Source organism: Escherichia sp. MOD1-EC6021 (assembly GCF_002965245.1).
Lineage (GTDB): Bacteria > Pseudomonadota > Gammaproteobacteria > Enterobacterales > Enterobacteriaceae > Escherichia > Escherichia coli_F.
This window is the reverse complement of record NZ_PTRU01000005.1, coordinates 1-115,343: the sequence shown is the minus strand read 5'-3', so window position 1 is coordinate 115,343 and position 115,343 is coordinate 1. Positions and strand designations below refer to the sequence as shown.

Sequence of the window (115,343 nt, the reverse complement as noted above, 5' to 3'; positions counted from 1 at the left end):
TGATCGAACGCGCTATCTATATGGTGAAACGCGCCCGTAATTACACCGATGATGTTGAATTTTCTTGCGAAGATGCCGGACGCACACCCATTGCCGATCTGGCGCGCGTGGTTGAAGCGGCGATTAATGCCGGTGCCACCACCATCAACATTCCGGACACCGTGGGCTACACCATGCCATTTGAGTTCGCCGGAATCATCAGCGGCCTGTATGAACGCGTGCCTAACATCGACAAAGCCATTATCTCCGTACATACCCACGACGATTTAGGCCTGGCAGTTGGCAACTCACTGGCGGCGGTACATGCCGGAGCGCGCCAGGTGGAAGGTGCAATGAATGGGATCGGCGAGCGAGCCGGTAACTGTTCGCTGGAAGAAGTGATCATGGCGATCAAAGTACGTAAGGATATTCTTAACGTTCATACCGCCATTAATCACCAGGAAATATGGCGCACCAGCCAGTTAGTTAGCCAGATTTGTAATATGCCGATCCCGGCAAACAAAGCCATTGTTGGCAGCGGCGCATTCGCACACTCCTCCGGTATCCACCAGGATGGCGTGCTGAAAAACCGCGAAAACTACGAAATCATGACACCAGAATCTATTGGTCTGAACCAAATCCAGCTGAATCTGACCTCTCGTTCCGGTCGTGCGGCAGTAAAACACCGCATGGATGAGATGGGGTATAAAGAAAGTGAATATAATTTAGACAATTTGTACGATGCCTTCCTGAAGCTGGCGGACAAAAAAGGTCAGGTGTTTGATTACGATCTGGAGGCGCTGGCCTTCATCGGTAAGCAGCAAGAAGAGCCGGAGCATTTCCGTCTGGATTACTTCAGCGTGCAGTCTGGTTCTAACGATATTGCCACTGCCGCCGTCAAACTGGCCTGTGGCGAGGAAGTTAAAGCGGAAGCTGCCAACGGTAATGGTCCGGTCGATGCCGTCTATCAGGCGATTAACCGCATCACTGACTATAACGTCGAACTGGTGAAATACAGCCTGACCGCCAAAGGTCACGGTAAAGATGCGCTGGGTCAGGTGGATATTGTCGCCAACTACAACGGTCGCCGCTTCCACGGCGTCGGCCTAGCCACCGATATTGTCGAGTCCTCCGCCAAAGCCATGGTGCACGTACTGAACAATATCTGGCGCGCCGCAGAAGTCGAAAAAGAGTTGCAACGCAAAGCTCAACACAACGAAAACAACAAGGAAACCGTGTGATGTCGAAGAATTACCATATTGCCGTTTTACCCGGAGATGGGATCGGGCCGGAAGTGATGACCCAGGCACTGAAAGTGCTGGATGCCGTGCGTAACCGCTTTGCGATGCGTATCACCACCAGCCATTACGATGTAGGCGGCGCAGCCATTGATAACCACGGGCGGCCGCTGCCGCCTGCGACGGTTGAAGGTTGTGAGCAAGCCGATGCCGTGCTGTTTGGCTCGGTGGGCGGCCCGAAATGGGAACATTTGCCGCCAGACCAGCAACCAGAACGCGGCGCGCTGTTGCCTTTGCGTAAGCACTTCAAATTATTCAGCAACCTGCGTCCGGCAAAACTGTATCAGGGGCTGGAAGCATTCTGTCCGCTGCGTGCTGACATTGCCGCTAACGGCTTCGACATCCTGTGCGTGCGCGAACTGACCGGTGGCATCTATTTCGGTCAACCAAAAGGCCGCGAAGGTAGCGGACAATATGAAAAAGCGTTTGATACCGAGGTGTATCACCGTTTTGAGATCGAGCGCATTGCCCGTATCGCGTTTGAATCTGCCCGCAAGCGTCGTCGCAAAGTCACCTCAATCGACAAAGCCAATGTGCTGCAATCCTCTATTTTATGGCGGGAGATTGTTAACGAGATCGCCACGGAGTATCCGGATGTCGAACTGGCGCATATGTACATCGACAACGCTACCATGCAGCTGATTAAAGATCCGTCGCAGTTTGACGTACTGCTGTGCTCCAACCTGTTTGGCGACATTCTGTCTGATGAATGCGCGATGATCACAGGCTCGATGGGCATGTTGCCTTCCGCCAGCCTGAACGAGCAAGGTTTTGGTCTGTATGAACCGGCGGGCGGCTCGGCACCCGATATCGCAGGCAAAAACATCGCCAACCCGATTGCACAAATTCTGTCGCTGGCGCTGCTGCTGCGTTACAGCCTGGATGCCGATGATGCGGCTTCCGCCATTGAACGCGCCATTAACCGCGCGTTAGAAGAAGGCATTCGCACCGGGGATTTAGCCCGTGGCGCTGCCGCCGTTAGTACCGATGAAATGGGCGATATCATTGCCCGCTATGTGGCAGAAGGGGTGTAATCATGGCTAAGACGTTATACGAAAAATTATTCGACGCTCACGTAGTGTACGAAGCCGAAAACGAAACCCCGCTGTTATATATCGACCGTCATCTGGTACATGAAGTGACCTCACCGCAGGCGTTCGATGGTCTGCGCGCCCACGGTCGCCCGGTACGTCAGCCGGGGAAAACCTTCGCCACCATGGATCACAACGTCTCGACTCAGACTAAAGACATTAATGCCTGCGGTGAGATGGCGCGCATCCAGATGCAGGAACTGATCAAAAACTGCAAAGAGTTTGGCGTCGAACTGTATGACCTGAATCACCCGTATCAGGGGATTGTCCACGTAATGGGGCCGGAACAGGGCGTCACCTTACCAGGAATGACCATTGTCTGCGGCGACTCACATACCGCCACCCACGGGGCGTTTGGTGCACTGGCCTTTGGTATCGGTACATCCGAGGTCGAACACGTACTGGCAACGCAGACCCTGAAACAGGGGCGCGCGAAAACCATGAAAATTGAAGTCCAGGGCAAAGCTGCGCCGGGCATTACCGCGAAAGATATTGTGCTGGCGATTATCGGTAAAACCGGCAGCGCTGGCGGTACCGGGCATGTGGTGGAGTTTTGCGGCGAAGCAATCCGTGATTTAAGCATGGAAGGTCGTATGACCCTGTGCAACATGGCAATCGAAATGGGCGCAAAAGCCGGTCTGGTTGCGCCGGACGAAACCACCTTTAACTATGTTAAAGGCCGTCTGCATGCGCCGAAAGGTAAAGATTTCGACGACGCCGTTGCCTACTGGAAAACTCTGCAAACCGACGAAGGCGCAACTTTCGATACCGTTGTCACTCTGCAAGCAGAAGAGATCGCCCCGCAGGTAACATGGGGAACTAACCCCGGTCAGGTGATCTCCGTGAACGACAACATTCCCGATCCGGCTTCGTTTGCCGATCCGGTTGAACGCGCGTCGGCAGAAAAAGCGCTGGCCTATATGGGGCTGAAACCGGGTATTCCGCTGACCGAAGTGGCTATCGACAAAGTGTTTATCGGTTCCTGCACCAACTCGCGCATTGAAGATTTACGCGCGGCTGCTGAAATCGCCAAAGGCCGGAAAGTCGCACCAGGCGTGCAGGCACTGGTGGTTCCCGGCTCTGGCCCGGTAAAAGCCCAGGCGGAAGCGGAAGGTCTGGACAAAATCTTTATTGAAGCTGGTTTTGAATGGCGTTTACCCGGTTGCTCAATGTGTCTGGCGATGAACAACGACCGCCTGAATCCGGGTGAGCGTTGTGCCTCCACCAGCAACCGTAACTTTGAAGGCCGCCAGGGGCGTGGCGGGCGCACGCATCTGGTCAGCCCGGCAATGGCTGCCGCTGCTGCTGTGACCGGACATTTCGCCGACATTCGCAACATTAAATAAGGAGCACACCATGGCAGAGAAATTTATCAAACATACAGGCCTGGTGGTTCCACTGGATGCCGCCAATGTCGATACCGATGCAATCATCCCGAAACAGTTTTTGCAGAAAGTGACCCGTACAGGTTTTGGCGCGCATCTGTTTAACGACTGGCGTTTTCTGGATGAAAAAGGCCAACAGCCAAACCCGGACTTCGTGCTGAACTTCCCGCAATATCAGGGCGCTTCCATTTTGCTGGCACGAGAAAACTTCGGCTGCGGTTCCTCGCGTGAGCATGCGCCGTGGGCATTGACCGATTACGGTTTTAAAGTGGTGATTGCACCGAGTTTTGCTGACATCTTCTACGGCAACAGCTTTAACAACCAGCTGCTGCCGGTGAAATTAAGCGATGCAGAAGTGGACGAACTGTTTGCGCTGGTGAAAGCCAATCCGGGGATTCATTTTGATGTGGACCTGGAAGCGCAAGAGGTGAAAGCGGGAGAGAAAACTTATCGCTTTACCATCGATGCCTTCCGCCGCCACTGCATGATGAACGGTCTGGACAGCATCGGCCTGACTCTGCAGCACGACGACGCAATTGCGTCTTATGAAGAGAAGCAACCGGCGTTTATGCGTTAGTTTGTACACCGTCCGGCACTCAATCGCCAAAAAGAAAAAAGCCAGCAGATAATCACTGCTGGCGTGGCGATTAACACCAATACTCAGTCACACATGATGTCCGCAAATCAGTAGTCAGAATGACTCCCCTCCCACTGCATCAGCTCTTCAAGCATGGTTAATCGTTGTGGGACGCTTAACCAACGCAACCAGCACAACGTCGCTGTCGCGGTAAAATAGTGCTGATAAAACTGACGTATGGGGCACCTCCTTGCTTCATCGTTAGGAATTATTGACTTAATATAGGGAAAATAAAATTGCTGACTTTTGCGCAGGAGTTCCCCTTTTATGCCATCTGCTCGTCTGCAACAACAGTTCATCCGCCTGTGGCAATGCTGCGAGGGTAAATCGCAGGACACAACGCTCAACGAACTAGCGGAGTTATTGAGCTGCTCCCGTCGTCATATGCGCACCCTGCTCAATACCATGCAGGATCGCGGCTGGCTGACGTGGGAAGCGGAGGTCGGGCGCGGTAAACGCTCTCGTCTGACATTCCTCTACACCGGGCTGGCGCTTCAGCAACAGCGAGCAGAGGACCTGCTGGAGCAGGATCGTATCGATCAACTGGTGCAACTGGTTGGCGACAAAGCGGCTGTGCGGCAAATGTTGGTTTCTCATTTGGGACGCAGCTTCCGCCAGGGGCGGCACATCCTGCGCGTTCTCTACTATCGTCCGTTACGCAATCTGCTGCCCGGCAGTGCATTGCGCCGTTCCGAAACCCATATCGCCCGGCAAATCTTCAGTTCGCTAACGCGCATAAATGAGGAAAATGGGGAACTGGAAGCAGACATCGCCCACCACTGGCAGCAAATATCACCGCTTCACTGGCGCTTCTTTTTGCGTCCAGGAGTCCATTTTCATCATGGTCGTGAACTGGAAATGGACGATGTGATCGCCTCTTTAAAACGAATCAATACGCTGCCGCTCTATTCGCATATTGCTGACATTGTGTCGCCGACGCCCTGGACGCTGGATATCCATCTCACGCAACCGGACCGCTGGTTACCGTTACTGCTGGGGCAAGTTCCGGCGATGATCCTGCCACGAGAATGGGAAACCCTCAGTAACTTTGCCAGCCATCCCATCGGAACGGGTCCTTATGCAGTGATCCGCAACAGCACCAATCAACTGAAAATTCAGGCATTCGATGACTTCTTCGGTTATCGCGCATTAATCGACGAAGTAAATGTCTGGGTTCTGCCAGAAATTGCCGACGAGCCAGCCGGCGGTCTGATGCTAAAAGGGCCGCAGGGCGAGGAAAAAGAGATTGAAAGTCGGCTGGAGGAAGGTTGCTACTATTTACTGTTCGACAGCCGCACCCACCGTGGGGCGAATCAGCAAGTCAGGGACTGGGTAAGTTATGTGCTTTCTCCAACTAATCTGGTCTATTTCGCCGAGGAACAATACCAGCAACTGTGGTTTCCGGCTTATGGACTGCTCCCCCGCTGGCATCATGCCCGCCCGACGCATTGCGAAAAACCCGCCGGGCTGGAAAACCTCACCCTGACTTTTTATCAGGATCATATTGAGCATCGAGTGATTGCCGGGATCATGCAGCAGATTCTGACAAGTCATCAGGTCACACTGGAAATCAAAGAGATCAGCTACGATCAGTGGTACGAAGGAGAGATCGAGAGCGATATCTGGCTTAACAGCGCCAACTTTACGCTGCCGCTGGATTTTTCGCTGTTCGCGCATTTGTGCGAAGTGCCGCTGCTACAACACTGTATTCCGATCGACTGGCAAGCCGACGCCGCCCGCTGGCGCAATGGCGAAATGAACCTGGCGAACTGGTGCCAGCAACTGGTCGCCAGCAAAGCAATGGTGCCGCTCATCCACCACTGGCTGATCATTCAGGGGCAACGCAGTATGCGCGGCCTGCGCATGAACACTCTCGGCTGGTTCGATTTTAAATCCGCGTGGTTTGCGCCACCGGATCCATGATTGCTGGTTGATAACAAAATCACTACACTAACGCCGTTCTCAACGGGGTGCCACGCAGACGCGTGCGCTGAGAAAATACCCGTCGAACCTGATCCGGATAACGCCGGCGAAGGGATTTGAGGCTCCTTCTCAAGTCCTTTGCCACTCTTCTTTGAGGTGCAAAGTGTTAAAAAAATATCTTCCCCTGCTGTTGCTCTGTACAGCACCCGCTTTCGCTAAACCCGTTCTGACTGTTTATACCTACGACTCCTTCGCCGCCGACTGGGGGCCAGGTCCGGTGGTGAAAAAAGCCTTTGAAGCCGACTGTAATTGCGAACTGAAACTGGTGGCGCTGGAAGATGGCGTTTCGCTTCTCAACCGTCTGCGGATGGAAGGCAAAAACAGTAAAGCCGATGTGGTGCTGGGGCTGGATAACAATCTGTTAGATGCCGCCAGCAAAACCGGGCTGTTTGCTAAAAGCGGTGTGGCAGCGGATACCGTTAACGTTCCCGGCGGCTGGAATAATGACACTTTCGTACCGTTTGATTACGGTTATTTCGCCTTCGTCTATGACAAGAACAAACTGAAAAATCCGCCGCAAAGCCTGAAAGAGCTGGTTGAAAGCGATCAGAACTGGCGAGTGATTTATCAGGATCCACGTACCAGTACGCCGGGCCTGGGCCTGTTGTTGTGGATGCAAAAAGTCTATGGCGATGACGTCCCACAAGCCTGGCAGAAGCTGGCGAAGAAAACGGTCACGGTCACCAAAGGCTGGAGCGAAGCCTACGGCCTGTTTTTAAAAGGCGAAAGCGATCTGGTACTAAGTTACACCACCTCTCCGGCTTATCACATTCTCGAAGAGAAGAAAGATAACTACGCCGCGGCGAACTTTAGCGAAGGTCATTATCTGCAAGTAGAAGTTGCTGCCCGCACCGCTGCCAGCAAGCAGCCGGAACTGGCGCAAAAGTTCCTTCAGTTTATGGTTTCTCCGGCCTTCCAGAATGCGATCCCAACCGGCAACTGGATGTATCCGGTGGCAAACGTCACGCTGCCTGCCGGGTTTGAACAACTGACCAAACCAGCAACCACGCTGGAGTTCACGCCAGCCGACGTGGCGGCACAACGTCAGGCATGGATTAGCGAATGGCAACGCGCCGTCAGCCGTTAATTCCCGGCTGGTTAATTCCAGGCGTAAGCGCCGCTACGCTTGTGGTGGCGGTTGCACTGGCGGCATTTCTCGCCCTGTGGTGGAACGCGCCGCAGGGTGACTGGGTGGCAATCTGGCAGGACAGCTACCTGTGGCATGTGGTGCGCTTCTCCTTCTGGCAGGCGTTTCTCTCGGCGCTGCTCTCTGTCGTACCCGCGATATTCCTCGCCCGCGCCCTCTATCGCAGGCGCTTTCCGGGTCGGCTGACGCTGTTGCGTCTGTGCGCAATGACCTTGATCCTCCCGGTGCTGGTTGCTGTTTTCGGCATTCTTAGCGTCTATGGTCGCCAGGGCTGGCTGGCATCACTCTGCCAATCGCTCGGTCTGGAGTGGACCTTTTCGCCCTACGGCCTGCAAGGTATTTTGCTGGCGCACGTATTTTTTAATCTGCCGATGGCGAGCCGCTTATTACTCCAGGCACTGGAAAACATTCCCGGCGAACAACGTCAGCTTGCCGCCCAGCTTGGGATGCGCGGCTGGCATTTTTTCCGCTTCGTCGAATGGCCGTGGTTACGGCGTCAAATCCCGCCGGTTGCCGCGCTTATCTTTATGCTCTGTTTCGCCAGCTTCGCCACCGTGCTATCGCTGGGCGGCGGTCCGCAGGCGACCACTATCGAGCTGGCTATTTATCAGGCGCTGAGTTACGACTACGATCCTGCCCGCGCGGCGATGCTGGCGCTGATCCAGATGGTTTGTTGCCTTGGGCTGGTGCTGTTGAGTCAGCGACTAAGTAAGGCCATTGCGCCCGGCACCACGCTGCTGCAAGGCTGGCGCGACCCGGACGATCGTCTGCATAGCCGCATTTGCGACACGGTGTTAATTGTGCTGGCGCTGTTGCTGTTGCTGCCACCGTTACTGGCGGTGCTCGTCGATGGGATAAATCGCCAGTTGCCGGAAGTGCTGGCGCAGCCGGTGCTGTGGCAGGCGCTGTGGACCTCGTTGCGTATTGCGCTGGCGGCAGGCGTATTATGCGTAGTGCTGACCATGATGCTGTTATGGAGCAGTCGCGAATTGCGGGCTCGGCAAAAAATGCTGGCGGGTCAGGCGCTGGAGATGAGCGGAATGCTGATCCTCGCCATGCCGGGGATTGTGCTGGCAACGGGCTTCTTTTTACTGCTCAACAACACCATCGGCCTGCCACAATCTGCTGACGGCATCGTGATTTTCACCAATGCGTTAATGGCCATCCCTTATGCGCTGAAAGTGCTGGAAAACCCGATGCGCGATATCACTGCCCGCTATAGCATGCTATGTCAGTCGCTGGGCATTGAAGGCTGGTCACGCTTAAAAGTGCTGGAGCTGCGCGCCCTGAAACGTCCGCTGGCGCAGGCGCTGGCTTTTGCTTGTGTGCTGTCGATTGGTGATTTTGGCGTGGTGGCGTTGTTCGGTAACGATGATTTCCGAACCCTACCGTTTTATCTCTACCAGCAAATTGGCTCCTATCGCAGCCAGGACGGCGCGGTCACCGCGTTAATTCTGCTGCTGCTCTGTTTTCTGCTGTTTACCGTGATTGAAAAACTACCGGGGCGAAATGTTAAAACTGACTGATATCACCTGGCTTTATCACCATTTGCCGATGCGTTTTAGCTTAACGGTGGAACGCGGCGAGCAGGTGGCGATCCTCGGGCCAAGCGGCGCGGGTAAAAGTACCCTGCTGAATTTGATCGCCGGTTTTCTGACGCCAGCCAGCGGTTCGCTGACTATCGATGGTGTTGATCACACCACGACGCCGCCGTCACGCCGTCCGGTGTCGATGCTGTTTCAGGAAAACAACCTGTTCAGCCACCTGACGGTCGCGCAGAACATCGGGCTGGGGCTAAATCCGGGCTTGAAACTGAACGCGGCGCAGCAGGAGAAAATGCACGCTATTGCCCGTCAGATGGGGATTGATAATTTAATGGCGCGGTTACCGGGCGAGCTTTCCGGCGGTCAGCGTCAGCGAGTGGCGTTAGCGCGTTGTCTGGTGCGCGAACAGCCGATTTTATTGCTCGATGAACCGTTCTCTGCGCTCGATCCGGCGTTACGTCAGGAGATGCTGACGCTGGTGAGCACGAGCTGCCAGCAGCAAAAAATGACGCTATTGATGGTGTCGCACAGTGTGGAAGATGCGGCGCGGATCGCCACACGCTCGGTGGTGGTCGCTGACGGGCGCATCGCCTGGCAGGGTAAGACTGAAGAATTGTTGAGCGGTAAGGCGAGTGCTTCGGCAATATTGGGGATTACGGGTTAGTATGCACTGTCGGATGCGGCGTGAACGCCTTATCCGACCTACGGACAGTGCGTTTTGTAGGCCTGATAAGACGCGGCAAGCGTCGCATCAGGCAACCCGCACAGACTATCCCCTAAACCCCAACCACTTTCCGCAAAATATCGATATATACCGGCATCAACGGGTGGCGAATTAACACTACCAGCGCCACTACACCGACGGCAGAAATTAACGGTGCCAGCCACAACAAACGACCGCGCGACAAATAATGACTTAAACGGTCAGTCGCTTTACCACTGCGCCATAACCGCCAGCACAGCCAGCCACCAACCCACAAAAACACCGCTGTTGCCAGCAGCAACCATTTAAACTCGCCACTCTGCATTCCGGCAGGAATATCGATCGCCGCGCCCGCCAGAATCCCCGGCAGGAAGTAAAACGGCGGCCATAACAGGCAGCCGATAATATTTGGCGTAATAAATTTCGCCACCGGGAGATCCAACATTCCCGCCACCATTGGCACCAGCGGACGCGTCGGGCCGACAAAACGACCGACCAGAATGGTAAACATGCTGTGTTGATGCAACGCATGTTCAGTTTTATCGAGTAATGCTTTGTTCTTCTTCAGAAATGACCAGCGATGCAACGGCTTTTTAAAACGCCAGCCCAGCCAGAAGGAGATCCAGTCGCCCATCAGGCAACCGACAATCCCTGCCAGCCAGGCGTGCCAGAAACTTAACTCGCCGCTGCCAATCAGCGCCCCCAGACCCGCCATTAGCACCGTACCGGGTAAAATCAAACCGACCAGCGCCAGCGACTCCAGAAAGGCCACCAACACCACCGCCATCAATGAATACACGGTGGATTGGGTAATAAAGTGTTCCAGCAATGCTTGCATAATGTGCCTGTCAAATGGACGAAGCAGGGATTCTGCAAACCCTATGCTACTCCGTCAAGCCGTCAATTGTCTGATTCGTTACCAATTATGACAACTTGACGGCTACATCATTCACTTTTTCTTCACAACCGGCACGGAACTCGCTCGGACTGGCCCCAGTGCATTTTTTAAATACTCGCGAGAAATAGAGTTGATCGTCAAAGCCAACATTGCGACCGACGGTAGCGATAGGCATCCGGGTGGTGCTCAAAAGCAGCTTCGCCTGACTAATGCGTTGGTCCTCGCGCCAGCTTAAGACGCTAATTCCTAACTGCTGGCGGAACAGATGCGACAGACGCGACGGCGACAGGCAGACATGCTGCGCGACGCTGGCAATATCAAAATTGCTGTCTGCCAGGTGATCGCTGATGTATTGACATGCCTCGCGTACCCGATTATCCATCGGTGGATGGAGCGACTCGTTAATTGCTTCCATGCGCCGCAGTAACAATTGCTCAAGCAGATTTATCGCCAGCAGCTCCGAATAGCGCCCTTCCCCTTGCCCGGCGTTAATGATTTGCCCAAACAGGTCGCTGAAATGCGGCTGGTGCGCTTCATCCGGGCGAAAGAAACCGGTATTGGCAAATATTGACGGCCAGTTAAGCCATTCATGCCAGTAGGCGCGCGGACGAAAGTAAACCCACTGGTGATACCATTCGCGAGCCTCCGGATGACGACCGTAGTGATGAATCTCTCCTGGCGGGAACAGCAAAATATCACCCGGTCGGCAGACAAATTCTCGTCCCTGATTTTTCACCACCCCCTGGCCGCGTATGGTGAGATTGAGAATATACCCCTTCATTCCCAGTGGTCGGTCGATAAAAAAATCGAGATATCCGTTGGCCTCAATCGGCGTTAAACCCGCCACCAGATGGGCGTTAAACGAGTATCCCGGCAGCAGGGGATCATTTTGCGCTTCAGCCATACTTTTCATACTCCCGCCATTCAGAGAAGAAACCAATTGTCCATATTGCATTAGACATTGCCGTCACTGCGTCTTTTACTGGCTCTTCTCGCTAATCCAACCGGTAACCCCGCTTATTAAAAGCATTCTGTAACAAAGCGGGACCAAAGCCATGACAAAAACGCGTAACAAAAGTGTCTATAATCACGGCAGAAAAGTCCACATTGATTATTTGCACGGCGTCACACTTTGCTATGCCATAGCATTTTTATCCATAAGATTAGCGGATCCTACCTGACGCTTTTTTTCGCAACTCTCTACTGTTTCTCCATACCCGTTTTTTTGGATGGAGTGAAACGATGGCGATTGCAATTGGCCTCGATTTTGGCAGTGATTCTGTGCGAGCTTTGGCGGTGGACTGCGCCACCGGTGAAGAGATCGCCACCAGCGTAGAGTGGTATCCCCGTTGGCAGAAAGGGCAATTTTGTGATGCCCCGAATAACCAGTTCCGTCATCATCCGCGTGACTACATTGAGTCAATGGAAGCGGCGCTGAAAACCGTGCTGGCAGCGCTTAGTGCCGAACAGCGCGCAACCGTGGTCGGGATTGGCGTAGACACAACCGGCTCAACGCCCGCACCGATTGATGCCGACGGTAACGTACTGGCGCTGCGCCCGGAGTTTGCCGAAAACCCGAACGCGATGTTCGTATTGTGGAAAGACCACACCGCGGTTGAAGAAGCGGAAGAGATCACCCGTTTGTGTCACGCGCCGGGCAAAGTTGACTACTCCCGCTATATTGGCGGTATTTATTCCAGCGAATGGTTCTGGGCAAAAATCCTGCATGTGACTCGCCAGGACAGTGCCGTGGCGCAATCTGCCGTATCGTGGATTGAACTTTGCGACTGGGTGCCCGCCCTGCTCAGTGGCACCACGCGCCCGCAGGATATTCGCCGCGGACGTTGCAGCGCCGGACATAAATCTCTGTGGCACGAAAGCTGGGGCGGCCTGCCGCCAGCCAGTTTCTTTGACGAACTGGACCCGATCCTCAATCGCCATTTGCCTTCCCCGCTGTTCACTGACACCTGGACTGCCGATATTCCGGTGGGCACTTTATGTCCGGAATGGGCGCAGCGTCTCGGCCTGCCTGAAAGCGTGGTGATTTCCGGCGGCGCGTTTGACTGCCATATGGGCGCGGTCGGTGCGGGCGCACAACCTAACGCGCTGGTAAAAGTTATCGGTACTTCCACCTGCGACATTCTGATTGCCGACAAACAGAGTGTTGGCGAGCGTGCAGTTAAAGGCATTTGCGGTCAGGTTGATGGCAGCGTGGTTCCTGGATTTATCGGTCTGGAAGCAGGCCAATCGGCCTTTGGTGATATCTACGCCTGGTTTGGTCGCGTTCTTGGCTGGCCGCTGGAACAGCTTGCCGCCCAGCATCCAGAACTGAAAGAGCAAATCAAAGCCAGCCAGAAACAACTGCTCCCGGCGCTGACCGAAGCATGGGCCAAAAATCCGTCTCTGGATCACCTGCCGGTAGTACTCGACTGGTTTAACGGCCGTCGCACACCAAACGCTAACCAACGCCTGAAAGGGGTGATTACCGACCTGAACCTCGCCACCGACGCTCCGCTACTGTTCGGCGGTTTAATTGCCGCTACCGCTTTTGGCGCACGCGCAATTATGGAGTGCTTCACCGATCAGGGGATCGCCGTCAATAACGTGATGGCGCTGGGCGGCATCGCGCGGAAAAACCAGGTCATTATGCAGGCCTGCTGCGACGTGCTGAATCGCCCGCTACAAATTGTCGCCTCTGATCAGTGTTGCGCGCTCGGTGCAGCGATTTTCGCTGCCGTCGCCGCGAAAGTGCACGCAGACATCCCATCAGCACAGCAAAAAATGGCCAGTGCGGTAGAGAAAACCCTGCAACCACGTACCGAACAGGCACAACGCTTTGAACAGCTTTATCGCCGCTATCAGCAATGGGCGATAAGCGCCGAACAACATTATCTTCCAACTTCCGCCCCGGCACTGGCTGCCCAGGCAGTTCCGACTCTATAAGGACACGACAATGACGATTTTTGATAATTATGAAGTGTGGTTTGTAATTGGTAGCCAGCATCTGTATGGCCCGGAAACCCTGCGTCAGGTCACCCAACATGCCGAGCACGTCGTTAATGCGCTGAATACGGAAGCGAAACTGCCCTGCAAACTGGTGCTGAAACCGCTGGGCACCACGCCGGATGAAATCACCGCTATTTGCCGCGACGCGAATTACGACGATCGTTGTGCTGGTCTGGTGGTGTGGCTGCACACCTTTTCCCCGGCCAAAATGTGGATCAACGGCCTGACCATGCTCAACAAACCGTTGCTGCAATTCCACACCCAGTTCAACGCGGCGCTGCCGTGGGATAGCATCGATATGGACTTTATGAACCTGAACCAGACTGCACATGGCGGTCGCGAGTTCGGCTTCATTGGCGCGCGTATGCGTCAGCAACATGCTGTCGTTACCGGTCACTGGCAGGATAAACAAGCACATGAGCGTATCGGCTCCTGGATGCGTCAGGCGGTATCTAAACAGGATACCCGTCATCTGAAAGTCTGCCGTTTTGGCGATAACATGCGTGAAGTGGCGGTCACCGATGGCGATAAAGTTGCCGCACAGATCAAGTTCGGTTTCTCCGTCAATACCTGGGCGGTTGGCGATCTGGTGCAGGTAGTGAACTCCATCAGCGATGGCGATGTTAACGCGCTGGTCGATGAGTACGAAAGCTGCTACACCATGACGCCTGCGACACAAATCCACGGCGAAAAACGACAGAACGTGCTGGAAGCGGCGCGTATTGAGCTGGGGATGAAGCGTTTCCTGGAACAAGGTGGCTTCCACGCGTTCACCACCACCTTTGAAGATTTGCACGGTCTGAAGCAGCTTCCTGGTCTGGCCGTACAGCGTCTGATGCAGCAGGGCTACGGCTTTGCGGGCGAAGGCGACTGGAAAACTGCCGCCCTGCTTCGCATCATGAAGGTGATGTCAACCGGTCTGCAGGGCGGCACCTCCTTTATGGAGGACTACACTTACCACTTCGAAAAAGGTAATGACCTGGTGCTCGGCTCCCATATGCTGGAAGTCTGTCCGTCGATCGCCGTAGAAGAGAAACCGATCCTCGACGTTCAACACCTCGGTATTGGCGGTAAAGACGATCCTGCCCGCCTGATCTTCAATACCCAAACTGGTCCGGCGATTGTCGCCAGCTTGATTGATCTCGGCGATCGTTACCGTCTGCTGGTTAACTGCATCGACACGGTGAAAACGCCGCACACCCTGCCGAAACTGCCGGTGGCGAATGCGCTGTGGAAAGCGCAGCCGGATCTACCAACCGCTTCCGAAGCGTGGATCCTTGCTGGTGGCGCGCACCACACCGTCTTCAGCCATGCGTTGAACCTCAACGATATGCGCCAGTTTGCCGAGATGCACGACATTGAAATCACGGTGATTGATAACGACACCCGCCTGCCAGCGTTTAAAGACGCGCTGCGCTGGAACGAAGTGTATTACGGATTTCGTCGCTAAGTAGCTGCATCAGGTATGTAACGCCTGATGCGACGCTGACGCGTCTTATCAGGCCTACGCGCTGTGATTTTGTAGGCCGGATAAGCAAAGCGCATCCGGCACGAAGGAGTCAACATGTTAGAAGATCTCAAACGTCAGGTTTTAGAAGCCAACCTGGCGCTGCCAAAACACAACCTGGTCACGCTGACCTGGGGCAACGTCAGCGCCGTTGATCGCGAGCGCGGCGTCTTTGTAATCAAACCTTCCGGCGTCGATTACAGCATCATGACCGCTGACGATATGGTCGTGGTCAGCATCGAAACCGGTGAAGTGGTAGAAGGTACGAAAAAGCCCTCCTCCGACACGCCAACTCACCGGCTGCTCTATCAGGCATTCCCGTCCATTGGCGGCATTGTGCATACGCACTCCCGCCATGCCACCATCTGGGCGCAGGCGGGCCAGTCAATCCCGGCAACCGGCACCACCCACGCCGACTATTTCTACGGCACCATTCCCTGCACTCGCAAAATGACAGATGCAGAAATCAACGGCGAATATGAGTGGGAAACCGGTAACGTCATCGTTGAAACCTTCGAAAAACAGGGTATCGACGCAGCGCAAATGCCTGGCGTTCTGGTCCATTCTCACGGCCCGTTTGCATGGGGTAAAAACGCTGAAGACGCAGTGCATAACGCCATCGTGCTGGAAGAAGTCGCTTATATGGGGATTTTCTGCCGCCAGCTTGCTCCGCAGTTACCGGATATGCAGCAAACATTGCTGGATAAACACTATCTGCGTAAGCATGGTGCGAAGGCATATTACGGGCAGTAATGACTGTATAAAACCACAGCCAATTAAACGAAACCAGGCTATAATCAAGCCTGGTTTTTTGATGGAATTTCAGCGTGGCGCAGGCAGGTTTTATCTTAACCCGACACTGGCGGGACACCCCGCAAGGGACAGAGGTCTCTTTCTGGTTAGCGACGGACAACGGGCCGTTACAGGTTATGCTTGCACCGCAAGAGTCCGTGGCGTTTATTCCCGCCGATCAGGTTCCCCGCGCCCAGCATATTTTGCAGGGTGAACAAGGCTTTCGCCTGACGCCGCTGGCGTTAAAGGATTTTCATCGCCAGCCGGTGTATGGCCTTTACTGTCGCGCCCATCGCCAGTTAATGAATTACGAAAAGCGCCTGCGTGAAGGTGGCGTTACCGTCTACGAGGCCGATGTGCGCCCGCCAGAACGCTATCTGATGGAGCGGTTTATCACCTCACCGGTGTGGGTCCAGGGTGATATGCGCAATGGCGCTATCGTTAATGCCCGTCTGAAACCGCATCCCGACTACCGCCCGCCGCTCAAGTGGGTTTCTATTGATATTGAAACCACCCGCCACGGTGAACTGTACTGCATCGGTCTGGAAGGCTGCGGGCAGCGCATCGTTTATATGCTGGGGCCGGAGAATGACGATGCCTCCGCGCTTGATTTCGAACTGGAGTACGTCGCCAGTCGTCCGCAGCTGCTGGAAAAACTCAACGCCTGGTTTGCTAACCACGATCCTGATGTGATCATCGGCTGGAACGTGGTGCAGTTCGATCTGCGAATGCTGCAAAAACATGCCGAGCGCTACCGTATTCCACTGCGTCTGGGGCGCGATAACAGCGAGCTGGAGTGGCGCGAGCATGGCTTTAAAAACGGCGTCTTTTTTGCCCAGGCCAAAGGTCGGCTAATTATCGACGGTATCGAGGCGCTGAAATCTGCATTCTGGAATTTCTCTTCGTTCTCGCTGGAAACCGTCGCTCAGGAGTTATTAGGCGAAGGAAAATCTATCGATAACCCGTGGGATCGGATGGACGAAATTGACCGCCGTTTCGCCGAAGATAAACCTGCGCTGGCGACTTATAACCTGAAAGATTGCGAACTGGTGACGCAGATCTTCCATAAAACCGAAATTATGCCGTTTCTACTCGAACGGGCGACGGTGAACGGCCTGCCGGTGGATCGGCACGGGGGGTCGGTGGCGGCGTTTGGTCATCTCTATTTTCCCCGAATGCATCGCGCTGGTTATGTCGCGCCTAATCTCGGCGAAGTGCCGCCGCACGCCAGCCCTGGCGGCTATGTGATGGATTCACGGCCAGGGCTTTATGATTCGGTGCTGGTGCTGGACTATAAAAGCCTGTACCCCTCGATCATCCGCACCTATCTGATTGATCCCGTCGGGCTGGTGGAAGGCATGGCGCAGCCTGATCCAGAGCACAGCACCGAAGGCTTTCTCGATGCCTGGTTCTCGCGGGAGAAACATTGCCTGCCGGAGATTGTGACTAACATCTGGCACGGGCGCGATGAAGCCAAACGCCAGGGCAATAAGCCACTGTCGCAGGCGCTGAAGATCATCATGAATGCCTTTTATGGCGTGCTCGGGACTACCGCCTGTCGCTTCTTCGATCCCCGCCTGGCGTCGTCAATCACCATGCGTGGTCATCAGATCATGCGGCAAACCAAAGCGTTGATTGAAGCGCAGGGCTATGACGTAATCTACGGCGATACTGACTCAACATTTGTCTGGCTGAAAGGCGCGCACTCCGAAGAAGAAGCGGCGAAAATCGGTCGTGCACTGGTGCAGCACGTTAACGCCTGGTGGGCAGAAACGTTGCAACAGCAACAGCTAACTAGCGCACTGGAATTGGAGTATGAAACCCATTTCTGCCGTTTTCTGATGCCAACCATTCGCGGAGCTGATACGGGCAGTAAAAAGCGCTACGCCGGGCTGATTCAGGAAGGCGATAAACAGCGGATGGTGTTTAAAGGGCTGGAAACCGTACGCACCGACTGGACACCGCTGGCCCAGCAGTTTCAGCAGGAGCTATACCTACGTATCTTCCGCAACGAGCCATATCAGGAATACGTTCGCGAAACCATCGACAAACTGATGGCTGGCGAACTGGATGCACGGCTGGTTTACCGTAAACGCCTTCGCCGTCCGCTGAGCGAATATCAGCGTAATGTTCCGCCTCATGTACGCGCCGCTCGCCTTGCCGATGAAGAAAACCAAAAGCGCGGTCGCCCCTTGCAATATCAGAACCGCGGCACCATAAAGTATGTATGGACCACCAACGGCCCGGAGCCGTTGGACTATCAACGTTCACCGCTGGATTACGAACACTATCTGACCCGCCAGCTTCAGCCAGTGGCGGAAGGAATACTCCCCTTTACAGAGGATAATTTTGCTACACTAATGACCGGGCAACTTGGGCTATTTTGAGCAAAAAAAAGAGTTCGCCAGATGCCATTTTGATGCGTGACGAATGCTTTGCCATCCAGTACCATAGCGCCCTTTCCATTCCTGGACCTGAATAACACCACTACCTCATAAGCACGGTAGCGGGTGGTTATTGCCTGCAATTAAAGATATAGAGCCAAACACATATGCCTTTTACACTTGGTCAACGCTGGATCAGCGATACAGAAAGCGAATTGGGACTTGGAACCGTTGTCGCGGTGGATGCGCGAACTGTCACTTTACTTTTCCCATCTACTGGTGAAAACCGTCTGTACGCACGCAGTGATTCCCCCGTGACCCGCGTGATGTTCAACCCTGGTGATACTATTACCAGCCACGACGGCTGGCAGATGCAAGTCGAAGAAGTAAAAGAAGAAAATGGCTTGCTGACCTATATCGGTACTCGCCTGGATACTGAAGAGTCCGGCGTGGCCCTGCGTGAAGTTTTCCTTGATAGCAAACTGGTGTTCAGCAAACCGCAGGACCGTCTGTTTGCCGGGCAGATTGACCGTATGGACCGCTTTGCGCTGCGTTATCGCGCGCGTAAGTATTCCAGCGAACAGTTCCGTATGCCGTACAGCGGCCTGCGCGGTCAGCGTACCAGCCTGATCCCGCACCAGCTCAACATCGCTCATGATGTTGGCCGCCGCCACGCGCCGCGCGTCCTGCTGGCCGACGAAGTGGGTTTAGGGAAAACCATTGAAGCCGGGATGATCCTGCATCAGCAACTGCTCTCTGGCGCTGCTGAACGTGTGCTGATTATCGTCCCGGAAACTTTACAGCATCAGTGGCTGGTTGAAATGCTGCGCCGCTTCAATCTGCGTTTTGCCCTGTTTGATGATGAGCGTTACGCCGAAGCCCAGCACGATGCCTACAACCCGTTCGACACCGAACAGCTGGTCATTTGCTCGCTGGATTTTGCCCGTCGTAGCAAACAGCGTCTGGAACATCTCTGTGAAGCCGAGTGGGACCTGCTGGTGGTCGATGAAGCGCATCACCTGGTGTGGAGCGAAGATGCGCCGAGCCGTGAATATCAGGCTATTGAACAACTGGCAGAGCACGTGCCCGGCGTTCTGCTGCTGACCGCGACCCCGGAACAACTGGGGATGGAAAGCCACTTCGCCCGTCTGCGCCTGCTGGATCCGAACCGTTTCCACGATTTCGCGCAGTTCGTTGAAGAGCAGAAAAATTATCGTCCGGTAGCAGATGCCGTTGCCATGCTGCTGGCAGGTAACAAACTCAGCAATGACGAACTGAACATGCTCGGTGAGATGATCGGCGAGCAGGATATTGAGCCGTTACTACAAGCGGCAAACAGCAACAGCGAAGATGCCCAGAGCGCCCGTCAGGAACTGGTTTCCATGCTGATGGATCGCCACGGCACCAGCCGCGTGCTGTTCCGTAACACGCGTAACGGTGTTAAAGGCTTCCCGAAACGCGAGCTACACACTATTAAACTGCCGCTGCCGACGCAGTATCAGACGGCGATTAAAGTGTCCGGCATTATGGGCGCACGTAAAAGTGCGGAAGACCGCGCTCGCGATATGCTCTACCCGGAGCGTATTTATCAAGAATTTGAAGGCGATAACGCCACCTGGTGGAACTTCGACCCGCGCGTAGAATGGCTGATGGGTTACCTGACCAGCCATCGCTCTCAGAAAGTGCTGGTGATCTGCGCTAAAGCCGCTACCGCGCTACAACTGGAGCAGGTACTGCGCGAGCGTGAAGGTATCCGCGCCGCGGTGTTCCACGAAGGCATGTCGATTATTGAGCGTGACCGCGCTGCGGCATGGTTTGCCGAAGAAGACACCGGCGCGCAGGTGCTGCTGTGTTCGGAAATCGGTTCTGAAGGGCGTAACTTCCAGTTCGCCAGCCACATGGTAATGTTCGATCTGCCGTTCAACCCGGATCTGCTGGAGCAGCGTATTGGTCGTCTGGATCGTATCGGTCAGGCACACGATATTCAGATCCATGTGCCTTATCTGGAAAAAACCGCTCAGTCGGTACTGGTGCGCTGGTATCACGAAGGTCTGGATGCATTCGAGCACACCTGCCCGACCGGACGCACTATCTACGATAGCGTGTATAACGATCTGATTAACTACCTGGCCTCACCGGATCAAACCGAAGGCTTTGACGATCTGATCAAAAACTGCCGCGAGCAGCACGAGGCGTTGAAGGCACAGCTGGAACAGGGTCGTGACCGCCTGCTGGAGATCCACTCCAACGGTGGCGAAAAAGCGCAGGCATTAGCTGAAAGCATTGAAGAGCAGGATGACGATACCAACCTGATCGCCTTCGCCATGAACCTGTTCGATATTATCGGTATCAATCAGGACGATCGCGGCGACAACATGATCGTGCTGACGCCGTCCGATCATATGCTGGTGCCGGACTTCCCGGGCCTGTCGGAAGATGGCATCACCATCACCTTCGACCGTGAGGTAGCGCTGGCGCGTGAAGATGCGCAGTTTATTACCTGGGAGCATCCGCTGATCCGCAACGGTCTGGATCTGATCCTCTCTGGCGATACCGGTAGCAGCACGATTTCACTGTTGAAAAACAAAGCGTTGCCGGTAGGTACGCTGTTGGTGGAGCTGATTTATGTCGTTGAAGCCCAGGCTCCGAAGCAGTTGCAGCTCAACCGCTTCCTGCCGCCGACGCCGGTACGTATGCTGCTGGATAAAAATGGCAACAACCTGGCGGCGCAGGTGGAGTTTGAAACCTTTAACCGTCAGCTTAACGCGGTTAACCGCCACACTGGCAGCAAGCTGGTTAATGCCGTGCAGCAGGATGTTCACGCTATCCTTCAGCTGGGTGAAGCGCAGATCGAGAAATCTGCCCGTGCATTGATTGATGCAGCACGTAACGAAGCCGACGAAAAACTGTCTGCCGAGCTGTCTCGTCTGGAAGCTCTGCGCGCAGTGAACCCGAACATTCGTGACGATGAACTGACCGCCATTGAGAGCAACCGTCAGCAGGTAATGGAAAGCCTGGATCAGGCAGGCTGGCGTCTGGATGCCCTGCGTTTGATCGTTGTGACGCATCAGTAACGGAGCCGAAAATGGGGATGGAAAACTACAATCCGCCGCAGGAGCCCTGGCTGGTTATCCTGTATCAGGATGACCACATTATGGTGGTCAACAAGCCGAGCGGTTTGTTGTCTGTGCCGGGGCGTCTGGAGGAGCACAAAGACAGCGTGATGACGCGCATTCAGCGTGATTATCCGCAGGCGGAATCGGTGCATCGTCTGGATATGGCTACCAGCGGCGTGATTGTAGTGGCGCTGACCAAAGCCGCGGAGCGGGAATTAAAACGCCAGTTCCGCGAGCGCGAGCCGAAAAAGCAGTATGTGGCCCGCGTCTGGGGGCACCCATCCCCAGCGGAAGGTCTGGTCGATCTGCCGCTGATTTGCGACTGGCCAAACCGCCCGAAACAGAAAGTCTGTTACGAAACGGGTAAACCTGCGCAGACGGAATATGAAGTGGTGGAGTATGCAGCGGATAACACGGCAAGAGTGGTGTTAAAACCGATTACCGGGCGTTCGCATCAGCTGCGTGTGCATATGTTGGCGCTGGGTCATCCGATTCTCGGCGATCGTTTTTATGCATCACCAGAAGCGAGAGCTATGGCACCGCGTTTGTTACTACATGCAGAGATGCTGACGATTACCCATCCGGCGTATGGCAATAGTATGACGTTTAAAGCGCCAGCGGATTTTTAATCCTTTTCTGTACGTTTATACCCTCATCCTAAGGGCTGCCTCTTGTACATAAATCCCCGAGTCCGGGGATTTTTTTTCTGCCAAACTGCTTTCAGTTGTTGCGTGTGGCTACGCTTTCCATTCGGTAATTCCCTTCCTGCTCCACAGCGAATTTTTGAACTTTTTTTCACCCGTTGATCGTCTCTAATATTTCATTTTATCGGGTTTGTTATGGTCCTTTCTGATTGTTATTCATGGGCTAATTAGCCGTCTGGTTGGCGATGCCCATCTCGGTGATCCGCGTCGTGCACGACGCCTTGCATCACCAGCCTCTTCTCTAGCTCATCATGCAGGTCTTTCTAATTGTGAAATCATCCCACGCTACTGCTAAGGTTGAAGGGGCGTTCCAGCCCCTTCAACCTTAGCTTATTCTGGATCATTCAATAATTGCGTTGGCAATAATTTTTCAGCAGTACTTTGTTTAGTAGCAACTCCTTCAGTAACAATTTTTTTGGGGGTGATTTTATTAATAATAATTACCTCAGCATATAGGCGGGTAGCACCGTCCACGGTAGCACCGTCCAGGATAGCACCGTCCAGGGTAGCACCGTCCAGGTTAGCATTCCACCCAGGTTTCATGTAAAGGTTTTCATTGCTATATTTCATTATTTTTTTACCAAAGTAACAATCCCTCATGTCAACGCCGGGAAGGTAAGCCTCTCTAAGATCAACGCCCAAGTTACCTGGGCCTTTATGCAGCTGCAACGTCTGAGTACATATCTCCTTATTTTCAATAAAAAAAGTGACACTTAACTCGATATCACCGAAGGTCTCGGCGACCCAGCGCATATTGCCCTTTGCGACCATCTCATCCGGATTTTTTACGCATGTTTTGAGTTCATTGAATAATTCCAGACTATGGATAAACTTTTCTTTCTCATTCTCGTTGACAGCCCCAGTAAAGTATTTTGAGGCGTTGATGTTGCCAGCCTTTTTATTCACGAAATTGAACAGAAGTTTATAAGCCTCAGTCTGTTTATCTGACCAGAACAGATGACGTAACGTCTCCCACAAGCGTTGAAAGATATTCATCTTCACGTCCATCTTGTCCCCGCTCACCATCTTATAAATATCGTTATTGTTCATATTTAAAAGTGTTGCCGGCATGCCTGGAACTGATACTTTCATGGTAATAGCCTCGCATTGAGTTAAAAACTCATGATGCGCGCTCTGAATAAATATACTTTCAAAAATCGCTCATTCAGATATGTGTTTTTTATTTTTAAGACGTAAAAATATAATTCCGCTCGTCGTAAAGCTCTCAACCTTAAGCAGGGTCAACGCGATAAAACCAACAGACCCCCTCCCGTAAACCGTGCATTGAGCCTGTCCACCATTCTGAGTAAACGCCTTTTCTCAAAGAAGTGACCGCCAGGGCGGCCACCTTTAATCGTGGGCAGTTACTCAGCATCATTTACAGGGTTATTTAAACCCCTTCTGCTGCTTTATCAGCTCATAGGCCTGCTGAATTTCCTGCGCTTTTTGCTTCGCCATCTCCATCATCTCAGGCGGCAAACCTTTTGCTACCAGCTTATCGGGATGGTGTTCACTCATCAGCTTACGGTAGGCACGTTTGATGGTGGTCGCATCATCCGTCGGCTTCACGCCCAGCACATTACAGGCATCTTCCAGCGTCGGGCCACGCTGCGCTTGCTGCCAGTTACCACCGCCAGATTGCTGCTGATAACCGCCGCCAAACTGTGCACCGCCCTGCATCATGCGCAAAAACTGGTCAAACTGGGCACGGGAGATCCCTAATTCTTCAGCAATGACATACAGCACTGCCCGTTCATTCGGATGCAGCGAACCATCAGCAAACGCCGCCTGAATCTGGATCTCCAGAAACATACGAATTAAGTCAAAACGACCAAAGCAGACACTGCGAAACTGGCGCATCTTTTCGCGCAGCGGGTAATTGTCTGATTTTCCAACCCGAAACGCATTTTGCGCCGCAGTACGGGAAGCGCCATGAAGGTTCATTCGGTCCATCAACTGGCTGGCGATATGAATATCAGCCTCCGTGACGCGACCTTTGGATTTGGTTAAATGCCCCATCACTTCAAAAGTGGTGGCAAAAAACAGCGCCTGACGCTCACGCTGGTTGGCGAACCACGCCATTTTACGGCTACGGGCTTTATCAAACATATGGCCAATTAACAGGCCTAACACTACGCCCCAAAAGCCGCCGCCCATCAGTAAGGCCACGGCCACGCCAATGATTTTTCCCCAATACTGCATATATTCCCCAAATCGACACACGGATATCAGGGCTATCTCCCACAATATAAAGGTGCTTTTACCGTTTTCCGGCTGCGGTCAATTGTGGGACATCGCCTATAATTTGCATTATCATACCTGTCATTCAATGCCGTGCCTAACACCACTGACGCTATTCGGACAGGATTAACACTAGCGTAGAGATGACGAGTACGTTAGTCTCTGACCGTTTGTCACGCGCAACGTTACCGATGATGGAACAATAAAATCAACGTATGAAAAAACGTATCCCCACTCTCCTGGCCACCATGATTGCCACCGCCCTTTATAGTCAACAGGGACTGGCAGCCGACCTCGCCTCACAGTGCATGTTGGGCGTGCCAAGCTATGATCGTCCTCTGGTACAGGGCGATACCAATGACTTACCCGTGACTATCAATGCTGACCACGCGAAAGGGGACTACCCGGATGACGCCGTGTTTACTGGCAGCGTGGATATCATGCAGGGTAACAGCCGTCTGCAGGCCGACGAAGTGCAGCTCCATCAAAAAGAGGCACCAGGACAACCGGAGCCAGTACGTACCGTTGATGCGCTCGGTAATGTCCATTACGACGATAACCAGGTGATCCTCAAAGGGCCGAAAGGCTGGGCGAACCTGAACACCAAAGATACCAACGTCTGGGAAGGTGATTACCAGATGGTGGGTCGCCAGGGTCGCGGTAAAGCGGACCTGATGAAACAACGTGGTGAAAACCGCTATACCATTCTGGATAACGGTAGCTTTACCTCCTGTCTGCCGGGTTCCGACACCTGGAGCGTAGTAGGTAGCGAAATTATTCATGACCGCGAAGAACAAGTTGCGGAAATCTGGAACGCCCGCTTTAAGGTGGGTCCGGTACCGATCTTTTATAGCCCATATTTGCAGTTGCCGGTGGGTGACAAACGTCGCTCTGGTTTCTTGATCCCGAACGCCAAGTACACCACCACCAACTACTTTGAGTTCTACCTTCCATATTACTGGAACATCGCACCAAATATGGATGCCACCATCACGCCGCATTATATGCATCGTCGTGGCAATATCATGTGGGAGAACGAATTCCGCTACCTCTCCCAGGCGGGCGCTGGCTTGATGGAACTGGACTATCTGCCTTCAGATAAAGTCTATGAAGATGAACACCCGAACGATGACAGTTCACGTCGTTGGTTGTTCTACTGGCAACACTCCGGGGTTATGGATCAGGTGTGGCGTTTCAACGTCGACTACACCAAGGTGAGCGATCCTAGCTACTTCAATGATTTTGATAACAAGTACGGTTCCAGTACTGACGGCTACGCAACGCAAAAATTCAGCGTTGGCTATGCGGTGCAAAACTTCAATGCCACCGTTTCAACCAAGCAGTTCCAGGTCTTCAGCGAGCAGAACACCAGTAGCTACTCGGCAGAGCCGCAGTTAGACGTTAACTACTACCAGAATGATGTTGGTCCGTTTGATACGCGTATTTACGGCCAGGCAGTGCACTTTGTTAACACCAGAGACGACATGCCTGAAGCAACCCGTGTTCACCTGGAACCGACCATCAATTTGCCGCTCTCTAATAACTGGGGCAGCATCAATACCGAAGCGAAGTTGCTGGCAACCCATTATCAGCAAACTAATCTTGACTGGTATAACTCCAGAAACACGACCAAGCTGGACGAATCCGTTAACCGCGTAATGCCGCAATTCAAAGTTGACGGCAAAATGGTCTTTGAACGCGATATGGAAATGCTGGCTCCGGGTTATACCCAAACGCTGGAACCGCGTGCGCAGTATTTGTACGTGCCGTATCGCGATCAGAGCGACATCTATAACTACGACTCGTCTCTGCTGCAATCTGACTACTCTGGCCTGTTCCGGGACCGGACTTACGGCGGTCTTGACCGTATTGCCTCCGCTAACCAGGTGACGACCGGTGTCACATCTCGCATATATGATGATGCTGCCGTTGAACGTTTTAATATTTCCGTTGGTCAAATCTACTATTTCACGGAGTCTCGCACTGGCGATGACAACATAACATGGGAGAATGACGACAAAACGGGCTCACTGGTATGGGCAGGCGATACTTACTGGCGTATCTCCGAGCGTTGGGGATTGCGTGGCGGGATTCAGTACGATACACGTCTGGATAACGTAGCAACCAGTAACTCCAGCATTGAATACCGTCGGGATGAAGACCGTCTGGTGCAGTTGAACTACCGTTACGCCAGCCCGGAATATATTCAGGCTACGCTGCCTAAGTACTATTCCACGGCAGAGCAATATAAGAATGGTATTTCGCAGGTAGGTGCCGTCGCCAGCTGGCCAATTGCCGATCGTTGGTCAATTGTCGGGGCCTACTACTACGACACCAATGCGAACAAGCAAGCCGACTCTATGTTAGGTGTGCAATATAGCTCCTGCTGCTATGCGATTCGCGTCGGTTACGAGCGGAAGCTGAACGGTTGGGATAACGATAAACAACATGCGGTATATGACAACGCAATCGGCTTTAACATCGAACTTCGCGGCCTGAGCTCCAACTATGGTCTGGGTACGCAAGAGATGCTGCGTTCGAACATTCTGCCGTATCAAAACACTTTGTGATTTGTTGATTTACCACGTAATCCGCAGTGCGGTTAATTGAAATGGAAAAAGTATGAAGAACTGGAAAACGCTGCTTCTCGGTATCGCCATGATCGCGAATACCAGTTTCGCTGCCCCCCAGGTAGTCGATAAAGTCGCAGCCGTCGTCAATAACGGCGTCGTGCTGGAAAGCGACGTTGATGGATTAATGCAGTCGGTAAAACTGAACGCTGCCCAGGCAAGGCAGCAACTTCCTGATGACGCGACGCTGCGCCACCAAATCATGGAACGTTTGATCATGGATCAAATCATCCTGCAGATGGGGCAGAAAATGGGAGTGAAAATCTCCGATGAGCAGCTCGATCAGGCGATTGCTAACATCGCTAAACAAAACAACATGACGCTGGATCAGATGCGCAGCCGTCTGGCTTACGACGGTCTGAACTACAACACCTATCGTAACCAGATCCGCAAAGAGATGATTATCTCTGAAGTGCGTAACAACGAAGTGCGTCGTCGCATCACTATCCTGCCGCAGGAAGTCGAATCTCTGGCGCAGCAGGTGGGTAACCAAAACGATGCCAGCACTGAGCTGAACCTGAGCCACATCCTGATTCCGCTGCCAGAAAACCCGACCTCTGATCAGGTGAACGAAGCGGAAAGCCAGGCGCGCGCTATTGTCGATCAGGCGCGTAACGGCGCTGATTTCGGTAAACTGGCGATTGCTCATTCTGCCGACCAGCAGGCGCTGAACGGCGGCCAGATGGGCTGGGGCCGTATTCAGGAGTTGCCGGGGATCTTCGCCCAGGCATTAAGCACCGCGAAGAAAGGCGACATTGTTGGCCCAATTCGTTCCGGCGTTGGCTTCCATATTCTGAAAGTTAACGACCTGCGCGGCGAAAGCAAAAATATCTCGGTGACCGAAGTTCATGCTCGCCATATTCTGCTGAAACCGTCGCCGATCATGACTGACGAACAGGCCCGCGTGAAACTGGAACAGATTGCTGCCGATATCAAGAGTGGTAAAACGACTTTTGCTGCCGCAGCGAAAGAGTTCTCTCAGGATCCAGGCTCTGCTAACCAGGGCGGCGATCTCGGCTGGGCTACGCCAGATATTTTCGATCCGGCCTTCCGTGATGCGCTGACCCGCCTGAACAAAGGTCAAATGAGTGCACCGGTTCACTCTTCATTCGGCTGGCATTTAATCGAACTGCTGGACACCCGTAATGTCGATAAAACCGACGCTGCGCAGAAAGATCGTGCGTACCGCATGCTGATGAACCGTAAGTTCTCGGAAGAAGCAGCAAGCTGGATGCAGGAACAACGTGCCAGCGCCTACGTTAAAATCCTGAGCAACTAATGGTTAAAACCCAACGTGTTGTGATCACTCCCGGCGAACCCGCCGGGATTGGCCCGGACTTAGTTGTCCAGCTTGCACAGCGTGAGTGGCCGGTCGAACTGGTTGTTTGTGCCGATGCCACTCTCCTTACCGACCGGGCAGCGATGCTCGGTTTGCCGCTCACCCTCCGCCCTTATACCCCCAACTCCCCTGCACAACCGCAAACTGCGGGCACATTAACGCTACTTCCTGTCGCGCTACGTGAATCTGTCACTGCGGGGCAGTTAGCGGTTGAAAATGGGCATTATGTGGTGGAGACGCTGGCGCGAGCGTGTGATGGCTGTCTGAACGGTGAATTTGCTGCGCTGATCACAGGCCCCGTGCATAAAGGCGTCATTAACGACGCAGGCATTCCGTTTACCGGTCATACCGAGTTTTTCGAAGAGCGTTCGCAGGTGAAAAAAGTGGTAATGATGCTGGCGACCGAAGAACTTCGCGTGGCGCTGGCAACGACGCATTTACCGCTGCGCGATATCGCAGACGCTATCACCCCTGCGCTTTTGCACGAAGTCATTGCTATTTTGCATCACGATTTGCGGACCAAATTTGGTATTGCCGAACCGCGCATTCTGGTCTGCGGGCTGAATCCGCACGCGGGCGAAGGCGGTCATATGGGTACGGAAGAGATAGACACTATCATTCCGGTGCTCGACGAGTTACGGGGGCAGGGGATGAAACTTAACGGGCCGCTGCCTGCCGATACCCTGTTTCAGCCGAAATATCTCGATAACGCCGACGCCGTGCTGGCGATGTACCACGATCAGGGTCTTCCCGTGCTAAAATACCAGGGCTTCGGGCGCGGTGTGAACATTACGCTGGGCCTGCCCTTTATTCGCACATCAGTGGACCACGGCACCGCGCTTGAACTGGCGGGACGTGGCAAAGCCGATGTCGGCAGTTTTATTACGGCGCTTAATCTCGCCATCAAAATGATTGTTAACACCCAATGAATAATCGAGTCCACCAGGGCCACTTAGCCCGTAAACGCTTCGGGCAAAACTTTCTCAACGATCAGTTCGTGATCGACAGCATTGTTTCTGCCATTAACCCGCAGAAGGGCCAGGCGATGGTCGAAATCGGCCCCGGTCTGGCGGCATTGACCGAACCGGTCGGCGAACGTCTGGACCAGCTGACGGTCATCGAACTTGACCGCGATCTGGCGGCACGTCTGCAAACGCATCCATTCTTAGGCCCGAAACTGACGATTTATCAGCAGGATGCGATGACCTTTAACTTTGGCGAACTGGCCGAGAAAATGGGCCAGCCGCTGCGTGTTTTCGGCAACCTGCCTTATAACATCTCCACGCCGTTGATGTTCCATCTGTTTAGCTATACTGATGCCATTGCCGACATGCACTTTATGTTGCAAAAAGAGGTGGTGAATCGTCTGGTTGCAGGACCGAACAGCAAGGCGTATGGTCGATTAAGCGTCATGGCGCAATACTATTGCAACGTGATCCCGGTGCTGGAAGTACCGCCGTCAGCCTTTACACCACCACCCAAAGTGGATTCCGCCGTCGTGCGCCTGGTTCCTCATGCAACGATGCCTCACCCGGTCAAAGATGTTCGCGTGTTGAGCCGCATCACCACCGAAGCCTTTAACCAGCGTCGTAAAACCATTCGTAACAGCCTCGGCAACCTGTTTAGCATCGAGGTGTTAACCGGAATGGGGATCGACCCGGCGATGCGAGCGGAAAATATCTCTGTCGCGCAATATTGCCAGATGGCGAACTATCTGGCGGAGAACGCGCCTTTGCAGGAGAGTTAACGATGATCAATTCGCCCCGAGTGTGTATTCAGGTTCAAAGCGTCTACATTGAGGCACAATCTTCACCTGATAATGAACGTTACGTTTTTGCTTATACCGTAACCATACGCAATCTGGGGCGAGCGCCAGTGCAGTTGTTGGGGCGTTACTGGCTGATCACCAATGGCAATGGCCGTGAAACCGAAGTCCAGGGCGAAGGAGTGGTTGGCGTCCAGCCACTTATCGCGCCTGGCGAAGAGTACCAGTACACCAGCGGTGCAATCATTGAAACCCCGCTGGGCACCATGCAGGGTCACTACGAAATGATCGATGAAAATGGCGTCCCTTTCAGCATCGACATTCCCGTATTCCGACTCGCCGTTCCCACACTCATTCATTAAAAGAATATGGCGACATACCTTATTGGCGACGTTCATGGTTGTTACGATGAACTGATCGCATTGCTGCATAAAGTAGAATTTACCCCTGGGAAAGACACCCTCTGGCTGACAGGCGATCTGGTCGCGCGCGGCCCTGGTTCGCTGGATGTTCTGCGCTATGTGAAATCCTTAGGCGACAGCGTACGTCTGGTGCTGGGCAATCACGATCTGCATCTGCTGGCGGTATTCGCCGGGATCAGCCGCAATAAACCGAAAGATCGCCTGACACCGCTGCTGGAAGCGCCGGATGCCGACGAGCTGCTTAACTGGCTGCGTCGCCAGCCTCTGCTGCAAATCGACGAAGAGAAAAAGTTGGTGATGGCCCACGCCGGGATCACGCCGCAGTGGGATCTGCAGACCGCCAAAGAGTGCGCACGCGATGTAGAAGCGGTGCTGTCGAGTGACTCCTATCCCTTCTTCCTGGATGCCATGTACGGCGATATGCCAAATAACTGGTCACCGGAATTGCGGGGGCTGGGAAGACTGCGTTTTATCACCAACGCCTTTACCCGTATGCGCTTTTGCTTCCCGAACGGTCAACTGGATATGTACAGCAAAGAATCGCCGGAAGAAGCCCCTGCCCCACTGAAACCGTGGTTTGCGATTCCTGGCCCTGTCGCTGAAGAATACAGCATCGCCTTTGGTCACTGGGCATCGCTGGAGGGCAAAGGTACGCCGGAAGGTATTTACGCGCTGGATACCGGCTGCTGCTGGGGGGGTACATTAACCTGCCTGCGCTGGGAAGATAAACAGTATTTTGTCCAGCCGTCGAACCGGCATAAAGATATGGGTGAGGGAGAGGCGGTCGCGTCTTAAATCCCGTCGAGCATAAAATCTAATGCTCCTTTAATCAAAGTTCGGTGCGCGCTGGCATCGCAAAATTTCGTTCCCAGCGTGTTAACTGGAACAGTTGCAGTCTCATGCGTCATGAGCACATAATCTTTGCCGTCTACCAGTAAAAGGATTGGGTTAAGCCGTTCTGGTGGGCGAATATGGCTAAATCGTTCAATAGGTGTTAATGGAATAACGATACGGCGATTAATCTCACCAATAATGTCGCTGGTAACATCGATAACAAAGGGAAACGCGGCGTTCCTGCCGCGACTGCGGTATACCGTAAATTGCATCGCTAGAAGCTCCGGTACTCATCAGAGAAACATCCGGTTTCATCAGCCAATTGGTTTAACGCAGCGATAGCTTCTGCGTTCTCTTCACGCCAACGTGTTGCTGCATGTTTTTTAAGTTCAGCATTGAGCGCAACCGTAAGGGTGGCGCTCATATTTAAGCCTGCATCACGAGCGCGATTGACTAACTCACGGTCGACGGTGACGGTCACACTTTGTGTGGTACGTTTTGCAGTCATGATATCGTGCTCCTGTACAATTTATACGTCTAGTATACACGGATATCTGCACGTATCAGTGATGCCGGAATTCTAATATACAAACTTACCGCCGTTCCAGAATCTCAAAGCAATAGCTATGAGAGTTCTGCGCATCAGCGTCGTGGAATTCGCTGAATACCGATTCCCAGTCATCCGGCTCGTAATCCGGGAAATGGGTGTCGCCTTCCACTTCTGCGTCGATATGCGTCAGATACAGTTTTTGCGCTTTGGGCAGGAACTGCTCATAAACGCGACCACCGCCAATCACCATGATTTCTGGTACGTCACCACACGCCGCGATGGCTTCATCCACCGACTTCACCCACGTTACGCGATCGTCCGTACCCGGTTGACTGCTGAGGATAATATTTTTGCGTCCTGGCAGCGGACGACCGATGGATTCCCAGGTATGGCGGCCCATAATCACTGGTTTATTTAAGGTGTTGCGTTTAAACCAGGCGAGATCGGCAGGCAGGTTCCACGGCATGGCGTTTTCCATGCCGATAACGCGATCTACCGCTAACGCCGCAATCAGACTGATCATTGAGATTTCCCGATAAAAAAAATTGTCGCCACTATACGTAAAGCGTAAACCGTCGTCGACTGGTGCGAGGATGATGTTGAGGAAAATTTTATATTCTGCTGGCGAGTCCACGCTCTCCCCCTGGACTCGCCGCATTACAATGAAACAAAAACAAACAGTTAGCTGTAAAGTGTGATTTACGTCACTCTTTATTAGGATGAGGGCTTCGTTTCCGGTTCATCCGCCATATTGCCGGTATGTTTCCCTTCTTCGGTTCCCTGCCAGCCATGTCGTTGAATTAATGACAGATGTTCACGGTCTTCGGTAATGATCTCACTTAACATCGCGCTGGTGCGTTTATAGACCGCCGCACGGGCTTTGGTGTCGTTCTCAACCATTGCCATCTCTTCCACCATCTGAATATTAAAGCGGCGGAACACATCGGCGCGTTCTCGCGCTTCATACGGCCCCAGACCTAAACTTTCCAGCGCCAGACGCCCGGTTTTCAGCGCACCTTCAAAGGTTTCACGCTCTGGCTTTTCAACGCCTGCCTGACGCAAACGAATGTAGTGATCGACATCGCGGGCGCGGGCAATAATCTGCAGATGCGGGAAATGTTCTTTCACCATCTCCGTCAGTTGCAGGTTGGTTTGTGGATCGTCAATGGCGTTAATCAGCACTTCTGCTTTCGCCGCTCCGGCAGACTCCAGTAAATCCATCCGCGTGGCATCGCCGTAAAACACTTTCATGCCAAATTTGCGCAAGGTTTCGATATGGTCAGGATCATGATCGAGCACCACCATTTTCACCCCGCTGGAGAGCAGTAAACGTCCGGTAATCTGTCCATAACGACCGAATCCAGCAATGATCACCCGCGGCTGTTCTTCATCAATCTCATCAGCTTCACGCGCTTGTTCGGTAGAAGATTGCTCAAGGCGATTGAGGATCACCAGCAGAATCGGCGTTGCCGCCATCGACAGCGCCACCGCCAGGGTCAGCGACTTCGCCCACTCCGGCTCCAGCACATTCGCCATTTGCGCCGCGCCAAATACCACAAAGGCAAACTCACTGCCCTGCCCTAACAGCACCGCAAACCAGCGACGCTGTTTATTCGGCACCTGCAACGGTCGGGCAATCAGCCACAGCATAGCGATTTTGATGATGAGGAAACCGAGCAGCAAAATGACAATGCGCAACGGATTTTCAAGCAACGTGCCAAAGTCTATCGACATGCCAACACCGATGAAAAACAGCCCCAACAGCAAACCTTTAAATGGCTCGATATCGCTTTCCAACGCATGGCGGTATTCCGAGCTTGCCAGCAGTACGCCCGCCAGAAACGCGCCCATCGCCATCGACAAGCCGACCTCTTCCAGCAGCAAACCAAAGCCAAACACGAGGAATAACGCCACGGCACTAAACACTTCCCGCAAGCCAGAGCGGGCAACAAAACGCAGCGCCGGACGCGTGACATAGCGCCCCAGCAGTACCACCAGCACCAGTGCACCCGCCACTTTTAACGCCGAGAGAGCAAATGCGCCCATCGTCGTCGAGGCACTGCTCGCCGCCAGTAGCGGGATCATCGCTACCAGCGGGATCGCGGCGATATCCTGGAACAGCAGCACCGCAAAGGCGCTACGGCCCATTTGTGTCACCATCAGGTTGCGTTCATTCATCGCCTGCATGGCAATTGCCGTTGATGAGAGCGCCAGTGTCATGCCGATCAGTTCCGCTACCTGCCAGCGCAGACCAAGGAACATGCAGAACAGCCCCAGCAGGCCGCCGCAAATCACCATCTGTAATGCACCACCACCAAACACTGCCGCACGCAACTTCCACAGCCTTTGTGGATCGAGTTCGAGGCCGATAATAAACAGCATCAGCACCACGCCGATCTCGGCAAAGTGCAGAATAGATTCGGCATCGGTCACCAGTCGCAGCCCCCACGGGCCAATAATGCAGCCGGCGATCAGGTAGCCAAGTACCGATCCCAGACCAAGACGTACCGCAATGGGTACAATCAGCGCCGCCGAACCGAGATAAATCAGCGCCTGAATCAGCGTATGGCTATCCATGATGTGCCTCCTGCCATTCCAGCAGACGTTGCTTATAATGACGCGCCTGCCCTTCGAGGGTTTCGTCGTCACAAATAAAGGTACAGTGCATGGCAAACGGTGGCAGCCAGTTCAGCCCGCAGTAGATTGCCGTCGCCTGTAGCGGCTGCGACAGCACATCAAAGCCCGGATGCGCGCCAATCTCAAAATGACTTTCCCCGCCGCCGGTCGTCACCGCCCACAGCAAATGTTTACCATGCAGTGCCGTGCCGCCGTGACCGTAAGCCCAGCCGTGCGAGAAAACTTTATCGATCCAAAGTTTAAGGAGCGGAGGAATGCTGTACCACTGCATCGGGTGCTGCCAGACGATCAGGTCGGCGCGAGACAACGCCTCCTGCTCGGCAGCAATATCGATATTGAAGTCAGGATAGAGTTGATAAAGAGAGCGAACTTCGACGCCTTCCAGCGTCCTTGCGTGTTCAAGCATCCGTTTATTCGCATGAGAATGATGCGGATACGGATGCGCATAAATTATGAGGATCATAGTTAACTCGCGTGTTTACGCCTTTGTTTTCCCACAAAGTGTAGTCATATATTCACGCGGCTTATAGTCAATAATATTGATTCAGAAAAAGCAGAAATCTGAATCAGTTGTCCAACTCACTCATATCTTTAACCTGATCGCGGTTGATCTGTTCAGTTTGCCCGGTTTGCGCATTTTTGTAAGAAACCAGCCCGGTATCGTCATCAACCTGCGGTTTACCATCGGTGACTATCGTTTGGCCATCGGTTGTTCTTACCGCCTGGTTTGAGGAACAGCCAGCCACAGTGAACATTACCGCCGCGGCGAAGATTGATGTGATCAATACTTTATGTTGCATCGTCTTTTCCTCTGCTTTGCTGTAGTAAGCATTCAGTTTAGGTTAACTGCCTGAAAGCAAGTGAAAAAACAGAAGATTCTGAGGCGAGTTGCGCCCGGCAACAGCAATGTTACCGGGCGCGGAGGGGTTACTTCTTAATCTGCGCGTGCATTTCCTGCACCGAAATTACTTTTTCAGTCGCATCGGCATTCAGCGCCATCGCGGTAGCGAAACCACCGTTCAGGGTGGTGTCATAGTGCACTTTATATTGCAGCGCACTGCGACGAATCACGCGGGAGTCCTCAATCGCACGACGGCCTGAGGTGGTGTTGATGATGTAGGTATATTCGCCATTCTTGATACGGTCCTGAATGTGCGGACGACCTTCATGCACCTTGTTCACCAGACGCGGGTTAATACCTGCTTCGCCCAGCACAATCGCTGTGCCGTGGGTCGCATCCAGCTCGAAGCCCTGTTTCAGCAGTTTTGCCGCCAGGTCAACCACGCGTTCTTTATCGCCTTCACGCACGGAGAGCAACGCACGACCGTGTTTCTTCATCGTGGAGTTACTGCCCAGCTGCGCTTTGGCAAACGCTTCAGCGAAGGTGCGGCCCACGCCCATCACTTCCCCGGTAGAGCGCATTTCTGGCCCTAACAGCGGGTCAACGCCGGGGAATTTGTTGAACGGCAGCACCACTTCTTTCACCGAGTAATATGGCGGGATAACTTCTTTAGTTACGCCCTGCTCAGCCAGCGATTTGCCAGCCATCACACGCGCCGCTACTTTCGCCAGCGGTACGCCGGTGGCTTTGGAGACGAACGGAACGGTACGCGCCGCACGCGGGTTAACTTCAATCAGGTAGACTTCGTTGTTTTTCACCGCAAACTGCACGTTCATCAGTCCGCGCACCTGCAATTCGAAGGCCAGTTTCTGCACCTGTTGGCGCATCACATCCTGAATTTCCTGACTTAAAGTGTAGGCTGGCAGAGAACATGCGGAGTCACCGGAGTGCACGCCCGCCTGCTCAATATGCTCCATGATGCCGCCAATCAGCACCATTTCACCGTCGCAGATGGCGTCCACATCCACTTCTACCGCGTCATCGAGGAAGTGGTCCAGCAATACTGGTGCATCGTTAGACACGCTCACCGCCGTCTGGAAGTAGCGACGCAGGTCAGCTTCGTCATAGACGATTTCCATCGCCCGACCGCCGAGAACGTAAGACGGACGCACCACCAGCGGGTAACCAATCTCTTTTGCCTTCTCAACCGCCATTTCAATAGCGGTAACGGTGGCGTTCGCCGGTTGTTTCAGTTTCAGACGGTCAACCGCATGCTGGAAGCGTTCACGGTCTTCCGCACGGTCGATAGCATCCGGGCTGGTGCCGATAACCGGTACGCCAGCGGCTTCCAGTGCGCGCGCCAGTTTCAGCGGGGTCTGACCGCCGTACTGAACGATAACGCCTTTCGGCTTCTCAATACGCACGATTTCCAGCACATCTTCCAGAGTTACCGGCTCGAAGTAGAGGCGATCGGAAGTGTCGTAGTCAGTGGAGACGGTTTCCGGGTTACAGTTAACCATAATGGTTTCGTAACCGTCTTCACGTAGCGCCAGCGAGGCGTGTACACAGCAGTAGTCGAATTCAATACCCTGACCGATACGGTTCGGGCCGCCGCCGAGCACCATGATTTTGTCACGGTCAGATGGGTTGGATTCGCACTCTTCTTCATAGGTGGAGTACATATACGCGGTGTCGGTGGCAAATTCTGCCGCACAGGTATCCACACGTTTGTAGACCGGGTGCAGGTCATACTGGTCGCGTAGCTTGCGGATTTCCGCTTCGCGCACGCCCGCCAGTTTAGCCAGACGCGCATCGGCAAAGCCTTTGCGTTTCAACTGGCGCAGGAAGTCAGCGTTCAGGCCAGTGATGCCCACTTCCGCCACTTTCTCTTCCAGACGCACCAGTTCTTCAATTTGTACCAGGAACCAGCGGTCAATGTTGGTCAGGTTAAAGACGCCGTCTACAGACAGGCCCGCACGGAAAGCATCGGCGATGTACCAGATACGATCTGCGCCTGCGTCTTTCAGCTCGCGGCGAATTTTGGTCAGCGCTTCCGGGTCGTCCAGGCTGACTTTCGGGTCAAAACCAGTCGCACCGACTTCCAGGCCGCGCAGGGCTTTTTGCAGGGATTCCTGCTGCGTGCGACCAATCGCCATCACTTCGCCGACGGATTTCATCTGAGTGGTCAGACGATCGTTAGCACCGGCGAATTTCTCGAAGTTGAAGCGAGGAATTTTGGTCACCACGTAGTCGATGGACGGTTCGAAGGAGGCCGGAGTACGCCCGCCAGTGATGTCGTTCATCAGTTCATCGAGGGTGTAACCAACCGCCAGTTTCGCCGCCACTTTGGCAATCGGGAAACCGGTGGCTTTCGACGCCAGCGCCGAAGAACGGGACACTCGCGGGTTCATTTCGATAACAATCAGGCGACCATTTTTCGGGTTCACCGCAAACTGGACGTTGGAACCACCGGTTTCAACGCCGATTTCACGCAGCACCGCCATCGAGGCGTTACGCATGATTTGATATTCTTTGTCGGTCAGCGTTTGGGCTGGCGCGACAGTGATGGAGTCACCGGTATGGATGCCCATCGCATCGAAGTTTTCGATAGAGCAGACGATGATGCAGTTGTCGTTTTTATCACGCACCACTTCCATCTCGTACTCTTTCCAGCCGATCAGCGACTCATCAATCAGCAACTCTTTGGTCGGAGAGAGATCCAGACCGCGGGCGCAAATTTCTTCAAACTCTTCGCGGTTATAAGCGATACCGCCACCGCTACCGCCCATAGTAAAGGATGGGCGAATAATGCACGGGAAGCCCACATCAGCGGCAACTGCCAGCGCTTCTTCCATGGTGTGCGCGATACCGGAACGCGCAGTTTCCAGACCGATTTTCTTCATCGCCACGTCGAAACGGCGGCGGTCTTCGGCTTTATCAATCGCATCGGCGGTGGCACCAATCATGGTGACGCCGAACTCTTCCAGCACGCCCTGACGCTCCAGCTCCAGCGCACAGTTCAGCGCTGTCTGACCGCCCATCGTTGGCAGCACCGCGTCCGGACGCTCTTTTTCAATAATCTTGCGTACCACTTCCCAGTGAATCGGCTCGATGTAGGTCGCATCAGCCATTTCCGGGTCGGTCATGATGGTCGCTGGGTTGGAGTTCACCAGAATGACGCGGTAACCCTCTTCGCGCAGGGCTTTACATGCTTGCGCGCCAGAGTAGTCAAACTCACACGCCTGACCGATAACAATCGGGCCCGCACCCAGAATCAGGATACTTTTTATATCTGTACGTTTTGGCATGGCTCTTTTACTCCTGATTACTTAGCGGTTTTACGGTACTGCTCAATTAACTCGATAAAGTGGTCGAACAACGGCGCGGCGTCGTGTGGACCCGGACTGGCTTCAGGGTGGCCCTGGAAGCTGAATGCCGGTTTATCGGTGCGATGAATGCCCTGTAACGTACCGTCGAACAGGGATTTATGCGTAACACGCAGGTTTGCAGGTAATGTTGCTTCATCCACCGCAAAACCGTGGTTCTGGGCGGTGATCATCACCACGTTTTTTTCAACATCTTTAACCGGATGGTTGCCGCCGTGGTGTCCAAATTTCATTTTGACAGTCTTCGCACCGCTCGCCAGCGCCAGCAACTGATGGCCGAGGCAGATGCCGAATACCGGGATGTCGGTTTCGAGGAATTTCTGGATGGCAGTAATAGCGTAATCACACGGTGCCGGGTCGCCAGGACCGTTGGAGAGGAAGATACCGTCTGGATTCATTTTCAGTACATCTTCCGCAGAGGTTTGCGCCGGAACGATGGTCAGGCGGCAGCCTCTATCCACCAACATGCGCAGGATGTTGCGCTTGGCACCAAAATCATAAGCCACAACATGGAACGGCAGCTCGTCTTCTTTCTTCGCTTCTGGCAGGCCGCCGGTCAGCGTCCAGCTCCCTTGTGTCCAGCTATAGGATTCTGCGGTGGTCACTTCTTTTGCCAGATCCATGCCGTTCAGACCTGGGAACGCGCGGGCTTTTTCTAACGCCAGCGCCGCATCCGGGTTATCGCCTGCGATAATGCAGCCATTCTGTGCGCCTTTCTCACGCAGTAAACGCGTCAGCTTACGGGTATCGATATCAGCAATCGCCACGATGTTATGGCGTTTAAGGTAAGAAGAGAGGTCTTCGGTATTACGGAAGTTGCTGGCAATCAGCGGCAGGTCGCGAATCACCAGACCTTGTGCATGTACCTGAGAAGATTCTTCATCGGCGTCATTAGTGCCGATATTGCCAATATGGGGATAAGTAAGAGTAACGATTTGACGAGAATAGGAAGGATCAGTGAGGATTTCTTGATAACCGGTCATTGAAGTATTGAAAACGACTTCCCCAACCGCCGAACCTGTTGCCCCTATGGCCCGACCGTGAAACTGGGTTCCGTCTTCCAGAACCAATAGCGCTGACTTAATCAAAACACCCTCCAGAGAATATTCACTCACTTTATTTGCATATTAATTCACAATGATGACGTAAATCAATGCAAATCTGCTTACCGACGAATTTCTGGCAAACGGCGGCATTCTGGAGAGATGAGAGCTAAAAGTCAACTTAATGGTGGTATTTTTTATATTATTTTGTGGCTCATGCATGTTTTGCAGGCATTAAGCGACAAAAAGATCATATAACCCGTTCTGGAAAACGCTTGCGCAGCAAGAAGATTGTATAAAATCAAAACGCGTAGAAAAAAGTGGACCAAATGGTCAAAATTTACATTAAAACAACAAAAACAGAAGAGAAAACATGTTATTTTTAGCACACTATACGATTTTATAAATAAAAAACTCAAAATAAAAGGGCTAAAAATTAAAGCCCTTTATAATCAATAAATTAAATATGTTATTTTTGCACCATCACAAATGTTTTGTGGTTACAAATTATTGAGATCAAGCACATCTCGCATATCAAAAAGACCACTTTCCTTACCACTCAACCACAAAGCCGATCTTACCGCACCGTTAGCAAATGTCATGCGGCTGGACGCCTTATGGGTGATCTCCAGACGCTCACCAATATCGGCAAACATCGCGGTATGTTCGCCAACGATGTCACCTGCACGCACGGTGGCAAAACCAATGGTGCCAGGCACACGTTCACCGGTATGGCCTTCACGACTGTAGACCGCGCAATCTTTCAGATCTTTATCCAGGGCGTGGGCGATCGCCTCTCCCATTGCCAGTGCGGTGCCTGAAGGCGCATCAACTTTATGTCTATGATGTGCTTCAATAATTTCGATATCGGTGTAGTCACCCATCACTTTGGCTGCTTTCTCCAGCAGCTTAAGCATGACGTTAACGCCAACGCTAAAATTGGCGGCAAAGACAATCGCAATATCGGCGGCGGCGTCACGAATCGCCTGTTTACCGGCTTCGTCAAACCCCGTAGTGCCGATCACCATCCCTTTGCCATGCTGGCGACAAAAAGCGAGATGATTCAACGTACCTTCCGGACGGGTAAAATCGATAAACACATCAAAATCATCTTTTATCGCATCAAGGCTGCTTTGCACAGTAACGCCTGTTTTTCCTGCACCCGCCAGCTCACCGGCGTCGCTGCCCAGTAAAGAAGATCCTTCGCGCTCCAGCGCCGCGCCCAGCTGCACGCCTTCTAATGCCAGCGCCGCCTGAATCAACTGGCGGCCCATACGCCCCCCGGCTCCCGCGATGGCAACGCGGATGTTTGCATCATGCATAGCTATTCTCTTTTGTTAATTTGCATAGACCGTTTTCAGAGTAACCAGCGCATCGCTACGCCGCCAGCCAAAAACGCTGATAATTAGAAATTAATGATAAACAGGGAGGGATATCAGTGAAAGGCATGAGTCGATGAATGACTGCATGCCGATAACATGTGACAGGTTACGACGCCAGAGCCAGCACCTCAGCCACCCACTGCTGGAAACCTTTCACATCCAGATCCAGCGCCACCTGCACGTTTGCAGGTTTACTCAGGCAACCATCAATATCAACAACCGTAGTACCTGAGGTAAATTCACCCTGAGTTTCCACCGCCACAAAACACGGTTTGAGAGTGAACAAGTCTGGGCGCACCAGCCAGGCGATGGCGCAGAGATCGTGCATACGCAGACCGCTTTGCATACTGCCGCTACGGTAGTGGCTAAACAGGGCGTGCAACATTTTCCCGGTACGATTCAACTCCGGCAAAGTAGCGAGATAGTCAGGAGTTAATATTGCCTGATTGGTGACATCCAGACCGCACATAACGATTTCGATGCCGCTACGGAAGACACAGGCTGCCGCTTCTGGATCGGCAGCGATATTAAACTCGGCGTTTGGCGTACAGTTGCCGCGTCCGGCAGAACCGCCCATGATCACCAGACGGCGAATATGCGGTTTGCATTCCGGGCATTGTGAAAGTAACAGCGCAATATTGGTTAACGGGCCGATGGCTACCAGCGTAACAGGCTCAGGCGCACGCAGCAGGGCATCACGAATCGCCAGAAATGCGGGTTTGTCCAGTGGGCTTCTGTTGTGCTCGACAAAGTCGTAGCCAGCCATTCCCGATTCACCGTGCACAGATGCTGCATTACGCGGTGCGCGTACCAGCGGCACAGCGGCTCCCTGGGCGAGCGGAATATCCGCATTCCAGAAATGCAGCAGTTGCAGGGCGTTGCGGGTAGTTTTCTCAACCGAAACATTACCCGCGACGGTGGTCATCAGTTGCAGGTCGAGTTCGGGGGCAAAAATCGCGGCGGCAATGGCGACCGCATCGTCAATGCCTGGGTCTGTATCAAGGAAGATGGGTATAAGTTTTGTCATTACTGTCTCTCCTGGCTTGTTACTTGCTCATGGCTTTGAACTCATCGCGGCTGATACAGATATCCGAAATATCTTTATTCGTCACCAGACGCGGGCTAAGTTTATCGCCTTCAACAAACGGTACTAGCGGGCAAAATTCCCCTGGAGACGCTTTATCTTCCTGCCACTGAATTTCAATGGATTCCGGCTTCATACCTGGTTTCTGTGACTGAATGACTGTGCGGATATCCGTGGTTAACTGAAATGGCTCACACCCCTTCACATCAGTAAAAGTCGGCGTCAGATGACCATTCTTACGTTCCTGCAGATAAAAAATGCGGCCATCGTGATAGGAAGGAATTACGTAGCAGGTATACATTTTACCTTTGCTTAGCACGGGCTGAAGATAACTTGAACCTCTCTCGATCAATTCAACCTCTTTCCCCTTCCAGCGATAAACGTCAACCCCGTGACTACAGCAGCTTCCTCGCCAATGGCTGACGATCTGCTTATATTCTGCATCTGGCTCCGGCGAGGTGATTTCCTGATAAGACGCAGGCGCATCAACAAAACGTTGTGTTGAGGGATCGTAAAGCCAGGTTTGTTCGGGGATATTGGGTCCAGCGGGTAACTCTTGCGGAATGGAAAGATCCGGATAACCATCAAAATTAACATCCTTCCATTGAGGCGTAAAAATGCTACAAGTGCCGATAGAAGCAGTATATAAGGTCTGTATCGGTTTCCCATCACGATATAATTTTATTGCTGAAATGACCGGAACATTATTACAGTCGATCGCTTTGGAAGGGTCGTAATCGTCATTCACTTCCGCCACCAGCACCAGATCAATGCCCGGATCGTTTTTGGGTTTGTTATAGTTAAGCGCAATGGGGAAATGGTGTTTTTTATCGGCTGAAGTCCATACACCTTTTATCTCAATCGGTGAAACTTCAGCATCCCATTGACCAGAAAGTGTCTGTGCGCGCTCCTCAAGAAGCAACCGCTTAACCTGGAGAGATCCACGCAGAATTAATCGCATTTTTCTCTGATTGCAGGGTTCATAGCAATAGCTACCATGAAGGTCGTTGTTAATCCGCGTGATATCGACACTTACCTGCTTACCCGCAATCGTCCCGGAATAATTTCGATCCCAGAACGGAAATTCAAGCTGCGAAGCGCCATTGGCCGCTCCCAAACAAAATACAAAAGCCAAAAATCCCGCCAATCCATAAGCTATCTTGCTCATCATCCTTGCCTCCGCAGAAGAGTACAGCTAAAAAAAACCAGCAACGAATGTGCTGGTTTTGAATGATTAATCTTTACTCGACTTCACGAATATCGACACGCAGCTCTTTTGGCACTTCGAAAACAATGTTTTCTTCACGGCCTTCCAGCGAAATGGCTTCACCACCGCCCAGTTGCTGTAAACGTGCGACTACATTCTGCACCAGAATATCCGGAGCCGATGCGCCCGCAGTTACGCCAACGCAGTTCACGCCTTTTACCCACTCTTCCTGGATATCTTTCGCATCGTCAATTAAAAACGCGCGTTTGCCCATACGCTGGGCCAGTTCCGCCAGACGGTTGGAGTTGGAAGAGTTTTTTGAACCAACCACCAGTACTACTTCCGCCTGTTCTGCCAGAGCGCGTACCGCTTCCTGACGGTTAGTGGTGGCGTAGCAAATGTCATCTTTGCGCGGACCGACAATTTTCGGGAAGCGTTTACGCAGCGCGTCGATCACATCAGACGTGTCATCCACCGACAGCGTGGTTTGGGTCATAAAGGAGAGTTTCTCTTCGTTTTTGACCGTCAGTTTCCACACATCGTCCGGCGATTCGACCAGATACATTCCCCCTTCCGGGTTGCTGTACTGACCCATCGTCCCTTCCACTTCCGGGTGACCGGCGTGACCGATAAGAATAGACTCTTCACCACGGCGGCTGGCACGGGCGACTTCCATATGCACTTTGGTCACCAGCGGACAGGTGGCATCAAACACCGTCAAATCACGGCTTTTCGCTTCGTTACGTACCGCCTGAGAAACACCGTGTGCGGAGAAAATCAGGATCGCGCCGTCCGGGACTTCGCTAATCTGCTCAATAAAGATAGCCCCACGCTCCCGCAGGCTATCGACCACGTAGCGGTTATGCACCACTTCGTGACGGACATATATCGGTGCGCCGTAAATGGCCAGCGCGTTTTCAACAATGCTGATAGCGCGGTCTACCCCGGCACAAAAACCACGCGGGTTGGCCAACAGGATCTGCATGTTACGCCTCCAGTGCCGGATCGATTTCCAGCACTTCAATATCAAAATGAACGGTCTGCCCGGCCAGCGGATGATTGAAATCAACGGTAATGGAGTCGCCGTTAATTTCGCGGATCACGCCAGGCATCTCACTGCCATCCATTGCGGTAAAAAGCATGATTGCACCAATTTCTGGCTCGCCTGCATCCATAAACTCACGGCGGGAGAAGTACTGAATCAGGTCCGGTGACGGCACGCCAAACGCCGCATCTGGCTCCAGCGAGAAGGTGGTTTTATCACCCACTTTCAGCCCCAGCAGGTGTTGCTCCAGACCTTCGGAGAGAGAAGCATCGCCCAGGCGGAACAGCGCCGGTTTACCGTTGTTGCGGGTAGACTCGGCGGTGGTGCCATCGTCGAGTTTTAGCGTGAAGTGCACCAGGACGGCGCTATTGCTCTGTACAGATTCAGACATGCAGGTTTGCTCTTATATTTTGAGGATTTTTGCCGGATGCGGCCTACGATTTCACAGCAATCTGTAGGCCGGATAAGATGCGTCAGCATCGCATCCGGCAGGGTTTATTATTGTTTTTTCGCTTTCGAAGGTAAAAAACCTTCCAGCACAATCAGTGCCGCACCGACACAGATAGCAGTATCGGCGAGGTTGAAGGTGGCGAAGTGCCAGTCGCCGACGTAGAAGTCGATCATATCGACAACGAAGCCGTGCCACAGGCGGTCGAACAGGTTGCCCAGCGCGCCGCCAATAATCAGCGCGTAAGCGATATTGTTCAGCTTCTGCGTGGCCTTCGAGCGATACATCATCACTACCAGAATCACGCTAATACCAATCGCAATACCGGCAAAGAACCAACGCTGCCAGCCGCCGCTATCGGCAAGGAAACTAAACGCCGCGCCATAGTTACGCGCATAATGCAGATTAAGCGACGGGAACAGCGGGACCGTATCCCCCAGAGCAAAGTTCTGGAGGATCAGGTATTTGCTGCCCAGATCGATAATCAGCACGACTACCACCAGCCACAGCCAGCGTAGCCCTGTTGAACAGATCGATTGACTCATCAGGCAAACTTACGTTTTTCACCGTCACCGGCGACGTTGCTGACACAGCGGCCGCAGATTTCTGCGTGTTCCGCCACCTTGCCGACATCCTGGGTGTAGTGCCAGCAGCGTGGGCACTTCTCACCTTCGGCTTTACTCAACGCGACTTTCAGCCCTTTGAGTACTTCGCTCTGCTGAGCATCAGCAGGGGCGTCGTTATAGTCTGCAACGGTAGCGCCGGAGGTCAACAGGACAAATCGTAATTCATCGCCCAGCGCGGTCAGTTTCGCCGCCAGTTCCGGTTCTGCATACAAGGTTACTGCCGCTTCCAGCGAGCCACCCACTTTCTTGTCGGCACGTGCTTGCTCAATGACTTTGTTCACTTCGCCACGCACTTTCAGCAGCTCGTCCCAGAACGCATCGTTCATCGCTTCGCTGTCTGCCAGACCAAACAGGCCTTCGTACCACTCGCCGGTGAAGACGTATTTTTCACGTTCGCCCGGCAGATAGCCCCACACTTCATCAGCGGTGAAGGAGAGGATTGGTGCCATCCAGCGAACCAGCGCTTCTGCGATGTGATACAGCGCAGTCTGGCAGCTACGACGCGCCACGCTGTCCGCTTTCGCGGTGTACTGGCGGTCCTTAATGATGTCGAGGTAGAAAGAGCCCATCTCAACGGAGCAGAAGCGCATCAGACGCTGTACCACTTCGTGGAAATCGTATGCTTCGTACGCCTTGAGGATGTCTTCCTGCGCCGCTTTCGCACAACCTACGGCCCAGCGATCCAGTACCACCATCTCTTCCGGTTTCACCATATCTTTTGCCGGATCGAAACCGTTCAGGTTTGCCAGCAGGAAACGTGCAGTGTTACGGATACGACGATAGCTGTCGGCTGCACGTTTCAGGATCTCGTCAGAAACGGCCATTTCACCGGTGTAGTCCGTTGATGCCACCCACAGACGCAGAATATCCGCGCCCAGTTTGTTCATCACATCCTGCGGCGAAACGGTGTTGCCGATGGATTTAGACATCTTGCGACCCTGACCATCCACGGTAAAGCCGTGGGTCAGTACCTGACGATACGGCGCTTTGCCTTTCATCGCGGTGGAGATCATCAGGGAAGACATGAACCAGCCACGGTGCTGGTCAGAACCTTCCAGATACATGTCCGCTGCGTGACCAGCAAATTCCGGACGCACGTCAACAACAGAAGAGTGGGTAGATCCGGAGTCAAACCATACGTCCAGCGTATCCGGCACTTTCACGTACTGATCAGCTTCGTCGCCGAGGATCTCTTTCGCATCAAGATCCCACCATGCCTGAATGCCATCAACTTCAACGCGTTTTGCCACTTCTTCCATCAGTTCGAGGGTACGCGGATGCAGCTCTTCCGTGTCTTTGTGCACGAACAGTGACATCGGTACGCCCCAGGTGCGCTGACGGGAGATACACCAGTCAGGACGGTTAGCGACCATCGACTCGATACGCGCCTGGCCCCAGTCAGGGATCCACTGCACGCCTTTGATCTCTTTCAGTGACTGCGCACGCAGACCTTTCTGATCCATGCTGACGAACCACTGCGGCGTAGCGCGGAAGATGATCGGCGTTTTGTGACGCCAGCAGCACGGATAGCTGTGCTGCATTTTCTCAACGTGCAGCAGCGCGCCTTTTTCCTGTAGCAGCGCAACGACGATGTCGTTCGCTTTGAAGACGTTAACACCATCCAGCGTCGGGTAAGTACCCGGCAGATAAGTACCGTCCGGGCCAACCGGGTTAGCGGTTTCCAGACCATATTTCTGACCGATCACATAGTCGTCCGGACCGTGGCCTGGCGCGGTGTGAACGGCACCGGTACCGGCATCCAGCGTAACGTGATCGCCAAGAATTGCCGGAACGTCGAAGCCCATAAACGGATGGGTAAAGCGCAGCAGCTCCAGCTCCGCACCTTTTACCGTGCCGAGAATGGTGTAATCGGTCACGCCGATACGCTGCATTACGCTTTCAACCAGATCTTTCGCCAGAATCACGGCCTGACCGTCGATCTGCACCAGCGCATAGTCGAAATCCGGTGCAATGGAGATTGCGCGGTTGGCAGGCAAAGTCCACGGCGTAGTGGTCCAGATCACCAGCGAGATTGGGCCGTTAACGTTGCTTACGGCAAATTTTGCTTTCAGTGCATCCTGATCGACTGCCTGGAAAGCGACGTCGATGGACGGAGAAGTTTTGTCGTAATACTCAACTTCCGCTTCCGCCAGCGCAGAACGGCAGTCAACGCACCAGTGCACCGGCTTCGCGCCTTTGTGCAGGTGACCGTTGCCGATGATTTTGCCCAGCGCGCGGATGATATTGGCTTCAGTTTTGAAGTCCATAGTCAGGTACGGGTGCGACCAGTCGCCCAGCACGCCCAGACGGATAAAGTCTTTGCGCTGACCGTCAACCTGGGTCGCAGCGTATTCGCGGCACTTGGCGCGGAACTCGGCAGCGGTGAATTTCTCACCCGGCTTACCGTATTCTTGCTCTACTTTCAGCTCGATCGGCAGACCGTGGCAGTCCCAGCCAGGCACATACGGCGAGTCATAACCGGAAAGCCCTTTGGACTTCACGATAATGTCTTTCAGAATCTTGTTAACCGAGTGACCAATATGAATGCTGCCATTCGCATAAGGAGGGCCATCATGCAGAATGAAGGTTTTTTTGCCTTTTTTAGCCGCACGGATGATGCCGTACAGATCATCATCAGTCCAACGCGCCAGCATTCCCGGTTCGCGCTTGGCGAGATCGCCACGCATCGGGAACCCTGTTTCCGGCAAATTCAGGGTTGATTTATAGTCACTCATCAGATTCTCGGTTCCGTATTTCGGTTTGATTACATAACAGGCTTAAGCCGGTTTTGTTAGCCCAAAAAATTCGCGGGCGGTTAATTCATCACGCGCAATCTGCGCTTTCAGTTCGTCCAGCGACGCAAATCGCTGCTCATTGCGTATTTTTTTACGCAGCACTACTTGTATATGGCGACCATACAGGTCCATTGCAACATCTAACAAATGCACTTCCAGCTGCTGGCGAATACCGGCAACCGTTGGGCGTGTTCCGATGTTTGCAACGCCGGGTAACGGCTTTTCACCGAGGCCCAGCACTTCTACCGCATAAACCCCTTTCACCGGGGAAACCTGACGGCGCAGCGGTACATTCGCCGTCGGGAAACCTATAGTGCGCCCTAATTCATCACCGTGGACCACACGCCCGGAGATGGCAAACGGGTGCCCCAGTAAACTTTCTGCCAGAGCCAGATTGTCATCCGCCAGCGCCTGACGTACAGCGGTACTGCTGATGCGCACGCCACCTTCGCAAAAAGTTTGCGTACTGGTGATATCGAAGCCGTATTCCGCGCCAGCTTTCTGTAATAACAAGAAATCGCCTTCACGACCAGCGCCAAAGCGGAAATCATCCCCTACAGCAAGAAATTTTACCCGCAAATGCTTCACCAGAAGGTCACTGATGAAATTTTGCGCGGTTAACGCCGCGAAACGCCTGTCGAAACGCACGCACAGCACGTAATCAACGCCACACTCTGCAAGGTAACGCAGTTTTTCCCGCAGTCGGGTCAGCCGTGCCGGGGCTTTATCGGTAGCAAACAGTTCCAGTGGTTGAGGTTCAAAAAGCATCACCATCACCGGTAAGTTGCGCTTGCGCCCTTCTTCCTGCAAGCCCTGTAACAGCGCGCGATGACCGCGATGCACGCCGTCGAAATTACCAATAGTCAGCACACACCCTTCTTGCGGGGCCTGGCTGAGATTATGTATGCCGCGTATCAGCTTCATGTCTGGCTCAAAACAGTGAAAATCGTCCGAGTATACCTTGTACAGCGGTCAAGGTTAACCGGCGATTGAGTACCGAAATCAGAAAGAAGTGGCTTTTCATTGCCATGCCGCAAATTACGGGAAGAAACAGACCGCCTGCTGCAATTTTTATCGCGGAAAAGCTGTATTCGCACCACGCAAGCTGGTAGAATCCTGCGCCATCACTACGTAACGAGTGCCGGCACATTAACGGCGCTTATTTGCACAAATCCATTGACAAAAGAAGGCTAAAAGGGCATATTCCTCGGCCTTTGAATTGTCCATATAGAACACATTTGGGAGTTGGACCTTGGCTAATATCAAATCAGCTAAGAAGCGCGCCATTCAGTCTGAAAAGGCTCGTAAGCACAACGCAAGCCGTCGCTCTATGATGCGTACTTTCATCAAGAAAGTATACGCAGCTATCGAAGCTGGCGACAAAGCTGCTGCACAGAAAGCATTTAACGAAATGCAACCGATCGTGGACCGTCAGGCTGCTAAAGGTCTGATCCACAAAAACAAAGCTGCACGTCATAAGGCTAACCTGACTGCACAGATCAACAAACTGGCTTAATCGCCAATTTGCTGAAGCTTTGTGAAAAAGCCCGCGCAAGCGGGTTTTTTTATGCCTGCTGCTTTTGTGATGCGTGAGAAAACACACTGCCGGTTGTCAGATAGTCAAAAGTTGCAGGTGCTTGCAGACATGCCGTTACACTCTCTGGACTCTTCGTGGCTTAAAAAGCGCAGAACCATCGGCTGATACATTCTGAATAAGAATATCTACTCAATCTCCAGACTCCCCTACATAGAATGTGGAGATCGTGATACACATTGAGGTCTTAAACTTAAGATCACTCTATTTTTGAATTAAATTCCTATACTCTTTAACCATCCATAAATATCACTTTATTAAATCTAATAAATTATTAACCACAATCAATACAGGTTAAATACTTATTTATAATGTACTTATTAAAAACTAATGAGCGATTTTTGATAGTAATCACATATACTTTAAAATAAATTAATAAAAAAACTCATCAAATTCAAGGACTGATAATGAAAGATGGTATATATACTTTGCCACATTATCTTTATAAATCAAATATAGCAGATAATGAAACAATAAAGGAAACAAGAAAAGACAATTCATTAAAAATATTATGCGAGTATAAAACAGAGTTAATTATTTTATTTGATGATTTTTTTAGAAGCCAACAGTTACCTAAAATATCTCCAGCACTTCATTTTTTATTTCAACAGACTAATTTGATAGATGCGCATTTTTATAGATGTAAAGTCCAAGAACACACAATCCAACTTTCTTTTTTAAAAGACAAAAACATCACATTACTTAGATTGGATGTTTTTGATGACTTCACAAGTGAATATATTACTGAAGATATTAAGATATCAGAAGATTGCCATGTCAAATTCCTTAAATTTTTAAAGACAAACTTCGATCAGGAAATATACGATCAGTTATATACTCCTGAAATATTTTATGAAGCCTGCAAAAAAGTTCAGTCATTTTATGATCAACAGGATACCTTGCTAAACAGAAAATACAGAGAAATAGACAAGAAAAAAGGTTATCTTAGCAAGGAACTCAAAAAGCTAATTAAAATGAATACATACCCTGAGTTATACAATGGGCAATATCAAAAAATCCCTTACTTATCCATCGATGTTAACCAAGATATAACATGGCAGAATTTTAAAACTAGCAACACAGCATATTTACTGCTTTGTGAAAAATTATCATCTTTTAAAATTACGACTAATCAATTAATACAAAAAACAGCTTGCTGCACAACTGAAAAAACGACCACCAATAAATTTAATGTTGTCTTTTCTTACGACGGGTATTATATAAAGGAATTTATACTTTTATTACCCTATAATAAATCCATGGAGATTTATGAACTTAACAAGCAAAAAATCCAGTACTTGACTGCTCCAAATATTAACATACATAAAATATTGCTATCAAACTTAACGATAGAAAAGAGCAACCTGACATATGGTTATTATTCCACTTGTATATTATCAAATATATCATGCTTTGAAAGTGACTTATCAAACACAACCTTTTTCAATGGAGAAATAAATAATCTTTTCTTAAAAAAATGTAATATATTTGGAGTATTCTTCATTAAAACAAAAATAAAAAACCTTCTCTGTGAAGATATTATGCCTGTTCGATGGACCACTCAACTTGTCAATAAGTACTTAGGTAACATATATACAGGAGTATTCAAAACACTGGGAAGTATTGATGACAAAGCGTCTCGTTTCGAAATTTTGATTCCATTGGTTCAAACATTAGTTCGCGACAATGTAACGCTAAATAATGATGTGTATCAAGAATTGAGTAAGTATATGCACGATTACGACAAAACATCTCCGGAAATGAGTAAATACCTTCAGAGCATCAATGAAAGTATGTTCCTTATGACAAACATCCCTCATCAGGATCCCCCCCCAAAGAAAGATGTTATTCAGAATAAAATTACATCTGATGTATATTAATTCACTGCAGAGAAATAAAAAAACCTGAAACATGCACTCAAATATTCTACTCTTCACTCTAATGAGTGAACCCCAGAACTTTTATAAAGAAGCGAGCAACGAAGAATATTAAACTTTCAACATTTCATCAACATCACATCAAAAATTTAAAAACTTAAACATTAATATAAATAGTAACAACCTGATCACATAATCAGGTTTGAAAATGAGCAACCTTCCATACTAGTCAATTAAGGATGATTTATGAAAAAGTATATTATTCCGTTCGTGGCGACAACGTTGATATTCAGCGTAACAACCTTCGCCAAGGATGTCGATCAAGGAACACTAACCGTTAGAGGAGAAGTTGTTGATACAACGTGTGACTTTGTTAATGGTGATTCAATAACCGATATTGTTGTCGAAGATGTTGTAACCAGTGCAATGAATCAACTTATTAATAATGAAATCTATACTTTAAAAACCGGTTCAACCGCTCATGACTTAGAAATTCAGTGTGATGGCAATACAGCAACAAATATCGAAGTATTAGCCTCAGAGTTTGATGCTAATAACTTTACGTTGAATAAAGGAACTGCTGAAAACGTTGGCTTTGCCATTTTCCTCGGTGATGGAAATATGAGAAGAATGTTACCAGGTGTAAAAACACCGCTGAAAGATAATGGTTCTGGACAATATTTTCTTAATTTAAATGCACAATATGAGCGTACAAGTACCGATCCTGTAACAAAAGGCTCCGTGGAGTCAACCGTGACGATTAAAATCAGTGCAGATTAAAATTTTTATGCCGGTAGCTCTGCTACCGGTATTATTTACGGAGTGATTACATGAGAATTATAACAGCATTGCTGATGTCATTTTTTATTTTACCTGTTCATGCGGGTGTGGTCATCTATGGTACGCGTATTATCTATCCAGAAAAAAACAGAGAAGTTCTCGTACAGTTAATGAATCAAAGCAAAAATGCCTCTTTGATTCAGGCATGGATCGATGATGGAAACACAACTATCGCGCCAGAAAAAATTCAGGTCCCATTTATTCTCACTCCGCCAGTAAGTCGTGTAGCAGGAGGTTCTGGCCAACAACTAAAAATAAAAAAATGCCAAACAATTCACCTCACAATAAAGAAAGTTTATTTTATCTAAATGTTATGGACATCCCTCCAAACAACCCACAAAATGCTGGAAAAAACAAAATTAAACTTGCATTGAAAAACCGTATAAAGTTACTTTGGCGTCCAAGCGGAATAGCTCCGGTAGATAAAAAAATCCTTTCTCAATTAAATATCAAAAAGAAAAACAACGCCATCTCAATAAACAATGAAACAGCCAACTGGATAACAGTTACAACTATCAAAGCACAAAACGTGAAAGTTAATAATGAAAGTATCCTACTGCCTCCATTTTCTAATAACGACATTACATTAAAAAATAACAACGCCTCAGAGTATGAACTAACGGTAGTTGATGATTACGGGAATAATATCAATAGTAAAATCGCTGCAAAATAACAGGTAAAAGTTATGTTAAGGACGACACGATGGGTCGCTGCAATTATTATTTTGTATTCTTTTCCAGGTTATGCTGAAGAAACTTTTGATACACACTTTATGATCGGCGGCATGAGAGGAGAAAAAGTTTCTGAATATCATTTAGATAATAAACAACCGCTTCCAGGAAACTACGAACTTGATGTTTATGTAAACCACCAGTGGCGTGGAAAACAAGATATCATGATCCCAGAGTCACCAACCAAACCATGTCTGCCTGAGGAGCTGTTCACCAAACTGGGGGTGAAGACCGATAAGATCAATACAGAAGATAATTGTATTTCACTGGATGAAGCAGTTCATGGTGGTCAATATCAGTGAACACCGACTAAATTTAAAGATCACACAGGCGTATATCATTGAACTTGAAAGAGGCTACGTTCCCCCAGAAAGTTGGGATCGCGGCATTGATGCTTTTTATACCTCCTATAATTTAAGTCAGTATCGCTCTTATGACAGTAATAATAACAGTAATACAGCCAGTTATGGTCGTTTTAACAGCGGATTAAATTATTTAGTTGGCAATTACACTCTGATGCCAGCTATAGCAAGCCTGATGATATGAAAGGCACATGGCAAAGTAATACTCTTTACCTGGAACGTGGCTGGTCGCAAATATTAAGCACAGTTCAGATAGGAGAAAATTATACATCCTCACTCATATTCGACTCTCTGCGATTTAGCGGAATACGCTTATTTCGCGATATGCAAATGTTACCTGATTCCATGCAGAGCTTTACACCTTTAGTACAAGGTATTGCGCAAAGTAATGCATTGATAACGGTTTCGCAAAATGGCGACATCATTTACCAAAAAGAGGTTCCTCCGGGACCATTTACTATCGCAGATTTGCAACTTTCGGGCAGCGGCGCTGATCTCGATGTCAGCATAAAAGAAGCAGATGGTAGTGTTCGTTCCTTTTTGGTGCCCTACTCTTCCGTGCCCAACATGCTGCAACCAGGTGTTTCAAATTTCGATTTTATCGCCGGACGCAGTAAGATATATGGTGTAAACAATCAGGAGGACTTTCTCGAGGCAAATTATATATATGGCCTCAACAATCTTTTGACACTTTATGGCGGTACGATTTTATCCGATAACTATAATGCTATAACCCTGGGAAATGGTTGGAATACACCGCTGGGTGCCATCTCTTTTGACGCTACCCGATCGAGTAGTAAGTTAAATAATGATATAACACACGAAGGTACGAGCTATCAGGTTGCCTATAATAAATATCTAGTGCAAACGGCTACTCGCTTTAGCGTGGCCGCCTGGCGTTATGCTTCGCAGGATTACAGGACATTCAGCGACCATCTTTACGAAAATGATAAACACAATCATCATAGTGAATATGATGATTTTTATGATATTGGCAGAAAAAATAGCCTTTCTGCCAATATTATGCAACCTTTATCCACCGGCATAAAAATTGCTCTCAACGATGAACAGAACTTATTTTGTACCATTACTTTTAAAAACGTTATCGATGAAAATAAAATATATATATGTCAGTAAAAGGAGTTTACTATGAAGTGGCTTTTATTGCTCTCCTTGAGTCTATATTCTTTTATTGTGCAAAGTGCTCCCTGTACACTGACCAATGTCGGTGAACAACGTGGAACTTACACTCTAAACCCACTTAATATGAAAGGTAATCTCGCTGTTGAAAAAATTGAAAACACTGGAAATATCATTGAGTGTGCGGATTTGCAAGATACGACCAACACCATTAAAGTTCATTTTTTAACACTGAACGCCTTAAGGTTTAAAGTGGGGGGCGTCATTATATTATTAATTTTCCTTTTGAATCTAACGGTAAAAAAATAGAACTACCCGGTAAATCATCTTATAATTTAGAAGAAATCTTATCTGCAATAAATTTCACGATTCCATATTCTATTACTTCGTTACCAGATAATTCTTACATCTCAGATATTTTTCCAGGGGCACCTTTTCCTTTGTTGTTCGAAATTGAAGTGAGCTCATGCATAGGGAGTAATACTAATTGTAACAGCGTCCGCTTTAACTTTAATTTAAATACCATTTTACAGGTTAACTTAATGACTTGTGGTTTTGAAGACAAATCCATCGACACTGGACGATTTGTACTGTCTCGTATCAATAGTGAAAATTATCAGTTTCATCATATAAGATTTGACTGCATCCAGGGCGAGCAAGGTGAATTAGTTTTTGAACCCATCGAAGTTGAATATTACTTTGAACCGGTGACGATACAGGAGTCAGGAACCAGCATATTAAAAAATGAGTTAGAAAACAGTGAGGACGGTGCGGGTCAAATAGGCTTTCAACTCTCCAATGATGGTACGAATGAAATCCAGTATGGCAAAAGCAATAGCTATGCTTTTCAGCATCCCCATGAAGGAAGTAATCAGATTCCTCTATTTATTCGCCCGCGTACATATGGAAATAATGTCTCAAGCGGACAAATAATGAGCCGAGTCAAAATCGTGGTAATGTACAACTAATCTATCTCCCCCACCTTAACTTTGGGGGAGTTGCCGATTAACGCGCCGCTGGACTAAAAAGCGCAGAATAATCCGTATTGCAGATTCGCTGTACCGCTGGATGCTGAATCATCCGCTCAGCAAAAATGGCATGGTACTCTTCCATCACATTTTCTACGCGACCAATTTCCACGACAGTTTTATCGGCATAAAAGTCATATGCATAAAGCGTTGGAGCAACGAAGATTGCATTGTGCATCGCACCAAAAGCTTTCATTAATGCGGCATCATCAAACTCGCCAAGGATTTCTACGTTTAATCCCTGGGAGTTAAACCAGTTAAGCAATTTGCGTCCCAACATTGAACGCCGTCCAGGAATCAAAAGCCGCCGTTCTTCCAGACAAGCCGGGAATGGTTTTTCCGGTGGTGGATTTGTACACCAGAAGCTCACGCCACATTCGCCAATTCTCACGGAGAACAGGCCTTCCTGCTGCGTAGAATCTATCGGACAGTCGGAAATGATCATATCCAGTTTATGCTGGCTTAATTGCTCCAGCAGCATTTCGTGGGTGGATTCGAAGCAGCGAAGATGAATCGGCTCGCCTTCTACCACTGCGGCGTTAAGTACGCTACTGACCAGGCGTTTAGAAAGTGCATCAGCCACGCCAACGTCAAACAATAAATTGGATTCTTTGCGATAGTTCACGATATCCAGCATTTCCTGGCTTAAGGTGAACATTTTATCGGCATAGCGATAGACCAGCTCTCCCAGCTCGCTGGGTTCGAGACCACGTCCCTTGCGCTTAAATAATTTGCCTTGCAGGCGCTCTTCCAGCGCCCGAATCTGTCCGGTAATGGTTTGTGGTGTTAAATAAAGCGCCTCCGCTGCGCCAACCACGGAACCTTCTTTATAGACATGCCAGAAGTAATACAAGTGGTTGTAATTGATATGAGACATGCTCATTTCTCTCCCTGATAACAATGAAAAGGGAGCCGTTTATGGCTCCCCGGTAAACCGTCCTGTCAAACTGATGGACGCAAACGAACGCGTAACCAGCTGTATCCAATTACCGCCGAAGAGATAGAACCGACCAGGATACCGAGTTTCGCCCAGTTAATCAGTTCTGGATCTACGCTACCAAAGGCCAGGCTGGCAATAAAGATAGACATAGTAAAACCGATACCGCACAGGATCCCCACCGCCATAATTTGCTGATAAGTCGTTCCCTCAGGCAGATGCGCCAGTTTCAAACGCAGCGCCAACCAGCAGAACAGACTAATCCCCAGCGGTTTGCCAATCAGCAAGCCAGCGATGATCCCCAATGGCAGAATGGAGGTCAAGCCATCCAGCGTGACGCCTTGCAGTGAAACGCCAGCATTAGCAAATGCAAACAGCGGTAAAATCAGATACGCCACCCACGGGTGCAACACATGCTCCAATCGCTTCGCTGGAGAACGCCCATGCTTCTCTTTCAAAGGAATAAAGAAGCCGACAATTACCCCCGCCAGGGTTGCGTGAACCCCCGATTTCAACACCGCAGTCCACAACACCACGCCAACCAGAATATAGACGCCCGTGCGGCGTACACCACACAGATTCAATACCGCGAGTACCGCAATTGCTACAGCCGCGACACCAAGAGAGGCCATCGATAAGTCATTAGTGTAGAACAATGCGATGATAATGATGGCCCCAAGATCGTCGATAATAGCCAGAGCCATCAAAAAGATCTTCAGCGCTAACGGAACACGACTTCCCAACAGCGCCAGCACACCAAGTGCAAAGGCAATGTCAGTAGCCGCCGGGATCGCCCACCCTTCGCGGGTAATCGAATCGGCATAGTTAAAGGCAAGATAGAGTAATGCCGGAACAATCATCCCACCAATAGCGGCGATAACTGGAAATGCGGCCTGCCGTAAGCTGGCTAGCGATCCTTGCATCAGTTCACGTTTAACTTCCAGACCGACTAACAGGAAAAATACCGCCATCAGCGCGTCATTTATCCATAACAGCATGTTTTTGTTGATTTCGAGTGAACCAACCCGGAGCTGAACCGGCGTCTCCAGAAAGTCGTGATACCATCCACTGGTTGCGCCGCTATTGGCCATAATCATCGCCAGGATAGCGGCAATGATAAGAATAATGCCTCCCGAGGCATCACTGCTAAAGAATCGATGCAGATGTTTCACTTTTTATTTCTCTTTCAGGTGAATAGATTGTTTTTACTATTTTACCCCGCACGAATCATCGTTAAAATCAGATTATAGTGTAGGAATAATTCGTTTTTTACGAACCATTGAAGGATTTGTGCCATCAGCGATGAGATGAGTTTTTGACGGCTGTAAGCGCTCACGAGTGACCCTAAGCCCTGATAATCATAGCTTAAGGTCAGGATTTCTGAGGGATTAATTAGGAAAAGTAATAATAAAATCGCACTGTGCTATAGCTGTTTATTCCAGAGATGCTTGAAAATATCTAATGTTGAGACAACATTGGCAGGCGACATTCGGTTTAATGAGAGTAGAAAGGGATGAGCCTCCAGGAAGTTGATAAAACGAGTCGCGCTTGCTAACGTCGAATACCGCATTTCATTTGCTTTCTTGTTTCCTGTAAGGTTACAAACAGCCATTGAATAATCACGGGCGGAAAATGCACGCCAAACATTATTTCTCACGCCACCACTCAAAAACAACCGCGGCGGCGTATCATAATGAGTCGTTTTCTCGCCGCGTTCTTTCACAAATGAAATATGGCACCGGCCTTGATGAATATGCTGTAAATTAGCCATTAGACAACCGCCTAATATAAAGCACTCGTGATCAAGGTAGTGTTGAATATTTATAGAATATGCTTCAGTCAGTGCTCTAACCAGTTCAAAATGGCGATACGCCGGAAGAACCGGTTTCACCAGCATCCCCGGATCGTTTTGATGTAATATCGCCCGACCATAATCAATATCAAATAAGGTATCACGCCGCATAGTAAGTAACTCCTTGCGTTGTACGTGATGCGCCAGTGTACCTGGAGACAAACGCTCTTCATAACTTGATGCATATTGATAATGCGACTCTACCGCTGATGAAGAATAATTTGTTGAAATAGCGACGACTCTACCGCTTTGTTCTTCTGCGGTAACAAGACTATAAAGATAGTTGTTACTACCGTTAAACTTTACGCGAAAAGCGCGGGTAGCGAGAGAAATATCAGAAGCAGAAGAGTACTGGCAACTTTCTTTATAGTTTACTTCCCGGGCTAGTTTCATCAACTCACGGTTAAGCCCTGTGCTATTAAGAAGTAATAATTTACGGATATCTGCAAGTGAGGCCCCTTGCTCAATCATCAATGCTAAATGTGTTCTTCGCGGCGTTGTATTTACATGATCCAGAGTGATAAAAGTTCTGGAACAATGATGATAATACATTCTCCTCTGGCCTTGTGCAGAATATCCATATTTTTTGAGGGACGTGCCTCCGCAAGTTGAACATTGGCAAATCAAACCTCTCCAGGAGTGATTCACAATATTACGATAAATATTAAGCGACTGTTCAGATATCACTGGAAACAAGTAACCACATTCACGGCATAAAATATTTTTACCCTGTGCGACATAATCCTGGCTATTCAGCACCCCCAGGTTTTTACATCCTGGTGTTTTGCAACAATCAACATTTACGTTGGTAAACATATCCACTCCCTGCGAATAGCCGTATCTTGATATTGTTCAACGCGAAAAGAACCTGATTCAATGCGTAGCACTGAATCAGGCGGGCATAGCCCTAAATGGCATACATTACATTTATTATGATTATCAGGTTAGCCCCAGGTCACTGCTTCTGGTTTATCACCCCTAGCTTTCATTAATGAATCATTATCAATATCGGCTTTATACTTTAAGAACTTACCATACATTTGTTTTTCAATGTCTGGATTTTTACCTATCTGATTAATGGTCTCAAAACGATCGGTTTTGAGGTTGTATAGGTACTTTGGCTTATTGTTACGATCGATGATCATTTTCCAGTCACCATCACGTATCGCCCATTCGTCGGTTGGATCATCCTGGAATGGCATGTCAATTCCGAAGATTAATGGCTTTTCACGTTTTAGCGCCTTGTTCTCAAGGACAGGAACCAACGATTCGCCATCAAAAGTGCGGTCCGTCGGTAATTTGAAGTTCATCATTTTCGCCAGCGTTGGCATCCAGTCCAGACCATAAACTGGCGTATCTGAAACTATTCCCTTTGGAAGATGCTTTCCGTATTTAATAATCGCCGGAACACGGATGCCGCCTTCCCAAAGGTTATCCTTGCGACCACGTAATCCATCAGTTTTCCCTGCCAAATTCAGTTCATAAACTTTACGTGCTTCACGGGTTACTGGGCCGTTATCACTGGTAAAAATAACGATGGTGTTATCTTCTTCACCCATCGCTTTGATTTTATCCAGTACTTTTCCAACCTAAGCATCCAGATAACTGATGTTGGCATAATATTCTCCTGTACCACGCCAGGGTTTATCCGCCCAGTCGCCATAAAATAAATCAGGATGCTGCTTCTGATAGTCGCTCATATAATGTGAGTACATGTCGAGGTATTTTTTGGGCGAAGCCAGGGGACTGTGCACTTCGGTAAAAGCGACATAAAGGAAGAAAGGCTTACTATCCTTTTTGTTATCCAACCAGTTAACGACTTCCGAACTGACATACTCACCACTCATTTTATCGGCACGAGGTGTAGGTTGCCCGTTACGCAACCAACCCGTCGGATACACCATACCAAAACGGGGACGCTCCTTCGCATTATCCAGAGTAGCGTCGGTAACAAAACCCGCCGTATTAACCAGTGAGTAATCAAAGCCCATATCTTTTGCCTGAGGCTGATCGGTACGATCGCCGCCTGCATTCAGATGCAGCTTACCCATCATGGCCGTGTCATACCCTTGCGCTTTGAGTAGATTAGCAATCGTGAGTTCATTACGCCCTAATGCCACATCTTTTCCCGTTGGGATCCATGAACGTATGCCGGTACGAAATGGCATCCGCCCCGTTAATAACCCCGCTCGCGAAGGAGAACTTAAGGGAGCTGGTGCATAGTAGTCAGTAAATTTGACGCCCTCCTGGGCAAGCCTGTCAATATTGGGGGTTTTAACGATCTGATGTCCATATGTTGCTAAATCACCATAGCCTAAATCATCCGCCATAATGATGACTAAATTGGGTTGTTTAGTCTCGGCAGCTACGACTGGATTAAAAGCATTCCCTGTGCAAACTGCAAGGCCGATCAAACTGGCCATTAATGTTTTCTGCATAATTATTCCCTGATGAAAATTAGAAATCATAACCAAGCATATAAATCATTTGATCGCCAAAACCATCGTAGCCCAACTTATTATCGAAATAACGCCACGTCACACTGGCTTTCCAGCGAGGATAGAACTTCCAGGCCACTGTTAAACCGCCATTTAGCCCATTCCGACCAAATTGTTGTTCCGCATAGGCATCATTTCTGTCCAGTTCTATTTCATTCCAGTTAGATAAAACAAATTTTTCGTCAAATAACGTAAAAGGTAATACTGCTGTCCAGCCAACAACATAACCATTCCAGCCATTTGTTTGTCCATATTTGGCTGAGACGTAGTCTCCAGATTGATTATGTAATCCAATATACGGTTTAAACCCCCCCCATGAACCATTCCAGCCGAGGTAGCCCAAACCATAAAACATATTAAGATCGTCACCCCATGAGTTATCCCATTGACCATAGATCTTGCCAAAGAAAGTCATATTGGAGTCAAAGAGTCTGACATGTGTCATAGCAGAAACGGTATGATTTCTCCCTGCTACAGCATGATTGAGTACATTACTTTCATAAAATGAGTAAAATTCTGCTTCTTTAAAATTTACCCCAAAATCCGCAGTCACTTTCCATACTTCACCACGGTGAGTATTTACAAATCCACTATTCCAGTCTGCATAACCTGCATTTATTGAGCCAAAGAAACCTTTATATTCTAATGAAGAATATGCAGGAAGATGATAGAAAATCGTTGTCAGGGCACACGCAATAAGAAGCCGTCTTTTGGCAGACATATAATATGCTCTCCATTCATTGTTTTTATGGTTCCATAGAAATCAATACATCAGATAATTCATTTTGATTAAGAACGACTCAGAAAGTATATTTAAAGGTGAATGGCAAAGCGTGATGGAGATCGCAGATTACTTTTACCCCCGGGTGTGGAGGTATCGTGTTTCAAAAAGTGTGTCGATTTTAAATATCACTCATTGATTTATAAACATTTTTCCTCACAAAAAGAAAATTCAATTCTGTACAAGAATATTTTGTATCTTCTATTACTTTCTCCAGTAATAACTCACCATTCAGGCATAACTTAAACCTCTTGTTCATAATCTCAACTTTTGTAAATGAAAACGCACATAAGAGTTAAAATAAACAATGTACTAAAGATTAATTACGCAAAAATGCGAGGCGTCTTCAGGATTAGAATCGATAAAACAGAATGGGTTAAAGAGAGCGATATAATAGCGGCGGGTGCTTGAGGCTGTCTGTCTCAGGCATTAGCTGAACGGCAGATAGAGAAAAGCCCCGAGTGATATTTTACCATCAACCCGAGGCCCCCTATATGCAGAACACATGTAGAGTGCCTCTTACTGACCGTAAGGTCAAGGAGAAGAGAGCAATGAAGCAGCATAAGGCGATGATTGTCGCCCTGATCGTCATCTGTATCACCGCCGTAGTGGCGGCGCTGGTAACGAGAAAAGACCTCTGTGAGGTTCACATCCGAACTGGCCAGACGGAGGTTGCTGTTTTCACGGCTTACGAATCCGAGTAAGAGCAACGGCGGGGAGTGATCCCCGCCACTTTACAGGTGCTCGCATATCTTCAACGCACCCTGTTTTTTACCTGGCCTGCCCACGGGCAGGCTTTTGGGGAGGTTAGCGAGTCAGGTCGTCGAAAAACTTCTTCACACCATCAAAGAAGCTCTTTGAGCGCGGGCTGTTGTGCTCGCCGGTTGGGCCACCGAAGCTTTCTTGCAGCTCTTGCAGCAGCTGTTTCTGCTTCTCGTTCAGGCCTACCGGTGTTTCGACGACAACGCGGCACAGCAAATCACCCTGTGCGCCACCGCGGACAGACTTGACGCCTTTACCGCGCATACGGAACAGCTTACCGGTCTGGGTTTCGCCAGGCACTTTCAGTTTGACGCGACCATCAAGAGTCGGTACTTCGATTTCGCCACCCAGCGCCGCCATAGCGAAGTTGATCGGGACTTCGCAATACAGGTTGTTGCCTTCACGCTCGAAAATCGGGTGCTGTTTAACCTGAACCTGAACGTACAGATCGCCTGCCGGTGCGCCATGCTCGCCCGCTTCACCTTCGCCCGCAAGACGGATGCGGTCTCCAGTGTCCACTCCTGCCGGGATTTTAACGGACAGCGTTTTGCTGCGCTCAACACGACCATGACCATGACATTTGTTGCACGGATCTTTGATCAGCGTACCGCGGCCCTGACAGTGTGGACAGGTCTGCTGTACAGCGAAGAAGCCCTGGCGCATCTGCACCTGACCAGAACCATGACAGGTCGGACAGGTCTGCGGCTGTGTACCTGGTTTTGCACCGCTACCGTGGCAAACGTCACACTCTTCCAGAGTCGGAATGCGGATCTCTTTGGTCACGCCACGTACAGCTTCTTCGAGGGTGAGCTCCATGTTATAGCGTAAATCAGCACCGCGCGCCGCACGTTGACGACCACGTCCGCCGCCAAAAATATCGCCGAAAACGTCACCAAAAATATCGCTGAAGTCTGCGCCGCCGCCAAAACCGCCGCCGCCCATGCCGCCTTGCTCAAACGCAGCATGACCATACTGATCGTATGCCGCACGTTTTTGCGAGTCGGTCAGAACTTCATAAGCTTCCTTGATCTCTTTAAATTTCGCCTCGGCCTCTTTGTCACCCTGGTTACGGTCCGGGTGGTATTTCATGGCCAGGCGTTTGTAGGCCTTTTTGATTTCACGCTCTTCCGCTGTTTTGGAAACGCCTAAAATCTCGTAATAATCTTGCTTAGCCATCTTTTTTGATTTGCCCCTAGATGAATGCACGGGCGGAGAGGAAATTCCCCTTCGCCCGTGTCAGTATAATTACCCGTTTATAGGGCGATTATTTTTTGTCTTTGACTTCTTCAAATTCAGCGTCGACAACATCGTCATCTTTCGCGTTGTTTGCAGAAGCATCAGCACCGGCAGTCTGCTGCTGGGCATGTTGCTGCTGGGCGATTTCCATCAGTTTCTGGGAAACCTGTGCCAGTTCCTGCATTTTCGCTTCGATAGCGGCTTTGTCTTCACCTTTCAGAGCAGTTTCCAGTGCAGTCAGCGCAGACTCGATAGCAGTTTTGTCGTCAGCCGGCAGTTTGTCGCCTGCTTCTTCAACCTGCTTACGGGTGCTGTGCAGCAGATGGTCACCCTGGTTGCGAGTCTGTACCAGCTCTTCAAACTTACGGTCAGCTTCGGCGTTAGCTTCTGCGTCGCGTACCATTTTCTGGATTTCATCTTCGTTCAGACCAGAAGAAGCCTTGATGGTGATCTTCTGCTCTTTACCGCTGTTTTTATCTTTCGCGGAAACGTGCAGGATACCGTCAGCATCGATATCGAAGGTAACTTCGATCTGCGGCATACCGCGCGGTGCCGGGTTGATGCCATCCAGGTTGAACTGACCCAGAGATTTGTTATCAGCCGCACGTTTACGTTCACCCTGCAGCACATGGATGGTTACCGCAGACTGGTTGTCTTCAGCGGTAGAGAACACCTGGCTGTGCTTGGTCGGGATAGTGGTGTTTTTCGCGATCAGCGTCGTCATCACACCGCCCATGGTTTCGATACCCAGAGACAGCGGGGTAACGTCCAGCAGCAGTACGTCTTTTACGTCACCAGTCAGAACACCACCCTGAACAGCAGCACCGATGGCTACAGCTTCGTCCGGGTTAACGTCTTTACGCGGCTCTTTACCAAAGAATTCAGCAACTTTCTTCTGAACCATTGGCATACGAGTCTGACCACCAACGAGGATAACGTCGTCGATATCAGATACGGACAGGCCAGCGTCCTGCAGTGCAACTTTCAGCGGCTCAATGGAACGGTTTACCAGGTCTTCAACCAGGCTTTCCAGTTTCGCACGAGTCACTTTGATGTTCATGTGTTTCGGACCGGTCGCGTCTGCAGTGATATATGGCAGGTTAACGTCGGTCTGCTGAGCGGAAGAAAGTTCGATTTTCGCTTTTTCTGCCGCTTCTTTCAGGCGCTGCATTGCCAGCGGATCGTTGCGCAGGTCAATGCCCTGATCTTTCTTGAATTCTTCAACCAGGTAGTTGATCAGACGGCTGTCGAAGTCTTCACCCCCCAGGTGGGTATCACCGTTGGTTGCCAGAACTTCAAAGGTTTTTTCGCCGTCAACTTCGTCGATTTCGATAATAGAAATATCGAAAGTACCACCACCCAGGTCATAAACCGCGATAGTACGGTTGCCAGTACCTTTGTCCAGACCGTACGCCAGCGCAGCTGCGGTTGGTTCGTTAATGATACGTTTTACTTCCAGACCAGCGATACGGCCTGCGTCTTTGGTTGCCTGACGCTGAGCATCGTTAAAGTATGCCGGTACGGTGATAACAGCTTCAGTTACCGGTTCACCCAGGTAATCTTCAGCGGTTTTCTTCATTTTTTTCAGCACTTCAGCAGAAATCTGCGGCGGTGCCATTTTCTGGCCTTTAACTTCGACCCAAGCGTCGCCGTTATCAGCAGCAATAATTTTGAACGGCATGATGGAAACATCACGCTGTACTTCTTCGTCCTGGAAGCGGCGGCCAATCAGGCGTTTAATCGCAAACAGGGTGTTTTGCGGGTTTGTCACTGCCTGACGTTTAGCCGGCTGACCAACCAGAGTTTCACCATCCTGGGTATAGGCAATGATAGAAGGCGTGGTGCGATCGCCTTCGGCGTTCTCCAGTACACGAGGAGTGGTGCCATCCATAATCGCTACACAAGAGTTGGTAGTACCCAGGTCGATACCAATTATTTTACCCATCTAAACGTCTCCACTATATATTCGGTCATCATGTGGTTGTGAGTCTGTAATAGGGGCGAAACGTTTGGTTTCAACAGCCCAATTTCATTTTTTTTGCAGACTCACTCACTGCGGTTGACTACTAAATGGGGTCGTAACCCACGTCATCAAGGGGGAGATGCAAAAATTTTTTGTGCTTTTGCGCAGAAATTTCGCGATATGCCAGAAGAAGCCATGAAACAGACAGTAATTTCATTCATATAAAGAATGAATCACAACCAAGGTATTCACCAAAAAATTGTAATAAAAAGAAAAGATTACATGACTGAAACTTCTTTTCATCAGCAGTAAACTAGTGGGTATTCTTCCCCCTTCCCCTCCCTACGAAGAGAATCCTTATGAAATCCGTTTTTACGATTTCCGCCAGCCTGGCAATTAGCCTGTTGCTTTGCTGCACAGCGCAGGCAAACGACCATAAAATCCTCGGCGTCATTGCCATGCCGCGTAACGAAACCAACGATCTGGCGCTGAAACTTCCTGTTTGTCGCATTGTTAAACGCATTCAACTCACTGCCGACCATGGCGATTTACAGTTAAGTGGTGCATCGGTTTATTTCAAAGCCGCCCGTAGCGCCAGTCAGAGCCTGAATATTCCTTCAGAAATAAAAGAAGGGCAAACCACTGACTGGATCAACATTAACAGCGATAACGACAATAAACGCTGCGTCTCAAAAATCACCTTTTCCGGCCATACGGTGAACTCATCGGATATGGCCACGCTGAAAATTATCGGCGACGACTAACGCCAGAATATAGAAGCCACAAAAAATGAATGTTAATTACCTGAATGATTCAGATCTGGATTTTCTCCAGCAATGTAGTGAGGAACAATTGGCAAATTTCGCCCGGCTGCTCACCCATAATGAAAAAGGCAAAACTCGCCTCTCCAGCGTACTGATGCGCAACGAACTGTTTAAATCGATGGAAGGACATCCCGAGCAACATCGCCGCAACTGGCAGCTGATTGCCGGAGAATTACAGCATTTTGGTGGCGATAGTATCGCCAACAAACTGCGTGGACACGGTAAATTGTATCGGGCCATTTTGCTCGATGTTTCAAAACGATTGAAGCTGAAAGCCGACAAAGAGATGTCTACGTTTGAAATTGAGCAACAGTTACTGGAACAATTTCTGCGTAATACCTGGAAGAAAATGGACGAGGAACATAAGCAGGAGTTTCTGCACGCGGTCGATGCCAGGGTGAATGAGCTGGAAGAGCTGCTGCCGCTGCTGATGAAAGACAAATTATTGGCAAAAGGCGTGTCGCATTTGCTTTCCAGCCAATTGACCCGCATTTTACGCACCCACGCAGCAATGAGCGTACTTGGGCATGGTTTGCTGCGCGGCGCGGGGCTGGGAGGCCCTGTAGGCGCGGCACTAAATGGGGTTAAAGCGGTCAGCGGCAGCGCCTATCGCGTGACGATTCCAGCCGTACTGCAAATCGCCTGCCTGCGCCGGATGGTTAGTGCCACTCAGGTCTGATACCGGAAACCGGGGAAAATTTTCATTTTCCCTTCAAAAGATCGTAGACACTGCCCCACTGGCTGATTATTATGCCGCGCCCTGAAAACACTACAGTTATTCAGGGAAATTATTTCACCATTCATTCGATGATGATTTTTGAGGAATTATGGGCAACACTAAGTTGGCTAATCCGGCACCGCTGGGCCTGATGGGCTTCGGCATGACCACCATTCTGCTTAACCTGCACAACGTGGGTTATTTCGCTCTTGACGGTATTATTCTTGCAATGGGCATTTTCTACGGCGGCATCGCGCAAATTTTTGCTGGTCTGCTGGAGTACAAAAAAGGCAACACTTTCGGTTTAACCGCATTCACCTCTTACGGTTCTTTCTGGCTGACGCTGGTTGCGATTCTGCTGATGCCGAAACTGGGTCTGACCGATGCGCCAAATGCACAGTTCCTTGGTGTCTACCTTGGTCTGTGGGGCGTGTTTACGCTGTTTATGTTCTTCGGCACGCTGAAAGGCGCACGCGTTCTGCAATTCGTTTTCTTTAGCCTGACCGTACTGTTTGCCCTGCTGGCGATCGGTAACATTGTCGGTAATGCCGCGATCATCCACTTTGCCGGCTGGATTGGTCTGATCTGCGGTGCCAGCGCAATCTATCTGGCGATGGGTGAAGTACTGAACGAGCAGTTTGGTCGCACCGTTCTGCCGATTGGTGAATCCCACTAATTGTTTTGAGATCCCCCCGCTCGGGGGGATTTTTTTATTCGCTAACTTCGCGTCTTGCACTCTTCGGTCTGAATGCTGCAACCACTTCCGGTGCCGTTTCAACGTATGGCCCTTCCAGCAACTGAATGCAGTACGGTACGCTGGCAAAAATACCGTGTACCACAACGTTACCCTCAGCATCCTTCACCCCTTCCAGCGTCTCTTTAATAGACTTCGGCTGACCGGGTAAGTTAAGGATTAGTGCTTGTTTGCGAATCACGCCCACCTGGCGCGAAAGGATCGCGGTTGGAACAAAATGCAGGCTAATTTGGCGCATCTGTTCACCAAAGCCCGGCATCTCGCGGTCCGCTACTGCCAGCGTCGCATCGGGCGTGACGTCACGACGCGCCGGCCCAGTTCCGCCCGTGGTGAGCACCAGATGGCAACTCATTTCATCCACCAGCTCACACAACGTTTGCTCAATGATCGCCTGCTCGTCGGGGATTAAGCGGGTTTCCAGTTCAAACGGCGTGGTCAGCGCCGATGTCAGCCATTCTTCCAGCGCAGGGATGCCTTTATCCTGATAAACGCCGCTGGATGCGCGATCAGAGATGGAAACTAAGCCAATACGTAAAGTATTCATCAAGATTTTTCCGTTTAAACAGTCTCGTTAAACAGAATGATACACTGCGAAGGGAGTGACAGACAGGCTTCAGAAGAGGTAGCGTGACCGACTTCCCGGTCACGCTAAGAATGATTACAGCAGATCGCCGATCATTTTTTCCAGTTTTTCCTGGTCAACAGCAAACTTACGGATACCTTCCGCCAGTTTATCTACTGCCATTGGATCCTGGTTGTGCTGCCACAGGAACTCGGACTCAGTGATACGCGCCGGACGCGCTTTCACTTCGCCGGTGTAAGACAGTTTACGTTCGATAGCCCCTTCGCTCTCAGCCAGCTCTTTCAGCAGTGGCGGTGCGATGGTCAGACGGTCGCAGCCTGCCAGTTCCAGAATTTCGCCGATGTTACGGAAGCTTGCGCCCATCACCACGGTTTCATAACCGTGCTCTTTGTAGTACTGGTAGATTTCAGATACAGAAACCACGCCCGGATCTTCTGCCGGAGCGTACTCTTTCTTATCAGTATTCGCTTTGTACCAGTCAAGAATACGGCCAACAAATGGCGAGATCAGGAACACGCCCGCTTCCGCACAAGCACGAGCCTGAGCGAAGGAGAACAACAGGGTCAGGTTACAGTTGATACCTTCTTTTTCCAGCTGTTCTGCAGCACGGATACCCTGCCAGGTAGAAGCCAGTTTGATCAGAATACGATCGTTGCTAATACCTGCATCGTTGTAGAGTTTGATCAGGCGTTTTGCTTTCGCAATTGACGCTTCGGTGTCATAGGAAAGACGCGCATCAACTTCAGTTGAGATACGGCCCGGAACCAGTTTCAGGATTTCCAGACCAATATTTACTGCCAGTTTGTCGGTCGCGTCCACGATTTGCTGCGCGCGATCGTTACTCTGCTGTTTCGCCCAGGCGACAGCATCATCAATCAACTTACGATATTCCGGAATCTGCGCTGCGTTAAGAATGAGAGAAGGGTTGGTTGTGGCATCCTGCGGTTGATACAGCTTCATTGCCGCGATGTCCCCAGTGTCGGCCACTACGGTGGTGTACTGACGAAGGGAGGTCAATTTGTCCGTCATGATAGTATTTCTCTTTAAACAGCTTGTTAGGGGGATGTAACCGGTCTGCCCTGATGATATCACGACGCAACGTCAGCGCAACCGCCGACAAGACGGTTATCGCCAGGCGAGGCTGTTTCGGATTTCTGACACTGCGTTGATATCGCCCGCCATTTTTATACAAAACCTCATGTATGCTACGCAGAAGTTATCAAGTACCTCGTAGCGTATATACTTCTTAAACAATTGGTAACGTTTACACAGGAAAGTCATCGCGACCGGCAATAAGAGGGATATGCATGCCAGATTTTTTCTCCTTTATTAACAGCGTCCTTTGGGGATCGGTAATGATTTACCTGCTCTTCGGCGCAGGTTGTTGGTTCACTTTTCGCACCGGATTTGTGCAGTTTCGCTACATCCGCCAGTTTGGCAAAAGTCTTAAAAATAGCATTCATCCACAGCCAGGCGGTTTAACCTCATTTCAGTCATTGTGTACCAGTCTTGCGGCGCGCGTGGGTAGCGGCAACCTGGCTGGCGTTGCGCTGGCTATTACCGCCGGTGGACCAGGTGCCGTCTTCTGGATGTGGGTTGCCGCGTTTATCGGCATGGCGACCTCGTTTGCCGAATGTTCCCTTGCACAACTTTATAAAGAACGTGACGTTAATGGGCAGTTTCGTGGCGGACCGGCATGGTATATGGCGCGCGGGCTGGGGATGCGCTGGATGGGCGTTCTGTTCGCCCTCTTTTTGCTCATCGCCTACGGCATAATTTTCAGCGGAGTTCAGGCGAACGCCGTTGCCCGAGCCCTGAGTTTTTCTTTTGATTTTCCCCCGCTGGTGACAGGCATTATTCTTGCTGTCTTTGCTCTGCTGGCAATCACTCGCGGTCTTCATGGCGTCGCCCGGCTCATGCAGGGGTTTGTCCCGTTGATGGCGTTAATCTGGGTACTGACCAGTCTGGTGATTTGCGTAATGAATATCGGGCAACTTCCCCACGTCATTTGGTCTATTTTTGAGAGTGCTTTTGGCTGGCAGGAAGCGGCAGGCGGCGCGGCGGGATATACCTTAAGCCAGGCGATTACTAACGGTTTTCAGCGCAGTATGTTTTCCAATGAGGCAGGAATGGGTTCGACGCCAAACGCGGCAGCGACAGCTGCGTCCTGGCCTCCGCATCCGGCAGCGCAAGGGATTGTCCAAATGATTGGCATTTTTATCGACACCCTGGTCATCTGTACGGCAAGCGCCATGCTGATATTACTGGCTGGCAACGGCACAACCTACATGCCACTGGAAGGTATTCAGCTTATCCAGAAGGCGATGCGGGTGTTAATGGGTTCCTGGGGTGCGGAGTTTGTTACCCTCGTGGTTATTCTGTTTGCCTTCAGCTCCATCGTTGCCAACTACATTTATGCTGAAAACAATCTCTTCTTCTTACGCCTGAACAACCCTAAAGCGATCTGGTGTCTGCGAATCTGCACCTTCGCAACGGTCATCGGCGGCACCTTGCTAAGTCTTCCGCTGATGTGGCAACTGGCAGATATCATAATGGCCTGCATGGCTATTACCAATTTGACCGCCATATTACTGCTCTCGCCTGTGGTTCATACCATTGCCAGTGATTATCTGCGCCAGCGTAAACTCGGCGTGCGCCCGGTGTTTGATCCGTTGCGTTATCCGGATATTGGTCGCCAGCTTTCTCCGGACGCGTGGGATGATGTTTCGCAGGAGTAATCACAACTATCGATCAACTCATTCTCTTTTTTTGCTAAAGTCGGCATAAATTTCCTGCAAGGACTGGATATGCTGATTCTTATTTCACCTGCGAAAACGCTCGATTACCAAAGCCCGTTGCCCACCACGCGCTATACGCTGCCGGAGCTGTTAGACAATTCCCAGCAGTTGATCCATGAAGCGCGGAAACTGACGCCTCCGCAGATTAGCACGCTGATGCGCATCAGCGACAAACTGGCGGGTATCAACGCCGCTCGCTTTCATGACTGGCAGCCAGATTTCACGCCAGAGAATGCCCGACAAGCGATTCTGGCATTTAAAGGTGATGTCTATACTGGCTTGCAGGCCGAAACCTTCAGCGAAGATGATTTCGATTTTGCCCAACAGCATTTGCGAATGCTTTCCGGCTTGTATGGCGTACTGCGCCCGCTCGATTTAATGCAGCCTTATCGTCTGGAAATGGGGATCCGTCTTGAGAATGCCCGAGGGAAAGATCTGTATCAATTCTGGGGAGATATCATCACCAACAAACTGAACGAGGCGCTCGCAGCACAAGGCGATAATGTGGTGATTAATCTGGCGTCAGATGAGTATTTTAAATCGGTGAAGCCGAAGAAATTGAATGCCGAGATTATCAAGCCAGTGTTCCTCGATGAGAAGAACGGCAAATTTAAGATCATCAGCTTCTACGCTAAGAAAGCACGCGGTCTGATGAGTCGTTTCATTATTGAAAATCGGCTGACCAAACCAGAGCAACTGACTGGTTTTAATAGCGAAGGTTACTTCTTTGATGAAGCTTCCTCCAGCAACGGCGAACTGGTGTTTAAACGCTACGAGCAGCGTTAAGTTTGCAGTAAATGCCGGATGCGGCGTGAACGCCTTATCCGGCCTACAAAAGCATGCAGATTCAATATATTGCAGAATTAACGTAGGCCTGATAAGACGCGCCAGCGTCGCATCAGGCGCTGAATGCCGGATTGTTACCCGGCATTTGTCATTTAGCGGTGATGTTTGCCTGGACCATGACCGCCGTGATGATCATGAGGAGCTTTCTTATGGTGGCGCGGCGGTGGCGGCGGTCCGTGTGGGTGCCAGCGATTGCCTCGCCATTCATAATGTTGTTTCCACCAGCCGTGGTCGCGCCAGTGACCGCCATCCCAGTAATAGCCACGATTATCACGATCGCCTATCTGTAATTTTACTGACGGGACTAACGTAATTTCCGCAGCCTGTGCTGCCATGGGAGCGACCAGAACCAGGGAAAGTGCGAGTACGATAGATTGCATCTTTTTCACAGGTTACTCCTTTTATCATTGCCCGTTATGGGTCGATATCCGGAGATTACGCGATGAGAACGGCGGTTGTTATTCTCCGCAATCCTAATCTCTAAGTTACCGCATTTATTGAGAATTTCTCCTTTTTTCCTGTCGTTTTTCTCCATATTTTCTTCATAAAAAAGCCGGGCTGTATAAAAGCAAACCCGGCCTGATTGAGATAATGAATAGATGTTACTGATGATTCATCATCAATTTACGCAACGCAGCAAAATCGGCGGGCAGATTATGCGAAAGCAAGGGTAAATCAGCACGTTCTGCCAGCTCTTTTGGCAGATCCAATGTTTCACCGAGAATCGCTTCCACGCTCTCTTTAAATTTCGCCGGATGCGCGGTGCCGAGGAACAAGCCATATTCGCCTGGATGCAACTGGTCACGCAGCGCACGATAAGCTACGGCAGCGTGCGGCTCCGAGGTATAGCCCAGCGCTTTTAACTCACGCATTGTCTGTTGCGTGGTTTCATCATCTACGGCTGCATAACCCAGCTCTTTCAGTTGCCAGATTTTGCGGCGGAACAACTCTTCCACACGCGGCCAGTTGTTCGGTTGACTCACGTCCATCGCGTTGGATAACGTCGCCTGAGTCGCTTTAGGGGACCACTGCCCGTCGTGCAGGAAACGCGGCACTGTATCGTTCACGTTAGTGGCAGCGATAAAACGCTTCACCGGCAGGCCAAGAGATTTCGCCAGCAGGCCCGCAGTCAAATCGCCGAAGTTACCGCTCGGCACCGAGACAACCAGCTGGTTGCGCGCTTCCTGCGGCAGCTGCGCAACAGCTTCAAAGTAGTAGCAAATCTGCGCCAGCAAACGGCTGATGTTAATGGAGTTAGCAGAGTTTAGCCCCAGCGCCACTTTCAGTTCTTCATCATCAAACGCCTGCTTCACCAGCGCCTGACAGGCATCGAAATCGCCGTCGATGGCAACAGTTTCAATATTGCCGCCCAATGTACAGAACAGTTTTTCTTGCAGTGGACTGATTTTGCCTCTTGGATAGAGGATAACCACTTTCACATTCGGTAAACCGTAGAAAGCATGAGCCACTGCCGCTCCAGTATCACCGGAGGTCGCGGTCAGAATGGTCACTGGCTTATCGCCCGCAATATGGGTCAGCATTTGTGCCATAAAGCGACCGCCGAAATCTTTAAATGCCAGTGTTGGCCCATGAAACAATTCCAGACAACCGACATCGCTTTCAACATTGGCGACCGGAGCCGGGAAGGCAAACGCCGCGCGCACGCGCTCTTCCAGTATTTCCTGCGGGATCTCATCACCAATAAACGCCGAGAGGATCTTCGCACTGCGGGTGACAAAATCCAGCTTCAGCATCTCATCAATTTCAGTCAGGCTGAATTCCGGCAGGTCGTGCGGGAAAAACAGCCCCTGATTTTTGCCCAACCCCTGGGTTACGGCTTGCGCAAAGCTGACCTGCTCATTGTGATCTTTCAGATTGTAGAGTTTCATTTAGTTTTCCAGTACTCGTGCGCCCGCCGTATCCAGCCGGCAAATATGAACAAAACCTTCCTGATTTTGCAGGTAGTTCTTACCCAACCAGTCGGCAACGCGCTGGGCGGTATCCGGCTTGTCACACAGAGCGAACAAAGTCGGGCCGGAGCCGGAGATACCGCTCGCTACCGCGCCGATTTCCGCGACCGCCTGCCGCGCCTGCCGGAAGCCTGGCAGTAACCGTTCACGGTAGGGTTCAGCGATAACATCTTTCATCAGCTTCGCGGCAAGCTCAGGCTGACGGGAATAGCAGGCGTGAATGAAGCCTGCCAGATGTCGCCCGTGCGCAATGCAATCCTGGCGGCGATACTGCGCCGGTAAAATCGCCCTGGCTTCTGCCGTCGAGACTTTAATCCCCGGATACGCCAGAACCCACAGCCACTCATCAAACCCCGGCACTTGCTGGCTGATGATGTCGTTTTCTTCGATCATCAACTGCATACCACCAAGAAAACAGGGTGCCACGTTGTCGTAATGAATGCTGCCGGAGATACGCCCTTCCAGCTCGCCCATCAAAGCCAGCAAACGGGTGTCATTAAGCGGCTTGCCGCAATGTTCATTCATCGCCATCAGCGCCGCCACCACCGAACAAGCGCTGGATCCTAAACCCGAACCGATCGGCATATTCTTTTCCAGCGTCATTGCCACTGGAATTTGCTTGCCCAGCTCCTGGCAAAAACGCTCCCAGCACTGATAAACGATATTTTCCCGTGGTTCTGACGGCAGCTTATCGGCAAAACGTCCGAGATTGTTGAGACTGAATGTCTCTGCCGCCTCAACCGTGACTACATCTCCGAGCAATGCACCATCAACAGGTGTCACCGCCGCCCCGAGCACATCAAACCCGACGCTCATATTGGCACTGGAAGCCGGGGCATAAACTTTAACCATGTCAGACTCCTAACTTCCATGAGAGGGTACGTAGCAGATCGGCAAAGACACCAGCAGCTGTAACGTCATTGCCCGCGCCATATCCGCGCAGAACCAACGGCAGCGGCTGATAATAGTGGCTATAGAAGGCCAGGGCGTTTTCGCCATTTTTCACTTTGAACAGCGGATCATTGCCATCCACTTCGGCAATCTTCACGCGGCAGATGCCATCTTCATCAATATTGCCAACATAGCGCAAAACTTTGCCCTCATCACGAGCCTTCGCCACGCGTGCGGCAAAGAGATCGTCGAGCTGTGACAGATTCGCCATAAAAGCTGCAACATCACCCTCTGCGTTAAACTCTGCGGGCAGCACAGGTTCAATTTCAATATCTGCCAGTTCCAGTTCACGTCCCGTTTCACGGGCGAGAATCAATAGCTTACGCGCCACATCCATACCAGAAAGATCATCTCGCGGGTCCGGTTCGGTATAACCCATTTCCCGCGCCAGCGTGGTCGCCTCGGAGAAACTCATGCCTTCGTCTAACTTGCCGAAGATATAAGAAAGCGAACCGGAAAGAATGCCGGAGAACTTCATTAATTCATCACCTGCGTTGAGCAGATTTTGCAGGTTCTCAATAACCGGTAATCCAGCCCCAACGTTAGTGTCATAGAGGAATTTACGCCGCGATTTTTCCGCCGCATAACGCAACTGATGGTAGTAATCCATCGACGAGGTGTTGGCCTTTTTGTTTGGCGTAACCACGTGGAAACCTTCGCGCAGGAAGTCAGCATACTGATCCGCCACCGCCTGGCTGGAGGTACAGTCGACAATCACCGGATTCAGCAAATGATATTCTTTCACCAGGCGAATTAAGCGCCCGAGGTTAAACGGCTCTTTGGCTTGCGCCAGTTCTTCCTGCCAGTTCTCCAGATTAAGGCCATGCACATTGGTGAGCAGAGCCTTTGAGTTGGCAACGCCGCAGACACGTAAGTCGATATGTTTATTCTTCAGCCAGCTTTGCTGGCGCTTCAGTTGCTCCAGCAGCGCACCGCCAACACCACCGACGCCAATTACAAACACTTCGATAACCTGATCGGTATTGAACAGCATCTGGTGGGTAACGCGCACGCCAGTGGTCGCATCATCGTTATTTACCACGACAGAGATTGAGCGTTCAGAAGATCCCTGAGCAATGGCGACAATGTTGATATTGGCGCGGGCCAGCGCGGCAAAGAATTTCGCCGAGATCCCACGCAAGGTGCGCATACCATCACCTACCACCGAGATAATGGCTAGCCGTTCCGTCACCGCCAGCGGCTCCAGCAAGCCTTCCTTCAGTTCAAGATAGAACTCTTCCTGCATCGCCCGTTCAGCTCGCACACAGTCGCTTTGTGGAACGCAGAAACTGATACTGTATTCAGAAGACGATTGCGTAATCAGCACCACTGAAATGCGAGCGCGTGACATCGCTGCAAAGACGCGCGCCGCCATGCCGACCATCCCTTTCATTCCCGGACCGGAAACGCTAAACATTGCCATGTTATTCAGATTGGAAATGCCCTTGACTGGTAATTCGTCTTCATCACGGCTGGCGCCAATGAGCGTACCTGGTGCTTGAGGATTTCCGGTGTTTTTAATCAGGCAAGGGATCTGGAACTGAGCGATGGGGGTAATGGTGCGGGGGTGAAGAACTTTAGCGCCGAAGTAGGAAAGCTCCATCGCTTCCTGATAGGACATCGACTTCAACAACCTCGCATCGGGCACCTGACGCGGGTCGCAGGTATAGACCCCGTCAACGTCCGTCCAGATCTCGCAACAATCGGCGCGTAAACAGGCAGCCAGTACCGCGGCGGAGTAGTCGGAACCGTTACGTCCAAGCACCACCAGTTCGCCTTTTTCATTACCCGCAGTGAAACCTGCCATCAGCACCATGTGGTCAGCCGGAATGCGGCTTGCCGCAATACGGCGGGTGGACTCAGCAATATCGACGGTAGATTCGAGGTAATGACCGACTGCCAGCAGTTTTTCGACCGGATCGATTACGGTAACGTTGTGACCACGCGCTTCTAACACGCCGGCCATAATGGCGATCGACATTTTCTCGCCACGGCAAATCAGTGCCGCGTTGATGCTATCCGGGCACTGCCCTAACAAACTAATACCATGCAGGACATGTTTAATTTGGGCAAATTCCTGGTCGACGAAAGTTTTCAGCTGCGCCAGCGGGAATCCCGGCTGAGCGGCGGCGAGTCCCGTCAGAAGTTCGGCAAAAATACGTTCGGCATCGCTGATATTGGGTAAAGCATCCTGGCCGCTAATCGTTTTTTCAATCATCGCCACCAGGTGGTTGGTGATTTTGGCAGGGGCAGAGAGGACGGTAGCCACCTGCCCCTGCCTGGCATTGCTTTCCAGAATATCGGCAACCCGCAGAAAACGTTCTGCATTTGCCACTGATGTACCGCCGAACTTCAACACTCGCATGGTTGTTACCTCGTTACCTTTGGTCGAAAAAAAAGCCCGCACTGTCAGGTGCGGGCTTTTTTCTGTGTTTCCTGTACGCGTCAGCCCGCACCGTTACCTGTGGTAATGGTGATGGTGGTGGTAATGGTGGTGCTAATGCGTTTCATGGATGTTGTGTACTCTGTAATTTTTATCTGTCTGTGCGCTATGCCTATATTGGTTAAAGTATTTAGTGACCTAAGTCAATAAAATTTTAATTTACTCACGGTAGGTAACCAGTTCAGAAGCTGCTGTCAGAGACTCTTTTTTTAATCCACACAGAGACATATTGCCCGTTGCAGTCAGAATGAAAAGCTGAAAAATACTTACTAAGGCGTTTTTTATTTGGTGATATTTTTTTCAATATCATGCAGCAAACGATGCAACATTGCCGTGTCTCGTTGCTCTAAAAGCCCCAGCCGTTGTTGTAACCAGTCGACCAGTTTTGTGTCATCTGCCACTGCCAGGGTCGTCAGCAATGACATGGCTCGTTCGCGTAAAGCTTGCAGTTGATGTTGGTCTGCCGTTGTGTCACTTTTGGCCGGTTGTTGTATTAATGTTGCTAATTGATAGCAATAAACCATCACCGCCTGTCCCAGATTCAGCGAAGGATAATCTGCCACCATCGGGACACCAGTAAGAACGTCAGCCAAGGCTAACTCCTCGTTAGTCAGCCCGGAATCTTCGCGACCAAACACCAGCGCTGCATGGCTCATCCACGAGGATTTTTCCTCTAACAGCGGCACCAGTTCCACCGGCGTGGCGTAGTAATGATATTTCGCCCGACTGCGTGCAGTGGTGGCGACAGTGAAGTCGACATCGTGTAACGATTCAGCCAGAGTTGGGAAAACTTTAATATTATCAATAATATCACCAGATCCATGTGCGACCCAGCGGGTAGCTGGCTCCAGGTGTGCCTGACTATCGACAATTCGCAGCTCGCTAAACCCCATCGTTTTCATTGCCCGCGCCGCTGCCCCAATATTTTCTGCTCTGGCGGGTGCGACCAGAATAATCGTTATACGCATATTGCCACTCTTCTTGACCTAATAACCGCGCACAGGGTGATCATTGTCAACTTATTACGCGGATCGAATTTACAAACCCTTAACGTAAGTCGCAGAAAAAGCCCTTCACTTAACTTAAAAAAGGCTAAACTATTTCCTGACTATACTAATGGTTGAATTGTTAAAAAATGCTACATATCCTTCTGTTTACTTAGGATAATTTTATAAAAAATAAATCTCGACAATTGGATTCACCACGTTTATTAGTTGTATGATGCAACTAGTTGGATTATTAAAATAATGTGACGAAAGCTAGCATTTAGATACGATGATTTCATCAAACTGTTAACGTGCTACAATTGAACTTGATATATGTCAACGAAGCGTAGTTTTATTGGGTGTCCGGCCCCTCTTAGCCTGTTATGTTGCTGTTAAAATGGTTAGGATGACAGCCGTTTTTGACACTGTCGGGTCCTGAGGGAAAGTACCCACGACCAAGCTAATGATGTTGTTGACGTTGATGGAAAGTGCATCAAGAACGCAATTACGTACTTTAGTCATGTTACGCCGATCATGTTAATTTGCAGCATGCATCAGGCAGGTCAGGGACTTTTGTACTTCCTGTTTCGATTTAGTTGGCAATTTAGGTAGCAAACATGCAGACCCCGCACATTCTTATCGTTGAAGACGAGTTGGTAACACGCAACACGTTGAAAAGTATTTTCGAAGCGGAAGGCTATGATGTTTTCGAAGCGACAGATGGCGCGGAAATGCATCAGATCCTCTCTGAATATGACATCAACCTGGTGATCATGGATATCAATCTGCCGGGTAAGAACGGTCTTCTGTTAGCGCGTGAACTGCGCGAGCAGGCGAATGTTGCGTTGATGTTCCTGACTGGCCGTGACAACGAAGTCGATAAAATTCTCGGCCTCGAAATCGGTGCAGATGACTACATCACCAAACCGTTCAACCCGCGTGAACTGACTATTCGTGCACGCAACCTGCTGTCCCGTACCATGAATCTTGGTACTGTCAGCGAAGAACGTCGTAGCGTTGAAAGCTACAAGTTCAATGGTTGGGAACTGGACATCAACAGCCGTTCGCTGATCGGCCCTGATGGCGAGCAGTACAAGCTGCCGCGCAGCGAGTTCCGCGCCATGCTTCACTTCTGTGAAAACCCAGGCAAAATTCAGTCCCGTGCTGAACTGCTGAAGAAAATGACCGGCCGTGAGCTGAAACCGCACGACCGTACTGTAGACGTGACGATCCGCCGTATTCGTAAACATTTCGAATCTACGCCGGATACGCCGGAAATCATCGCCACCATTCACGGTGAAGGTTATCGCTTCTGCGGTGATCTGGAAGATTAATCGGCTTTACCACCGTCAAAAAAAACGGCGCTTTTAGCGCCGTTTTTATTTTTCAACCTTATTTTCAGATACGTAACTCATCGTCCGTTGTAACTTCTTTACTGGCTTTCATTTTCGGCAGTGAAAACGCATACCAGTCGATATTACGGGTCACAAACATCATGCCGGCCAGCGCCACCACCAGCACACTGGTTCCCAACAACAGCGCGCTATCGGCAGAGTTGAGCAGTCCCCACATCACACCATCCAGCAACAACAGCGCAAGGGTAAACAACATGCTATTGCGCCAGCCTTTCAATACCGCCTGCAAATAAATACCGTTCATTAACGCCCCAATCAGACTGGCGATTATCCATGCCACGGTAAAACCGGTATGTTCAGAAAGCGCCAGCAAGAGCAAATAAAACATCACCAATGAAAGCCCCACCAGCAAATATTGCATTGGGTGTAAACGCTGCGCGGTGAGCGTTTCAAAAACAAAGAACGCCATAAAAGTCAGTGCAATCAGCAGAATGGCGTACTTAGTCGCACGGTCCGTTAATTGGTATTGATCGGCTGGCGTCGTCACTGCGACGCTAAACGCGGGGAAGTTTTCCCAGCCGGTATCATTGCCTGAAGCAAAACGCTCACCGAGATTATTAGCAAACCAGCTGCTTTGCCATTGCGCCTGAAAACCTGACTCACTAACTTCCCGTTTGGCTGGCAGAAAATCACCTAAAAAACTGGGATGCGGCCAGTTGCTGGTTAAGGTCATTTCGCTATTACGCCCGGCAGGCACCACAGAAAGATTGCCGGTACCGCTTAAATTCAGCGCCATATTCAGCTTCAGGTTCTGCTTCCGCCAGTCCCCTTCGGGTAAAGGGATATGCACGCCCTGCCCGCCTTGATCTAACCCGGTACCGGGTTCAATGGTCAGCGCCGTTCCGTTAACGTCAGGTGCTTTCACCATACCTATACCGCGCGCATCCCCGACGCCAATTACAATAAATGGCTTGCCTAAGGTGATATTTGGCGCATTGAGTTCGCTAAGACGCGAAACATCAAAATCGGCTTTTAGCGTTAAATCACTATGCCAGACCTGACCGGTATAAATCCCAATCTTGCGTTCTTCCACGTTCTGATTGCCATCAACCATCAATGACTCAGGTAACCAAAAATGGATAAAACTTCGTTTCCGCTCCACGGTTTTATCCTCTTCCTGCACCGTATAAAGCTCGGTCACAGGAATAGCGATGAGCGGCCCAACGAGTTTTTGCGGCCCGCTGGTACTTTGGCGAATCGCATCTTCCACATCGCTACGGTAATCGGCACGTTCGACAATCACCTGCCGAATCAGCATTATCGGAATCAACAACAGCAATACTGCACCAAACAGGGTGGTCATTTTCCAGAACAGGGGGGATTTCAACATAGTCTTCTCCTTTGCAATGGCCGCAGGTTACAAAGGCTATGTGGGAAGAATTTGAAGCTATGTGAAGTGACGGTGAAGTCGAAGCGAAGCCAGCACACCGCCTTGTGGCACGTTGCACAGTGTGACTTCGCCATTAAGCAAACGAGCAACCTCACTGACGAACGCCAACCCCAGACCACTACTTTTTTGCCCATTCGCACGCGGCAAAGAGTAAAAGCGCTCAAAAACACGCGACAGGGCGTAGTCAGGAATACCACTACCGGTATCCAGCACCTTAAGCGTAACGTGTTCATGATCCACTTCAGCGCTTAGCGTTATGCTACCGCCCTCGGGGGTAAAATCGATGGCGTTATCCAATAAATTCCCCAGCGCCTGCTCCAGTAACGCCGATTCAGCAGCAACGTTAACCTCGGTGGGCATAACATGTAGAGTGATGTTTTTTTCCGCCAACTGCACGGTGCGCGCTTCGCTGATGCGGCGAAATAATGCCGCCACATCAACAGCAGTCAGAACGACTTCCTGACGATTCTCCAGTCTTGCCTGGCGTAGTAACGTTTCCACCAGCGCCTGCATTCGCGCATTTTGTGTCAGAATGTTGTCAGTAAAACGAGCCACCACTTCCGGCGGCGGACCTTCGCGTAAAATTTCCGCCGCACCACGAATCGCCGCCAGTGGGCTTTTTAGCTCATGAGTTAACGCATAAACATACTGCTCAATATAGTTTTTCCCTTCCAGCTTCACGCGCATACTTTCCAGCGCCTGCGCGAGTTTACGCAGCTCGCTACTACCGAGATCGGGGAGAGGAACGGGCTTATTGTCAGTGACAGAATCAGCATAGCGAGTGAGCCGGGCAATGGAGCGGTTGATCCACCAAACCATGCCTGCGCCAATCACCAGTGCAATCCCCAACAAAATGGCGCTGGCCCATAAAATTCGCCGCTCGCTGCGCTTAATGACCGGAGCCATCGCCGCGTTCGGTTTGCCTACGCTCAAAACGCCAATAAGCCGCGAGCCGTCCATAATTGGCGCGGCAACATACATCACAGAACTTTCGGGATCGTCAGGATTTTGCAACGTGCTGCGCGCACCATACTGACCACGCAACGTTAGCCAGACGTCATTCCAGCGCGAGTAATCCTGTCCAACGGCTTTATTTGCCGAATCGAACAATACTTTGCCCTGCGCATCAGTCATGTAGACATGATATTCATTACGAACTTTGTGAATGCCACCGATATTGGCGCGAAACGGGCGATCTTGTAGCTGATTAAACGCCTGCGCCAGTTGCCCATGCGTTGGATCACCAGAGAGCAAATCAGAACGCGCCAGCTCTGCCAGCAATGTTGCGGTGTCGATCAACGTTCCCTCCGTTGCTCTTCGCACGCCCGGTTTAACTTCTTTGACAAAAATTGCCAGTACGAACCAGGCCGCCACTGCCACCAGTAAAAAATAGCCCAGCAACAACCTCATGCCGATACGCATTACAGTCCCCTCAGGCTATATCCCATGCCGCGATGAGTATTAATCGGGGAAAGATCGGGGTTAATGGCGCGCAGCTTGGCACGCAGCGTTTTAATGTGGGTATCGACGGTGCGATCGTAGGTGTCCTGCGCATCTTCCCACACGCTATCCATCAGTTGCTGGCGGGACCAGACGCGGCCCGGCGACTTGAGTAATGTTTTCAGCAGCAAAAACTCATACCGCGTCAGCGTTAATGGCGTGTCAAACCAGCTGATCTGCGCCGCAGGTTCATTCAATTCAAAATGACCAATACGGATAACGGGAGACGGCGTCGAGAACTTCCTCACCCGACGCAGTAAGGTGCGCACTCTGGCGCACACTTCGCGAGGTGAAAACGGTTTAGCCACGTAGTCGTCAGCGCCAATTTCCAGCCCAAGCAGGCGATCGACCTCTTCACTTCGGGCCGTCAGGAACAGTACAGGTAACGCCGGATGGAGCGCCAGTAACTGGCGGCACAATTCAAAGCCGCTGATATCAGGCAAACCAACATCGAGAATCATGACATCGGGAACCTGCTGGCGAGCTTTATCCAGCACCGGCAAGCCTCGCTCAAAGACCTCGACGTCAAAACCTTCCTGCTGCAACATGTAGACCAGCGTGTCGGCTATCCCTTGCTCGTCTTCTACTAACCAGACCGTTTCCCGTTGCATAGATCGCCTCTGTTATTGCCGCCACGGCATGACAGGAACCGCGCTAATCGCATTTTTCGGCGAACCTTCTACAACTTTGTCGGAGTAAGCCAGGTAAGCGAGCGCGTTGCGTTTAGCGTCATAAAAGCGTACGACCTGTAACGACTTAAAGACCAACGACGTGCGTTTTTTGAATACTACCTCGCCCTGAGCTTTGCCGTTTTTAATGCGATCTGACAGTTCAATCGGCCCGACTTGCTGACAAGAAATAGCCGCATCGGAAGTATCTTCCGCCAGGCCCAATCCCCCTTTAATACCGCCGGTTTTCGCCCGGCTCACATAGCAGGTGACATTTTTCACATCGGGATCGTCAAAGGCTTCCACAACAATTTTGTGATCAGGGCCGATCATTTTAAATACAGTGTCGACCGAACCAATCTCTTCTGCATGAGCCAACGGCCCCAGCATTATCAGGCTTAAAGACAGAATCAAATGCTTGTATTTCATATTGTTACCATTTTTATCTATTACATGAGCAATTAGTTCACCACGATAAATAACATATTGATTAAGAACAAAATCTCAATACTTTTATTTCCGTCAAGACCTAAAACATACTCGACTAAGAAAAAAACACTGAATGCTAAAACAGCAAAAAATGCTATTATCCAATTACCTGATGTCAGGTGCTCGTTGTTGAAAGGATGAGGATATTTTATGGATCAGGCCGGCATTATTCGCGACCTTTTAATCTGGCTGGAAGGTCATCTGGATCAGCCCCTGTCGCTCGACAATGTAGCGGCGAAAGCAGGTTATTCCAAGTGGCACTTACAGAGAATGTTTAAAGATGTCACTGGTCATGCTATTGGCGCGTATATTCGTGCTCGTCGTTTGTCGAAATCGGCGGTCGCACTACGCCTGACTGCGCGTCCGATTCTGGATATCGCGCTGCAATACCGCTTCGACTCTCAACAGACATTTACTCGCGCATTCAAGAAGCAGTTTGCCCAAACTCCTGCTCTTTACCGCCGTTCTCCTGAATGGAGCGCCTTTGGTATTCGCCCGCCGCTGCGTCTGGGTGAATTCACCATGCCAGAGCACAAATTTGTCACCCTGGAAGATACGCCGCTGATTGGTGTTACCCAGAGTTACTCCTGTTCGCTGGAACAAATCTCTGATTTCCGCCATGAAATGCGTTATCAGTTCTGGCACGATTTTCTTGGCAACGCGCCGACCATTCCGCCTGTGCTCTACGGCCTGAATGAAACGCGTCCGAGCCAGGATAAAGACGACGAGCAAGAGGTGTTCTATACCACCGCATTAGCCCAGGATCAGGCAGATGGCTATGTATTGACCGGGCATCCTGTGATGCTGCAAGGCGGTGAATATGTGATGTTTACCTATGAAGGTCTGGGAACAGGCGTGCAGGAGTTTATCCTGACGGTATACGGAACGTGCATGCCAATGCTTAACCTGACGCGCCGTAAAGGTCAGGATATTGAGCGATACTACCCGGCAGAAGATGCCAAAGCGGGAGATCGCCCAATTAATCTGCGCTGTGAACTGCTGATTCCGATCCGTCGTTAACGCTGCAGCTCATCTAATGCAGGGGCGTCCAGATGCGAGATGTCCCCTGCGGTTTCAACCACCCAGCCAGACGCCAGCCACAAGCTTTCCTGATAATCCACGCGCGAAATAGAACAGTTACGCAGACGTAAGCGACGCTCTGCCCATGCTGGTAATCCGAGAATCGTACTCACCAGGCATCCCAGTGCAATACCGTGGCTCACCAGCAGCGGTCGGCTTCCCTGCGGTAATTCCCGACAAGATTCCAGTGCCGCATTGACACGATCGCTGAGCTCCTGCATAGACTCGCCTTCAGGAATACGTCCGTCGACAGTGCCATTGACCAGTTGGCGACGCCAGTTTTCTTCTTCTTCGGTGAGTGAATCGATATTTCTTGTTTCCAGTACACCCATATTTAATTCACGCAGGCGAGAATCAAAGATGATGTCACAGCCGCAGGCCTGGGCGATGATTTCCGCCGTGCGGCGGGTGCGCCCTAAATCGCTACTGATGATATGCGTAATGCCAAGCTCTTTGGCACGGGTCGCCACCTGCATCGCCTGTTGCTCACCTTTGGCAGTCAGCGGGCTGTCAGACTGGCCCTGAATACGTCGCTCGGCGTTCCACTGCGTTTCACCGTGGCGGACTAGGTATACCTGTAACATGCTTTTTTTCCGTATACTGCTGTAACGTTAATTTTCTGAGTAATGCTGATTATGCACCAAGTTGTCTGTGCGACCACCAATCCCGCTAAAATTCAGGCCATTCTGCAGGCATTTCACGAGATCTTCGGCGAAGGATCCTGCCATATTGCATCCGTTGCCGTCGAGAGCGGTGTACCGGAACAGCCCTTTGGTAGTGAGGAAACGCGCGCTGGCGCACGAAATCGGGTGGCAAATGCTCGCTGTTTACATCCAGAGGCTGATTTTTGGGTGGCGATTGAAGCAGGGATTGATGGTGACAGCACCTTCAGTTGGGTGGTGATTGAAAACGCCAGCCAGCGTGGCGAAGCGCGTTCGGCAACTTTGCCGTTGCCTGAGGTGATTCTGGAGAAAGTGCGTGAAGGCGAGGCGCTCGGCCCTGTGATGTCGCATTATACCGGCATTGATGAAATTGGCCGTAAAGAAGGTGCAATCGGCGTATTTACCGCCGGGAAGCTCACTCGCGCCAGCGTCTATCACCAGGCGGTGATCCTGGCGCTGAGTCCGTTTCATAATGCCGTGTATCAGTGATCTTTCAGCAACACCTCTTCCAGCCACTGGCGCAGCTCGACAGGCGCGGCTTTCAGGCTGTTAGATCCACGCGTAATCGTCGCGATGCCCGCGCCGAGTTCATTTTTCAACTCACGCTGGCTCATTTCGCCGCGCAACAGCTCTTCGACAATACGCACGCGAGTCCCCAACGCTTCGCGCTCATCTGGCGTCAGCATCAGGTTTAACAACGGTAAATGGAGATCGTTTTGGTAGGCATTCTTAAGCAGGTCGACAAAACGTAACCACTCCTGGTGACGCTGTTCTGCCATCGCTGCTGAATAGGGTGATTGTTGGGCCATAATATGTCGCCATTGTTAGCGGGGGAAGCAAAATGCCTCCCCCGGTTGTACTCGCTAAAGAGTACGATAGCATATCATAAACGTGCGGATCAGTAACGACGTCCCCATTCCGTGGCGCTCATCAACGTTGGTTTATCCCCCATGAAATAGCGGTAGTAAGCGTCATAAGCCAGCACGTTCTTCACATAACCGCGCGTCTCAGAGAACGGAATACTCTCGACAAATGCCACTGCGTCGATACGACCAGCGCTGTTGCCAAGCCAGGTGCGCACTCGTCCAGGTCCGGCGTTATAAGCTGCTGAGGCGAAAATACGGTTATTGCCAAACTGCTGATAAACATATTGCAGGTAACTGGTGCCGATGTTGATGTTCGTTTCCGGATCCAGCAATTGCCCAGGGCTGCTGTAGCCAGGAATAGAGAACATCCTCACCGTATGGGTCGCCGTACCAGGCATAATCTGCATCAGCCCGCTGGCCCCTACCGGTGACTTCACTTTCGGATTCCAGGCGCTCTCCTGACGGGCAATCGCCATCGCATAGCTTTGCGGGATCTCCTTACCGCTGGTGTAACGTTTGAAAAAATCGTTGTAGGCCAGCGGGAATCGTTCTTCCAGATGATCCCACAACTTCCCGGCGATCGTCGCCTGAACGCTGAGATCCCACCATTGGTTGTTGAAAGCATACCGTGCCAGCTGTGCCTGCTCTGTTTTTGACTTGCTCTTCACCAGATTGGCCCACTCGCTACGCGCGGTGTTATCGAGATTCCAGTACATCAACTCGCGCACGCGCGCCATCTCCGGCCCCTGAGTCAGGGTGCTGTCAACATTCTGCGGCGCTTTATCAATCTTCAGCTCATACTCTTCGCCGATGCGCTGTGCAGCAACCATCGGGTAGAAACCACGCTGTTGCATGAGTTGATGCAGAATCTCTTTCGCTTCAGCTTCACGTCCGCGTTCCAGCAATAAATCGGCCTGCCAGTAACGCCATTCATCTTTCTCTTTCGCTTCCATCGGCAAACGCGCCAGCCAGGTATTCAGGCCACGCCGATCGCCAGTACCAAGCGCCATCCGCACTCGGCGTTCAATCAACGAGGTGGATTGCGAGCGCATAATGGCGTCATCGCGCCATTTCGCCTGCTCGTCGGTGACATCGTTGCCCATCAAACGCCAGGCGACGATATCGCGCAGTTCCTGAATCTGATCTTCATTAAGCTGCTGTGCCTGAGCAAGCGATGGAATCATCAGCCGTGCATTTTCAGCATCCTGCCGTGCCACGCTGGCAAACGCCACCGCCGCCATTTGACGGGTAAAATCGGTCGCACCGGTTGTACGCGCGAAGGTCAGTACCGTATTAGGGTTGTTCGCCAGAGAAATAATCGCCGAGGCGATAGTCTGGTAATCAGCAGGCATCTGACCTGCCAGCACTGTCACCAGACCCGTGTTACCCGCTTTCATCGCCAGACGGATACGCTCTAAATACGCCAGCGGATCTTGTTTGCCTGACGCACGCCAGACACTAAATAACTTGTCACAAGCGTTAGGCTGGCTCTTGCCGGTTAGCCACAACTCTTTCGCCCCTTGCCAGGCTTCTTCACTCTGCCCGGTGTTCCATTTCGCATAGTAGTAATTACATTGCGCTTCGGTAGTTCCGGGCTTTTCCGGGCTAAAGGCTAACAAGCCACGCCAGTCTTCACGCCGCGCCAGTTCATTGACGAAACGAGATTGCAGCGTGCGAGCGGGAGGAAGCGTGGGGTTAGCGCGAACAAAGTTAGTGACCGTCACCGCCGGTTGATTCATCAGGTCATCGGTGATCTGACGGTATTCCAGGTAGGGATAAAGCGGATAATCTTTCAGTCCAGGCATCATTTGTTCGACCACATCCATTTGTCGATTATCCCAGGCCTGCTTAATTTGCGCGTAACGGCTACGCTGCTCATCCAGTGAGTCGGCTCGCGCCACGCTGCTGACCGTCAGCAGACAGACACCGACAGCCAACAGCCGCCAGGTAACGTGTTTGGCTTTTTCCACAAGCGCATCCTCTAAGTGTCAATACATCAATGCAGCGTCATGCCGCGTAATAGATTTATGCTAACCAGTCATTGCCGTTTACGCCACGTTACGGACACTTTTTTACTTTTACTGCGAGGGTGATCGACCGGCTGGGATTAGATAAGGAAACAGGCTACACTTCGCCTTTGAAAAATCATCATCACGATAAACATAGAGGCGAAGTCCAACGTGGCTCAATTCGTTTATACCATGCATCGTGTCGGCAAAGTTGTTCCGCCGAAACGTCATATTTTGAAAAACATCTCTCTGAGTTTCTTCCCTGGGGCAAAAATTGGTGTCCTGGGTCTGAACGGCGCGGGTAAGTCTACCCTGCTGCGCATTATGGCGGGCATTGATAAAGACATCGAAGGTGAAGCGCGTCCGCAACCGGATATCAAGATTGGTTACCTGCCGCAGGAACCTCAGCTGAACCCGGAACACACCGTGCGTGAGTCCATTGAAGAAGCGGTTTCTGAAGTGGTTAACGCTCTGAAACGTCTGGATGAAGTGTATGCGCTGTACGCCGATCCGGATGCCGATTTTGACAAGCTGGCCGCTGAACAAGGCCGTCTGGAAGAGATCATTCAGGCTCATGACGGTCATAACCTGAACGTTCAGCTGGAGCGTGCGGCGGATGCGCTGCGTCTGCCGGACTGGGACGCGAAAATCGCTAACCTTTCCGGTGGTGAGCGTCGTCGCGTGGCGTTGTGCCGCCTGCTGTTGGAAAAACCAGACATGCTGCTGCTCGACGAACCGACCAACCACCTGGATGCCGAATCCGTAGCGTGGCTGGAACGCTTCCTGCACGACTTCGAGGGCACCGTGGTGGCGATTACCCACGACCGTTACTTCCTCGATAACGTTGCAGGCTGGATCCTCGAACTTGACCGCGGTGAAGGTATTCCGTGGGAAGGTAACTACTCCTCCTGGCTGGAGCAGAAAGATCAGCGTCTGGCGCAGGAAGCTTCACAAGAAGCAGCGCGTCGTAAGTCGATCGAGAAAGAGCTGGAGTGGGTACGTCAGGGAACTAAAGGCCGTCAGTCGAAAGGTAAAGCACGTCTGGCGCGCTTTGAAGAGCTGAACAGCACCGAATATCAGAAACGTAACGAAACCAACGAACTGTTTATTCCACCTGGACCGCGTCTGGGCGATAAAGTGCTGGAAGTCAGCAACCTGCGTAAATCTTACGGCGATCGTCTGCTGATTGATGATCTGAGCTTCTCGATCCCTAAAGGGGCGATCGTCGGGATCATCGGTCCGAACGGCGCGGGTAAATCAACCCTGTTCCGTATGATCTCTGGTCAGGAACAGCCAGACAGCGGCACCATCACTTTAGGTGAAACGGTGAAACTGGCATCTGTCGATCAGTTCCGTGACTCAATGGATAACAGCAAAACCGTTTGGGAAGAAGTTTCCGGCGGGCTGGATATCATGAAGATCGGTAACACCGAGATGCCAAGCCGCGCCTACGTTGGCCGCTTTAACTTTAAAGGGGTTGATCAGGGTAAACGCGTTGGTGAACTCTCCGGTGGTGAGCGTGGTCGTCTGCATCTGGCGAAGCTGCTGCAGGTTGGCGGCAACATGCTGCTGCTCGATGAACCGACCAACGACCTGGATATCGAAACCCTGCGTGCGCTGGAAAACGCCCTGCTGGAGTTCCCGGGCTGCGCGATGGTTATCTCGCACGACCGTTGGTTCCTCGACCGTATCGCCACACACATTCTGGATTACCAGGATGAAGGTAAAGTTGAGTTCTTTGAAGGTAACTTTACCGAGTACGAAGAGTACAAGAAACGCACGCTGGGCGCAGACGCGCTGGAGCCGAAGCGTATCAAGTACAAGCGTATTGCGAAGTAATGCGTAAAATGCCGGATGCGGCGCGCCAGCATCGCATCCGGTAATAGTTAAATGATTAATGGGAGGCAAGTTCCCGGAAAAAGGCAGGATTTTCTTTAATTGTGGCAAGTACTTTTGCAGCCAATCCCGTAGGATTTCTTCGCTTCGATTCCCAGCTTTTAATGGTATCCACACTGGTTCCCAGAGCTTTAGCCATCTCACTTTGCGAAACGTTGAGTTGCTCACGAATAGCTTTAACATCCGCAATTTCGTAGCGGGTCACCCGTGCAGGTTCTTTTAAACCTTGTTTAATCTCGACAGCCTCTTCCAGAGAGGTTTTCAACTCATCAAAAAAACTCATTTTATACCTCACCTTTGAGCAGTTTCGTCAACTTCTTTAGTTGAGCTTTTTCCGTATCTGTCAGACTGTCTTTGGCATTCTTCGGATAGGCCATAATCAAATAAATAATCTCTTCCGTCGCCAGAAAGTAAATTATTCTGACACTACCACTTTTTCCCTGTGAACCCGCAGCCATTCGGACTTTACGCAATCCACCAGTCTGCTGAATGAGATCACCTTTATCGGGAGTTCCGATGAGTTCTTTTTGCAATTCCTTTAATTCATCATCGGTTGCAATCTGCTTGATCTGACGCGTAAACATTGGCGTCTCTATAAATATTATCGCCTTGCCCATTACCCCTCCCTGGCAGGTACATTGTACACCAAAATGGAGTACTAAGTACACTTTTGAATCAGTAATATCACTCAACATCTTATAAAGATGATTATCCCTGCTCCCCCATCATCTCCCGCACCAACTCCACGCAGCGCAGGAAACGGCTGTCGTAATCGTCCTCTTCAACCCGCACAAATTCGATATTGTTCTCTTCCAGCATCTCCACCAGCAAGTTCTGGAACTCTTTGCGATCCACCGAACTGCCGAGACTGCGTAAACCATCCGCCACCCACGGCGTGTTGTTCTCCAGCAGAATCACCAGATCAAAACGGTATTCATCGATCAGCGCCTGTACGAACGGATGCTCGCGCCCTTCGTACTTTTTGCAGAACGCCTGAGTTGTCACAAAATCGGTGTCGATAAACGCCACTTTATTGGCATATTTTACTGCAAAATCAATATATTGAGCGTGTCCAAGCGCGATTTTATCGTAGTCGGAATACTGCAATGCAATCTCATCGCCGCCAAGATGCGAAAAGACATAATCGCGACCATATTCCCATGCACTGGTAGTGTTGAAGATATTAGCAAGTTTGTTTACCAGGGTGGATTTACCGCTCGATTCGCCGCCGAGGATCGCCACGGTGCGCACAAAGAACGGCTTCACTTCGGTGGGAATATATTCCCAGTAGCGGAACGGGTTTTCGCGGATCTGCGCACCGCTGATACTCATAAAGGTGCGTTTCGGATCGACCAGCACCGTTTCGATCCCCAGATGTTCCATATACTGTGGCGCATCGGCTTCTTCCGAGGTGTAGATCAGATCCGGCTGGATCCCTTTTTCAGCCATAAACTTTTTGATGCCGTTGCTCCACACATCCCAGCCATGCGGATACGGCTCCATACCCTCTTCGTTGAAAGCATGAATGCGAATATTTTTCTGATATTTAAAAGTTTGCAATAACCAGCGCAGACGATCCGGCACCGTTGGCTGCTGCGACATGGCGCTGTCTTCGAACAGTGCGCGGTCACGGGTATCGTCAAAGCCCATAATGATATGCAACTCGTCAACCTGACTACAGGCACGCTGGATAAGGTAGATATGTCCGGTATGCAGCGGGTAAAACTTACCGAATACAACACCAATAGTTTTCTTCTGCCGGGGAAATTCAAGTCCCAAATAACGGTGCAACGCCTCCAGCTTTTGCGCGCTGGGGCTTTTAATTTTGGCATTCAGTAACTGGCTTAAATACCCTTTGGTCATACCGCTGGCATCAGCCACCTGCTGTAGCGTACAGCCCTGTTGCTTGATGGCAGTTTTCAGATAATCAAATGACGACATATCTCCCTCCGTATCTCTCATTATAAGTCGTCGAACACGCTAAGCGCGTCGGAGAGTTTTTTAACGCCAAAAATCTGCATCCCTTCCGGCGCTTTTTTCGGCACGTTGGCTGCCGGAACAATCGCCCGCCGAAAACCATGTTTCGCCGCTTCAGAAATCCGCTCCTGGCCGCTGGGCACCGGGCGGATCTCCCCTGCCAGCCCGACTTCACCAAACACCACCAGATCCTGCGGTAGCGGTCTGTCGCGCAGGCTGGAAACCATCGCCAGTAGTAACGCTAAATCGGCACTGGTTTCCGTCACCTTCACGCCGCCGACCACGTTCACAAATACATCCTGATCGGCCATTTGCAGACCACCGTGACGGTGCAACACCGCCAGCAGGATCGCCAAACGGTTTTGCTCCAGCCCCACTGCCACGCGGCGCGGATTCGCCATCATCGAGTGATCGACCAGCGCCTGGATCTCCACCAGCAGCGGACGAGTTCCTTCCCACACCACCATCACTGAGCTGCCGGAGGTCACTTCATCGCCGCGACTTAAGAAAATTGCCGAAGGGTTACTGACTTCACGCAGCCCCTGCTCGGTCATCGCAAATACGCCCAGTTCATTTACCGCGCCGAAGCGGTTTTTATGGCTGCGCAGGGTGCGGAAACGGGAGTCGGCATCGCCGTCCAGAAGCACCGAGCAGTCGATACAGTGTTCCAGCACTTTAGGGCCTGCCAGCGAACCATCTTTGGTTACGTGCCCCACCATGACAATCGCCACACCGCGCGTTTTGGCGAAGCGCGTCAGATAAGCCGCCGTTTCACGCACCTGTGCCACGCTGCCAGGCGATGATTGTACATCCGCCATATGCATCACCTGGATGGAGTCAATGACCATCAGCTTCGGTTGCTCTTCTTCGGCAATCAGGCAGATCTGTTCGATGCTGGTTTCCGACAACATATTGAGATTGTCAGTCGGCAGGCCGAGGCGATGAGCGCGCATTGCCACCTGTTGCAGCGACTCTTCGCCAGTGACATATAGCGTTTTCATCTGCTGCGCCAGTTTGCACAGCGTTTGCAGTAGCAGCGTGGATTTCCCGGCTCCTGGGTTACCGCCAATCAGAATAGCGCTTCCTGGCACTACGCCACCGCCTAATACGCGGTCGAACTCTTTAAATCCGGTGGAAAAACGCGGCAACTCCTCAAGGCTGATATCGGAGAGTTTCTGGACTTTTGCCACCCCGGCGCTACCGGCATAGCCACTGAGACGCTCGTTACGCGCCACCGTTGGCGACGCAGCAAGACGCACCTCGGTGATGGTGTTCCAGGCATGGCAGGCGCTGCACTGCCCCTGCCAGCGCGGATAATCGGCCCCGCATTCATTACAAACAAAGGCGCGTTTTGGAGCTTTTGCCACGGTGTACCTCGTTAATACTGTGCCGCCCGCAGGATGACGGGCGGACAATTACTTCTGATTCAGGCTGCCAGAGAGGATGCAGAATACCCCCATCAGGTCAGCGTGACGGATGGTGACTTCCGTCTTTTCATTCACTTTTGGCTTGGCATGGTAGGCAATCCCCAGACCTGCCGCTTTGATCATCGGCAGGTCGTTGGCACCATCGCCAATCGCCACGGTTTGCGCCAGCGGGATTTCATACTCCTGCGCCAGGCGGGTAAGGGTTTTCGCTTTATACTGAGCGTCTACAATGTCGCCAATCACATTACCGGTAAATTTACCGTCCATGATCTCCAGTTCATTGGCTACTACGGCGGTCAGGCGCAGCTTATCGCGCAGGTATTCGGCAAAGAAGGTAAAACCGCCGGAGGCAATCGCCACTTTCCAGCCCAGCGTTTCCAGTTTGAGTACCAGCTGCGTTAAGCCTGGCATCAGCGGCAGATTTTCCCGCACCTGTTGCAGAATGTTCGCGTCAGCGCCTTTCAGCGTCGCCACGCGGCTGCGCAGGCTGGCGGTAAAATCGAGTTCGCCGCGCATCGCCCGCTCGGTTACTTCCGCCACCATCTCGCCGGTTCCGGCCAGTTTGGCAATTTCGTCAATACATTCAATCTGAATGGCGGTGGAATCCATGTCCATCACCAGCAGACCTGGCGTGCGCAGATGCGGAATTTTCCCCAGCGGCGCGACATCCAGTTGTGCTTCATGGGCCAGGCGCGTAGCCCGGGCGGTAAGCGAACCTGCCAGACGAATCACCTGATAATCTTCCACGCACCAGGCGGCAACAATCACCATCGCCGCGCCCAGTTTGCTTTGGTACTGGGTCAGACGTTGTTTATCCAGCCCACGACCATACAGCAGCCAGCCGCTACGACCTGCGTGGTAATCCAGTGGCATCACTTCATCACCACTTAATGAAAGAGGCAGACCAGGCCATAAAGAGACATCTTCAGGCAGGTCGCACCAGGTAATGTTAGGCATTAAGGCTCCTGTAAAATCGTTCGAAGCAGGGAAAATAACGCATGAGGCTACCTTGTATCCATTGCTTCTGGCAACATTAAGTCTCAAATTTTCAAAGGGTGGAAGATGGCTCGCACAAAACTGAAATTCCGGCTGCATCGGGCAGTGATTGTCCTGTTCTGTCTTGCCTTGTTAGTGGCGCTGATGCAGGGGGCATCATGGTTTAGTCAAAACCACCAGCGACAGCGTAATCCACAGCTGGAAGAACTGGCCCGCACCCTGGCGCGGCAGGTAACGCTGAACGTTGCGCCGCTGATGCGCACCGACTCGCCGGATGAAAAACGTATTCAGGCGATCCTCGATCAGTTAACGGATGAAAGCCGCATCCTCGACGCGGGCGTGTATGACGAACAAGGCGATCTTATCGCCCGTTCTGGCGAAAGCGTCGAAGTGCGTGACCGGCTGGCGCTCGACGGTAAAAAAGCGGGCGGCTATTTTAACCAGCAGATTGTCGAACCCATTGCAGGGAAAAATGGTCCGCTTGGCTATCTGCGCCTGACGCTCGACACCCATACGCTCGCCACCGAAGCTCAACAGGTGGATAACACCACTAACATTTTACGCCTGATGTTGTTGCTCTCGCTGGCAATCGGCGTGGTGCTGACCCGCACGCTGCTACAGGGTAAACGCACCCGCTGGCAGCAATCCCCCTTCCTGTTAACCGCCAGCAAACCGGTGCCGGAAGAGGAAGAAAGCGAGAAAAAAGAGTGACCCATTACTACAAGAAAGGAAATCGTTATGTCCACATTACGCCTGCTCATCTCTGACTCTTACGATCCGTGGTTTAACCTTGCGGTGGAAGAGTGTATTTTTCGCCAGATGCCCGCCACGCAGCGCGTTCTGTTTCTCTGGCGCAATGCTGACACCGTGGTGATTGGTCGCGCGCAGAACCCGTGGAAAGAGTGTAATACCCGGCGGATGGAAGAAGATAACGTTCGCCTGGCGCGGCGCAGTAGCGGTGGCGGCGCGGTGTTCCACGATCTCGGCAATACCTGTTTTACCTTCATGGCTGGCAAGCCGGAATACGATAAAACGATCTCCACCTCGATTGTGCTCAATGCACTGAACGCGCTCGGTGTCAGCGCCGAAGCGTCCGGACGTAACGATTTGGTGGTGAAAACCGCCGAAGGCGACCGTAAAGTCTCAGGCTCGGCCTATCGCGAAACCAAAGATCGTGGCTTCCATCACGGCACCTTGCTACTCAATGCCGACCTTAGCCGCCTGGCAAACTATCTCAACCCGGATAAAAAGAAACTGGCGGCGAAAGGCATTACGTCGGTACGTTCCCGCGTGACCAATCTGACCGAATTGCTGCCGGGAATTACCCATGAGCAGGTTTGCGAAGCCATAACCGAGGCCTTTTTCGCCCATTATGGCGAGCGTGTAGAAGCGGAAATTATCTCCCCGGACAAAACGCCGGACTTGCCGAACTTCGCCGAAACCTTTGCCCGCCAGAGTAGCTGGGAATGGAATTTCGGACAGGCTCCAGCGTTCTCGCATCTGCTGGATGAACGCTTTACCTGGGGCGGCGTAGAACTGCATTTCGACGTCGAAAAAGGCCATATCACCCGCGCCCAAGTGTTTACCGATAGCCTCAACCCCGCACCTCTGGAAGCTCTCGCCGGACGACTGCAAGGCTGCCTATACCGCGCTGACATGCTGCAACAAGAGTGTGAAGCGCTGTTGGTTGACTTCCCTGAACAGGAAAAAGAGCTACGGGAGTTGTCGACGTGGATAGCGGGAGCGGTACGGTAACTCGCTGATTAAAATATCCAGGGAAGGAAATATGATCGATCTGAAGAACCAGGAACGGGAGATTATCAATTTAATGTTCAGCCAGGGTATATCCTGGCTAACCGCCGTGCGTATCAGGCATAAACTATCACTTGCTGAAGTTAGTAAAATGTTGGGTATCTCGATTAATTCTCTAAAACAAATCGAAAAGACGGAACGGCTTAGTTCAAACATCAAAAACAAAATGGCAGGAATTTATGGTTGCCCGCCAGAGTTGCTGATATGCCCTTACTGGATGACGGCTGAACATAAATGAATAGATTCGTGAATAGATACTCGAATGGATTTAATTTTCTATCCATATGAAAAATAATAGTAAATCTATAAATCAGTTGCTATTGATGAATAAATACTAAAAAGCCGGAGCAGTCTCCCGCTCCGGCTTCACAAGGCAATCGCCTTTCAGCAAAACACAATTACTCTTTATCGCCCAGCAGAACGGATTCCAGTGCGATTTTGATCATGTCGTTGAAGGTGGTCTGACGCTCAGCGGCAGTGGTCTGCTCGTGAGTGCGGATGTGGTCAGACACGGTGCAGATGGTCAGGGCTTTCGCGCCAAATTCTGCAGCGACGCCGTAGATACCAGCTGCTTCCATTTCCACGCCGAGGATGCCGTATTTTTCCATCACGTCGAACATTTCGCCGTCCGGAGAGTAGAACAGGTCAGCGGAGAACAGGTTACCAACGCGAGCATCAATGCCCAGTGCTTTAGCTGCATCTACTGCGTTACGCACCATGTCGAAGTCAGCGATAGCGGCAAAGTCATGGTCTTTAAAACGGATGCGGTTAACTTTGGAATCGGTGCAGGCACCCATACCAATCACTACGTCACGCAGTTTTACGTGCGGCAGAACTGCACCACAGGAACCAACGCGAATGATTTTCTTCACGCCGAAATCGGTGATCAATTCTTTAGTGTAGATGGAGCAGGACGGGATACCCATACCGTGGCCCATTACAGAAATTTTGCGGCCTTTGTAAGTACCGGTGAAGCCCAGCATACCGCGAACGTTGTTCACTTCACGAGCATCTTCAAGGAAAGTTTCAGCAATATACTTCGCACGCAGCGGGTCGCCTGGCATCAAAACTACGTCAGCGAAATCGCCCATTTCTGCATTAATGTGTGGAGTAGCCATCATTTTATCCTTTTTGTGACATATTAAAGGCGGAGTCACTGCTCCGCCCAAATCCATCAGAACATGGCTTTGCCATATTCCATATCAGAAGTACCAAAATATTTTGCCAGAGTCTGGCCGATATCCGCGAAAGTTTCACGGTGCCCCAGCGAACCCGGTTTTACTTTCGGGCCGTAAACCAGTACCGGAATGTGTTCACGGGTATGGTCAGTACCGGTCCAGGTCGGATCACAACCGTGGTCAGCGGTGAGGATCAGGATGTCGTCATCGCGCAGCAAAGACATCAGCTCTGGCAGACGGCGGTCGAACAGTTCCAGACCCGCAGCATAACCGGCAACGTCGCGACGGTGACCCCAGGAAGAGTCGAAGTCAACGAAGTTGGTGAAGACGATGGTGTTATCACCCGCTTCTTTCATCTCTTTGATGGTGGCGTCAAACAGCGCGTCCAGGCCGGTCGCTTTCACTTTTTTGGTGATGCCGCAGTTAGCGTAGATGTCTGCAATTTTACCGACAGAAACCACCTGGCCGTGTTTTTCATCAACCAGTTTCTGCAGCACGGTCGGTGCTGGCGGTTCAACAGCCAGGTCGTGACGGTTACCGGTACGCTGGAAGTTACCGGCTTTATCGCCGATAAACGGACGAGCGATAACACGACCGATGTTGTAGCCGCCGTTGGTCAGCTCTTCACGGGCGATTTCGCACAGTTCGTAGAGTTTATCCAGACCGAAAGTTTCTTCATGGCAGGCAATCTGGAACACGGAGTCAGCGGAGGTATAGAAAATCGGCTTGCCGGTTTTCATGTGCTCTTCGCCCAGCTGATCCAGAATGACCGTACCGGAAGAGTGGCAGTTACCGAGGTAACCCGGCAGATTAGCGCGCTCGACCAGTTTATCCAGCAGCTCTTGCGGGAAGCTATTTTCGTGATCGGAGAAGTATCCCCATTCAAACAGAACCGGGACACCGGCGATTTCCCAGTGACCAGACGGGGTATCTTTACCGGATGACATTTCGTGCGCCCATGCGTACGCGCCGATAACTTCAGCGTTGCCGTCCATTCCCGCCGGAATGAAACCGGTAGAACCTTCGTGTGCTTTCGCCAACCCCAGACGGGTCAGATTTGGCAGATTGAGCGGGCCTTTACGACCATTATCAGCTTCGCCTTTGGCGCAAGCTTCTGCGATATGACCCAGGGTGTCAGCCCCGACGTCACCAAAACGTTCTGCATCTTCTGTAGCGCCGATGCCGAATGAGTCCAGCACCATAATAAATGCACGTTTCATATGTTCTCCGTACTCAGTGCTTCAAATTTAAATGATCAGATCAGTATACCGTTATTCGCTGATACGGCGATAGACAGTTGGTGTGCTTTCCGGTGCTTTATCGGCAAGTTTAATTGCCGCTTTCACCGCTTTCGCCGCTTCCTGCCAGCTGTTTTCGTCTTTCGCGTGGATAACCGCCAGCGGACGCTGACCGTCTACCTGGTCGCCCAGACGCGCCATATCAGTAAAGCCGACGCTGTAATCGATGGTGTCAGATGCCTGACGGCGACCGCCGCCCATTGCAACCACTGCCATTCCCAGCGCGCGGGTATCCATTTCACTGACAAAACCTTCGGTATCAGCATAGACTGCTTTCGTCAGCATCGCTGTCGGTAGATACTTCGCGTAGTTCTCAACGAAGTCAGTCGGGCCTTTTTGTGCCGCTACCATACGACCAAAGACTTCTGCCGCTTTACCGTTGTCCAGCACCGCCTGCAATTTCGCGCGCGCTTCGGCGTCATCTTTCGCCAGTTTGCCGGAGGTAAGCATCTCCACGCACAGTGCCATCGTGACATCAAACAGACGCGGGTTACGGTACTCACCTGTCAGGAACTGCACCGCTTCACGTACTTCAACCGCGTTACCGGCACTGGAGGCCAGCACCTGATTCATGTCGGTGAGTAGCGCGGTGGTGCGCACGCCAGCGCCATTAGCCACGCCAACAATCGCTTCGGCAAGGGCTTCAGAGAGTTCGTAGGTCGGCATAAATGCACCGCTACCGACTTTCACGTCCATCACCAGTGCATCCAGACCTTCCGCCAGTTTCTTCGCCAGGATCGAGGCAGTGATCAGCGGGATGGAATCCACGGTTGCGGTAATATCGCGGGTCGCGTAGAAACGTTTATCCGCCGGAGCCAGTGAACTGGTCTGGCCAATAATCGCCACGCCGACGTCTTTAATAATTTCGCGGAAACGGTTGTCATCCGGGAAAATGTCGAAGCCAGGGATGGATTCCAGTTTGTCGAGCGTACCGCCAGTATGGCCGAGGCCGCGACCGGAGATCATCGGAATATAGCCGCCGCAGGCTGCGACCATTGGCCCCAACATCAGCGAAGTCACATCGCCGACGCCGCCGGTCGAGTGTTTATCAACAATCGGGCCATTCAGATGCAGGCTTTTCCAGTCGAGAACGGTTCCTGAATCTCGCATCGCCATCGTCAGCGAGACACGCTCCGGCATTGTCATATCGTGGAAGAAAATGGTCATCGCGAGGGCGGCAATCTGCCCTTCGGAGATAGTGTTGTCGCGAATACCGTTGATAAAGAAGCGAATTTCTTCATCGCTCAGCGCATGACCATCACGTTTTTTACGAATAATTTCTTGTGCGAGAAACAAGGTAACCTCCCGTGGAATAAGTTTGAAGGCGTTGTTGCCAGATGGCGGATGTTGTTATTGCCTGATGCGATGCTGACGCATCTTACAAGGCCTACACGGCACTCGACCCGTAGGCCGGATAAGGCGTTCGCGCCGCATCCGGCATCCACCCTCTGGCAAAAGGCAGCTTAGTAGCTGCTGGCGCTCTTACCGTCGCCGTGGCCCAGCGCTTTCAGCAAGCTTGCCAGCAGGCTGGAAGCACCAAAGCGGTAGTGACGCGCATCTGCCCAGTCAGCACCGAACAGTTCATCTGCAATCGCGAGATATTTCTGCGCATCTTCCGCAGTACGCACGCCGCCCGCAGGTTTGAAACCAACGGTTTTCTCTACGCCCATATCACGGATCACTTCCATCATGATGCGCGCGCTTTCCGGCGTCGCGTTCACTGCTACTTTACCGGTAGAGGTTTTGATGAAATCAGCACCCGCTTTAATGGAGATTTCAGACGCTTTGCGGATCAGCGCTTCGTCTTTCAGTTCGCCGGTTTCGATGATCACTTTCAGCAGTACATTCGCTGCCGCGCAAGCCTCTTTACAGGCTTTCACCAGGTCAAAACCAACCTGCTCGTTACCCGCCATCAGCGCACGGTACGGGAACACCACATCAACCTCATCGGCACCGTAGGCGATTGCCGCGCGGGTTTCGGCCAGCGCGATTTCGATATCGTCGTTACCGTGTGGGAAGTTGGTTACCGTAGCGATACGGATTTCCGGGGTACCCTGCTCTTTCAGCGTTTTGCGAGCAATTGGGATAAAGCGAGGATAGATACAGATAGCGGCGGTATTGCCGACCGGAGTTTTGGCCTGATGACACAGGGCGATCACTTTCTCGTCGGTGTCGTCGTCATTCAGGGTGGTCAGGTCCATCAATTTCAGTGCACGCAGGCTGCTTGCTTTCAGATCAGTCATTTCATTCTCCTGGCTTGTCGCCAATAAAATTCACCTTGCGAGTTTGTTAGTATTCTAACATCGACTCCGCAACACACTTCGATATACATCACAATTAAGGAAATCTACTTACAAAATTGCATTACTGTAATGCGATCTGGTTCAAATAATTCACTTTCAAATGAATGCGTCAGTGGTGGCAAACGCATCAGGATCAAAGTGAACATCACGAAACTTCTTACAATGGCGCATCACCTTCGGCATAAATAGGAACAGAAGATGCCCACTTCTCATGAAAATGCACTGCAACAACGTTGCCAGCAAATTGTCACCAGTCCGGTACTTAGCCCGGAGCAGAAGCGCCATTTTCTGGCGCTGGAAGCAGAAAACAATCTGCCTTACCCACAGCTTCCTGCCGAAGCCCGCCGCGCGCTGGATGAAGGTGTAATCTGCGATATGTTTGAAGGTCATGCGCCGTATAAACCGCGCTATGTCTTACCCGATTACGCCCGTTTTTTGGCCAACGGTTCCGAATGGCTGGAGCTGGAAGGCGCAAAAGATCTTGATGACGCACTCTCTCTGCTGACCATTCTTTACCACCACGTTCCTTCGGTCACATCGATGCCGGTCTACCTGGGGCAACTGGATGCGTTGTTGCAACCGTATGTTAGAATTCTAACACAAGACGAGATCGATATTCGAATAAAACGTTTCTGGCGTTATCTCGACAGAACCCTGCCAGACGCCTTTATGCACGCCAATATTGGCCCATCTGATTCACCCATTATCCGTGCGATTTTACGCGCAGACGCAGAGCTGAAGCAGGTTTCACCGAACCTGACTTTTATCTACGATCCTGAAATCACCCCTGATGACCTGCTGCTGGAAGTGGCAAAAAACATCTGTGAATGTAGCAAACCGCACATCGCCAACGGTCCCGTGCATGATAAAATTTTCACAAAAGGGGGCTACGGGATTGTGAGCTGTTACAACTCACTGCCGCTGGCGGGTGGTGGCAGCACGCTGGTACGCCTTAACCTGAAAGCCATTGCCGAGCGCAGCGAATCGCTGGATGACTTCTTTACGCGCACTCTACCGCACTACTGCCAACAGCAGATCGCCATCATCGATGCGCGGTGTGAATTCCTCTATCAACAATCACACTTCTTTGAGAATAGCTTCCTGGTGAAAGAAGGGCTGATTAACCCTGAACGTTTTGTGCCAATGTTTGGCATGTATGGGCTGGCGGAAGCGGTTAACTTGCTGTGTGAAAAAGAAGGAGTTGCCGCGCGTTACGGTAAAGAAGCCGCCGCAAATGAAGTGGGTTATCGCATTAGCGCGCAACTGGCGGAGTTTGTCGCCAATACCCCCGTGAAATATGGCTGGCAAAAACGCGCCATGTTACACGCACAGTCGGGGATAAGTTCCGATATCGGCACCACGCCGGGCGCGCGTTTGCCGTATGGCGATGAGCCAGATCCGATCACCCATCTGCAAACTGTCGCCCCGCATCATGCTTATTATTATTCCGGCATCAGCGACATTTTGACGCTCGACGAAACCATCAAACGTAATCCGCAGGCGCTGGTACAGCTTTGCCTCGGTGCCTTTAAAGCCGGAATGCGTGAATTTACCGCCAATGTCAGCGGTAACGATCTGGTTCGCGTTACCGGTTATATGGTGCGTTTGTCGGATCTGGAAAAATATCGTGCCGAAGGCTCACGTACCAACACCACCTGGCTGGGAGAAGAAGCCGCACGCAACACTCGTATTCTGGAACGCCAGCCGCGCGTTATAAGCCATGAACAGCAGATGCGCTTTAGTCAGTAAGATTATCCCCTTCTCCTGCGTTGACGGGCCAGGCAGTCGTCTGGCTCTGTTTTTACAGGGCTGTAATCTGCGCTGCAAAAACTGTCACAATCCGTGGACAATGGGGCGCTGTAATGATTGCGGGGAGTGCGTGCCACAGTGTCCGCATCAGGCGTTGCAGATTGTTAACAGCAAAGTAGTGTGGAACGCAGCCGTCTGCGAGCAGTGTGATACCTGCCTGAAGATGTGTCCACAACACGCTACGCCGATGGCGCAATCCATGAACGTGGACGAGGTGCTTAGTCACGTCCGCAAAGCGGTGCTGTTTATTGAAGGGATAACGGTAAGCGGCGGTGAAGCCACGACCCAGTTGCCGTTTGTGGTGGCGCTGTTTACTGCTATCAAAAATGATCCACAACTGTGTCATCTCACCTGTCTGGTGGACAGTAACGGCATGTTGAGCGAAACCGGCTGGGAAAAATTACTCCCGGTGTGCGACGGCGCGATGCTCGATCTCAAAGCGTGGGGAAGCGAATGTCATCAACAGCTAACCGGACGCGATAATCAGCAGATTAAGCGCAGCATCTGTTTGCTTGCAGAGCGCGGTAAGCTGGCGGAACTGCGTTTGCTGGTAATCCCTGGCCAGGTGGATTATTTGCAACACATCGAAGAACTGGCGGCGTTTATCAAGGGACTTGGCGATGTTCCGGTACGCCTGAACGCGTTTCATGCCCACGGCGTGTATGGCGAGGCGCAAAGCTGGGCGAGCGCCACGCAGGAAGACGTTGAGCAGTTGGCTGATGCGTTACGGGAGCGCGGGGTGAGCCGGTTGATATTTCCGGCGCTGTATTTGTGACATGCCGGATGCGGCCTACGGTTCGGCACAGACTTGTAGGCATGATAAGACGCGTCAGCGTCGCATCAGGCATTGTGCGCCAACTGCCGGATGCGGCGTGAACGCCTTATCCGGCCTACGGTTCGGCACAGACCTGTAGGCATGATAAGACGCGTCAGCGTCGCATCAGGCATTGTGCGTCGACTGCCGGATGCGGTGTGAACGCCTTATCCGGCTTACGAAGGGCAGACTACCCACGAACGTTAAACACCGCATACGTGTTATTAAGCAACACTTCGGCAATCTCATCCGCGGGTTCCGGGCGTAACTCGCACAGCACGGCAAACACACGGGCGGCCTGTTCAGGGCGATTAGGCTGCCCCTGAAAACCATTGAGCGGCATATCCGGTGCGTCGGTTTCCAACAACAACGATGCCAACGGTAATTTTGCGATGACATCGCGGGTTTTACTGGCGCGTGGATAGGTGATAGTACCGCCTACGCCAATTTTGTAGCCCAGCTGCACAAACCGTTCGGCCTGTTGCAGGCTGCCAGAAAAACCATGAACCACACCAGTGCGTGGCAAATTTTGGCGTTTAAGATGCATCGCCAGTTTGTCGTGCGTGCGCCGTGAATGAAGGATCACCGGCAGATCGTAGCGTTTCGCCAGTTTCAGTTGTTCATCAAGCAACCTCTGCTGCCTCTCAAATTGCGGATCGTCACCAAAGAGATCCAGGCCGATCTCCCCCACCGCCACCACCTTCGTCGGACGTCTTTCCAACGCCTGCTGTAATTGATCCAGCGATGCATCGTTATGTTTTTCCAACATCCCCGGATGCAACCCTAAAGCGGCATACAGTGGTTGATAATTTTCCGCTAACGCCTGCACACGGGCAAAATTTGCCGCCTCGGTGGCCGGAACAATGATCTTGCCTACGCCCGCTTGTGCCGCGCGTTGCAGGCTGGCCTCTTCATCGCCGCTAAAAGGCGGGAAATCAAAATGGCAGTGGGTGTCGATAAAACGGCAAATCAAGCCAAATCCTCATTGTTAAATGTCGGGTCGTTCGCCTGTGGAGCGTCTATCACCTCGGTAACCAGCGTATCGTTGGCGACGGGTGCAGGCGGAATAACGATCGACTCCGGCGTCACCACCGGCACCAGATGGCGGCTCAGCGGCGCTTTTTCAGTCAATAACTTACCGACCGTTGCCAGAAAATAACGCCCGCATAAACGCCCAAGTTTATAGTCTTCACGCAGCGCCGGAATCCGACTGCCGAGCGCGATACTATGTAATGGCTTCGGCGGATAAATTTCGAATATCCTCAGCTGTCCCGGTGGTTTCTCAATAAATTGCTGAATCTCACGATAGCTGGTTTCATGATGCTGCACCAGATTGACCAGCGGCTGCAGGCTACTGTCACCCAGCCAGCGTTCCATGCGTTTGAACCACTGTGGCGTGTAGTACATTTGTGACGGCACAGTGCGGATGACGACTAACGTTTTTGCGCCCTGCCTTGCTGCCTCTTTAACCGGGATCGCATCACTGATCCCGCCATCCAGGTAATTAATGCCTTCCAGCGACACTCCGGTACGATAAAAGCCCGGTATCGCACTGGAGGCGCGAATCACATCCAGCCAGTTCTGTTTGTTTGGCAAAAAGTAATTCGGCGCATAGTCATCCTGACGACAAGCGCACATATAAAACGATTTGCCGCTGTCAAATAGCCGCGCTGCGGTGTCCATTTGCAACGGCATCTGGCTTGCGGTGGCCTCCACCAGCCAGTCGAGATCGATAAGATTTCCTCCACGGACAAAGCGCAATGGATCGAAAAATTCGCGTTTTGTGGTATAGCGCATGATGACTTTGCGCGCGTAACCGGGCTGATTGCAGATATACGCCGAGAGGTTCTGCGCCCCGGCAGATGTGCCGAGATAAAGATCGAAAGGATTAAACTGCGCGCGCATAAACTCATCCAGCACGCCAGCTGTGAAAATTCCACGCTGCCCGCCGCCTTCGCACACCAGAGCTATTCGTCCAGGCTGGAACGGCCTTAGCGACAACGGCGCAATATTACCAAGCGTTACAGGTATTCGCTGCCCCACCTCTGCCTTCCTGTTTTTGTTGTGAAAGAATGACAAAGTAACGCAATTTATTATTCGCTAAAACCGCAAAAGCCAGTCCGCTGGACTGGCTTTGGATAAAATTTTCTTAATGGTCTGAAATCTAGGGTCGTTTTCGGCCCATGAACAAACTCACCAGGAACAGAATAATCCCGACGACAAAGACAATTTTAGCTGCGCCCGCAGCGGTACCGGCCAGACCACCAAACCCAAGTGCGGCGGCGATTAACGCGATAACCAGAAATATGATGCCCCAACGAAACATAAGCGTCTCCTTTACCATAGTTAATGTCACCGCTTGATATGAGCGTGAAAATCACTCAATGCGATATTTTTAGTGTGGTGCACATCGCGCCTCCCGACAAAGTTCGGGAGGACGAATTACGACGAATTACTTAGTTTTCAGATCATTTTTAACGCTTTTCACACCATCTACCGCTTTGGCGATACTTTCAGCACGGTCACTTTGTGCCTGAGAATCTACGGTACCGGAGAGCTGAACCACGCCATCGGTGGTTTCAACTTTCACTTTACGTGAAGGGACGATATCGTCCGCCAGCAGCTTGGCTTTGATTTCACTGGTGGTGGCGGTGTCACCCGCGTAGCCCTTCACAGAGCCTTCTTTAGCGTCGCGAACGTGCAGTTTGTCGCTGACAGAGGTCACGCCTTCAACGCCTTTCGCCACTTTCACTGCCTCTTCGGCTTGGGCCTGGCTTTCAACGAAACCGCTCAGAGTCACGACTTTTTGATCGGTTTTGACAGAGATATCGGTGCTCTTGATGTTGTCATGATCCACCAGGGCCGCCTTCACTTTCGCGGTGATGGCGCTGTCATCCATGAAATTACCGACTTTATTCATAGAGCTATCGACTTTTTGCCCTGCGCTTTCATTGGTAGTCTGCGCGTTGTTTTCTGCGTAGGCAGAGCCGGTCGCGACGGCAGAGGTCAACATTACAGCCAGCAGAGTTTTCGAAATCTTCAGTCTTGTCATAGTCATCGATTTATTCCTGTATGTTTGCTCGTAATTTGAGCCTGGCAACACGAGGTTGCATTGCTGAATAGGGAGAGATTCACCCTCTACAGAAGTCAATGGTCGCTATCACAAAAGCGATGGCTGATGAATAACGACCATTACAGCCTCTGAATCAGTTATTAATATCGGTAGAATGACAATCGACGGCTTTAGATACTGATATCTACGCATTGAACGGTATTTAACGCCGTCAGAAATGTCATTACTTTGTTAAATATAGATCACAATTTTGAAACCGCTCGGGATATCCCCTAAAACATAAGCAAAAGTGAATGTTTTAAGAACATTCCGTAAGCGGCTAATAAGGAAGGGAAATTGACAGGGCGCAGCGGCTACCGCGCCCTGGAGGCAAGAATTAATGCTCGCGAGTCTGGTGGAACTGAACGTCCGGATAACGTTCCTGCGCCAGGCGCAGGTTGACCATGCTGGTAGCGATGTAAGCGAGGTTATCGCCGCCATCAAGCGCCAGTTGGCTTTCGTTCTTACGCTTGAACTCTTCGAATTTCTTCGCGTCCGCACATTCTACCCAGCGTGCAGTGGCAACGTTGACTGACTCATACACTGCTTCAACGTTGTATTCGCTCTTCAGGCGCGCTACCACCACATCAAACTGCAGCACACCAACCGCACCAACGATCAGGTCGTTGTTGGAGATCGGACGGAACACCTGCACCGCGCCCTCTTCGGAAAGCTGTACCAGCCCTTTGAGCAGCTGTTTTTGCTTCAGCGGATCTTTCAGGCGGATACGACGGAACAGTTCCGGCGCAAAGTTCGGGATACCGGTGAACTTCATCATCTCACCCTGGGTAAAGGTGTCGCCGATCTGAATAGTGCCGTGGTTGTGCAGACCAAGGATGTCGCCCGGATACGCTTCTTCAACATGCGAACGGTCGCCCGCCATAAAGGTCAGCGCGTCGGAGATCACCACATCTTTCGCGGTGCGCACCTGGCGCAGCTTCATGCCTTTTTCATATTTACCGGATACCACGCGCATAAACGCCACGCGGTCGCGGTGTTTCGGGTCCATGTTGGCCTGAATTTTAAATACGAAGCCGGTAAATTTATCTTCGCTCGCCTCTACGGTACGCGTATCAGTCTGACGCGGCATCGGCGCAGGTGCCCACTCTACCAGACCATCCAGCATATGATCGACGCCGAAGTTACCCAGCGCAGTACCAAAGAACACTGGAGTAATTTCGCCCGCAAGGAACAATTCTTTGTCGAACTCGTTAGACGCGCCTTTCACCAGTTCCAGTTCGTCACGCAGCTGCTGCGCCAGATCTTCACCAACCGCAGCATCGAGATCCGGGTTATTCAGCCCTTTAACAATACGGACTTCCTGAATGGTGTGACCTTTACCGCTCTGATAGAGATAGGTTTCGTCTTTATAAAGGTGGTAAACGCCTTTAAACAGCTTGCCGCAGCCAATCGGCCAGGTGATCGGCGCACAGCCGATTTTCAGCTCGTTCTCAACTTCATCGAGCAGCTCCATCGGATCGCGGATATCACGGTCAAGTTTGTTCATAAAGGTGAGGATCGGCGTATCGCGCAGACGGGTAACTTCCATCAGCTTACGGGTACGATCTTCAACACCTTTTGCAGCGTCGATAACCATCAGGCAGCAGTCCACCGCCGTCAGGGTACGATAGGTATCTTCCGAGAAGTCTTCGTGCCCGGGGGTGTCGAGCAGGTTAACCAGGCAGTCGTGATACGGAAACTGCATCACAGACGTGGTAATGGAGATCCCACGCTGCTTTTCCATCTCCATCCAGTCCGACTTAGCGTGCTGGTTGGAACCACGGCCTTTTACTGTACCGGCAGTCTGAATGGCCTGTCCGAACAGCAGCACCTTCTCGGTGATGGTCGTTTTACCGGCGTCCGGGTGAGAAATAATGGCAAAAGTGCGGCGCTTCGCCACCTCTTGCAAATAAGGAGACAACGTCATAATTCTTTCTTCTTGAGTAAGCGGCATCGCGCCTCGCTTGTTGAAAACGAAAAATTGCGGCTATTTTACCCATCAACGGGGGGGAGGCAATCAGTGTTTACACAGGAGCTGCTCCAGTTCGTGCAACGAAGAAACGGTCCAGGTAGGCGCGATGCCTTCTGGTTGCTCGCGATTGTGCGCATTCAGCCAGCAAGTCGCAAGCCCGGCGTTGATGCCACCGAGAATATCGGACTCGGCAGTGTCGCCAACCATCAGCACGCGTGAACGGTCAGGATTGCCCGCCTGTTCCAGCGCATAATCGAAAATTTTCTTATTCGGTTTGGCTACGCCAACTTCTTCGGAAATCACCAACAAATCGAAATAATCACGCAGGCCCGTGCGTTCCAGACGCACTTGCTGCAAGGCGCTAAAGCCGTTGGTGATTATGCCGATTTTGGCGTTGCCACGAATGGCGTTAAGCAAGGAAACCGCGCCCGGCAGCGGCGTGCAGATTTCTGCCATCGCATTAATGAAGGCCTCGTTGAGTTTACCTGGCTCGACGTTCAGCCGTTCGGCCCAGCTCTCAAAACGCCCGTGCTGAAGCTGTAATGAAGTGATCGCACCGTTTTGATAATCTACCCACAGGGGCTTGTTAACGGCCTGATAGTCCTGAAAATCTTCAGCGGTAAAAGTGACGCTGTAATCAAGAAACATCCGCTGCAGGCCGGTGAATGAGTCAAAGGTAAACAGCGTTTCATCGGCATCAAAGAAAATCCAGTCCCACTTCATTATTCCACCTTGTCTTACATACTGATTGGCAACGCCATGATGATGGCGTCTTCGCGACCGTCCTTGGTGGGGTAGTAATTGCGGCGAATCGTCGCCTCGTTAAAGCCTAAACTTTCGTACAGGGCAATGGCGGCAGCGTTTGAGGCACGGACTTCCAGCCATAACGTCGCCACACCGCGTTTTTCCAGTTCGTCGATCAGATGTTCCAGCAGCGCCCTTCCCAGTCCCTGACGCTGATAGTCAGGATCGACCGCAATATTGAACAATGTAGCTTCATCCAGCACCACTTGCGTAATCGCAAACGCCACCATTTTGCCGTTTTGCGTTAACTGAAAGTTGAGATAACGCTCGCCCTGATTACTGGCAAAGGTTTTTTCACTCCACGGAAAGGCGTGGGCGCGTTGTTCAATGTGGAAAGCCGCTGGTAAATCAGTCGTTTCGAGGGAAGAAATCGTGTTCATATGTGCAAATTTGTTGCCATAACGCGGCGCGTGCCGTTGGGTTTGCCCGTAATTCGGTGAGCGCCGGTGATGCCACCTGAGCGCCTTCCAGTGATAGCGGTTCATCAGTACCCAACCGCCAGCTGTTGCAGCGACTGCCTTGCGGCAGCATCGCGATCTTTTCTGGCGTCAGTTGCAGCACCTGGTCGGGGCTGACGGTTAATGCACGCAGAACATCGCTCACCAGAGGATCGGTCAGGGCGGGAAGATCGTTTGCCACCATCACCAGACGGACGTGTGCCGGGATCGCAATGGCAATCTCCCCCTGCAACGCGCCAGGGCGACGCAGCGACCACTGGGTAATGCCCAGTTGCTGTAACTGCCAGTCTCGTCGGGATGTCATAGCGAATCGCTCCTGTTGTCAGGGGCGCAAATATAGCAAATTCGTCGATACCGCGCCAACATATGGCTATAATCGCCGCCAGTATCAATTGAGGAGCATTCCATGTCTGCATTTACCCCGGCAAGTGAAGTCTTGCTGCGTCACAGTGATGATTTCGAACAAAGCCGTATTCTTTTTGCCGGAGACTTACAGGATGACCTGCCCGCGCGTTTAGATACCGCGGCCAGCCGTGCTCATACCCAGCAATTCCACCACTGGCAGGTGTTAAGCCGCCAGATGGGGGATAACGCCCGTTTTAGTCTGGTCGCCACGGCGGATGACGTCGCAGATTGCGATACGCTGATTTACTACTGGCCGAAGAACAAACCGGAAGCCCAGTTTCAGTTGATGAATTTACTTTCTCTGCTGCCGGTGGGGACGGATATTTTTGTTGTTGGCGAGAACCGCAGCGGCGTGCGCAGCGCCGAGCAGATGCTGGCAGATTATGCGCCGTTGAATAAAGTCGACAGCGCCCGTCGCTGTGGCCTCTATTTTGGTCGTCTGGAAAAACAGCCGGTATTTGATGCCGATAAATTCTGGGGCGAATACAGCGTCGATGGCCTGACGGTGAAAACGCTGCCTGGCGTGTTTAGCCGCGACGGTCTGGATGTCGGTAGCCAGTTGCTGCTCTCGACGTTAACTCCGCACACGAAAGGTAAAGTGCTGGATGTCGGCTGCGGTGCAGGCGTTCTTTCAGTTGCCTTTGCACGCCACTCACCGAAGATTCGTCTCACGTTGTGCGATGTTTCTGCGCCAGCAGTTGAAGCCAGCCGTGCAACACTTGCGGCCAACGGTATTGAAGGTGAAGTCTTTGCCAGCAACGTCTTTTCTGAGGTGAAAGGTCGTTTTGATATGATCATCTCCAATCCGCCGTTCCACGATGGGATGCAAACCAGTCTGGATGCAGCACAAACGCTGATTCGCGGCGCGGTGCGTCATCTTAACAGCGGCGGCGAGCTGCGAATTGTAGCGAACGCCTTCCTGCCTTACCCGGACGTGCTGGATGAGACATTTGGCTTCCACGAAGTGATCGCGCAAACCGGGCGCTTCAAGGTGTATCGCGCCATTATGACCCGCCAGGCGAAGAAAGGTTAAGTATCCCGCCGCAAGCCTTGCCGGATGCGGCGTGCTCGCCTTATACAACCTACAAAACCTGCAAGTTAGCCCTTCGTAGGCCAGATAAGACGCGCCCGCGTCGCATCTGGCATCTGCACCCAAATACCGTGTCGGATGCGGCGTGAACGCCTTATCCGACCTATAAAACCTGCACGTTAGTTTCCTGATGGACATTTTTCCAGCAATCACACATCTGGCGATAATTAACTATTGACGAAAAGCTGAAAACCACTAGAATGCGCCTCCGTGGTAGCAATTCTTTTTAAGAATTGATGGTATGCGAAGGTGGCGGAATTGGTAGACGCGCTAGCTTCAGGTGTTAGTGTCCTTACGGACGTGGGGGTTCAAGTCCCCCCCCTCGCACCAATTATCTTTACTTCCTTTCTTGTTTCTTCCCTGTTTTGTCATCCCTGATTCAAATTCATTATCATCAGCATGATGCCAGCAATAAGCGCCAGGCATGATGGTAGCAAAATGTAATGCCGTAACTGTTTGTGATACAACATCACTGGCGTCATCACCAATCCCATCAGAATAACAATCCGCCACTGATCCGGCGATAAATCCGCATACATCAGCCCTGCAATCAGCAATCCCGGCAGCAACACTCCCCAACCACTGCCCAGCATACGTTGCAACATGGTTTCATCTCTTTCATTGATAATGATAACTAATATCATATGATAATTTTTATCATTTGCAAGCCAGAGAAATCCCTTGCTATCGGGTAAACCTATCGTTAGGATTAGCAATCATTATCATTTAGATTACTATCACGATTATGGCCTATCGTTCCGCACCGCTCTATGAAGATGTTATCTGGCGAACGCATCTCCAGCCGCAGGATCCTGGACTTGCAGAAGCAGTACGGTCGACGATCGCAGAAAATCGTGAACATTTGCTGGAGTTTATCCGCCTGGATGAACCCGCCCCATTTAGTGCCCTGACGCTGGCGCAATGGTCATCACCGAATGCGTTAAGTTCTCTGTTAGCTGTTTATTCCGATCATATCTACCGCAATCAACCAACGATGATCCGCGAGAATAAGCCGCTGATCTCCCTGTGGGCGCAATGGTACATCGGCCTGATGGTGCCGCCATTAATGCTGGCCCTGTTAACGCAGGAAAAAGCATTAGATGTGTCGCCGGAACATTTCCACGTTGAGTTTCACGAAACCGGACGCGCCGCCTGTTTCTGGGTCGATGTGTATGAAGATAAAAACGCAACACCACATTCACCGCAGCAGCGAATGGAAACGTTAATTAGCAAGGCGCTTGTTCCGGTTGTGCAAGCATTAGAAGCGACTGGAGAAATTAACGGTAAACTTATCTGGAGTAATACCGGTTATTTGATCAACTGGTATCTGACTGAGATGAAACAGTTGCTCGGCGAGGCGACAGTTGAATCGCTGCGCCATGCCCTCTTTTTTGAGAAAACGCTCACTACCGGTGAAGATAATCCACTCTGGCGTACCGTGGTGCTGCGCGACGGCCTGCTGGTGCGCCGCACTTGCTGCCAGCGTTATCGCTTGCCGGATGTGCAGCAATGTGGTGACTGTACGCTGAAATAGAAAAATTTGCCGGGGAAGTAAACCCGGCATTAAGCGTATTAATAGGGGTGCAACACGTTACTTGCTTCGCAATGACGCATACATAACAGAATGTCTGCGGCCTCCAACAACCCTGCATCAGAACTGACGCCCAGTTTCGACATTACATTAAATTTATGCGCGCGGATCGTTTTGATATTGCGTTTAAGCTGCTCGGCAATTTGTGTCATTGAGTAGCCACGCGACATAAAGCGCAATATTTCTCTCTCCGTCGGGCTTAGCGTCCGGCTTTGGTTAATGTACCACTGATTGTTCAATCGGTCGGTCGCCTGACGCACACCATTTAATGACAAAAAGAGTTCCTGATGAAAAATCTCCATCGTCGACGCTTTACTTAATACACCGTCCAGCGGTGATGGCGACAATGAACCAATCAGCCGAGCTTCTATATCATCATCCGCAATAACTAAACGGCGGGTACGCGGAAACTTAATCGCCAGTTCAGTCAGGCAAGATAATCCCTCTCTGCGTTTACTTCTCATGGCAGAAAAAGAAAAAATAACCGCCGCAAACGAGATCCGCGACATGGCATCCTGAAATGACTCCTGACTGGTATAGATATGGAGCTTATAAGGGTTACCTGCAAACTTTCTGAATAAACTCTCAATACCGATACTGCTCATGACGCATTTTTCTATGAGTGCGACATTTCTCTTCTTAATTCGGCTGTGTTCCATTCTGCGGCATCTCCATAAACAGAAGGCAAGTTAAGTTCTCTTGCACCCTGCGCGCTATTTATCCATGCATACATTTCAGCGTTGCTGTGAATTGCCAGTCGACGCATCGCACTGTTTTTTTGGGCGCTGATAGTTTTATTACTTTTCTTAAGCAATGAAGCTATCTGGTTGATGCCCCATCCTTTACCTAATAGCCGCAGCACTTTGCGCTCTGAAAGAGTGAGAATGACGGAGCGATAGCTAAAATCATGCGTTTCAGTCATTGCCGGAGAGGTCAGCATGGCGCTGATACGCTCTGCGTGCGTATTGCCAGAACGCACGGTCTTGACCAGATTCTCAATGGGTTCAACATCAGACAATAATGTCGCCGTAGGGCACATGAGCAGTTCTACCGCCTGGGAATACCAGGAGCGTGACACCATGAAAACCCAGTGAATTTCCCGATATTGTGAGATTAAAGAATAATAATGCTCACAAACAGAACGAGGATCTTCACTTTCACCGGCTAAATCTGCAATAACTAATCCGGAACGACGTAATTGTAATAAGGTAAGTAGACTGGCCCCCTGAATCTCCAGACAACCAATATCACTTATTTAAGTGATAGTCTTAATACTAGTTTTTAGACTAGTCATTGGAGAGCAGATGATTGATGTCTTAGGACCGGAGAAACGCAGACGGCGTACCACACAGGAAAAGATCGCAATTGTTCAGCAGAGCTTTGAACCAGGGATGACGGT

103 protein-coding genes, 1 tRNA gene, 6 pseudogenes, 1 riboswitch and 1 other annotated feature (1 of these 112 running past the window's edge) are annotated in these 115,343 nt (G+C 51.1%); of the genes and pseudogenes, 45 read left to right on the top strand and 65 right to left on the bottom strand.

Going from position 1 to position 115,343, the window contains the following annotated elements:
* The 4 genes in view from leuA to leuD are tightly spaced (at most 10 nt apart) and all read left to right on the top strand, a layout consistent with a single transcriptional unit that may run on beyond the window.
* Window positions 1–1,220, top strand: partial view of a 2-isopropylmalate synthase gene (gene leuA, locus BEB54_RS08025; protein WP_000082846.1) — the 3' portion only. The gene continues 352 nt to the left of window position 1, outside the view; 1,220 of the gene's 1,572 nt are visible here — the last part of the coding sequence; its start codon lies beyond the left edge, outside the window; the stop codon is at window positions 1,218–1,220.
* Window positions 1,220–2,311, top strand: a complete 1,092-nt coding sequence (leuB, locus tag BEB54_RS08020; protein ID WP_105277279.1) for a 3-isopropylmalate dehydrogenase — start codon at window positions 1,220–1,222, stop codon at window positions 2,309–2,311. The genes leuA and leuB overlap by 1 nt, the downstream gene beginning before the upstream one ends.
* A 2-nt stretch (window positions 2,312–2,313) precedes the next feature.
* Entirely contained in the window at window positions 2,314–3,714 is a 1,401-nt protein-coding gene (gene leuC, locus BEB54_RS08015) for a 3-isopropylmalate dehydratase large subunit (protein ID WP_001140645.1), read from the top strand.
* Window positions 3,715–3,724: 10 nt separating this feature from the next.
* On the top strand, window positions 3,725–4,330 hold the full coding sequence (gene leuD, locus BEB54_RS08010; RefSeq protein WP_000818231.1) for a 3-isopropylmalate dehydratase small subunit: 606 nt from the start codon (window positions 3,725–3,727) through the stop codon (window positions 4,328–4,330).
* A gap of 107 nt (window positions 4,331–4,437) precedes the next feature.
* Here the strand turns inward: leuD and sgrT are convergent, their stop codons facing one another.
* Window positions 4,438–4,569, bottom strand: a complete 132-nt coding sequence (gene sgrT / locus BEB54_RS08005; protein ID WP_001248772.1) for a glucose uptake inhibitor SgrT — start codon at window positions 4,567–4,569, stop codon at window positions 4,438–4,440.
* A gap of 88 nt (window positions 4,570–4,657) precedes the next feature.
* On the opposite strand from sgrT, the gene sgrR reads away from it, so the two are divergent.
* The 4 genes from sgrR (at window position 4,658) to thiQ (ending at window position 9,728) form a co-directional block, all read left to right on the top strand.
* On the top strand, window positions 4,658–6,313 hold the full coding sequence (gene sgrR / locus BEB54_RS08000) for a DNA-binding transcriptional regulator SgrR (RefSeq protein WP_039021818.1): 1,656 nt from the start codon (window positions 4,658–4,660) through the stop codon (window positions 6,311–6,313).
* A 33-nt stretch (window positions 6,314–6,346) separates the two neighbouring features.
* A riboswitch (TPP riboswitch) is annotated at window positions 6,347–6,446 on the top strand.
* A gap of 30 nt (window positions 6,447–6,476) precedes the next feature.
* On the top strand, window positions 6,477–7,460 hold the full coding sequence (gene thiB / locus BEB54_RS07995; protein ID WP_105277278.1) for a thiamine ABC transporter substrate binding subunit: 984 nt from the start codon (window positions 6,477–6,479) through the stop codon (window positions 7,458–7,460).
* Complete coding sequence (gene thiP, locus BEB54_RS07990) at window positions 7,436–9,046, top strand: thiamine/thiamine pyrophosphate ABC transporter permease ThiP (protein ID WP_105277277.1); 1,611 nt, start codon at window positions 7,436–7,438, stop codon at window positions 9,044–9,046. The genes thiB and thiP overlap by 25 nt, the downstream gene beginning before the upstream one ends.
* Complete coding sequence (gene thiQ, locus BEB54_RS07985; protein WP_000916288.1) at window positions 9,030–9,728, top strand: thiamine ABC transporter ATP-binding protein ThiQ; 699 nt, start codon at window positions 9,030–9,032, stop codon at window positions 9,726–9,728. The genes thiP and thiQ overlap by 17 nt, the downstream gene beginning before the upstream one ends.
* A gap of 112 nt (window positions 9,729–9,840) precedes the next feature.
* Here the strand turns inward: thiQ and BEB54_RS07980 are convergent, their stop codons facing one another.
* Window positions 9,841–10,605, bottom strand: a complete 765-nt coding sequence (locus BEB54_RS07980) for a DedA family protein (RefSeq protein ID WP_105271185.1) — start codon at window positions 10,603–10,605, stop codon at window positions 9,841–9,843.
* An 85-nt stretch (window positions 10,606–10,690) separates the two neighbouring features.
* On the bottom strand, window positions 10,691–11,569 hold the full coding sequence (gene araC, locus BEB54_RS07975) for an arabinose operon transcriptional regulator AraC (RefSeq protein ID WP_001300811.1): 879 nt from the start codon (window positions 11,567–11,569) through the stop codon (window positions 10,691–10,693).
* A gap of 338 nt (window positions 11,570–11,907) precedes the next feature.
* On the opposite strand from araC, the gene araB reads away from it, so the two are divergent.
* The 7 genes and pseudogenes from araB to BEB54_RS07935 form a co-directional block, all read left to right on the top strand.
* A complete protein-coding gene (araB, locus tag BEB54_RS07965) occupies window positions 11,908–13,608 on the top strand; it encodes a ribulokinase (RefSeq protein ID WP_105277276.1) in 1,701 nt (566 codons plus the stop codon).
* 10 nt (window positions 13,609–13,618) lie between these two features.
* The gene (araA, locus tag BEB54_RS07960; protein ID WP_000151738.1) at window positions 13,619–15,121 is read left to right on the top strand and encodes an L-arabinose isomerase; all 1,503 of its coding nucleotides are present in this window, start codon (window positions 13,619–13,621) and stop codon (window positions 15,119–15,121) included.
* A gap of 114 nt (window positions 15,122–15,235) precedes the next feature.
* Window positions 15,236–15,931: an L-ribulose-5-phosphate 4-epimerase gene (araD, locus tag BEB54_RS07955; RefSeq protein ID WP_000888658.1), complete on the top strand. Its 696-nt coding sequence runs from the start codon at window positions 15,236–15,238 to the stop codon at window positions 15,929–15,931.
* A 74-nt stretch (window positions 15,932–16,005) separates the two neighbouring features.
* On the top strand, window positions 16,006–18,357 hold the full coding sequence (gene polB / locus BEB54_RS07950) for a DNA polymerase II (RefSeq protein ID WP_105277275.1): 2,352 nt from the start codon (window positions 16,006–16,008) through the stop codon (window positions 18,355–18,357).
* Between the two features lie 164 nt (window positions 18,358–18,521).
* Window positions 18,522–21,428: an RNA polymerase-associated protein RapA gene (gene rapA, locus BEB54_RS07945; RefSeq protein WP_001117032.1), complete on the top strand. Its 2,907-nt coding sequence runs from the start codon at window positions 18,522–18,524 to the stop codon at window positions 21,426–21,428.
* An 11-nt stretch (window positions 21,429–21,439) separates the two neighbouring features.
* Window positions 21,440–22,099, top strand: a complete 660-nt coding sequence (gene rluA, locus BEB54_RS07940; RefSeq protein WP_000525176.1) for a bifunctional tRNA pseudouridine(32) synthase/23S rRNA pseudouridine(746) synthase RluA — start codon at window positions 21,440–21,442, stop codon at window positions 22,097–22,099.
* 210 nt (window positions 22,100–22,309) lie between these two features.
* Window positions 22,310–22,488 (top strand): annotated as a pseudogene (locus tag BEB54_RS07935) (transposase DNA-binding-containing protein); the annotation flags it as partial.
* A gap of 16 nt (window positions 22,489–22,504) precedes the next feature.
* Here BEB54_RS07935 and espY1 read toward each other — a convergent pair.
* Window positions 22,505–23,266: a T3SS effector EspY1 gene (gene espY1, locus BEB54_RS07930; protein ID WP_088541454.1), complete on the bottom strand. Its 762-nt coding sequence runs from the start codon at window positions 23,264–23,266 to the stop codon at window positions 22,505–22,507.
* Between the two features lie 294 nt (window positions 23,267–23,560).
* A complete protein-coding gene (gene djlA, locus BEB54_RS07925; protein WP_001200573.1) occupies window positions 23,561–24,376 on the bottom strand; it encodes a co-chaperone DjlA in 816 nt (271 codons plus the stop codon).
* Window positions 24,377–24,630: 254 nt separating this feature from the next.
* Here djlA and lptD point away from each other — a divergent pair, with 254 nt between their 5' ends.
* Genes lptD through apaH form a run of 6 tightly spaced genes read left to right on the top strand, consistent with a single transcriptional unit; the run spans window position 24,631 to window position 31,366 of the window.
* Window positions 24,631–26,985: an LPS assembly protein LptD gene (lptD, locus tag BEB54_RS07920; protein WP_000746156.1), complete on the top strand. Its 2,355-nt coding sequence runs from the start codon at window positions 24,631–24,633 to the stop codon at window positions 26,983–26,985.
* 52 nt (window positions 26,986–27,037) lie between these two features.
* On the top strand, window positions 27,038–28,324 hold the full coding sequence (gene surA, locus BEB54_RS07915) for a peptidylprolyl isomerase SurA (RefSeq protein WP_000800457.1): 1,287 nt from the start codon (window positions 27,038–27,040) through the stop codon (window positions 28,322–28,324).
* Window positions 28,324–29,313 carry a 4-hydroxythreonine-4-phosphate dehydrogenase PdxA gene (gene pdxA, locus BEB54_RS07910; protein ID WP_032183190.1) on the top strand — a complete coding sequence of 330 codons (990 nt, stop codon included), beginning with the start codon at window positions 28,324–28,326 and terminating at the stop codon, window positions 29,311–29,313. Before surA ends, pdxA begins: the two co-directional genes overlap by 1 nt.
* On the top strand, window positions 29,310–30,131 hold the full coding sequence (gene rsmA / locus BEB54_RS07905) for a 16S rRNA (adenine(1518)-N(6)/adenine(1519)-N(6))-dimethyltransferase RsmA (protein WP_001065375.1): 822 nt from the start codon (window positions 29,310–29,312) through the stop codon (window positions 30,129–30,131). The genes pdxA and rsmA overlap by 4 nt, the downstream gene beginning before the upstream one ends.
* 2 nt (window positions 30,132–30,133) lie before the next feature.
* Complete coding sequence (gene apaG / locus BEB54_RS07900) at window positions 30,134–30,511, top strand: Co2+/Mg2+ efflux protein ApaG (RefSeq protein WP_000610901.1); 378 nt, start codon at window positions 30,134–30,136, stop codon at window positions 30,509–30,511.
* A 6-nt stretch (window positions 30,512–30,517) separates the two neighbouring features.
* Window positions 30,518–31,366: a bis(5'-nucleosyl)-tetraphosphatase (symmetrical) ApaH gene (gene apaH, locus BEB54_RS07895; protein WP_000257196.1), complete on the top strand. Its 849-nt coding sequence runs from the start codon at window positions 30,518–30,520 to the stop codon at window positions 31,364–31,366.
* On the opposite strand, the gene BEB54_RS07890 is transcribed toward apaH, so the two are convergent.
* From BEB54_RS07890 to BEB54_RS07805, 17 genes are all read right to left on the bottom strand, one after another.
* The gene (locus BEB54_RS07890; protein WP_105277274.1) at window positions 31,363–31,677 is read right to left on the bottom strand and encodes a CcdB family protein; all 315 of its coding nucleotides are present in this window, start codon (window positions 31,675–31,677) and stop codon (window positions 31,363–31,365) included. The genes apaH and BEB54_RS07890 overlap by 4 nt on opposite strands.
* 2 nt (window positions 31,678–31,679) lie before the next feature.
* Window positions 31,680–31,913, bottom strand: a complete 234-nt coding sequence (locus BEB54_RS07885) for a type II toxin-antitoxin system CcdA family antitoxin (protein ID WP_000125566.1) — start codon at window positions 31,911–31,913, stop codon at window positions 31,680–31,682.
* 85 nt (window positions 31,914–31,998) lie between these two features.
* On the bottom strand, window positions 31,999–32,478 hold the full coding sequence (gene folA / locus BEB54_RS07880) for a type 3 dihydrofolate reductase (RefSeq protein ID WP_000624375.1): 480 nt from the start codon (window positions 32,476–32,478) through the stop codon (window positions 31,999–32,001).
* Window positions 32,479–32,669: 191 nt separating this feature from the next.
* Window positions 32,670–34,532: a glutathione-regulated potassium-efflux system protein KefC gene (gene kefC / locus BEB54_RS07875; protein WP_088541457.1), complete on the bottom strand. Its 1,863-nt coding sequence runs from the start codon at window positions 34,530–34,532 to the stop codon at window positions 32,670–32,672.
* Window positions 34,525–35,055 carry a glutathione-regulated potassium-efflux system oxidoreductase KefF gene (gene kefF, locus BEB54_RS07870; protein WP_032183187.1) on the bottom strand — a complete coding sequence of 177 codons (531 nt, stop codon included), beginning with the start codon at window positions 35,053–35,055 and terminating at the stop codon, window positions 34,525–34,527. Before kefF ends, kefC begins: the two co-directional genes overlap by 8 nt.
* A gap of 103 nt (window positions 35,056–35,158) precedes the next feature.
* Window positions 35,159–35,392, bottom strand: a complete 234-nt coding sequence (locus BEB54_RS07865) for a YgdI/YgdR family lipoprotein (protein WP_032183186.1) — start codon at window positions 35,390–35,392, stop codon at window positions 35,159–35,161.
* A gap of 127 nt (window positions 35,393–35,519) precedes the next feature.
* On the bottom strand, window positions 35,520–38,741 hold the full coding sequence (gene carB, locus BEB54_RS07860; RefSeq protein WP_105277273.1) for a carbamoyl-phosphate synthase large subunit: 3,222 nt from the start codon (window positions 38,739–38,741) through the stop codon (window positions 35,520–35,522).
* Between the two features lie 17 nt (window positions 38,742–38,758).
* Window positions 38,759–39,907, bottom strand: coding sequence for a glutamine-hydrolyzing carbamoyl-phosphate synthase small subunit (carA, locus tag BEB54_RS07855; RefSeq protein ID WP_105277272.1), 1,149 nt, complete (start codon window positions 39,905–39,907; stop codon window positions 38,759–38,761).
* Between the two features lie 455 nt (window positions 39,908–40,362).
* Window positions 40,363–41,184: a 4-hydroxy-tetrahydrodipicolinate reductase gene (gene dapB / locus BEB54_RS07845; RefSeq protein ID WP_000543585.1), complete on the bottom strand. Its 822-nt coding sequence runs from the start codon at window positions 41,182–41,184 to the stop codon at window positions 40,363–40,365.
* A 166-nt stretch (window positions 41,185–41,350) separates the two neighbouring features.
* A complete protein-coding gene (rihC, locus tag BEB54_RS07840; protein ID WP_088541461.1) occupies window positions 41,351–42,271 on the bottom strand; it encodes a ribonucleoside hydrolase RihC in 921 nt (306 codons plus the stop codon).
* A 19-nt stretch (window positions 42,272–42,290) separates the two neighbouring features.
* Window positions 42,291–43,496, bottom strand: a complete 1,206-nt coding sequence (locus BEB54_RS07835) for an XAC2610-related protein (protein WP_105277314.1) — start codon at window positions 43,494–43,496, stop codon at window positions 42,291–42,293.
* Window positions 43,497–43,569: 73 nt separating this feature from the next.
* Entirely contained in the window at window positions 43,570–44,520 is a 951-nt protein-coding gene (gene ispH, locus BEB54_RS07830) for a 4-hydroxy-3-methylbut-2-enyl diphosphate reductase (RefSeq protein ID WP_105282168.1), read from the bottom strand.
* 1 nt (window position 44,521) lies between these two features.
* Entirely contained in the window at window positions 44,522–44,971 is a 450-nt protein-coding gene (fkpB, locus tag BEB54_RS07825; protein ID WP_000004655.1) for an FKBP-type peptidyl-prolyl cis-trans isomerase, read from the bottom strand.
* A gap of 107 nt (window positions 44,972–45,078) precedes the next feature.
* Window positions 45,079–45,573 carry a signal peptidase II gene (gene lspA, locus BEB54_RS07820; RefSeq protein WP_000083381.1) on the bottom strand — a complete coding sequence of 165 codons (495 nt, stop codon included), beginning with the start codon at window positions 45,571–45,573 and terminating at the stop codon, window positions 45,079–45,081.
* The gene (gene ileS, locus BEB54_RS07815) at window positions 45,573–48,389 is read right to left on the bottom strand and encodes an isoleucine--tRNA ligase (protein ID WP_001286856.1); all 2,817 of its coding nucleotides are present in this window, start codon (window positions 48,387–48,389) and stop codon (window positions 45,573–45,575) included. Before ileS ends, lspA begins: the two co-directional genes overlap by 1 nt.
* A gap of 42 nt (window positions 48,390–48,431) precedes the next feature.
* A complete protein-coding gene (gene ribF, locus BEB54_RS07810; RefSeq protein WP_000767324.1) occupies window positions 48,432–49,373 on the bottom strand; it encodes a bifunctional riboflavin kinase/FAD synthetase in 942 nt (313 codons plus the stop codon).
* Window positions 49,374–49,380: 7 nt separating this feature from the next.
* Complete coding sequence (locus BEB54_RS07805) at window positions 49,381–49,599, bottom strand: DUF2575 family protein (protein ID WP_001353471.1); 219 nt, start codon at window positions 49,597–49,599, stop codon at window positions 49,381–49,383.
* Window positions 49,600–49,701: 102 nt separating this feature from the next.
* Between BEB54_RS07805 and rpsT the strand changes: the two genes are divergently transcribed.
* The 6 genes and pseudogenes from rpsT (at window position 49,702) to BEB54_RS28580 (ending at window position 55,961) form a co-directional block, all read left to right on the top strand.
* Window positions 49,702–49,965 carry a 30S ribosomal protein S20 gene (gene rpsT, locus BEB54_RS07800; protein ID WP_001274021.1) on the top strand — a complete coding sequence of 88 codons (264 nt, stop codon included), beginning with the start codon at window positions 49,702–49,704 and terminating at the stop codon, window positions 49,963–49,965.
* 485 nt (window positions 49,966–50,450) lie between these two features.
* Window positions 50,451–51,923, top strand: coding sequence for a type III effector (locus BEB54_RS07795; RefSeq protein ID WP_105277270.1), 1,473 nt, complete (start codon window positions 50,451–50,453; stop codon window positions 51,921–51,923).
* Between the two features lie 243 nt (window positions 51,924–52,166).
* Window positions 52,167–52,700, top strand: a complete 534-nt coding sequence (locus BEB54_RS07790; RefSeq protein ID WP_105277269.1) for a fimbrial protein — start codon at window positions 52,167–52,169, stop codon at window positions 52,698–52,700.
* A gap of 50 nt (window positions 52,701–52,750) precedes the next feature.
* Window positions 52,751–53,433: pseudogene (locus BEB54_RS07785) on the top strand (fimbria/pilus periplasmic chaperone).
* Window positions 53,434–53,445: 12 nt separating this feature from the next.
* A pseudogene (locus BEB54_RS07780) lies at window positions 53,446–54,900 on the top strand (fimbria/pilus outer membrane usher protein); the annotation flags it as partial.
* A gap of 102 nt (window positions 54,901–55,002) precedes the next feature.
* Window positions 55,003–55,961 (top strand): annotated as a pseudogene (locus BEB54_RS28580) (fimbrial family protein).
* Between the two features lie 37 nt (window positions 55,962–55,998).
* Here the strand turns inward: BEB54_RS28580 and nhaR are convergent.
* The 5 genes and pseudogenes from nhaR to BEB54_RS07745 all read right to left on the bottom strand — a co-directional run bounded on the left by nhaR (window position 55,999) and on the right by BEB54_RS07745 (window position 62,029).
* Entirely contained in the window at window positions 55,999–56,898 is a 900-nt protein-coding gene (gene nhaR / locus BEB54_RS07765) for a transcriptional activator NhaR (protein ID WP_001300855.1), read from the bottom strand.
* A gap of 65 nt (window positions 56,899–56,963) precedes the next feature.
* Entirely contained in the window at window positions 56,964–58,130 is a 1,167-nt protein-coding gene (gene nhaA, locus BEB54_RS07760) for a Na+/H+ antiporter NhaA (protein WP_105271167.1), read from the bottom strand.
* Between the two features lie 251 nt (window positions 58,131–58,381).
* Entirely contained in the window at window positions 58,382–59,626 is a 1,245-nt protein-coding gene (locus BEB54_RS07755) for a cytoplasmic protein (RefSeq protein WP_105277268.1), read from the bottom strand.
* A 128-nt stretch (window positions 59,627–59,754) separates the two neighbouring features.
* Window positions 59,755–61,248: pseudogene (locus BEB54_RS07750) on the bottom strand (sulfatase family protein).
* 19 nt (window positions 61,249–61,267) lie between these two features.
* Entirely contained in the window at window positions 61,268–62,029 is a 762-nt protein-coding gene (locus BEB54_RS07745) for an outer membrane protein OmpK (RefSeq protein WP_105277267.1), read from the bottom strand.
* Between the two features lie 611 nt (window positions 62,030–62,640).
* Here BEB54_RS07745 and mokC point away from each other — a divergent pair.
* Complete coding sequence (gene mokC, locus BEB54_RS07740) at window positions 62,641–62,793, top strand: type I toxin-antitoxin system toxin MokC (RefSeq protein WP_000809168.1); 153 nt, start codon at window positions 62,641–62,643, stop codon at window positions 62,791–62,793.
* Between the two features lie 103 nt (window positions 62,794–62,896).
* Here the strand turns inward: mokC and dnaJ are convergent, their stop codons facing one another.
* Entirely contained in the window at window positions 62,897–64,027 is a 1,131-nt protein-coding gene (gene dnaJ / locus BEB54_RS07735) for a molecular chaperone DnaJ (protein ID WP_001118464.1), read from the bottom strand.
* 88 nt (window positions 64,028–64,115) lie between these two features.
* Complete coding sequence (gene dnaK / locus BEB54_RS07730) at window positions 64,116–66,032, bottom strand: molecular chaperone DnaK (protein WP_000516135.1); 1,917 nt, start codon at window positions 66,030–66,032, stop codon at window positions 64,116–64,118.
* Window positions 66,033–66,409: 377 nt separating this feature from the next.
* Between dnaK and BEB54_RS07725 the strand changes: the two genes are divergently transcribed.
* The 3 genes from BEB54_RS07725 to satP all read left to right on the top strand — a co-directional run bounded on the left by BEB54_RS07725 (window position 66,410) and on the right by satP (window position 68,268).
* Window positions 66,410–66,814: a DUF2541 family protein gene (locus tag BEB54_RS07725; RefSeq protein ID WP_103253535.1), complete on the top strand. Its 405-nt coding sequence runs from the start codon at window positions 66,410–66,412 to the stop codon at window positions 66,812–66,814.
* Between the two features lie 25 nt (window positions 66,815–66,839).
* The gene (gene msyB, locus BEB54_RS07720) at window positions 66,840–67,553 is read left to right on the top strand and encodes an acidic protein MsyB (protein WP_001102400.1); all 714 of its coding nucleotides are present in this window, start codon (window positions 66,840–66,842) and stop codon (window positions 67,551–67,553) included.
* A gap of 148 nt (window positions 67,554–67,701) precedes the next feature.
* Window positions 67,702–68,268: an acetate uptake transporter gene (satP, locus tag BEB54_RS07715; protein ID WP_000528541.1), complete on the top strand. Its 567-nt coding sequence runs from the start codon at window positions 67,702–67,704 to the stop codon at window positions 68,266–68,268.
* A 34-nt stretch (window positions 68,269–68,302) separates the two neighbouring features.
* Here satP and mog read toward each other — a convergent pair whose 3' ends face one another.
* Both mog and tal read right to left on the bottom strand, forming a co-directional pair.
* A complete protein-coding gene (gene mog / locus BEB54_RS07710) occupies window positions 68,303–68,890 on the bottom strand; it encodes a molybdopterin adenylyltransferase (protein ID WP_001094685.1) in 588 nt (195 codons plus the stop codon).
* 114 nt (window positions 68,891–69,004) lie between these two features.
* Window positions 69,005–69,958 carry a transaldolase gene (gene tal, locus BEB54_RS07705; RefSeq protein ID WP_105277266.1) on the bottom strand — a complete coding sequence of 318 codons (954 nt, stop codon included), beginning with the start codon at window positions 69,956–69,958 and terminating at the stop codon, window positions 69,005–69,007.
* 278 nt (window positions 69,959–70,236) lie between these two features.
* Here tal and BEB54_RS07700 point away from each other — a divergent pair, with 278 nt between their 5' ends.
* Both BEB54_RS07700 and yaaA read left to right on the top strand, forming a co-directional pair.
* Window positions 70,237–71,667 (top strand): alanine/glycine:cation symporter family protein, encoded by a 1,431-nt coding sequence (locus BEB54_RS07700; protein ID WP_105282167.1) that lies wholly within the window; start codon window positions 70,237–70,239, stop codon window positions 71,665–71,667.
* 69 nt (window positions 71,668–71,736) lie between these two features.
* Complete coding sequence (gene yaaA / locus BEB54_RS07695; protein WP_000906178.1) at window positions 71,737–72,513, top strand: peroxide stress protein YaaA; 777 nt, start codon at window positions 71,737–71,739, stop codon at window positions 72,511–72,513.
* Between the two features lie 152 nt (window positions 72,514–72,665).
* Here the strand turns inward: yaaA and BEB54_RS07690 are convergent, their stop codons facing one another.
* The 7 genes from BEB54_RS07690 to yjjY all read right to left on the bottom strand — a co-directional run bounded on the left by BEB54_RS07690 (window position 72,666) and on the right by yjjY (window position 79,445).
* Window positions 72,666–72,962 carry a DUF2502 domain-containing protein gene (locus BEB54_RS07690; RefSeq protein ID WP_000738723.1) on the bottom strand — a complete coding sequence of 99 codons (297 nt, stop codon included), beginning with the start codon at window positions 72,960–72,962 and terminating at the stop codon, window positions 72,666–72,668.
* Window positions 72,963–73,175: 213 nt separating this feature from the next.
* The gene (thrC, locus tag BEB54_RS07685) at window positions 73,176–74,462 is read right to left on the bottom strand and encodes a threonine synthase (RefSeq protein ID WP_000781057.1); all 1,287 of its coding nucleotides are present in this window, start codon (window positions 74,460–74,462) and stop codon (window positions 73,176–73,178) included.
* Entirely contained in the window at window positions 74,463–75,395 is a 933-nt protein-coding gene (gene thrB, locus BEB54_RS07680; protein WP_000241660.1) for a homoserine kinase, read from the bottom strand.
* Window position 75,396: 1 nt separating this feature from the next.
* A complete protein-coding gene (thrA, locus tag BEB54_RS07675; protein ID WP_001264706.1) occupies window positions 75,397–77,859 on the bottom strand; it encodes a bifunctional aspartate kinase/homoserine dehydrogenase I in 2,463 nt (820 codons plus the stop codon).
* 25 nt (window positions 77,860–77,884) lie between these two features.
* Window positions 77,885–78,004, bottom strand: a sequence feature (Thr leader region).
* Window positions 77,940–78,005, bottom strand: coding sequence for a thr operon leader peptide (thrL, locus tag BEB54_RS07670; RefSeq protein WP_001386572.1), 66 nt, complete (start codon window positions 78,003–78,005; stop codon window positions 77,940–77,942). Its footprint overlaps the feature before it by 65 nt.
* Before the next feature lie 213 nt (window positions 78,006–78,218).
* Window positions 78,219–78,905, bottom strand: a complete 687-nt coding sequence (locus BEB54_RS07665; RefSeq protein WP_001223153.1) for a tRNA/rRNA methyltransferase — start codon at window positions 78,903–78,905, stop codon at window positions 78,219–78,221.
* A 399-nt stretch (window positions 78,906–79,304) separates the two neighbouring features.
* Entirely contained in the window at window positions 79,305–79,445 is a 141-nt protein-coding gene (yjjY, locus tag BEB54_RS07660) for a protein YjjY (RefSeq protein WP_001303782.1), read from the bottom strand.
* Window positions 79,446–79,540: 95 nt separating this feature from the next.
* Between yjjY and arcA the strand changes: the two genes are divergently transcribed.
* Window positions 79,541–80,257 carry a two-component system response regulator ArcA gene (gene arcA / locus BEB54_RS07655; RefSeq protein WP_001194358.1) on the top strand — a complete coding sequence of 239 codons (717 nt, stop codon included), beginning with the start codon at window positions 79,541–79,543 and terminating at the stop codon, window positions 80,255–80,257.
* Between the two features lie 64 nt (window positions 80,258–80,321).
* Here the strand turns inward: arcA and creD are convergent, their stop codons facing one another.
* Genes creD through creA form a run of 4 tightly spaced genes read right to left on the bottom strand, consistent with a single transcriptional unit; the run spans window position 80,322 to window position 84,325 of the window.
* A complete protein-coding gene (creD, locus tag BEB54_RS07650; protein ID WP_105277264.1) occupies window positions 80,322–81,668 on the bottom strand; it encodes a cell envelope integrity protein CreD in 1,347 nt (448 codons plus the stop codon).
* Between the two features lie 57 nt (window positions 81,669–81,725).
* The gene (gene creC / locus BEB54_RS07645; RefSeq protein WP_105277263.1) at window positions 81,726–83,150 is read right to left on the bottom strand and encodes a two-component system sensor histidine kinase CreC; all 1,425 of its coding nucleotides are present in this window, start codon (window positions 83,148–83,150) and stop codon (window positions 81,726–81,728) included.
* The gene (creB, locus tag BEB54_RS07640; RefSeq protein WP_001188688.1) at window positions 83,150–83,839 is read right to left on the bottom strand and encodes a two-component system response regulator CreB; all 690 of its coding nucleotides are present in this window, start codon (window positions 83,837–83,839) and stop codon (window positions 83,150–83,152) included. Before creB ends, creC begins: the two co-directional genes overlap by 1 nt.
* Before the next feature lie 12 nt (window positions 83,840–83,851).
* On the bottom strand, window positions 83,852–84,325 hold the full coding sequence (gene creA, locus BEB54_RS07635; RefSeq protein ID WP_000875487.1) for a protein CreA: 474 nt from the start codon (window positions 84,323–84,325) through the stop codon (window positions 83,852–83,854).
* A gap of 210 nt (window positions 84,326–84,535) precedes the next feature.
* On the opposite strand from creA, the gene robA reads away from it, so the two are divergent.
* The gene (gene robA / locus BEB54_RS07630) at window positions 84,536–85,405 is read left to right on the top strand and encodes an MDR efflux pump AcrAB transcriptional activator RobA (RefSeq protein ID WP_000371666.1); all 870 of its coding nucleotides are present in this window, start codon (window positions 84,536–84,538) and stop codon (window positions 85,403–85,405) included.
* Here the strand turns inward: robA and gpmB are convergent.
* On the bottom strand, window positions 85,402–86,049 hold the full coding sequence (gpmB, locus tag BEB54_RS07625) for a 2,3-diphosphoglycerate-dependent phosphoglycerate mutase GpmB (protein ID WP_000942351.1): 648 nt from the start codon (window positions 86,047–86,049) through the stop codon (window positions 85,402–85,404). The two genes, robA and gpmB, sit on opposite strands and share 4 nt — an antisense overlap.
* Before the next feature lie 51 nt (window positions 86,050–86,100).
* On the opposite strand from gpmB, the gene yjjX reads away from it, so the two are divergent.
* On the top strand, window positions 86,101–86,616 hold the full coding sequence (gene yjjX, locus BEB54_RS07620) for an inosine/xanthosine triphosphatase (protein WP_032183253.1): 516 nt from the start codon (window positions 86,101–86,103) through the stop codon (window positions 86,614–86,616).
* Here yjjX and trpR read toward each other — a convergent pair.
* Both trpR and sltY read right to left on the bottom strand, forming a co-directional pair.
* On the bottom strand, window positions 86,610–86,936 hold the full coding sequence (gene trpR, locus BEB54_RS07615; protein ID WP_000068678.1) for a trp operon repressor: 327 nt from the start codon (window positions 86,934–86,936) through the stop codon (window positions 86,610–86,612). The genes yjjX and trpR overlap by 7 nt on opposite strands.
* A gap of 89 nt (window positions 86,937–87,025) precedes the next feature.
* Window positions 87,026–88,963, bottom strand: a complete 1,938-nt coding sequence (gene sltY, locus BEB54_RS07610; protein ID WP_105277262.1) for a murein transglycosylase — start codon at window positions 88,961–88,963, stop codon at window positions 87,026–87,028.
* Between the two features lie 210 nt (window positions 88,964–89,173).
* Here sltY and ettA point away from each other — a divergent pair, with 210 nt between their 5' ends.
* Window positions 89,174–90,841, top strand: a complete 1,668-nt coding sequence (ettA, locus tag BEB54_RS07600; RefSeq protein ID WP_000046749.1) for an energy-dependent translational throttle protein EttA — start codon at window positions 89,174–89,176, stop codon at window positions 90,839–90,841.
* Between the two features lie 55 nt (window positions 90,842–90,896).
* On the opposite strand, the gene nadS is transcribed toward ettA, so the two are convergent.
* The 5 genes from nadS to serB all read right to left on the bottom strand — a co-directional run bounded on the left by nadS (window position 90,897) and on the right by serB (window position 95,259).
* Window positions 90,897–91,181, bottom strand: coding sequence for a NadS family protein (nadS, locus tag BEB54_RS07595; protein WP_000007436.1), 285 nt, complete (start codon window positions 91,179–91,181; stop codon window positions 90,897–90,899).
* Window position 91,182: 1 nt separating this feature from the next.
* Entirely contained in the window at window positions 91,183–91,515 is a 333-nt protein-coding gene (locus BEB54_RS07590) for a type II toxin-antitoxin system RelE/ParE family toxin (RefSeq protein WP_000513551.1), read from the bottom strand.
* Between the two features lie 91 nt (window positions 91,516–91,606).
* Window positions 91,607–92,839: a multifunctional transcriptional regulator/nicotinamide-nucleotide adenylyltransferase/ribosylnicotinamide kinase NadR gene (gene nadR / locus BEB54_RS07585; RefSeq protein WP_000093833.1), complete on the bottom strand. Its 1,233-nt coding sequence runs from the start codon at window positions 92,837–92,839 to the stop codon at window positions 91,607–91,609.
* 20 nt (window positions 92,840–92,859) lie between these two features.
* Window positions 92,860–94,242 carry a DNA repair protein RadA gene (gene radA / locus BEB54_RS07580; protein ID WP_001029698.1) on the bottom strand — a complete coding sequence of 461 codons (1,383 nt, stop codon included), beginning with the start codon at window positions 94,240–94,242 and terminating at the stop codon, window positions 92,860–92,862.
* 48 nt (window positions 94,243–94,290) lie between these two features.
* Window positions 94,291–95,259 carry a phosphoserine phosphatase gene (gene serB, locus BEB54_RS07575; RefSeq protein WP_001132956.1) on the bottom strand — a complete coding sequence of 323 codons (969 nt, stop codon included), beginning with the start codon at window positions 95,257–95,259 and terminating at the stop codon, window positions 94,291–94,293.
* A 105-nt stretch (window positions 95,260–95,364) separates the two neighbouring features.
* On the opposite strand from serB, the gene BEB54_RS07570 reads away from it, so the two are divergent.
* Genes BEB54_RS07570 through BEB54_RS07560 form a run of 3 tightly spaced genes read left to right on the top strand, consistent with a single transcriptional unit; the run spans window position 95,365 to window position 97,348 of the window.
* Complete coding sequence (locus BEB54_RS07570) at window positions 95,365–96,009, top strand: YtjB family periplasmic protein (protein WP_000124615.1); 645 nt, start codon at window positions 95,365–95,367, stop codon at window positions 96,007–96,009.
* A 27-nt stretch (window positions 96,010–96,036) separates the two neighbouring features.
* Window positions 96,037–97,053 (top strand): lipoate--protein ligase LplA, encoded by a 1,017-nt coding sequence (gene lplA, locus BEB54_RS07565; RefSeq protein WP_000105851.1) that lies wholly within the window; start codon window positions 96,037–96,039, stop codon window positions 97,051–97,053.
* Window positions 97,054–97,084: 31 nt separating this feature from the next.
* On the top strand, window positions 97,085–97,348 hold the full coding sequence (locus BEB54_RS07560) for a helix-turn-helix domain-containing protein (protein WP_000566247.1): 264 nt from the start codon (window positions 97,085–97,087) through the stop codon (window positions 97,346–97,348).
* Window positions 97,349–97,508: 160 nt separating this feature from the next.
* Here BEB54_RS07560 and deoD read toward each other — a convergent pair whose 3' ends face one another.
* The 4 genes from deoD to deoC form a co-directional block, all read right to left on the bottom strand.
* The gene (deoD, locus tag BEB54_RS07555; RefSeq protein ID WP_000224877.1) at window positions 97,509–98,228 is read right to left on the bottom strand and encodes a purine-nucleoside phosphorylase; all 720 of its coding nucleotides are present in this window, start codon (window positions 98,226–98,228) and stop codon (window positions 97,509–97,511) included.
* Between the two features lie 56 nt (window positions 98,229–98,284).
* Window positions 98,285–99,508, bottom strand: a complete 1,224-nt coding sequence (gene deoB / locus BEB54_RS07550) for a phosphopentomutase (RefSeq protein ID WP_000816471.1) — start codon at window positions 99,506–99,508, stop codon at window positions 98,285–98,287.
* A gap of 51 nt (window positions 99,509–99,559) precedes the next feature.
* Window positions 99,560–100,882 carry a thymidine phosphorylase gene (gene deoA, locus BEB54_RS07545; protein WP_000477829.1) on the bottom strand — a complete coding sequence of 441 codons (1,323 nt, stop codon included), beginning with the start codon at window positions 100,880–100,882 and terminating at the stop codon, window positions 99,560–99,562.
* Window positions 100,883–101,049: 167 nt separating this feature from the next.
* The gene (gene deoC, locus BEB54_RS07540; RefSeq protein WP_001295412.1) at window positions 101,050–101,829 is read right to left on the bottom strand and encodes a deoxyribose-phosphate aldolase; all 780 of its coding nucleotides are present in this window, start codon (window positions 101,827–101,829) and stop codon (window positions 101,050–101,052) included.
* Between the two features lie 258 nt (window positions 101,830–102,087).
* Here deoC and BEB54_RS07535 point away from each other — a divergent pair, with 258 nt between their 5' ends.
* Window positions 102,088–103,638 carry a YjjI family glycine radical enzyme gene (locus BEB54_RS07535; protein WP_105282166.1) on the top strand — a complete coding sequence of 517 codons (1,551 nt, stop codon included), beginning with the start codon at window positions 102,088–102,090 and terminating at the stop codon, window positions 103,636–103,638.
* Window positions 103,610–104,473, top strand: coding sequence for a YjjW family glycine radical enzyme activase (locus tag BEB54_RS07530; RefSeq protein WP_039020382.1), 864 nt, complete (start codon window positions 103,610–103,612; stop codon window positions 104,471–104,473). Before BEB54_RS07535 ends, BEB54_RS07530 begins: the two co-directional genes overlap by 29 nt.
* Before the next feature lie 229 nt (window positions 104,474–104,702).
* Here the strand turns inward: BEB54_RS07530 and BEB54_RS07525 are convergent, their stop codons facing one another.
* From BEB54_RS07525 to holD, 8 genes are all read right to left on the bottom strand, one after another.
* A complete protein-coding gene (locus BEB54_RS07525; RefSeq protein ID WP_097505655.1) occupies window positions 104,703–105,485 on the bottom strand; it encodes a metal-dependent hydrolase in 783 nt (260 codons plus the stop codon).
* Window positions 105,482–106,555, bottom strand: coding sequence for a patatin-like phospholipase family protein (locus tag BEB54_RS07520; protein WP_032183149.1), 1,074 nt, complete (start codon window positions 106,553–106,555; stop codon window positions 105,482–105,484). Before BEB54_RS07520 ends, BEB54_RS07525 begins: the two co-directional genes overlap by 4 nt.
* A 121-nt stretch (window positions 106,556–106,676) precedes the next feature.
* A complete protein-coding gene (locus tag BEB54_RS07515) occupies window positions 106,677–106,838 on the bottom strand; it encodes a DUF1328 domain-containing protein (protein WP_000490275.1) in 162 nt (53 codons plus the stop codon).
* A 126-nt stretch (window positions 106,839–106,964) separates the two neighbouring features.
* Window positions 106,965–107,570 carry a molecular chaperone OsmY gene (gene osmY / locus BEB54_RS07510; protein ID WP_001295410.1) on the bottom strand — a complete coding sequence of 202 codons (606 nt, stop codon included), beginning with the start codon at window positions 107,568–107,570 and terminating at the stop codon, window positions 106,965–106,967.
* Between the two features lie 391 nt (window positions 107,571–107,961).
* Complete coding sequence (prfC, locus tag BEB54_RS07505) at window positions 107,962–109,551, bottom strand: peptide chain release factor 3 (RefSeq protein WP_000175940.1); 1,590 nt, start codon at window positions 109,549–109,551, stop codon at window positions 107,962–107,964.
* A gap of 90 nt (window positions 109,552–109,641) precedes the next feature.
* A complete protein-coding gene (yjjG, locus tag BEB54_RS07500) occupies window positions 109,642–110,319 on the bottom strand; it encodes a pyrimidine 5'-nucleotidase (protein WP_000870712.1) in 678 nt (225 codons plus the stop codon).
* A 14-nt stretch (window positions 110,320–110,333) separates the two neighbouring features.
* Window positions 110,334–110,780, bottom strand: a complete 447-nt coding sequence (gene rimI, locus BEB54_RS07495) for a ribosomal protein S18-alanine N-acetyltransferase (protein WP_097505656.1) — start codon at window positions 110,778–110,780, stop codon at window positions 110,334–110,336.
* Window positions 110,749–111,162, bottom strand: coding sequence for a DNA polymerase III subunit psi (holD, locus tag BEB54_RS07490; RefSeq protein WP_000204018.1), 414 nt, complete (start codon window positions 111,160–111,162; stop codon window positions 110,749–110,751). Before holD ends, rimI begins: the two co-directional genes overlap by 32 nt.
* A 102-nt stretch (window positions 111,163–111,264) precedes the next feature.
* Between holD and rsmC the strand changes: the two genes are divergently transcribed.
* Together rsmC and BEB54_RS07480 are read left to right on the top strand one after the other, a co-directional pair.
* Window positions 111,265–112,296 (top strand): 16S rRNA (guanine(1207)-N(2))-methyltransferase RsmC, encoded by a 1,032-nt coding sequence (rsmC, locus tag BEB54_RS07485; RefSeq protein WP_001272320.1) that lies wholly within the window; start codon window positions 111,265–111,267, stop codon window positions 112,294–112,296.
* A gap of 300 nt (window positions 112,297–112,596) precedes the next feature.
* Window positions 112,597–112,683, top strand: a tRNA-Leu gene (locus BEB54_RS07480).
* A 38-nt stretch (window positions 112,684–112,721) separates the two neighbouring features.
* On the opposite strand, the gene BEB54_RS07475 is transcribed toward BEB54_RS07480, so the two are convergent.
* Window positions 112,722–112,958, bottom strand: a complete 237-nt coding sequence (locus tag BEB54_RS07475) for a DUF1435 domain-containing protein (protein ID WP_123009408.1) — start codon at window positions 112,956–112,958, stop codon at window positions 112,722–112,724.
* 140 nt (window positions 112,959–113,098) lie between these two features.
* Here BEB54_RS07475 and fhuF point away from each other — a divergent pair, with 140 nt between their 5' ends.
* On the top strand, window positions 113,099–113,887 hold the full coding sequence (gene fhuF, locus BEB54_RS07470; RefSeq protein ID WP_088541478.1) for a siderophore-iron reductase FhuF: 789 nt from the start codon (window positions 113,099–113,101) through the stop codon (window positions 113,885–113,887).
* 38 nt (window positions 113,888–113,925) lie between these two features.
* Here fhuF and bglJ read toward each other — a convergent pair whose 3' ends face one another.
* Both bglJ and BEB54_RS07460 read right to left on the bottom strand, forming a co-directional pair.
* Window positions 113,926–114,603, bottom strand: a complete 678-nt coding sequence (bglJ, locus tag BEB54_RS07465) for a DNA-binding transcriptional activator BglJ (RefSeq protein WP_105282165.1) — start codon at window positions 114,601–114,603, stop codon at window positions 113,926–113,928.
* Window positions 114,561–115,157: pseudogene (locus tag BEB54_RS07460) on the bottom strand (helix-turn-helix domain-containing protein); the annotation flags it as partial. The pseudogene BEB54_RS07460 and the gene bglJ, both read right to left, overlap by 43 nt.
* Window positions 115,158–115,343: the final 186 nt, after the last annotated feature.

What these genes read in the sequence shown, in the direction of transcription:
- leuB (WP_105277279.1), top strand. Translation starts at nt 1,220, where the DNA reads ATGTCGAAGAATTACCATATTGCCGTTTTACCCGGAGATGGGATCGGG.
- leuC (WP_001140645.1), top strand. Translation starts at nt 2,314, where the DNA reads ATGGCTAAGACGTTATACGAAAAATTATTCGACGCTCACGTAGTGTAC.
- leuD (WP_000818231.1), top strand. Translation starts at nt 3,725, where the DNA reads ATGGCAGAGAAATTTATCAAACATACAGGCCTGGTGGTTCCACTGGAT.
- sgrR (WP_039021818.1), top strand. Translation starts at nt 4,658, where the DNA reads ATGCCATCTGCTCGTCTGCAACAACAGTTCATCCGCCTGTGGCAATGC.
- thiP (WP_105277277.1), top strand. Translation starts at nt 7,436, where the DNA reads ATGGCAACGCGCCGTCAGCCGTTAATTCCCGGCTGGTTAATTCCAGGC.
- thiQ (WP_000916288.1), top strand. Translation starts at nt 9,030, where the DNA reads ATGTTAAAACTGACTGATATCACCTGGCTTTATCACCATTTGCCGATG.
- BEB54_RS07980 (WP_105271185.1), bottom strand. Translation starts at nt 10,605, where the DNA reads ATGCAAGCATTGCTGGAACACTTTATTACCCAATCCACCGTGTATTCA.
- araC (WP_001300811.1), bottom strand. Translation starts at nt 11,569, where the DNA reads ATGGCTGAAGCGCAAAATGATCCCCTGCTGCCGGGATACTCGTTTAAC.
- araB (WP_105277276.1), top strand. Translation starts at nt 11,908, where the DNA reads ATGGCGATTGCAATTGGCCTCGATTTTGGCAGTGATTCTGTGCGAGCT.
- araA (WP_000151738.1), top strand. Translation starts at nt 13,619, where the DNA reads ATGACGATTTTTGATAATTATGAAGTGTGGTTTGTAATTGGTAGCCAG.
- araD (WP_000888658.1), top strand. Translation starts at nt 15,236, where the DNA reads ATGTTAGAAGATCTCAAACGTCAGGTTTTAGAAGCCAACCTGGCGCTG.
- rapA (WP_001117032.1), top strand. Translation starts at nt 18,522, where the DNA reads ATGCCTTTTACACTTGGTCAACGCTGGATCAGCGATACAGAAAGCGAA.
- rluA (WP_000525176.1), top strand. Translation starts at nt 21,440, where the DNA reads ATGGGGATGGAAAACTACAATCCGCCGCAGGAGCCCTGGCTGGTTATC.
- espY1 (WP_088541454.1), bottom strand. Translation starts at nt 23,266, where the DNA reads ATGAAAGTATCAGTTCCAGGCATGCCGGCAACACTTTTAAATATGAAC.
- djlA (WP_001200573.1), bottom strand. Translation starts at nt 24,376, where the DNA reads ATGCAGTATTGGGGAAAAATCATTGGCGTGGCCGTGGCCTTACTGATG.
- lptD (WP_000746156.1), top strand. Translation starts at nt 24,631, where the DNA reads ATGAAAAAACGTATCCCCACTCTCCTGGCCACCATGATTGCCACCGCC.
- surA (WP_000800457.1), top strand. Translation starts at nt 27,038, where the DNA reads ATGAAGAACTGGAAAACGCTGCTTCTCGGTATCGCCATGATCGCGAAT.
- pdxA (WP_032183190.1), top strand. Translation starts at nt 28,324, where the DNA reads ATGGTTAAAACCCAACGTGTTGTGATCACTCCCGGCGAACCCGCCGGG.
- rsmA (WP_001065375.1), top strand. Translation starts at nt 29,310, where the DNA reads ATGAATAATCGAGTCCACCAGGGCCACTTAGCCCGTAAACGCTTCGGG.
- apaG (WP_000610901.1), top strand. Translation starts at nt 30,134, where the DNA reads ATGATCAATTCGCCCCGAGTGTGTATTCAGGTTCAAAGCGTCTACATT.
- apaH (WP_000257196.1), top strand. Translation starts at nt 30,518, where the DNA reads ATGGCGACATACCTTATTGGCGACGTTCATGGTTGTTACGATGAACTG.
- BEB54_RS07890 (WP_105277274.1), bottom strand. Translation starts at nt 31,677, where the DNA reads ATGCAATTTACGGTATACCGCAGTCGCGGCAGGAACGCCGCGTTTCCC.
- BEB54_RS07885 (WP_000125566.1), bottom strand. Translation starts at nt 31,913, where the DNA reads ATGACTGCAAAACGTACCACACAAAGTGTGACCGTCACCGTCGACCGT.
- folA (WP_000624375.1), bottom strand. Translation starts at nt 32,478, where the DNA reads ATGATCAGTCTGATTGCGGCGTTAGCGGTAGATCGCGTTATCGGCATG.
- kefC (WP_088541457.1), bottom strand. Translation starts at nt 34,532, where the DNA reads ATGGATAGCCATACGCTGATTCAGGCGCTGATTTATCTCGGTTCGGCG.
- kefF (WP_032183187.1), bottom strand. Translation starts at nt 35,055, where the DNA reads ATGATCCTCATAATTTATGCGCATCCGTATCCGCATCATTCTCATGCG.
- BEB54_RS07865 (WP_032183186.1), bottom strand. Translation starts at nt 35,392, where the DNA reads ATGCAACATAAAGTATTGATCACATCAATCTTCGCCGCGGCGGTAATG.
- carB (WP_105277273.1), bottom strand. Translation starts at nt 38,741, where the DNA reads ATGCCAAAACGTACAGATATAAAAAGTATCCTGATTCTGGGTGCGGGC.
- dapB (WP_000543585.1), bottom strand. Translation starts at nt 41,184, where the DNA reads ATGCATGATGCAAACATCCGCGTTGCCATCGCGGGAGCCGGGGGGCGT.
- rihC (WP_088541461.1), bottom strand. Translation starts at nt 42,271, where the DNA reads ATGACAAAACTTATACCCATCTTCCTTGATACAGACCCAGGCATTGAC.
- BEB54_RS07835 (WP_105277314.1), bottom strand. Translation starts at nt 43,496, where the DNA reads ATGAGCAAGATAGCTTATGGATTGGCGGGATTTTTGGCTTTTGTATTT.
- ispH (WP_105282168.1), bottom strand. Translation starts at nt 44,520, where the DNA reads ATGCAGATCCTGTTGGCCAACCCGCGTGGTTTTTGTGCCGGGGTAGAC.
- fkpB (WP_000004655.1), bottom strand. Translation starts at nt 44,971, where the DNA reads ATGTCTGAATCTGTACAGAGCAATAGCGCCGTCCTGGTGCACTTCACG.
- lspA (WP_000083381.1), bottom strand. Translation starts at nt 45,573, where the DNA reads ATGAGTCAATCGATCTGTTCAACAGGGCTACGCTGGCTGTGGCTGGTG.
- ileS (WP_001286856.1), bottom strand. Translation starts at nt 48,389, where the DNA reads ATGAGTGACTATAAATCAACCCTGAATTTGCCGGAAACAGGGTTCCCG.
- ribF (WP_000767324.1), bottom strand. Translation starts at nt 49,373, where the DNA reads ATGAAGCTGATACGCGGCATACATAATCTCAGCCAGGCCCCGCAAGAA.
- BEB54_RS07805 (WP_001353471.1), bottom strand. Translation starts at nt 49,599, where the DNA reads ATGTGCCGGCACTCGTTACGTAGTGATGGCGCAGGATTCTACCAGCTT.
- BEB54_RS07795 (WP_105277270.1), top strand. Translation starts at nt 50,451, where the DNA reads ATGAAAGATGGTATATATACTTTGCCACATTATCTTTATAAATCAAAT.
- BEB54_RS07790 (WP_105277269.1), top strand. Translation starts at nt 52,167, where the DNA reads ATGAAAAAGTATATTATTCCGTTCGTGGCGACAACGTTGATATTCAGC.
- nhaR (WP_001300855.1), bottom strand. Translation starts at nt 56,898, where the DNA reads ATGTCTCATATCAATTACAACCACTTGTATTACTTCTGGCATGTCTAT.
- BEB54_RS07755 (WP_105277268.1), bottom strand. Translation starts at nt 59,626, where the DNA reads ATGTTTACCAACGTAAATGTTGATTGTTGCAAAACACCAGGATGTAAA.
- BEB54_RS07745 (WP_105277267.1), bottom strand. Translation starts at nt 62,029, where the DNA reads ATGTCTGCCAAAAGACGGCTTCTTATTGCGTGTGCCCTGACAACGATT.
- mokC (WP_000809168.1), top strand. Translation starts at nt 62,641, where the DNA reads ATGAAGCAGCATAAGGCGATGATTGTCGCCCTGATCGTCATCTGTATC.
- dnaJ (WP_001118464.1), bottom strand. Translation starts at nt 64,027, where the DNA reads ATGGCTAAGCAAGATTATTACGAGATTTTAGGCGTTTCCAAAACAGCG.
- dnaK (WP_000516135.1), bottom strand. Translation starts at nt 66,032, where the DNA reads ATGGGTAAAATAATTGGTATCGACCTGGGTACTACCAACTCTTGTGTA.
- BEB54_RS07725 (WP_103253535.1), top strand. Translation starts at nt 66,410, where the DNA reads ATGAAATCCGTTTTTACGATTTCCGCCAGCCTGGCAATTAGCCTGTTG.
- msyB (WP_001102400.1), top strand. Translation starts at nt 66,840, where the DNA reads ATGAATGTTAATTACCTGAATGATTCAGATCTGGATTTTCTCCAGCAA.
- satP (WP_000528541.1), top strand. Translation starts at nt 67,702, where the DNA reads ATGGGCAACACTAAGTTGGCTAATCCGGCACCGCTGGGCCTGATGGGC.
- mog (WP_001094685.1), bottom strand. Translation starts at nt 68,890, where the DNA reads ATGAATACTTTACGTATTGGCTTAGTTTCCATCTCTGATCGCGCATCC.
- tal (WP_105277266.1), bottom strand. Translation starts at nt 69,958, where the DNA reads ATGACGGACAAATTGACCTCCCTTCGTCAGTACACCACCGTAGTGGCC.
- BEB54_RS07700 (WP_105282167.1), top strand. Translation starts at nt 70,237, where the DNA reads ATGCCAGATTTTTTCTCCTTTATTAACAGCGTCCTTTGGGGATCGGTA.
- yaaA (WP_000906178.1), top strand. Translation starts at nt 71,737, where the DNA reads ATGCTGATTCTTATTTCACCTGCGAAAACGCTCGATTACCAAAGCCCG.
- thrC (WP_000781057.1), bottom strand. Translation starts at nt 74,462, where the DNA reads ATGAAACTCTACAATCTGAAAGATCACAATGAGCAGGTCAGCTTTGCG.
- thrB (WP_000241660.1), bottom strand. Translation starts at nt 75,395, where the DNA reads ATGGTTAAAGTTTATGCCCCGGCTTCCAGTGCCAATATGAGCGTCGGG.
- thrA (WP_001264706.1), bottom strand. Translation starts at nt 77,859, where the DNA reads ATGCGAGTGTTGAAGTTCGGCGGTACATCAGTGGCAAATGCAGAACGT.
- BEB54_RS07665 (WP_001223153.1), bottom strand. Translation starts at nt 78,905, where the DNA reads ATGCGTATAACGATTATTCTGGTCGCACCCGCCAGAGCAGAAAATATT.
- yjjY (WP_001303782.1), bottom strand. Translation starts at nt 79,445, where the DNA reads ATGACTAAAGTACGTAATTGCGTTCTTGATGCACTTTCCATCAACGTC.
- arcA (WP_001194358.1), top strand. Translation starts at nt 79,541, where the DNA reads ATGCAGACCCCGCACATTCTTATCGTTGAAGACGAGTTGGTAACACGC.
- creD (WP_105277264.1), bottom strand. Translation starts at nt 81,668, where the DNA reads ATGTTGAAATCCCCCCTGTTCTGGAAAATGACCACCCTGTTTGGTGCA.
- creC (WP_105277263.1), bottom strand. Translation starts at nt 83,150, where the DNA reads ATGCGTATCGGCATGAGGTTGTTGCTGGGCTATTTTTTACTGGTGGCA.
- creB (WP_001188688.1), bottom strand. Translation starts at nt 83,839, where the DNA reads ATGCAACGGGAAACGGTCTGGTTAGTAGAAGACGAGCAAGGGATAGCC.
- creA (WP_000875487.1), bottom strand. Translation starts at nt 84,325, where the DNA reads ATGAAATACAAGCATTTGATTCTGTCTTTAAGCCTGATAATGCTGGGG.
- robA (WP_000371666.1), top strand. Translation starts at nt 84,536, where the DNA reads ATGGATCAGGCCGGCATTATTCGCGACCTTTTAATCTGGCTGGAAGGT.
- gpmB (WP_000942351.1), bottom strand. Translation starts at nt 86,049, where the DNA reads ATGTTACAGGTATACCTAGTCCGCCACGGTGAAACGCAGTGGAACGCC.
- yjjX (WP_032183253.1), top strand. Translation starts at nt 86,101, where the DNA reads ATGCACCAAGTTGTCTGTGCGACCACCAATCCCGCTAAAATTCAGGCC.
- trpR (WP_000068678.1), bottom strand. Translation starts at nt 86,936, where the DNA reads ATGGCCCAACAATCACCCTATTCAGCAGCGATGGCAGAACAGCGTCAC.
- nadS (WP_000007436.1), bottom strand. Translation starts at nt 91,181, where the DNA reads ATGAGTTTTTTTGATGAGTTGAAAACCTCTCTGGAAGAGGCTGTCGAG.
- BEB54_RS07590 (WP_000513551.1), bottom strand. Translation starts at nt 91,515, where the DNA reads ATGGGCAAGGCGATAATATTTATAGAGACGCCAATGTTTACGCGTCAG.
- nadR (WP_000093833.1), bottom strand. Translation starts at nt 92,839, where the DNA reads ATGTCGTCATTTGATTATCTGAAAACTGCCATCAAGCAACAGGGCTGT.
- serB (WP_001132956.1), bottom strand. Translation starts at nt 95,259, where the DNA reads ATGCCTAACATTACCTGGTGCGACCTGCCTGAAGATGTCTCTTTATGG.
- BEB54_RS07570 (WP_000124615.1), top strand. Translation starts at nt 95,365, where the DNA reads ATGGCTCGCACAAAACTGAAATTCCGGCTGCATCGGGCAGTGATTGTC.
- lplA (WP_000105851.1), top strand. Translation starts at nt 96,037, where the DNA reads ATGTCCACATTACGCCTGCTCATCTCTGACTCTTACGATCCGTGGTTT.
- BEB54_RS07560 (WP_000566247.1), top strand. Translation starts at nt 97,085, where the DNA reads ATGATCGATCTGAAGAACCAGGAACGGGAGATTATCAATTTAATGTTC.
- deoD (WP_000224877.1), bottom strand. Translation starts at nt 98,228, where the DNA reads ATGGCTACTCCACACATTAATGCAGAAATGGGCGATTTCGCTGACGTA.
- deoB (WP_000816471.1), bottom strand. Translation starts at nt 99,508, where the DNA reads ATGAAACGTGCATTTATTATGGTGCTGGACTCATTCGGCATCGGCGCT.
- deoC (WP_001295412.1), bottom strand. Translation starts at nt 101,829, where the DNA reads ATGACTGATCTGAAAGCAAGCAGCCTGCGTGCACTGAAATTGATGGAC.
- BEB54_RS07535 (WP_105282166.1), top strand. Translation starts at nt 102,088, where the DNA reads ATGCCCACTTCTCATGAAAATGCACTGCAACAACGTTGCCAGCAAATT.
- BEB54_RS07530 (WP_039020382.1), top strand. Translation starts at nt 103,610, where the DNA reads ATGAACAGCAGATGCGCTTTAGTCAGTAAGATTATCCCCTTCTCCTGC.
- BEB54_RS07515 (WP_000490275.1), bottom strand. Translation starts at nt 106,838, where the DNA reads ATGTTTCGTTGGGGCATCATATTTCTGGTTATCGCGTTAATCGCCGCC.
- osmY (WP_001295410.1), bottom strand. Translation starts at nt 107,570, where the DNA reads ATGACTATGACAAGACTGAAGATTTCGAAAACTCTGCTGGCTGTAATG.
- prfC (WP_000175940.1), bottom strand. Translation starts at nt 109,551, where the DNA reads ATGACGTTGTCTCCTTATTTGCAAGAGGTGGCGAAGCGCCGCACTTTT.
- yjjG (WP_000870712.1), bottom strand. Translation starts at nt 110,319, where the DNA reads ATGAAGTGGGACTGGATTTTCTTTGATGCCGATGAAACGCTGTTTACC.
- rimI (WP_097505656.1), bottom strand. Translation starts at nt 110,780, where the DNA reads ATGAACACGATTTCTTCCCTCGAAACGACTGATTTACCAGCGGCTTTC.
- holD (WP_000204018.1), bottom strand. Translation starts at nt 111,162, where the DNA reads ATGACATCCCGACGAGACTGGCAGTTACAGCAACTGGGCATTACCCAG.
- rsmC (WP_001272320.1), top strand. Translation starts at nt 111,265, where the DNA reads ATGTCTGCATTTACCCCGGCAAGTGAAGTCTTGCTGCGTCACAGTGAT.
- BEB54_RS07475 (WP_123009408.1), bottom strand. Translation starts at nt 112,958, where the DNA reads ATGTTGCAACGTATGCTGGGCAGTGGTTGGGGAGTGTTGCTGCCGGGA.
- fhuF (WP_088541478.1), top strand. Translation starts at nt 113,099, where the DNA reads ATGGCCTATCGTTCCGCACCGCTCTATGAAGATGTTATCTGGCGAACG.
- bglJ (WP_105282165.1), bottom strand. Translation starts at nt 114,603, where the DNA reads ATGGAACACAGCCGAATTAAGAAGAGAAATGTCGCACTCATAGAAAAA.